This window comes from Cysteiniphilum halobium (genome assembly GCF_003574425.1).
GTDB lineage: Bacteria > Pseudomonadota > Gammaproteobacteria > Francisellales > Francisellaceae > Caedibacter > Caedibacter halobius.
In genome coordinates, this window is sequence record NZ_QLIU01000023.1 from 1 (window position 1) to 94,730 (window position 94,730).

General features: G+C 37.1%; 91 protein-coding genes and 1 other RNA gene. 20 read left to right on the plus strand and 72 right to left on the minus strand.

The window, feature by feature from the left end; genetic code table 11:
* Nucleotides 1-61: 61 nt before the first annotated feature.
* Nucleotides 62-532, minus strand: a complete 471-nt coding sequence (locus DNK85_RS05305; protein WP_119328536.1) for an aspartyl/asparaginyl beta-hydroxylase domain-containing protein — start codon at nucleotides 530-532, stop codon at nucleotides 62-64.
* Nucleotides 533-857: 325 nt separating this feature from the next.
* On the opposite strand from DNK85_RS05305, the gene pyrF reads away from it, so the two are divergent.
* A complete protein-coding gene (gene pyrF, locus DNK85_RS05310; RefSeq protein WP_119328537.1) occupies nucleotides 858-1,628 on the plus strand; it encodes an orotidine-5'-phosphate decarboxylase in 771 nt (256 codons plus the stop codon).
* Here the strand turns inward: pyrF and DNK85_RS05315 are convergent.
* Complete coding sequence (locus tag DNK85_RS05315) at nucleotides 1,625-2,080, minus strand: Hsp20 family protein (RefSeq protein WP_119328538.1); 456 nt, start codon at nucleotides 2,078-2,080, stop codon at nucleotides 1,625-1,627. The two genes, pyrF and DNK85_RS05315, sit on opposite strands and share 4 nt — an antisense overlap.
* Before the next feature lie 256 nt (nucleotides 2,081-2,336).
* Here DNK85_RS05315 and DNK85_RS05320 point away from each other — a divergent pair, with 256 nt between their 5' ends.
* The 3 genes from DNK85_RS05320 (at nucleotide 2,337) to DNK85_RS05330 (ending at nucleotide 6,127) form a co-directional block, all read left to right on the plus strand.
* Entirely contained in the window at nucleotides 2,337-3,269 is a 933-nt protein-coding gene (locus tag DNK85_RS05320) for a Ppx/GppA family phosphatase (RefSeq protein WP_119328539.1), read from the plus strand.
* A gap of 2 nt (nucleotides 3,270-3,271) precedes the next feature.
* On the plus strand, nucleotides 3,272-4,555 hold the full coding sequence (locus DNK85_RS05325; RefSeq protein WP_119328540.1) for a replication-associated recombination protein A: 1,284 nt from the start codon (nucleotides 3,272-3,274) through the stop codon (nucleotides 4,553-4,555).
* A 111-nt stretch (nucleotides 4,556-4,666) separates the two neighbouring features.
* On the plus strand, nucleotides 4,667-6,127 hold the full coding sequence (locus DNK85_RS05330; RefSeq protein ID WP_119328541.1) for a peptide MFS transporter: 1,461 nt from the start codon (nucleotides 4,667-4,669) through the stop codon (nucleotides 6,125-6,127).
* Nucleotides 6,128-6,152: 25 nt separating this feature from the next.
* Here DNK85_RS05330 and DNK85_RS05335 read toward each other — a convergent pair whose 3' ends face one another.
* The 15 genes from DNK85_RS05335 to DNK85_RS05405 form a co-directional block, all read right to left on the minus strand.
* Nucleotides 6,153-7,322 (minus strand): MFS transporter, encoded by a 1,170-nt coding sequence (locus tag DNK85_RS05335; protein ID WP_119328542.1) that lies wholly within the window; start codon nucleotides 7,320-7,322, stop codon nucleotides 6,153-6,155.
* A 169-nt stretch (nucleotides 7,323-7,491) separates the two neighbouring features.
* Nucleotides 7,492-8,445, minus strand: a complete 954-nt coding sequence (gene speB, locus DNK85_RS05340) for an agmatinase (RefSeq protein ID WP_119328543.1) — start codon at nucleotides 8,443-8,445, stop codon at nucleotides 7,492-7,494.
* 19 nt (nucleotides 8,446-8,464) lie between these two features.
* Nucleotides 8,465-8,749 (minus strand): hypothetical protein, encoded by a 285-nt coding sequence (locus tag DNK85_RS05345; protein ID WP_119328544.1) that lies wholly within the window; start codon nucleotides 8,747-8,749, stop codon nucleotides 8,465-8,467.
* 204 nt (nucleotides 8,750-8,953) lie between these two features.
* A complete protein-coding gene (locus DNK85_RS05350; RefSeq protein ID WP_119328545.1) occupies nucleotides 8,954-9,337 on the minus strand; it encodes a winged helix-turn-helix transcriptional regulator in 384 nt (127 codons plus the stop codon).
* Nucleotides 9,334-9,870, minus strand: a complete 537-nt coding sequence (locus tag DNK85_RS05355; protein ID WP_119328546.1) for a methylated-DNA--[protein]-cysteine S-methyltransferase — start codon at nucleotides 9,868-9,870, stop codon at nucleotides 9,334-9,336. The genes DNK85_RS05350 and DNK85_RS05355 overlap by 4 nt, the downstream gene beginning before the upstream one ends.
* Before the next feature lie 161 nt (nucleotides 9,871-10,031).
* The gene (gene dinG, locus DNK85_RS05360) at nucleotides 10,032-12,095 is read right to left on the minus strand and encodes an ATP-dependent DNA helicase DinG (RefSeq protein WP_119328547.1); all 2,064 of its coding nucleotides are present in this window, start codon (nucleotides 12,093-12,095) and stop codon (nucleotides 10,032-10,034) included.
* Entirely contained in the window at nucleotides 12,092-13,867 is a 1,776-nt protein-coding gene (gene recJ / locus DNK85_RS05365) for a single-stranded-DNA-specific exonuclease RecJ (protein ID WP_407919662.1), read from the minus strand. Before recJ ends, dinG begins: the two co-directional genes overlap by 4 nt.
* A gap of 41 nt (nucleotides 13,868-13,908) precedes the next feature.
* Nucleotides 13,909-15,000: an AI-2E family transporter gene (locus DNK85_RS05370; RefSeq protein ID WP_119328548.1), complete on the minus strand. Its 1,092-nt coding sequence runs from the start codon at nucleotides 14,998-15,000 to the stop codon at nucleotides 13,909-13,911.
* Nucleotides 15,001-15,102: 102 nt separating this feature from the next.
* Nucleotides 15,103-15,948, minus strand: coding sequence for a prephenate dehydratase (gene pheA / locus DNK85_RS05375; RefSeq protein ID WP_235842378.1), 846 nt, complete (start codon nucleotides 15,946-15,948; stop codon nucleotides 15,103-15,105).
* A gap of 32 nt (nucleotides 15,949-15,980) precedes the next feature.
* A complete protein-coding gene (locus tag DNK85_RS05380; RefSeq protein WP_119328549.1) occupies nucleotides 15,981-16,937 on the minus strand; it encodes an adenosine deaminase in 957 nt (318 codons plus the stop codon).
* Between the two features lie 157 nt (nucleotides 16,938-17,094).
* Entirely contained in the window at nucleotides 17,095-17,799 is a 705-nt protein-coding gene (locus tag DNK85_RS05385) for a glutathione S-transferase family protein (RefSeq protein ID WP_162896541.1), read from the minus strand.
* A gap of 5 nt (nucleotides 17,800-17,804) precedes the next feature.
* A complete protein-coding gene (locus tag DNK85_RS05390; RefSeq protein ID WP_119328551.1) occupies nucleotides 17,805-18,248 on the minus strand; it encodes a DUF3301 domain-containing protein in 444 nt (147 codons plus the stop codon).
* A 10-nt stretch (nucleotides 18,249-18,258) separates the two neighbouring features.
* Nucleotides 18,259-19,044 (minus strand): LptA/OstA family protein, encoded by a 786-nt coding sequence (locus DNK85_RS05395; protein WP_119328552.1) that lies wholly within the window; start codon nucleotides 19,042-19,044, stop codon nucleotides 18,259-18,261.
* 7 nt (nucleotides 19,045-19,051) lie between these two features.
* A complete protein-coding gene (lptC, locus tag DNK85_RS05400) occupies nucleotides 19,052-19,633 on the minus strand; it encodes an LPS export ABC transporter periplasmic protein LptC (protein ID WP_119328553.1) in 582 nt (193 codons plus the stop codon).
* Nucleotides 19,633-20,181, minus strand: coding sequence for a KdsC family phosphatase (locus DNK85_RS05405; RefSeq protein ID WP_119328554.1), 549 nt, complete (start codon nucleotides 20,179-20,181; stop codon nucleotides 19,633-19,635). The genes lptC and DNK85_RS05405 overlap by 1 nt, the downstream gene beginning before the upstream one ends.
* Nucleotides 20,182-20,356: 175 nt before the next feature.
* On the opposite strand from DNK85_RS05405, the gene DNK85_RS05410 reads away from it, so the two are divergent.
* The gene (locus DNK85_RS05410; RefSeq protein ID WP_119328555.1) at nucleotides 20,357-21,823 is read left to right on the plus strand and encodes a POT-type proton-dependent oligopeptide transporter; all 1,467 of its coding nucleotides are present in this window, start codon (nucleotides 20,357-20,359) and stop codon (nucleotides 21,821-21,823) included.
* Here DNK85_RS05410 and DNK85_RS05415 read toward each other — a convergent pair whose 3' ends face one another.
* The 5 genes from DNK85_RS05415 to DNK85_RS05435 all read right to left on the minus strand — a co-directional run bounded on the left by DNK85_RS05415 (nucleotide 21,824) and on the right by DNK85_RS05435 (nucleotide 28,246).
* The gene (locus tag DNK85_RS05415) at nucleotides 21,824-22,882 is read right to left on the minus strand and encodes an HlyD family secretion protein (protein ID WP_119328556.1); all 1,059 of its coding nucleotides are present in this window, start codon (nucleotides 22,880-22,882) and stop codon (nucleotides 21,824-21,826) included.
* A gap of 17 nt (nucleotides 22,883-22,899) precedes the next feature.
* Nucleotides 22,900-23,793, minus strand: coding sequence for a GTPase Era (gene era / locus DNK85_RS05420; protein ID WP_119328557.1), 894 nt, complete (start codon nucleotides 23,791-23,793; stop codon nucleotides 22,900-22,902).
* Nucleotides 23,794-23,900: 107 nt separating this feature from the next.
* Nucleotides 23,901-25,571 carry a thiol reductant ABC exporter subunit CydC gene (cydC, locus tag DNK85_RS05425; RefSeq protein WP_119328558.1) on the minus strand — a complete coding sequence of 557 codons (1,671 nt, stop codon included), beginning with the start codon at nucleotides 25,569-25,571 and terminating at the stop codon, nucleotides 23,901-23,903.
* Nucleotides 25,559-27,409, minus strand: coding sequence for a thiol reductant ABC exporter subunit CydD (gene cydD, locus DNK85_RS05430; protein WP_119328559.1), 1,851 nt, complete (start codon nucleotides 27,407-27,409; stop codon nucleotides 25,559-25,561). Before cydD ends, cydC begins: the two co-directional genes overlap by 13 nt.
* A 180-nt stretch (nucleotides 27,410-27,589) precedes the next feature.
* The gene (locus DNK85_RS05435) at nucleotides 27,590-28,246 is read right to left on the minus strand and encodes a phosphoribosyl-AMP cyclohydrolase (RefSeq protein WP_119328560.1); all 657 of its coding nucleotides are present in this window, start codon (nucleotides 28,244-28,246) and stop codon (nucleotides 27,590-27,592) included.
* 313 nt (nucleotides 28,247-28,559) lie between these two features.
* Here DNK85_RS05435 and DNK85_RS05440 point away from each other — a divergent pair, with 313 nt between their 5' ends.
* Nucleotides 28,560-28,841 (plus strand): hypothetical protein, encoded by a 282-nt coding sequence (locus DNK85_RS05440; RefSeq protein ID WP_119328561.1) that lies wholly within the window; start codon nucleotides 28,560-28,562, stop codon nucleotides 28,839-28,841.
* Between the two features lie 64 nt (nucleotides 28,842-28,905).
* On the opposite strand, the gene DNK85_RS05445 is transcribed toward DNK85_RS05440, so the two are convergent.
* The 12 genes from DNK85_RS05445 to DNK85_RS05500 form a co-directional block, all read right to left on the minus strand.
* Nucleotides 28,906-29,310: a hypothetical protein gene (locus tag DNK85_RS05445; protein ID WP_119328562.1), complete on the minus strand. Its 405-nt coding sequence runs from the start codon at nucleotides 29,308-29,310 to the stop codon at nucleotides 28,906-28,908.
* Nucleotides 29,311-30,561, minus strand: coding sequence for a metal-dependent hydrolase family protein (locus DNK85_RS05450; protein WP_235842380.1), 1,251 nt, complete (start codon nucleotides 30,559-30,561; stop codon nucleotides 29,311-29,313).
* Nucleotides 30,562-30,585: 24 nt separating this feature from the next.
* Nucleotides 30,586-31,269: an aspartate/glutamate racemase family protein gene (locus DNK85_RS05455; protein WP_162896542.1), complete on the minus strand. Its 684-nt coding sequence runs from the start codon at nucleotides 31,267-31,269 to the stop codon at nucleotides 30,586-30,588.
* Between the two features lie 119 nt (nucleotides 31,270-31,388).
* Nucleotides 31,389-32,258, minus strand: coding sequence for a cupin domain-containing protein (locus DNK85_RS05460; RefSeq protein WP_235842381.1), 870 nt, complete (start codon nucleotides 32,256-32,258; stop codon nucleotides 31,389-31,391).
* A gap of 284 nt (nucleotides 32,259-32,542) precedes the next feature.
* On the minus strand, nucleotides 32,543-33,949 hold the full coding sequence (locus DNK85_RS05465; protein ID WP_119328564.1) for a hypothetical protein: 1,407 nt from the start codon (nucleotides 33,947-33,949) through the stop codon (nucleotides 32,543-32,545).
* A 217-nt stretch (nucleotides 33,950-34,166) separates the two neighbouring features.
* Complete coding sequence (locus DNK85_RS05470) at nucleotides 34,167-34,790, minus strand: aldolase/citrate lyase family protein (RefSeq protein ID WP_119328565.1); 624 nt, start codon at nucleotides 34,788-34,790, stop codon at nucleotides 34,167-34,169.
* A 7-nt stretch (nucleotides 34,791-34,797) separates the two neighbouring features.
* Nucleotides 34,798-36,354: an FAD-dependent monooxygenase gene (locus DNK85_RS05475; protein ID WP_119328566.1), complete on the minus strand. Its 1,557-nt coding sequence runs from the start codon at nucleotides 36,352-36,354 to the stop codon at nucleotides 34,798-34,800.
* A 228-nt stretch (nucleotides 36,355-36,582) separates the two neighbouring features.
* Nucleotides 36,583-37,098 carry a peptide deformylase gene (gene def / locus DNK85_RS05480; RefSeq protein WP_119328567.1) on the minus strand — a complete coding sequence of 172 codons (516 nt, stop codon included), beginning with the start codon at nucleotides 37,096-37,098 and terminating at the stop codon, nucleotides 36,583-36,585.
* 80 nt (nucleotides 37,099-37,178) lie between these two features.
* Entirely contained in the window at nucleotides 37,179-37,844 is a 666-nt protein-coding gene (gene ung / locus DNK85_RS05485; protein WP_119328568.1) for a uracil-DNA glycosylase, read from the minus strand.
* A gap of 5 nt (nucleotides 37,845-37,849) precedes the next feature.
* Nucleotides 37,850-38,350: an SEL1-like repeat protein gene (locus DNK85_RS05490; RefSeq protein ID WP_162896543.1), complete on the minus strand. Its 501-nt coding sequence runs from the start codon at nucleotides 38,348-38,350 to the stop codon at nucleotides 37,850-37,852.
* Between the two features lie 9 nt (nucleotides 38,351-38,359).
* A complete protein-coding gene (gene rlmB / locus DNK85_RS05495; protein ID WP_235842382.1) occupies nucleotides 38,360-39,136 on the minus strand; it encodes a 23S rRNA (guanosine(2251)-2'-O)-methyltransferase RlmB in 777 nt (258 codons plus the stop codon).
* A 5-nt stretch (nucleotides 39,137-39,141) separates the two neighbouring features.
* Nucleotides 39,142-39,600, minus strand: coding sequence for a hypothetical protein (locus DNK85_RS05500; protein WP_119328571.1), 459 nt, complete (start codon nucleotides 39,598-39,600; stop codon nucleotides 39,142-39,144).
* Between the two features lie 208 nt (nucleotides 39,601-39,808).
* Between DNK85_RS05500 and DNK85_RS05505 the strand changes: the two genes are divergently transcribed.
* Complete coding sequence (locus DNK85_RS05505) at nucleotides 39,809-41,266, plus strand: APC family permease (RefSeq protein WP_235842383.1); 1,458 nt, start codon at nucleotides 39,809-39,811, stop codon at nucleotides 41,264-41,266.
* 56 nt (nucleotides 41,267-41,322) lie between these two features.
* On the opposite strand, the gene DNK85_RS05510 is transcribed toward DNK85_RS05505, so the two are convergent.
* From DNK85_RS05510 to DNK85_RS05545, 8 genes are all read right to left on the minus strand, one after another.
* Complete coding sequence (locus DNK85_RS05510) at nucleotides 41,323-42,591, minus strand: glycoside hydrolase family 18 protein (protein ID WP_119328572.1); 1,269 nt, start codon at nucleotides 42,589-42,591, stop codon at nucleotides 41,323-41,325.
* Between the two features lie 106 nt (nucleotides 42,592-42,697).
* Nucleotides 42,698-44,398 carry a BatD family protein gene (locus tag DNK85_RS05515; protein WP_162896544.1) on the minus strand — a complete coding sequence of 567 codons (1,701 nt, stop codon included), beginning with the start codon at nucleotides 44,396-44,398 and terminating at the stop codon, nucleotides 42,698-42,700.
* Nucleotides 44,391-45,419 (minus strand): midas domain-containing protein, encoded by a 1,029-nt coding sequence (locus DNK85_RS05520; protein WP_119328574.1) that lies wholly within the window; start codon nucleotides 45,417-45,419, stop codon nucleotides 44,391-44,393. The genes DNK85_RS05515 and DNK85_RS05520 overlap by 8 nt, the downstream gene beginning before the upstream one ends.
* Nucleotides 45,410-46,435 (minus strand): vWA domain-containing protein, encoded by a 1,026-nt coding sequence (locus DNK85_RS05525; protein WP_119328575.1) that lies wholly within the window; start codon nucleotides 46,433-46,435, stop codon nucleotides 45,410-45,412. Before DNK85_RS05525 ends, DNK85_RS05520 begins: the two co-directional genes overlap by 10 nt.
* Entirely contained in the window at nucleotides 46,432-47,439 is a 1,008-nt protein-coding gene (locus DNK85_RS05530) for a vWA domain-containing protein (protein WP_162896545.1), read from the minus strand. The genes DNK85_RS05525 and DNK85_RS05530 overlap by 4 nt, the downstream gene beginning before the upstream one ends.
* Nucleotides 47,436-47,906: a DUF4381 domain-containing protein gene (locus DNK85_RS05535; protein WP_119328577.1), complete on the minus strand. Its 471-nt coding sequence runs from the start codon at nucleotides 47,904-47,906 to the stop codon at nucleotides 47,436-47,438. The genes DNK85_RS05530 and DNK85_RS05535 overlap by 4 nt, the downstream gene beginning before the upstream one ends.
* Nucleotides 47,896-48,825 (minus strand): DUF58 domain-containing protein, encoded by a 930-nt coding sequence (locus DNK85_RS05540; RefSeq protein WP_119328578.1) that lies wholly within the window; start codon nucleotides 48,823-48,825, stop codon nucleotides 47,896-47,898. The genes DNK85_RS05535 and DNK85_RS05540 overlap by 11 nt, the downstream gene beginning before the upstream one ends.
* A gap of 22 nt (nucleotides 48,826-48,847) precedes the next feature.
* Complete coding sequence (locus DNK85_RS05545) at nucleotides 48,848-49,804, minus strand: AAA family ATPase (RefSeq protein ID WP_119328579.1); 957 nt, start codon at nucleotides 49,802-49,804, stop codon at nucleotides 48,848-48,850.
* A 182-nt stretch (nucleotides 49,805-49,986) separates the two neighbouring features.
* Here DNK85_RS05545 and DNK85_RS05550 point away from each other — a divergent pair, with 182 nt between their 5' ends.
* From DNK85_RS05550 to DNK85_RS05565, 4 genes are all read left to right on the plus strand, one after another.
* Complete coding sequence (locus tag DNK85_RS05550; RefSeq protein ID WP_268876835.1) at nucleotides 49,987-50,736, plus strand: TatD family hydrolase; 750 nt, start codon at nucleotides 49,987-49,989, stop codon at nucleotides 50,734-50,736.
* Between the two features lie 140 nt (nucleotides 50,737-50,876).
* Nucleotides 50,877-51,524 (plus strand): YfgM family protein, encoded by a 648-nt coding sequence (locus DNK85_RS05555; RefSeq protein ID WP_119328581.1) that lies wholly within the window; start codon nucleotides 50,877-50,879, stop codon nucleotides 51,522-51,524.
* A 14-nt stretch (nucleotides 51,525-51,538) separates the two neighbouring features.
* The gene (gene bamB / locus DNK85_RS05560; RefSeq protein ID WP_162896546.1) at nucleotides 51,539-52,705 is read left to right on the plus strand and encodes an outer membrane protein assembly factor BamB; all 1,167 of its coding nucleotides are present in this window, start codon (nucleotides 51,539-51,541) and stop codon (nucleotides 52,703-52,705) included.
* Between the two features lie 13 nt (nucleotides 52,706-52,718).
* Complete coding sequence (locus DNK85_RS05565) at nucleotides 52,719-53,924, plus strand: multidrug effflux MFS transporter (protein ID WP_119328583.1); 1,206 nt, start codon at nucleotides 52,719-52,721, stop codon at nucleotides 53,922-53,924.
* Nucleotides 53,925-53,926: 2 nt separating this feature from the next.
* Here the strand turns inward: DNK85_RS05565 and DNK85_RS05570 are convergent, their stop codons facing one another.
* From DNK85_RS05570 to DNK85_RS05590, 5 genes are all read right to left on the minus strand, one after another.
* Nucleotides 53,927-55,153, minus strand: coding sequence for an MFS transporter (locus DNK85_RS05570; RefSeq protein WP_162896547.1), 1,227 nt, complete (start codon nucleotides 55,151-55,153; stop codon nucleotides 53,927-53,929).
* Nucleotides 55,154-55,221: 68 nt separating this feature from the next.
* On the minus strand, nucleotides 55,222-57,183 hold the full coding sequence (mnmC, locus tag DNK85_RS05575; protein WP_162896548.1) for a bifunctional tRNA (5-methylaminomethyl-2-thiouridine)(34)-methyltransferase MnmC2/FAD-dependent 5-carboxymethylaminomethyl-2-thiouridine(34) oxidoreductase MnmC1: 1,962 nt from the start codon (nucleotides 57,181-57,183) through the stop codon (nucleotides 55,222-55,224).
* 1 nt (nucleotide 57,184) lies between these two features.
* The gene (locus tag DNK85_RS05580) at nucleotides 57,185-57,607 is read right to left on the minus strand and encodes a hotdog fold thioesterase (RefSeq protein ID WP_119328586.1); all 423 of its coding nucleotides are present in this window, start codon (nucleotides 57,605-57,607) and stop codon (nucleotides 57,185-57,187) included.
* 17 nt (nucleotides 57,608-57,624) lie between these two features.
* Nucleotides 57,625-57,936, minus strand: coding sequence for an RnfH family protein (locus tag DNK85_RS05585; RefSeq protein WP_119328587.1), 312 nt, complete (start codon nucleotides 57,934-57,936; stop codon nucleotides 57,625-57,627).
* Nucleotides 57,933-58,376, minus strand: coding sequence for a type II toxin-antitoxin system RatA family toxin (locus DNK85_RS05590; protein WP_119328588.1), 444 nt, complete (start codon nucleotides 58,374-58,376; stop codon nucleotides 57,933-57,935). The genes DNK85_RS05585 and DNK85_RS05590 overlap by 4 nt, the downstream gene beginning before the upstream one ends.
* A gap of 74 nt (nucleotides 58,377-58,450) precedes the next feature.
* On the opposite strand from DNK85_RS05590, the gene smpB reads away from it, so the two are divergent.
* The 3 genes from smpB (at nucleotide 58,451) to DNK85_RS05605 (ending at nucleotide 61,089) form a co-directional block, all read left to right on the plus strand.
* Nucleotides 58,451-58,933: an SsrA-binding protein SmpB gene (smpB, locus tag DNK85_RS05595; RefSeq protein ID WP_119328589.1), complete on the plus strand. Its 483-nt coding sequence runs from the start codon at nucleotides 58,451-58,453 to the stop codon at nucleotides 58,931-58,933.
* A gap of 4 nt (nucleotides 58,934-58,937) precedes the next feature.
* A complete protein-coding gene (ttcA, locus tag DNK85_RS05600; protein ID WP_235842385.1) occupies nucleotides 58,938-59,729 on the plus strand; it encodes a tRNA 2-thiocytidine(32) synthetase TtcA in 792 nt (263 codons plus the stop codon).
* Nucleotides 59,730-59,886: 157 nt separating this feature from the next.
* Nucleotides 59,887-61,089: a multidrug effflux MFS transporter gene (locus DNK85_RS05605; RefSeq protein ID WP_119328591.1), complete on the plus strand. Its 1,203-nt coding sequence runs from the start codon at nucleotides 59,887-59,889 to the stop codon at nucleotides 61,087-61,089.
* Between the two features lie 89 nt (nucleotides 61,090-61,178).
* Here the strand turns inward: DNK85_RS05605 and ruvA are convergent, their stop codons facing one another.
* From ruvA to DNK85_RS05620, 3 genes are read right to left on the minus strand one after another with little or no spacing between them, the layout of a single operon-like run.
* A complete protein-coding gene (gene ruvA, locus DNK85_RS05610; protein ID WP_119328592.1) occupies nucleotides 61,179-61,826 on the minus strand; it encodes a Holliday junction branch migration protein RuvA in 648 nt (215 codons plus the stop codon).
* A complete protein-coding gene (gene ruvC, locus DNK85_RS05615; protein ID WP_119328593.1) occupies nucleotides 61,823-62,338 on the minus strand; it encodes a crossover junction endodeoxyribonuclease RuvC in 516 nt (171 codons plus the stop codon). Before ruvC ends, ruvA begins: the two co-directional genes overlap by 4 nt.
* A complete protein-coding gene (locus DNK85_RS05620; RefSeq protein WP_119328594.1) occupies nucleotides 62,335-63,087 on the minus strand; it encodes a YebC/PmpR family DNA-binding transcriptional regulator in 753 nt (250 codons plus the stop codon). The genes ruvC and DNK85_RS05620 overlap by 4 nt, the downstream gene beginning before the upstream one ends.
* Before the next feature lie 168 nt (nucleotides 63,088-63,255).
* On the opposite strand from DNK85_RS05620, the gene DNK85_RS05625 reads away from it, so the two are divergent.
* Nucleotides 63,256-64,746 (plus strand): MFS transporter, encoded by a 1,491-nt coding sequence (locus DNK85_RS05625; protein WP_119328595.1) that lies wholly within the window; start codon nucleotides 63,256-63,258, stop codon nucleotides 64,744-64,746.
* A gap of 55 nt (nucleotides 64,747-64,801) precedes the next feature.
* Nucleotides 64,802-65,212: a transfer-messenger RNA gene (ssrA, locus tag DNK85_RS05630) on the plus strand.
* An 82-nt stretch (nucleotides 65,213-65,294) separates the two neighbouring features.
* Here the strand turns inward: ssrA and DNK85_RS05635 are convergent.
* The 5 genes from DNK85_RS05635 to DNK85_RS05655 all read right to left on the minus strand — a co-directional run bounded on the left by DNK85_RS05635 (nucleotide 65,295) and on the right by DNK85_RS05655 (nucleotide 69,281).
* On the minus strand, nucleotides 65,295-66,176 hold the full coding sequence (locus DNK85_RS05635; RefSeq protein ID WP_119328596.1) for a PulJ/GspJ family protein: 882 nt from the start codon (nucleotides 66,174-66,176) through the stop codon (nucleotides 65,295-65,297).
* A gap of 33 nt (nucleotides 66,177-66,209) precedes the next feature.
* Nucleotides 66,210-66,569, minus strand: a complete 360-nt coding sequence (locus DNK85_RS05640) for a type IV pilus modification PilV family protein (protein WP_119328597.1) — start codon at nucleotides 66,567-66,569, stop codon at nucleotides 66,210-66,212.
* Nucleotides 66,570-66,750: 181 nt separating this feature from the next.
* Nucleotides 66,751-67,533 carry a TatD family hydrolase gene (locus DNK85_RS05645; protein WP_119328598.1) on the minus strand — a complete coding sequence of 261 codons (783 nt, stop codon included), beginning with the start codon at nucleotides 67,531-67,533 and terminating at the stop codon, nucleotides 66,751-66,753.
* Nucleotides 67,534-67,552: 19 nt separating this feature from the next.
* Entirely contained in the window at nucleotides 67,553-68,125 is a 573-nt protein-coding gene (locus DNK85_RS05650; RefSeq protein ID WP_119328599.1) for a hypoxanthine-guanine phosphoribosyltransferase, read from the minus strand.
* Between the two features lie 148 nt (nucleotides 68,126-68,273).
* Nucleotides 68,274-69,281, minus strand: coding sequence for an OmpA family protein (locus DNK85_RS05655; protein WP_119328600.1), 1,008 nt, complete (start codon nucleotides 69,279-69,281; stop codon nucleotides 68,274-68,276).
* Nucleotides 69,282-69,516: 235 nt separating this feature from the next.
* Between DNK85_RS05655 and DNK85_RS05660 the strand changes: the two genes are divergently transcribed.
* The gene (locus DNK85_RS05660; RefSeq protein WP_119328601.1) at nucleotides 69,517-71,307 is read left to right on the plus strand and encodes an aminopeptidase P family protein; all 1,791 of its coding nucleotides are present in this window, start codon (nucleotides 69,517-69,519) and stop codon (nucleotides 71,305-71,307) included.
* Here DNK85_RS05660 and DNK85_RS05665 read toward each other — a convergent pair whose 3' ends face one another.
* The 7 genes from DNK85_RS05665 to rpe form a co-directional block, all read right to left on the minus strand.
* Nucleotides 71,308-73,497 (minus strand): UvrD-helicase domain-containing protein, encoded by a 2,190-nt coding sequence (locus DNK85_RS05665; RefSeq protein ID WP_162896550.1) that lies wholly within the window; start codon nucleotides 73,495-73,497, stop codon nucleotides 71,308-71,310.
* Between the two features lie 13 nt (nucleotides 73,498-73,510).
* Nucleotides 73,511-73,795, minus strand: a complete 285-nt coding sequence (locus DNK85_RS05670) for a superinfection immunity protein (protein ID WP_208123142.1) — start codon at nucleotides 73,793-73,795, stop codon at nucleotides 73,511-73,513.
* Between the two features lie 101 nt (nucleotides 73,796-73,896).
* Nucleotides 73,897-75,588, minus strand: coding sequence for a type III PLP-dependent enzyme domain-containing protein (locus DNK85_RS05675; protein ID WP_119328602.1), 1,692 nt, complete (start codon nucleotides 75,586-75,588; stop codon nucleotides 73,897-73,899).
* A gap of 75 nt (nucleotides 75,589-75,663) precedes the next feature.
* Nucleotides 75,664-76,515 carry a polyamine aminopropyltransferase gene (gene speE, locus DNK85_RS05680; RefSeq protein WP_119328603.1) on the minus strand — a complete coding sequence of 284 codons (852 nt, stop codon included), beginning with the start codon at nucleotides 76,513-76,515 and terminating at the stop codon, nucleotides 75,664-75,666.
* Nucleotides 76,515-76,982 (minus strand): adenosylmethionine decarboxylase, encoded by a 468-nt coding sequence (speD, locus tag DNK85_RS05685; protein WP_119328604.1) that lies wholly within the window; start codon nucleotides 76,980-76,982, stop codon nucleotides 76,515-76,517. Before speD ends, speE begins: the two co-directional genes overlap by 1 nt.
* A gap of 256 nt (nucleotides 76,983-77,238) precedes the next feature.
* Nucleotides 77,239-78,633, minus strand: coding sequence for an amino acid permease (locus tag DNK85_RS05690; RefSeq protein ID WP_119328605.1), 1,395 nt, complete (start codon nucleotides 78,631-78,633; stop codon nucleotides 77,239-77,241).
* A 136-nt stretch (nucleotides 78,634-78,769) separates the two neighbouring features.
* On the minus strand, nucleotides 78,770-79,429 hold the full coding sequence (rpe, locus tag DNK85_RS05695) for a ribulose-phosphate 3-epimerase (RefSeq protein ID WP_119328606.1): 660 nt from the start codon (nucleotides 79,427-79,429) through the stop codon (nucleotides 78,770-78,772).
* A 174-nt stretch (nucleotides 79,430-79,603) separates the two neighbouring features.
* On the opposite strand from rpe, the gene DNK85_RS05700 reads away from it, so the two are divergent.
* Entirely contained in the window at nucleotides 79,604-80,932 is a 1,329-nt protein-coding gene (locus DNK85_RS05700) for an NCS2 family permease (protein WP_235842386.1), read from the plus strand.
* A 1-nt stretch (nucleotide 80,933) separates the two neighbouring features.
* Here the strand turns inward: DNK85_RS05700 and DNK85_RS05705 are convergent, their stop codons facing one another.
* The 9 genes from DNK85_RS05705 to DNK85_RS05745 all read right to left on the minus strand — a co-directional run bounded on the left by DNK85_RS05705 (nucleotide 80,934) and on the right by DNK85_RS05745 (nucleotide 91,374).
* Nucleotides 80,934-82,268: an ABC transporter ATP-binding protein gene (locus tag DNK85_RS05705; RefSeq protein WP_119328607.1), complete on the minus strand. Its 1,335-nt coding sequence runs from the start codon at nucleotides 82,266-82,268 to the stop codon at nucleotides 80,934-80,936.
* Between the two features lie 51 nt (nucleotides 82,269-82,319).
* Nucleotides 82,320-84,122 carry an ABC transporter permease gene (locus tag DNK85_RS05710; RefSeq protein ID WP_119328608.1) on the minus strand — a complete coding sequence of 601 codons (1,803 nt, stop codon included), beginning with the start codon at nucleotides 84,120-84,122 and terminating at the stop codon, nucleotides 82,320-82,322.
* Between the two features lie 106 nt (nucleotides 84,123-84,228).
* Complete coding sequence (locus DNK85_RS05715; protein ID WP_119328609.1) at nucleotides 84,229-85,593, minus strand: MFS transporter; 1,365 nt, start codon at nucleotides 85,591-85,593, stop codon at nucleotides 84,229-84,231.
* A gap of 8 nt (nucleotides 85,594-85,601) precedes the next feature.
* Nucleotides 85,602-86,618 carry an inorganic phosphate transporter gene (locus DNK85_RS05720; protein WP_119328610.1) on the minus strand — a complete coding sequence of 339 codons (1,017 nt, stop codon included), beginning with the start codon at nucleotides 86,616-86,618 and terminating at the stop codon, nucleotides 85,602-85,604.
* A 2-nt stretch (nucleotides 86,619-86,620) separates the two neighbouring features.
* Nucleotides 86,621-87,268 (minus strand): DUF47 domain-containing protein, encoded by a 648-nt coding sequence (locus DNK85_RS05725; protein WP_162896549.1) that lies wholly within the window; start codon nucleotides 87,266-87,268, stop codon nucleotides 86,621-86,623.
* 193 nt (nucleotides 87,269-87,461) lie between these two features.
* Nucleotides 87,462-88,349 (minus strand): TIGR01777 family oxidoreductase, encoded by an 888-nt coding sequence (locus DNK85_RS05730; protein ID WP_119328612.1) that lies wholly within the window; start codon nucleotides 88,347-88,349, stop codon nucleotides 87,462-87,464.
* A gap of 43 nt (nucleotides 88,350-88,392) precedes the next feature.
* The gene (locus tag DNK85_RS05735; protein ID WP_119328613.1) at nucleotides 88,393-89,412 is read right to left on the minus strand and encodes a hypothetical protein; all 1,020 of its coding nucleotides are present in this window, start codon (nucleotides 89,410-89,412) and stop codon (nucleotides 88,393-88,395) included.
* A gap of 29 nt (nucleotides 89,413-89,441) precedes the next feature.
* Nucleotides 89,442-90,263: a DUF2797 domain-containing protein gene (locus tag DNK85_RS05740; protein WP_119328614.1), complete on the minus strand. Its 822-nt coding sequence runs from the start codon at nucleotides 90,261-90,263 to the stop codon at nucleotides 89,442-89,444.
* A 265-nt stretch (nucleotides 90,264-90,528) separates the two neighbouring features.
* A complete protein-coding gene (locus tag DNK85_RS05745; protein WP_119328615.1) occupies nucleotides 90,529-91,374 on the minus strand; it encodes a 7-cyano-7-deazaguanine synthase in 846 nt (281 codons plus the stop codon).
* A gap of 96 nt (nucleotides 91,375-91,470) precedes the next feature.
* On the opposite strand from DNK85_RS05745, the gene DNK85_RS05750 reads away from it, so the two are divergent.
* Both DNK85_RS05750 and DNK85_RS05755 read left to right on the plus strand, forming a co-directional pair.
* Entirely contained in the window at nucleotides 91,471-91,947 is a 477-nt protein-coding gene (locus DNK85_RS05750) for a 6-pyruvoyl trahydropterin synthase family protein (RefSeq protein WP_119328616.1), read from the plus strand.
* On the plus strand, nucleotides 91,937-92,707 hold the full coding sequence (locus DNK85_RS05755; RefSeq protein ID WP_235842387.1) for a 7-carboxy-7-deazaguanine synthase QueE: 771 nt from the start codon (nucleotides 91,937-91,939) through the stop codon (nucleotides 92,705-92,707). Before DNK85_RS05750 ends, DNK85_RS05755 begins: the two co-directional genes overlap by 11 nt.
* A gap of 73 nt (nucleotides 92,708-92,780) precedes the next feature.
* Here DNK85_RS05755 and putP read toward each other — a convergent pair whose 3' ends face one another.
* On the minus strand, nucleotides 92,781-94,241 hold the full coding sequence (putP, locus tag DNK85_RS05760) for a sodium/proline symporter PutP (protein ID WP_119328618.1): 1,461 nt from the start codon (nucleotides 94,239-94,241) through the stop codon (nucleotides 92,781-92,783).
* Between the last annotated feature and the right edge of the window lie 489 nt (nucleotides 94,242-94,730).

Below are 94,730 nucleotides of genomic sequence, written 5' to 3' on the forward strand. Positions count from 1 at the left end.
ACTATTTGTCAGCTGTTTGAGGTGCTTTTTCATGGTGTGCAAATCAAGAAAAAATAACGCTTCAAGCAGCAATTTGCAAATTTTTCTTCGTGTACAGAGAATTAACATGCATTTTAATATCAGTCCCTGGCTTTAAGACTGAAAATAAAACGTTTCTTAAGCAGTGATCAGAATCCACAGATGCTTGCTTTATTAATTGATTAGTTTTTTTAAAATGATTATTTGTTATATATTCTAGGATTTCTATCACCTCTGATTTGCTAAAATCAGGCCATGATAATTGATATTTATTAATAAAACTTTCTAAAGGCATGCCTTGTGTATACAAGGTAAATGCACTATATATTGAGCCTTTTTTCGCCTTTAAAGTATTACTACGTGGGGTCATAAAGGCTCCTGCTTTAGCAATGTCAATTACACTATCTTTAAGAAAACTTTCATATTCTTCTTTTAGAATTGTCCAATTATCTGAGAAGATTTTTAAGAAACTATAACTCTCAGGATTAAGATGATATTCGTTATACTCTGTCATATAAGATTCCTTAGTATTTCAGATTTAAACATGTTTGACTTTTCTTTAAAAGCCAATATTAATCAAGTGTAATCAGATTTAAGTCTAAATACTTTTGATTAATCGCTAAGTTGATGACATATTTGCATGTAAAATAATTACAGTAAACTAATATATTCTAAATGAAAGTTTAGTTTTTCTAATGTGTTTAAGTTCACGTTATATAGGTTTATTTTGATGTTTTTACAAAATAAATAATGAAAATAATCAGCGTCCTTCATAGACGCCAAAAAGCGCCTATGCTATAGTTTGCGCTCAAATCACTTGTATAGTTAGTTTTGAGCACATGCCATTTCCTTACGCCCAATCATTGCATCCAGTCACGCAGAAATTACACAAAATTGTACAAAACAAAAAAACCAATTTAGCCCTGTCGGCTGATGTCACTGATAGCAAATCACTATTAAAGCTTGTTGAAAAAACAGCAGATCATATTGCTATTTTGAAAACACATATTGATATTATCTTTAATTTCACACCTCAATTAACACAAGAATTACGTCAAATCGCTGATGAAGCGGGTTTTCTTATCTTTGAAGATCGTAAGTTTGCTGATATTGGTAATACTGTTTGTCATCAAGTGCGTGATGGAATTTATCATATTGCCAAATGGGCGGATATTATTAATGCCCATCTTCTGCCTGGTGTTGGCATTATTGATGGTTTAAAAGAGGGCTGTAAAGGACGTGATATTGGCTTGCTACTTTTGGCACAAATGAGTAGTAAGGGTAATCTATTTACTGATGAATATACACAAAAAACCGTTGTTGAAGCTGAACAAAATAAAGACTTTGTCATGGGCTTTATCGCCCAAGAAAAGTTAAGTCAAGATAATGATTTGGTGACAATGACACCAGGGGTGAATTTTGCATCCAATGGTGACAACTTAGGGCAAAATTACAATACCCCTCAACACGTTATCACCCACAAAAAATCAGATATTATTATTGTTGGTCGCGGCATTTATGGCGCCGAAAATCCGCAAAAAGCAGCTTGTGATTATAAAGAACAAGCATGGAAGTTATTAGGTAATATAAGCCACTCAGCAGTTAATTAATCGATTGTTTCAAGTGTTTTAGTACTTTGTGTATTTTGAATATTTTGAGCATTTGAATTTATTTTAATTTTCTTTGGTTGCATTGCTTCTGGAATCTCTTTGACTAAAGCAATGTTTAATATACCATTTTCAAATTGCGCATCTTTGACCTCAATATGATCAGCAAGCTCGAAAGTGTGTGTAAATGAGCGCTCAGCGATCCCGCGATGAATGAATTTACGCTCTTTACTATCTTCATCTTTATTACCAGTAACGGTTAACTTTCCTTGATGAACAACAATATCAATCTCAGATTCTTTAAAGCCTGCAATTGCCATGCTGATTAAGTAATCATGCTCACTTAAAACCTCAATATTATAAGGAGGATAACTGGTTGGTTTGCCAGTTTCAGCCAGCGCAAATAAGCGATCAAAACCAATAGCATTTCTAACAAGTGCATCTAATGTATTCATAATTTTACTCCTAATTTAGCAAGTTTTTTCTAGTTGTTTTGAAGTCATAGTCATATGACTCAAAAGGTTTTGTAATACCCGTTTGGCGTATTACGATTTGATAAATAGGGTGTAAAATTATGATTTCAAGGAAAAATTTCACCTTTTATATAAAATTAATCTGTATTTAAGTCAGATAAAAATGAATATCTTTGGCATTACCACTGCCTATGCTATGATGCCAATGGATAGCAAAAGTTAGGAAAAATAATACATTATGTCGAGTAAAAAAGTAGCGACAATCGATTTGGGCTCTAATAGTTTTCATATGCTGATTTCCGAGGTGACAACCGAAGGTGATATCAAAGAACTCTACCGTGGAAAAAGCAAAGTACAGTTAAGAGCGGGGCTCACCGATGAGATGGGGCTTACTGATGAAGCCAAAACCCGTGCTTTGGAGTGTTTGCAAAACTTTGCTTTATCGATTGATCATTATCAGGTGGATGAAGTCAAAGTTGTTGGCACATATACATTACGTAAGGCACAGGACAATATTCAAGACTTTTTAGCAGAAGCTCAGCATATTTTAAAAACCAAAATTGAAGTTATCTCAGGTGAGGAAGAAGCCCGTCTTGTCTATGTAGGTGCTTCATCCGTAACCCAAGCCAAAAAGAAGCAAGCCTTGATTATTGATATTGGTGGTGGTTCAACAGAGTTGGTCATTGGTAAGGGGCAGAATCTAAAGGCATTGGTTAGTCTTGAAATGGGTTGTGTCAGCATGCAAAACCAGTTCTTTAATGACGGTTTATTAAGCTTATCCAATATGACACAAGCGATTACACACGCACATACCCTGATTGAACCGATTGCTGCAGAGTACATTCAAAAAGGTTGGGAGGTTGTTTTGGGATCCTCTGGTACCATTCGCTCCATTGCAGATTTAGCATTAGCAAACAACTGGTCAGATGGCAGCATTACACGTGAGGTTTTAGAGAACTTAGCCGCTGAGCTTTTACAAAAAAAAGTGGTTGCCAATATTCACTTTAATGGTTTAAGAGCTGATCGAGAGAACATTTTAGCCGGTGGATTTTGTGTGCTCTATGCACTGTTTAACCGTTTATCAATTAAGAAAATGTTGAAATCAGATGGCGCATTGCGTGAGGGGATATTATACGAAATCGTTAATAACTATCAAAACAATAAGGAGTAGTGATGTCATATGTTCAAGCACCGTTAGCCTATCGGATGCGCCCTAAAAACATCAAGAATTATGTCGGGCAACGACACTTATTGGGTGAGCAAAAAATACTAACACGGATGCTTGATAAATCACATATTGTGTCGATGATCTTCTATGGTGATCCTGGAGTTGGTAAAACGACTTTAGCCAAAGTGTTGGCACTAGAGCTTTCCTATCACTTTATAGAGCTATCTGCAGTCAGTGCCGGTGTTAAAGACATTAAGCTTGCCGTGGAGTCCGCAAAAATGCATTTTGCTAAGCATAAGCAAGCGACGGTTTTATTTTTAGATGAGATTCATCGCTTTAATAAATCACAACAAGATGCGTTATTACCTCATGTTGAAAGTGGTGATTTAATTTTAATTGGTGCGACCACGGAGAATCCATTTTTTTCAGTTAATAACGCACTATTATCGCGCTTAACCGTGCTGCGCTTAAAGCCATTATCTCTTGAGGATATCAGTGATCTTTTGCAATATGTATTAATCTATGATGATATTTTATCAACACACAAGCTAATATTACCCGATACAGTCATTGAGAAAATATATCATTATGCCAAAGGGGATTGCCGGCAAGCACTTAACGTTCTTGAAATGCTCTTTTTAATGGCGGACACCAGTGGGCAAAAACCAATTGAGTTAAATGATGAACTTTTAAATATTGCACTGGGTGAAAACGCACATAAACTCGATAAGCAAGGTGATTATTTTTATGATCAATTATCGGCATTTCATAAGTCAGTGCGTGGCTCTGATCCAGATGCTGCGATTTTCTGGCTTGCTAATATGATCGAAAGTGGTGCTGATCCTTTGGTGATTGCAAGGCGTATGTTATGCATTGCATCAGAAGATATTGGTAATGCCGATCCACGCGCACTTAATATTGCATTAGATGCATGGCAATCTTATGAGCGATTAGGTTTGCCAGAAGGGCGCCTGCCATTGATTCAAGCAGCAATTTACCTGGCCTCAGCGCCTAAAAGCAACGCCTCCTATATGGCATATAAAAATGTTTTTAGTGATTTGAAAAACCATTCAGATGTCAGTGTACCAATGCATTTACGTAATGTGAAACCCGCCGGAGAAATAATAGGACAAAGCTATAAATACCCACATGACTTTCCTGATGCGTATGTTAATCAACGTTATTTACCGGAAGGTGTAACTCACCAATATTACTATCCAACGGATAGGGGACTTGAAAGTAAAATCGCCCAAAAACTCCTATATTTAAAATCGAAGCACAAATCCTAAATTAGCTATTTACAAAGTGATTAAATCTCGCCATTATTAAGTCTCTTTGTTCAACATTTGTGATTAGAATATAATTATCACGTACAAAAACTTCTGAGAATTCAATCAATAATGGACAGAAAACATCAAAAAAATTTAAGCAAACGTCAGTTCGGCGTGATCTGGTTTATGGAGCTATGGGAGCGTTATGCTTTTTATGGCTTCCAGTCATTGTTTTTATTATTTATCACCGCAGAGCATCTTGATGAATCTAAGGCCTATCTGATTTTCGGCATCTTTGCCGCATTACTTTACTTAACACCAACGATTGGCGGCTATATTGCCGATAAATACATTGGCATTAAGCGTGCTTTAGTCGCAGGCGGCATTATGCTTTTTATTGGTTATGGTATCTTGGCATTGACACATAATCTAAATACCGTCATGTGGGCATTATCCTTTATTATTGTTGGTAATGGCTTCTTTAAACCAGCACCGACTGCATTAATCTCCAAGATATTTAGCAATAATGTAGCCAGTTCAAATTCAGCTTTTACGCTGTATTACATGGGTGTTAATATCGGTAGTTTTCTTGGGATTGCAATCACACCAATTATTGCTGAACATACCGGATATTCTGCGGCTTTTGGAATCTCAGTACTAGGTATGATTGTGTCACTACTAAACTATGCATTGCGCTATCAATTATTAAAAGATGTTAATGGTGAGCGTGATGGTGAACATATCAATCTTAAAATCATCACTATGATTATCTTAGGATCTTTAGTACAAATAGTAGTTTGCTATTTATTATTTCAAATAACGGATATTTCGTTTTATCTGATTATTGTGCTCTGTATTGTGATGTTTATTTACATGCTGCAAGATGCAATGAAAGTGACAGATATCAAAGTACGCTTTATGCAAATTATTGGTGTATTATTAATCATTGAAGCAATCGTTTACTTTGTGATTTATAACCAGATGTTTTCAACTTTAGTATTATTTGCCAAGCATAATGTACACTTAACCTTATTTGGTCTGAATGTCTCTCCTGCGACTTATGCTTCATTAGATGCATTGTGGTTAGTTATCTTAAGCCCTATTTTGGCGATATTATATCAACGATCAAAGCGCACCAAATTTTCAACAATTCCTTACAAATATGCACTAGGTACCATTATCTCGGGCATCGCTTTTATTGTATTGTTTATAATTTGTTTGTTAAGTGCTAAAGATGGCTATATCAATGGTAACTGGATGATTTTATTTTATATCTTTGCCGCCTTAGCTGAGCTACTTGTTGCCGCTCTTGGCTTCTCACTTGTTGCATTATACTTTAGAAAAGAAATTGTCACACTTGGTATGGGCTTTTTTATGTTGGCATTAGCTGCAGGTGGAGCACTTGCAGGAAAGTTAGGGCAATTAGTTGCAATGCCTGATGGTAAAGTCAATCCACTAGAGAGTTTACCGACTTACATGTCTTATTTCTTTTGGGTTGGGTTAATCTGTATTGGTTTGGGTATAATCTATGTAGTATTTGCTTACCTTATGCAGCGCTGGGCTGACAAATACCAAGTTGAGTTAAAGTAAAGAAGTAGGGTGTTTACTCTTGAATTTATGCTTTTTTTGTCCCTGTTAGCATTTGAATAATGACAACGAGGATAATAGTTACAAGATAAAGTACCACAAATTCAGTCAGCGTATGGATACGAAAAAGACTGGCAACGGATGTCATCGCACTAATTATTAGCATGACTGAAGCTCCGGTAATTGCACCTGCGGTGCCACCCAATTGTGGGAATAAGCTTAAGGTTTTACTCAGGTAAATTGGATATAAAATACCGACAAGAAAGCAGGCTATAAAGATGTTGATAAGCAATATTACAAGGCTTTGATTAAAGACAAAGCTCATAATAAGAAATACAATATTACTAGTCAGTAAAATAACAAATGATATATTCATTAAAATTTTATCATCAACAAAGCTTAATACGCGTCTGACAATCGTTCCAGTAAAATAAGCAATACCAATAAATAAAGATATATAACCAAAGCTTGCCGCAGAATAATGTAATATTTCTTGGATATAAAAACTGCCAATAATCCCAAAATAAAGCAGCAGCATATATAGCACGCCACTTTGTAAAGTAGCACCTAAAAACTGCTGACAGCTTAGAACTAATTTATAATTAGCAAATACTTCAGATAAGCTTAATTTATGCTTATGTATGTGAGTTTCTGGCACATAGCGATAAACAAATACCATTAGAATAAAGGAGTAAAAAGCCAAAAACACAAAACTTGCTTTCCATGAAATATACTCCTGTAATAAACCACCAATAAATGGCGCTAAAATAGGCCCAAGCCCCCAGGCAATGGTCATTGATGAGGAGACTTTTTTCATCTCTTGCGCATTAAAAATATCAGTGGCTTGTGCACGATTCATCGATGACACGCTTCCTGCGCAAACACCAGTAATAAAACGAAAAATAATGACCCAAGACATAGAGGGTGATAGTGCAATAGCAATATTAAATATCATATTAAGTCCTAAGCTCCATAAGACAATTTTGCGTCGACCCAAGCTATCAGCAATCGTGCCAAAAACAATCATGCCAATAAATGCACCAAGCATAAATAAACTGATGCTTAACTTAGTTGCTGTTGCCGTGCTATTAAAATAAGCACTCATGTGTGGCAAAGATGGTGTGTAAAGATCAATACCAATACCAAAAATAGGCGTACAAAGTAAAAGTGCAATAAGTGTCTTAGATTTATCAATCATGATTAAATAGTTCAGTCATTCAAAATTATAATAATAATTAATTTCATTCAATTAACAAGATAAATTACAAACATAATATTATTCGCATAATATATATTATGTTAAATTATTTGCCGTATAACCAATAACCCGTGACCTTGATAGTAGCTGCTAAGGTAAAAAAGTTGGTTCACAGAGCCTTTTTATCATGCGCTAAAAGACAAATCATATCACAGGCAACATGTGCTGCAGCAATCGCTGTAATTTCAGCATGATCATAGGCAGGTGCAACTTCAACCACATCAGCACCAATCAAATTTAAACCGGTTAATCCACGCAAAATAGCTAGTCCTTGCGCTGAGCTTAACCCCCCTGCTACAGGAGTGCCAGTGCCTGGTGCAAATGCCGGATCCAAACAATCAATATCAAAAGTAATATACGTTGGTCTATCACCGACAATCTGTTTTACACGCTCAATTACTGTGTTAACGCCATGCTCATGGACAAAAGGCGCATCCAGTACATTCATCCCCATAAAGTCTTGATTCCACGTGCGAATGCCAATTTGTGCCGAATATTTAGGATCAACAATGCCATTTTTAATCGCCTTATAAAACATTGTTCCATGATTTAAGGAATCTTCATCATCATCGCGCCACGTATCACAATGTGCATCAAAATGGATCACTGACAAACCTTTGCCGTATTTTTCCGCCATCGCCTTTAAAATAGGATAGGTAATATAATGATCACCACCAAAGGTTAATGGAAAAACATTGTGATCAAGTAAGTTTCTAATATGCGTTTCTATGGCATGAGGTGTCGTCAGCGGATTGTGTGGATCTAAAAAACAATCACCATAATCAATAACTGCCAACTCATCAAAAGGATTAAAACCCCATGGAAATGTAGTAAGCTCTGCAAGTTGTACTGATGCCGCGCGTATGGCTCTTGGTCCTAAGCGTGCACCTGAGCGATAGGTAACTGCCAAATCAAAAGGCACACCACTGACAGCAACATCAACATTTGTCAGATCTTTGGTGTAGTTGCGACGCATAAAACTCGTTACCCCACCATAGGTCATCTCAAATTGTGATCCTTTTAGCGCTTTACGCGCAATGGCTGCATCAACTAATTCGCTCATTTATACTCTTTCCTTTTATTCATTGATTAATTTGTGTGTAAATATGATGAGCCCAAGACAATATTTTCTCGTATTGAACCGCTTGCCCGTGATAACGTGAAAATGGATTGTCTTTATTTTTTAACATCGCAATGCGATTAAGTGCATCAGGATCAATATTCGTTTGGATATTTGATAAATCTAAATACGCACGTAATGAGCTTTTGCCTGAACCGTTGGCACCCAACAAAAAAATGGCAATAGGTGCATTATCATCACTGGCCTGAATGGATTGCATTACAAAATGGTTAATCGTTGTATTCATCGCATGTACTTTTTTATTTTTTTACTTTCTTATTTTTTAATGATTAGATGTAATCTGTGTCTGATTGGCAATATTAAATTATCCACTTGAGGATGACTACAAATATATTGATTAAAATCATCTAATGCCTTGTAATGCCTTGGCGCATTTATCCACAGGGTCAAGCACTTCACCTCTTAGGTTGTTCTGTAAATTGGTTTTGTTTCATATAATGATCTCCCAGTAACCACCTTTGGCTGAACCAATCCGCTTGATAACACCTTGCTTTTTAAGACGGCTGATTATTTTCTCCACACCTGAGGTGCTTAACCCTGTTTCTTCTGCGATAGCTACTATGCTTATCTTATTGCTATATGAAATCAATGCCAAAACTTTGCTTTCATTTTCACCCCACTTTTCACCCCACTTTTTCACCGGCGTTTTTGCGATTTTGTCGAAATCGCTCTCTGCCAATGATTTAAAATAATCACGATCATAAGGAAAAGCAACCTCCATATTCAAAAAGGCAACCACTTCCTTTTCCAGCCTATCATTAAGCTCGCGCTTAAATTCCGTGGTTTTGTTTTCATATGGGTGGAAGGTTGTCATATATTTTCCTTGCCCCTCTCAAGCTCCAACAACTTCGCCTTATTATCTAATCCCCCACCAAAGCCGGTTAAACTGCCATTGCTGCCGATGACTCGATGGCATGGCACAATAATTGAAATCGGGTTTAAACCATTGGCAAGTCCAACAGCGCGCGCTTTGTTTTTATTACCCAAGCGCCTTGCTTGCTCGCCATAGCTTATGGTTTTGCCATAAGGAATATTACGAAGCTCTTGCCAGACACTTAGCTGAAAGTCTGTGCCATGTGGGCATAATGGAATATCAAATACTTGACGTTTGCCTTTGAAATATTCAGTCAATTGAGTTTTTGCTTTAATGATTATTGGATGGTTAAGATTTTGTTTAAATGATTGAATACCCATCTGAAAAGCTTCTAACTGTGCTTCGTGTTCCCAAAAGACATGATGAAGTCCTTTATTTGATGCAAATAAAATAAGCTCGCCAACGGGTGAATTCAGCTTATCATAGACTGTTTGCTTAGGTAGAAGTTTGAAAAATTTCTGAATTCTTTTCATGGTTTTCCCTTTCGTTTTACTATGTAATGAATCAAAAATAAGCTGAGTTTTAACATCCCCTCACCCGTGCAGCTTAAGCTGCATGAGCAATCCCATAAGGGGCGAGGTGGATACTCATCACAAAGAAGTTATTTATACATCATTACTATGTCACAATTTTATCATTTTACAATTTCAAAATCAGGCAAATTCTCTAAAAGTGCTTTACCATAAAACTTGGTTTTTAAGCGCTTATCCAAAATGATTACCTCTCCAATATCTGCCTCTGTACGCACCAGACGCCCTACCATTTGTGTTAACTTTAATGATGCTTGTGGCAGTGATATATCCATAAAGGGTTTACGCTTAATCGACTCTAACCATTCAGAGCGTGTTTTGTCAATTGGATTCGTTGGCACAGAAAATGGCAATTTATGAATAATCAATCGTGTTAAATAAGCGCCTGGCAAATCAACACCTTCAGAGAAGCTATCGACACCAAAAATAATCGATGGTTTAAATTGATCAACGCGCTTTTTATGAATGGCAATCATTGCCTGCTTTGAGCGATCGCCCTGAATAAGCGTTATTTTCTTAAGGGCACTGTTTAAGCGCATATAGACCTTTTCCATCGCATGAATACTGGTGAAAAGCATCAAAGCGCCTTCATGTAAGTCTTTAAAATAGACTTCATTAAGGAGCCTGGCTGTTTCTTCAATATGTTTGTCTTGTTGCGCTGGCTCATACTGCATATCAGCAATAATTAGCTTTGATTTGGAATAATTTAACGGTGAGGATAAAAGCAAGGTTTTGGCCTCTTTTTTAAGGGATGTGGCATTTAAAAAGCGATCAAATTTGCCCAGTGAGCGCACGGTAGCTGAACACATCACCAAACCATGTTGTACATTTTGCCAAAAGACCTGTTTTAATAATGAAGCAGCTTCAATCGGTGAGGCATGAATATCATAATCTTGAAAATGAGTTGCCAACATATCCGTTTGCACTTCTTCATGTTTTACTTTCTTTTCATGCGGGAAAATCCATTTGGCAATTGGTGGCATCGTCTCTTGATTAATCATCAATGACCAGACATTGTAGAGGTTTTTTGAGCGCTCTAATAAAAAGCCAATTTGTGTGAATTGCTTCTCCAAACTACTGGCTGAATGAATCTGACTTTTCTCGGCAAAATCATCAAGCTTCGTTTTGAGCTTATCACACTGATTCATATAAAAAGCAGCATCCTCTTTGATGGATGTGGCAAGCCGAAGCATCTCATCCGTAATATGGGTCATGCGCCAAACATTTTCTTCTCTTATTGCAGTAGCATACATCGGATCTATTAGCTGCTGCATTTGAGTTAGCTGCTGAATGAGATTTTTACGCACTTCTTTCCAATTCTCACGCATGGCACGATCGGCAAGCTCAGAGGGTAAACCATTTAAGAGTTTATCAACATCATTAATCCATGTTTGCGAGCCAAGTAAGGAAGCAAAACCAGAAAGTGATCTTAATGCCCGATCAGGCAAATGATGACACTCATCAATAATATAAAGACTGTCTTCAAATTTAGGTAGAATCGCACCATCACCAAGATCAAGGTGTGACAATAACAAGCTATGATTGACAACGATAATATCCACTTTGCGTAAGCCTTGGCGCGCGTTAAAAAAAGGACATTCGCGATAATATTCACAGCGGCTAAACGAACACGAACTGCTGGTGTTATAAATTTCACTCATCAATGCTTTAGAAACCGGTTTATCCAACAAATCAAAATCGCCATCCCAATCTTTGCTTAAGCGCTGATCTAGCATTTCTGCTTCTTTTTGCAAGCCACTATCATCACTATCAAAGTGATGCAATTTACGTGGGCATAAATAGCGCGAGCGCCCTTTTGCCAATTGATAACTAAACTCAATTTTATGGTGTTGCATAAGCTTATGAATAAACGGCAAATCTTTATCAATCAGCTGCTCTTGCAACGCTACCGTTGCCGTTGATACAACAATTGATAACTTCTCTTGCCCTTGTTTAGCGCGTACTTCATTTGCTAAAAGCGCACCGAGCAAATAAGCAAAGCTTTTACCGGTTGCCGTTGGCGCTTCAATAACAATTTTTTCATTGTTGATCAATGTTTCTTTAACTGCTTCAATCATTGTCAACTGTGCATCACGCACATATAAACCGGCTTCTTCAAACAGTTTTTTGATATTAAGCTCTGTATATCCGACACTTTGTGCAGTCATAATATTTGCCTTTGATGCGTCAACTTAGCCAAGTGCACGATCTTTAAGCTCACATAAGTCTGACCATTAAAATATTCTTTCGATAAACGATACGCCACTTGAGCTTCATCACCCACTTTAATGTCTGTGTCACTTAAATACTCATCAGCAAAAAACCAGATGCTTTTAAGTGTTTTACCGTGAATGGTGAGCATTAATTGTAGGTGCTGGCTTTCTTTACCCACCCATTTAAAACTATAAATACTTGCTTTATTACAAAAAACAGGTGCTTCAAACTCGCGACCATAAGGTTCAAGTAAAGCAAATTTTTCAACATGTTTAAGCGTGAACTCCTCGGCATTTAACTCACCGTCACAATAAATAATTGGCGTGGCAGCAATATTATTTTCAACAATCGCTTTTTGACAGTAATCATTAAAAATTTTAGAAAATTCTACAAACTTTTCTTTATAAATGGTTAATCCAGCAGCCCCAGTATGTCCACCATATTTGATAAGCATATCTGTCGTATTTTGATGAATAAGATCCAAAACGGCTTTAATGTTTAACCCATCAATGCTGCGTGCTGATCCGGTGATAATATCATCTTCCCCTTGCTTAGGTGAGAATAAAATAGTGGGCAGTCCGAAGCTATCTTTAATGCGACTTGCCGAAATGCCATGCACCCCAGCATGCCCATCATCAAGATATACACAAATACTTGAGGCACCCTTTGCATATTGCTTTGAGGCTTCACTCATCGCTTTGGTCGTCATTTCTTTTTGAATGGCTTTGCGATGATTATTCTGCTGCTGTAAGAACTCAACCCATTGTTTGGTTTTTTGGTGATCTTCGTTTAATAAAAAACTCACTGAGCTTAAGGCATCAGACATGCGCCCATCACTATTGAGTAAAGGTGCAATCACAAAGCCCAAAAACTCACTATCAACTTTGTGATGAAAATGATCACTAAAACTACTCCAACAGCTACGTGTTAGCTGGGAAATTTTGTGCATACCATAATAAGCCACAACGCGATTATTAATACTTTTTGCCATAGATACACAATCAGCCACTGTGCCAACAGCAACGAAATCAAGTAGATCCGTTAACTGATAATTACTATTGATCGGTCTTCCTTCAAGCAATAATAGTCGTCTGACTTCTGCCATTAATAGCCAAGCAACCATGCATCCAGCAATAAATGGATCATTATACTGACAACCCTTTTGTGTTGGGTTCAAAACGGCATAAGCGCTTTGTGGCACCCCTTCTTCAGGAATTGCATGATGATCAGTAACAATCACATCGATATTTTGTGACTTTAATAATGCAATACGCACTTCATCAGTTGAACCATTATCAGCGGTGATTATCAATGTCGGACGCATGTCATCATCTAAAATACGTTGCGCAAGCTTATCGGATAAGCCATAGCCTTCTTCCATTCTATGCCCAATATATGAGTGAATTTTATCAACTGGATGATTAAAAATCTTGCTTAATGCTTCATGCAAAATAGCATGTGATGTTTGTCCATCACAATCATGATCGGTTTCAAGTCCAATGACTTCGCCACCTTCTAATGCTTGAATAATACGTTTTGCAGCCTTTGTCGCATCTTTTAATAAATGTGGTGAAGTTAGAAACTTAAGCTTTAAGTTGGCAAACTTTAAAGCATGCTCAGGATTATCAATGCGTCTTGCGATAATGCTAGCAATAAAACTATCAATCTTATGTTCAAGTAGTACTTGATGTACTTTACGATGAAATGGACGCAGTTGAATTGTAATCTCTGGACGTTTTAATCTCTCTTTGGCCATCACTCCAGCCATTAGGCTTCCTTAGGCTTTTTATTATTGATATTGCGTCGGGTCCACATCTTAACACCAGAGTTTATAAGTGCCGCGAGTGGAATTGCAAAAAACAAGCCCCAAAATCCCCATATTCCACCAAAGATAAGAACAGAGGCAATCACGGCTACCGGATGAAGACTCAGTGCTTCGGAATACAATAGTGGTACCAATAAGTTACCATCTAAGCCTTGAATGATCAAATAAACCAAAAGCATATAAAAAAGATCAGAGCTAAACCCAAACTGACTAATACCAATCAATACCACAGGAATGGTTACAATGACCATCCCAATATAAGGAATAAAAACGGACAAACCAACACAAATTGCCAATAATAGAGAGTAATTCAACCCAAACACAATAAAGCCAATATACGTCACCACAGTGACAATCAAGCATTCAATCGTTTTACCTTTGACATAATTACCCAACTGAGGACGCACATCTGCCCACACTTCTTCGAGTGCACCACGTTCTTTAGGCAACATATTGACAAACCACTTACCAATACGATTTTTATCTTTCAAAAAGAAAAATGCCAATAATGGCACGATAAATAAATACACCAACCAAGTAAATATACTGGATAATGAAGCTAATGAGAATTTAATTAGATATTGGCTAATCCCTGCAATTTTATCCATCTTGATATTCGAAATAGTACTGATTGCTTCTTTGATCTGCTCAGGTGTAATAATCGTTGGATATTTTTTAGATATCTCAAGTAAACTGGCATGTAGGTTATTCATTTGCTGTGGAATATTTTGTACAAATTGGCCTGCTTGGCGCATCAATGCTGGTAACACAAATAGTAATAACATAATCACTAAAGCAATAAAGACTAAAAATACAATGTAAACCGCTATATTACGGTTAAGCTTTAATACTTTAGATAAAAAAGACACAACGGCTTCTAACAAATAAGCAATAATTACACCTGCTAAAATTGGTGCTAAAAGATCACCAAAAAAGTTAATAATGAGTACCGCAATAACTATAACGACAATAAAAACAGCAGGTTCATTGCTATCAAATTTTTTATGATACCACTGCCTTAAATACTTAATCAAAAGAGTTACCTATTTACAAGATTCAATGACAAGCAATTGTATACAAATTATCATGCTTTTTATAGTGTTTCATGATTGCAAATTCGGTGGAGTTTTTAAACACTATAGCGTAACTGATTGATAACACCCTAAGTTTTTGAAGAAGGAAGTTTTCTTTAAGATCGCTAATAATGCAGATTGCACATTTTGCTGTTCTTCATGTCCTTCAAAATCAACGAAAAAACTTGAATCCCAAGCACGCGCGCGCGATGGTCTTGATTCAATCTTACACATATTGATATTGTGTTCTGACAAACAGGTAAGAACTTGGACTAACGCATTGGGCTTATGCAGTGTTGTAAAGATGATCGATGATTTATACAGCTGCCCTTTTTCATATGGCATATTTAACGCATCGCGTCCCAATAAGAAAAAACGGGTGAAATTAAAAGACTCGTCTTCAAAATGCTCTTTAATAACTTTTAAAGAATAGGTTTGCGCTGCTAACTTACTGGCAATGGCTGCTTGTGTAAGAATCTTTTTTTCAGCAATATATTTAGCGGCTCCGGCAGTATCAACAAAATTTTTAGGAGATAAATGCATACGCGCAATATTATTTTGGCACTGTGCCAAGGCTTGTGGATGTGAACGTACCAGTTCAATACTATCGATATCTGCATCAGGATGAACCATCAAACAATGCTCAACCTTTAGAATGACCTCATGCTGAATGCGTAGATTGTATTTGATAAGCTCATCATAGGCAGGGATAACACTACCAGCAATTGAATTTTCCACCGGAATCATCGCAAAATCCGCTTTTTTATCAGCAACACACTCTAACGCTTGTGCAAATGATGAACAGGATAAAGTTTCAATTGTTTGCATATTTTGCATTTGATAAAATTTATGAATGGCCTGTTCTGAATAGGCGCCTTTTTCCCCTTGAAAAGATATTACTATACTCACATTAACCCCCTTTACAATAATTACAATAATGCTTAAACAAACTTGGCACTCAGACTATTAGCAATCAACTGTTGAATTTCTGCTGTATTCAGTGTTAAGCCTTCAATCAACTCAATATAATTTTGATTAATGTAGCCACCAAAATACGCAGGATCATCAGAGTTAATTGTAACTTTGATTCCATTATCTAATAAAATTCGTGCTGGATGATCAGCAAGATTAGGTACCACTTTTAAGGCTTTATTTGATAATGGGCACATGGTTAAAGCAATATTATCTTTAGCAATACGTGTTATTAATGCTTTATCAGCTAAGATCGCATTACCGTGATCAATACGCTCAACACCTAAAATATCTAAGGCTTGCCAAACATACTCGTTGGGCCCCTCTTCACCGGCATGCGCGACTAAATGGAGCTTCTCTTTACGTGCTAACGCAAAGAGATTTTTAAATTTCTGTGGCGGATTGCCAAGCTCTGAACTATCCAATCCAATTCCAATAAAGTTATCACGATACTCCATTAGTTGATCAAAGGTATTTAAGGCATCTTTTTCAGATAGATGACGTAAAAAACACATAATTAATTGCGTTTTTATGTTTAGCTCATCTTGCGCTTTTTTGACGGCGCGATTTATACCATCAAATAATATCTTAAGTGAGACACCACGCAATAAATGTGCCTGGGGATCGATAAAAATCTCAGCATGTGTCACATGATCTTGTTGTGCTTTGAGCAAATAAGCATAGGTTACATCATAAAAGTCATCAGCCGTTTTTAGCACTGACATTCCTAGATAATACAGATCGAGAAATTCTTGCAGGTTATTAAAATGATATGCTTTCTTTACCTCTGCTAGATTTTTGTACTTCAGTTTGACATCATTTTTTTGCGCTAAGTTCAACATCATCTCAGGCTCAAGACTACCTTCAAGATGCATGTGTAATTCAGCTTTAGGCTGTTGTAATAAAGATGATAAGTTATATGACATATTTTCTTCTTTTCTCTATTTTTACTTTTTTATTCTTTTTCATTTTTACTTAGCAATAAGTAAAGAGTAAGTTTAATTACCCCTCACCTGCACGAACTCTCCGACAAAGGGATAGGTAATAAAAAATGAGGCGCATCATTACTAAAATTACTTGTTTTTAAGCAAAAAACTGCTTAAGCATGCGTGTGCTATGTGCTTGTAAGTTGGGATAGTTAGTTAGTTGTTGTTTTAACTGACTCTGCCAAGGTGTGTGATCAATATTGGCAATTACAGAATATACAATATGATCCAACAAACTTGGGGAGGCATTAAAAAAATAGGTCTTTGTACCCAAAAATTCAGATAACGCCAATAAATCCTCATCCGCTTTTTGATAAATTTGTGCTTTTGTTAAACGCCCTAATCCTTGTTCATGCACTTGTTTTGTCGCATTCTTGGTCATTACTTTAAAAATTAATCCAACAAGAAATCTAGGTAACTTTATACCTTCTTGAACGATTTTACGCCATGCGTTATCAGCGCCTACATCGACCCAGCGACTATATACTAAAACCCAATATAAATGCTCTTCACACAATCTCTGATAAGCCAAAGTCTGCGACTTTTCAACAGCGGTCAAACTCTGCTGCATAGGTGCCATACTTTCGTTTTCAAGTAAATCAATAATTAAACTACTATCACTATAGAATTTACCTTGCTTTTTAATATACGGCATTTTACCTGTTGGTGAGCGTTTCAAATCAGCACCATAAAAATTTTTATAATCAGCTTTTTGCGCAATGAGGTAGCTTTCAAGTTTCATACAAAAAGGACTGGCATTTGGTAAATCGCCTAATTTAGGGAATTGGTGCAGTTCAATCATATACATTACTCTTTCTTGTCATTATCTTTATCAGATGACTTTGTATCATGTGTACGATATGCGTTTAAGTCAATGATATTATTACTATATTGCACATCACTGGTATTTACCTTAGCATTTTGCATCTCTTGTACAGTAATTTTTTGACCATTTGATATAACTTGTAAAAACTGATTGCCATTAAATTGTAAAAAAGCCTTATAGCGATCAAGCCCATCATAACTATACTCAAAAGCATATTCACGAAATAAACACATGCTACCCACATTGCTTTGTCGCGATAAACGTATTTTCGTTAAACAAACCGTATCATCCAATAGCTGCACATCCCATTGCTTTGCTGTTTTAACTGCTATATAAACAGCATGTTCTCTTGCTTTCATCGAGTTGCGCCAGATCAAAATCACAATAATGATTAGAATAACTGCACTCACAATGCCAATACTCATGCTATGAGCCTTATTTACTACTATTTAAATTGTTTAAAATAACGGTTGCTCGCTGCCCTGTATTTGGTACCGTCACTAAACCATTTTTGGTGTCATAAAGTACCTTATCTCCCGAGAAACGATTACCTGCTCGATCAACATAGGCTTTATCTTGTATTGTTAGTGTGCTATTGAGTAAATTAAAATTCATTATTCTGCCTTCAGCATACATTGTTTGTTGATCTGAATCAGAGCCTTTCTCTTTGGGATGCTTTGGAAAAGGCAAAGAATAAAACTTAGCCAAATATGGTGTTGTAGAGGTTAGAATCACATCTTGGACTTGTTTGTTTTTATTATCAAACAAAATAGTTAGGGTCTGACCGGTTAAAAAGCGGCAACCATTTTGCTTTTTACATACGGTCTTGGCATAGTCTAATGATGTTTGCTGTAGTGTGCTGTAATCCGTTTTTCCATCTTCTTTGTTTTGATCAGGAAATTGATATATTGGCCATTTATTATTTTCATTAGGGACACTATAGCCACTGCATTGGATATTTGCATTCTTGGTTTGCATAACAAGCACATTGCCTTGGTAAATAATTTTATGTACACTCTGACTATAAGATAAGCTGTCACTACAAATGGTGATTTGACCATCACTACTGGCATTTTTACCAAACATGCTAGCTGCATCCATTGAGCTACCTTGTTCATCTGCAAATACATGTTGTAGTGTCAATAAAGGAATAATACCGCACAATATATATCTTAATAGTTTATGGTTTACCCTAATATTGCTAATTTTACTGTCTTTCATATCTTTTCTATTGCCCTACATAGTAACTTCTTACATTTTTCAATAACTTAAAATCACCTTTCTTAGGTGTGCCATCCATACCGGTACCTATTGTATTGTTTGGGGTACCCGGTTGGCTTATGGTGACTTGTTTATCAGTACTCATATAGTCTTTACTATCGTCGTAATACACCGAATCAGTGACAATTTTGATCGCTGGCGAGTTTTTGCCATTGTCTTCGCGCAACATCACGACATTGCCATATAGGTGCATATTATTGTTGTTATTGGTAATATCTGCATAATTTGCTGTGATATTCCATGGCTTGTCTTTTGTGTCTTTTGAATACAATACCGCGTTGACGGTGCTCAGTTTTGCATCTTGATTATAAAAACGTGTTGCATCAACTGCGGTTGCCTTGTACTCTAACCAGCCTTTGGTATCATATTTTTCATACGTAATACTTTTTGCAGTATTCTCAACAAAGTGCGCTGGTAAGTCACCATGACTGATTTGCTCTTGCGCTGATTTGACAACCAACCAACCACTAGTGCCAATCACAATAACAAGCCCAATGGTCGTAAAAAATACACGCTTACTAAAAAACATTAAATTCGCGCCTCACCAAAGGTGATGTAGTCATCAATAATTTTATCTAAAAGCCCTTTACTTTCTAAGATAAGATCGCAAACTTCACGTACCGCACCACAGCCTCCTTTTTGTACTGTTACATAATCAACACGTGTCTTAACCGTATTTATAGCATCACAAGGAGCAAAAGAAATAGCTGATTTCATCATTAACGTCAAATCAGGTAAATCATCTCCCATATAGGCGACGTTTTTCTCACTTATTTGATGTTTCTTTAATAAGTCTTCATAAGCTTTAACTTTATTTTTTTGACCTTGGTAAATATCATGTACCCCAAGGGAACTTAAGCGATCCTGGACGACTTGCGAGGTTTTCCCGGTAATAACAGCTAGTTTAACATCAAATTTTTGCAGCAAAAGCATGCCTAAACCATCTTTAACATCAAAATTCTTAGTCAAGTTACCATCATTGCTTAGAATGATTTTACCATCACTCAAAACACCATCCACATCAAGGATAAGCAGTTGAATATTTGCTATCCTTTCTTTTAAATCACCACGAACCATTATTATTAACAAAAATTCTATTTAGAAACTAGGATCAGTATATACCGCCTGCAAACCATTTTACAGTATTTCTCTAACTATATTCAGTTCGTTTCAAAAAATTAAACTCTTTGCATCATAATCAAATTAAGGCATATTAGTATGCTTTGCATCTACTCATAAAAAAGGAACCCAAATGCTAGGTTACAAAGACATGCCAAAAGGTGTGTTAAATATCAATTTAATCCAAGTTTTTTCAACAGTTGGTTACGCGGTTCTCATGGGCTTATTAAACTTCTATTTAAGTCGCGAAGCAGGCATGAGTAAAATCGAAGCAAACACTTTAACTGCAAGCTTTTTTGCACTGAATTTTCTGTTTCACTTTCTAGGTGGTATCGTTGGTGGGCGCTATTTAAGTTTTAGAGCACTATTTTGTGTAAGTCTGGTGTTACAATTTGTTGGTCTGTTTCTTATTGCCATACATGTGCATATGATTATTTTAATCGGTATGGCAATTTTTATTACCGGTTCAGGTCTGAATGTCAGTTGCATCAACATGATGTTAACACAGTTATTTAGTCAAGATGACACACGTCGTCGTATTGTGTTCTCAATCAACTATAGTTGTATGAATATAGGCTTTGTTTTGAGTTTTTTTGTGGCTGGTGTTTTACAAGGAAGCGATCTCTACAGTGCCGCATTTATCTTTGCTGCAGTGTGTTTAGTTATTGCATTTGTGATTCACCTTATTAATTGGAAACATGTAAATGATAAAAAGACGCATTATGTCACTTCATTTGCCTTTAATCCAAAGCGCTTCTATATTGCCCCTTTAATTGTAATTGCTTGTTTATTATTTGCCTACTATTTGATGCACCACCCTGAGTTTGGTTCAATACTTATTTATATTGCCTTTATTAGTGCATTGGTTTATATGATTTGTTTTGCACTAAAACAACACAGTAGTTATCGCACAAAAATTTATGCTTACCTTATCTTAAGCTCAGCCAGTATGGCATTTGCGTTTGTCCAAGGCTTACAATCAACTGCCTTAGAAAACTTTGTCGAATTTAACACGTCAAAATCTCTTTTTGGTATACCGATGCAACCTGCTACCATCAATCTCTTTGAAAGTCTTGGTGTTATTATCTTTGGCTTTATTTTGGCGAGCATGATGAAAAAACGCTTACAAGAAAAGAACCCTTATCAGCCTGGTTTCTTAGTGGTACGTGGCTTAAGCATGTATGTTATTGCTTTTTTAATGATCCCTTTAGGTATATTACTTGCTGGTAAAACACACATAGTCAACGTGCTTTTTCCTATTTTACTTCTTTTCATTGTTTCAGCCGGTGAAATTCATGTTAATGCTGTGAACTATGCAATGGCAGGGGAGATAATTGAACCTAAGCAGCAAGGTTTGTTTACAGGTTACTTATTTATCAATATTGCTTTTGGTATCAACTTAGCAGGTCCTGTGTCAAATTTTGCTTTAAGTGGTTCTGAACACGCACAAAATATTACTGCAGCGGCTACTAATCCTATGTATGCCAAAATATTTTTAGTGATGACTGTGCTTGCTTTTGTCGTTACCACTATCTTCTTATTAATGATGAAAAAACTAAATAGCATGCTCAATGCCAATAAGGTACAAGCGATTTTATGACTACTCCTTAGTATCTACTTCTACGGTTGCTGATGCACCAACGCGTAGACGTGGTACTTTCTTAACTTCACTTTGATCTAAAGTAACCTTTACAGGGAAACGCTGTACTACTTTGACCCAGTTACCCGACGCATTTTCAGGAGGTAACAAAGAAAATATACTGCCACTTCCCTCACTAATACTCTGAATTGTTCCCTGTAATGTCACATTAGGGTACATATCAAGGACTATTGATGCTTTTTGTCCTACTTTCATGCGTGACATTTGCGTTTCCTTGAAGTTAGCATCCAACCAATAAGACTCATTACTCACCAATACAAATAAACTTTGATTTTGAGCAATAAGAGAGCCTGGCCGTAGAGTAAAATTGGTAACAAATCCCGATGCTGGGGCATAAATTTTAGTATAACTTAAATTTAATGATGCCGTTGCCATATCCGCTTTAGCTGCAGCAATTTTTGATTGTTGCAACGTTAACTGCTTTTGTTCTTGAGCAATACTTGCAAGTGCAGCATTAACATTGGCATTAGCAACTTCAAGATCCCCTTTTGCTTCATCAGCATCTTCTTTTGACACCATTGCTTGAACAGCAAGTTTGGCAATGCGCGCTTCTTTTTGTTCTGCTACAAATTTCTGCGCTTGTGCTTGTTTAAGCTTTGCTTTTTGTAAGTTAATTGAGTCTTCAATGGCAGCAACTTCCTCTTGTGCCAATGTTAAATCCGCTTTGGCTTTAGCAAGCGCATATTCAAAGCTTTGAGGTTCAATCGTAAATAATAGCTCACCTTTTTTAACTTCTTGGTTATTACTGATATATAGCTTATCAAGTTTACCTGTGACTTGTGCTGACATATAAATGATGTCAGCATTGACGTAAGCATCGTCAGTCGATGGGTAAATTTCAGTATATTTAACATAAGCATAGAAACCGATCACACAAAGCAAAATAACAACCACCAAAATAATATATTTTTTCCGTGCTTTATTATTGGTTTTTTTGGGTTGTGCCATTTCATCTTGAGTCTCTGTGTTCTTTGAGATGTCAGTCGTATGTTCACTCATTAATAGTAACTCCAATCCTAAAAATCATAACCTAATGACTTAAGTGCTCGATCATCATCTGACCACCCTTCTTTTACCTTGACCCATAGCTGTAAAAAGACTTTTTTTCCAAGCATAAACTCCATGTCTTTACGTGCTTCACTGCCTATGTTTTTAAGTTTTTGTCCTTTAGCACCAATCACCATTGCTTTTTGTCCAGTACGTTCAACCAAAATAGTTGCATAGATTTCCATGATTTGACGGGCTTCATCAAACTTACTTTTGTTAATTTCAACGGTTAATTGATAGGGTACCTCTTGACCTAATGTGCGCATTAATTTCTCACGAATAATTTCCGCCATCATAAAACGCTCAGTACGATCAGTTATTTGATCTTCAGCGTAGAAAAAATGCTCACTTTCAGGCAGATAACTTTCAATTTTAGCTTCTAATTCACTGATTAAATGTCCTTGTTTAGCAGAGATGAGAAAGTGTGCTGCAAAGGGGTATTTTTGTTTTATTTCATCAGTAAATTCTACCGCCTCATGACGATTGTTTAATTGGTCGACTTTATTAATCACTAAAATCACCGGTACTTTGACTGACTCGATCTTTTGCAATATCCATTCTTCTGCAGTTGTCCATTTACCGACTTCAACCACAAATAGAATTACATCAACATCATTGATTACACTACTTGCTTGCTTGTTCATCATGCGGTTAATTGCACGCGGTTCATCCTGATGAAGCCCAGGTGTATCGACATAGATAAACTGAGTATTTTCAATAGTTTTAATGCCGGTAATTTGATGACGTGTTGTTTGTGGCTTTCTGCTTGTGATACTAATTTTATATTTTAAAATATGATTTAAAAGTGTTGACTTTCCAACATTTGGTCGCCCAATAATGGCGACAAATCCACATTTTTTCATCTTATGATTGTCTTTGTTTCCTTATGAAATTGTAGTCATTGTAGTAAGCGTAAAGCGCATTGTCGAATAAAATTACGCGTTTATATTGCAATGCAATACTTTATTTTTTATTGTGTTATACGCAATACCCTATCAACACTACTTAGCAATGTGTCGTTATGCGTAATGATGATCACTGTCTTATCTTTAAATACTGCTTGTAAATTATCAATTACCTTTTTCTCAATCACCTTATCTAAACCTTCCGTTGGTTCATCCAAAATTAAAATAGGTGTTGTAGATAACACTGCACGTGCTAATGATAAACGTTTTTGCTGCCCTTTGGAAAGATGCTTACCATGCTCTCCCGTCCAGCTATCTAATCCATGTATCAACTCCAATGCAAAGTTCTTCAAATCAACAACATTTAACGCATGCCATAACATCTCATCAGTCGCTTCAGGATTAGCAATTAAAAGATTATCACGGATGCTACCATTAAAAATATGCGCATGTTGACTAATAATCGTCATTTGCTCACGCAATTGTGATTCATTTAATTGTGCTATATCTACACCACCGATAGATATTTTACCTATTGATGGCACATAAAACCTGGCTAACAATGAAACAATCGTTGACTTACCACAACCGGTGGCACCAACAATAGCAAGCTTTTCATTGGTTATAATCTCAAGATTAAAATGCTTATAGACAAGCTTAGTGCGCCCTGGATAACTAAACGAAATATTTTCAAAAGAAATACTATTATTTTTTGGTTTTTTTACTTCCTCATCATCCTGATCATTGAGAAATAAATTCTTTGGTTTCTGTTCAATAATATTTAATAATCTTTTAGCTGAAGATATTGTTCTTCCTAAATACTGATAAGCCACAGGTAAAGGCATAATTGCTTCAAATAAGCCCATAATACCGAGTGCAACTAAGGCAATAAAAGCACCATTGATCACGCCTTGATGAACAAGTCCCACCATTAGCCATACACCACACCATAGTGTTGCGCCTAAGAACAAAGTCATAAAGGCGGCATTAAGTCCTGTATAATGACTCATTTTTTGTTGCGTTGTAATAAGTGCTTTATTTTGTGCATCAATTAATCGAGCATGTTTGTCCTCTGCAGCAAAGACTTTAAGCTCTGCTAAATATTGCACATGTTCAGTTATTGAGGTTTTTAGCTGTGCTGATTCTTCTGCTAAGGTTTTTGCAGTATTAGCAGATAATTTGCCACCGATAACAGGAATAAAAAATCCTGCAACAAAAGCAAAGCCCATGGTCATTAAAGCTAAAGAAATACTTAAAAAGCTAAAGAAAACACCAATCAGTAAAATCGATAAAAATAGTACACAACTTGGCGAAATAATTCGAATATAAAGGTTATCTAGACTGTTAACATCATTTACCAAGCGATTCAGTAAATCACCACTTTTATATTGCGTTAAATGAGTTGGTGCCAAGGGAACAAGCTTGTTATAAACCCATACACGAATATCTGTTAACAGTTTGAACGTTGCCTCATGCGTGACAACACGTTCGCCATAGCGCGTTAAAATGCGCATCAACGAAAAAGCACGTACACCAGCTGATGAATAAAAGTAATTAAATTGATTGGCAATCGCATAACTTGAAATTGCAATAAATCCTGCTGATGAAATAAACCAACCAGACAGCGATAATAAACCAATACTGGCTAAAATAGCCAAAAATGCAAGAAAGGTACCGATAAACATCCATTTTGCTTGATGTTTAAAAATACTCAAGAAAGGAATTAATGCACGCATGCAACTTCTCCCTCTAAGATTTGGTGACGATATAATGCATAAAAGTAACTTGATTGATCTTGCAACAACTCCTCCAAATGCCCCTGTTGTACGATGTGCCCTTCATTCATCACGATAATATGATCCATCTCACTTAAGAACTGTAAGCGATGCGTAAGCATGATCACCGTTTTATCTTGCCAATTGTTTAATAAGCTTTGCATGATAAGACTTTCATTTTCTTTATCCAAACTTGCTGTGGGCTCATCTAACAAAAGTAACTCGCAAGGTTTAAGATAGGCGCGTGCTAATGCCAAACGTTGTGCTTGACCACCGGACAACCCGATACTTTGCTCACCGATTTCAGTCATTAACTTATCGGGAAATGCATTAACCTCTTGATCTAACTGTGCAAGTTTTAATACATGCCATAGCTCGTCATCTGAAGCAGTAGCATTTGCTAATTGTAAATTATAGCAAATGCTACCTTTAAAGAGGCCAGCACTTTGCCCAAGCCAACTGATCCTACTAAGCCAAAGCTTTTCATCAATAGCATTAAGTGAAAAAGCATGATTAATCGTAATCTCTTCATCTTTTGCATGCATAAATTGCATAAGTAAATTTAAAATAGTCGTTTTGCCGGCACCACTGGCGCCAACAATCGCAATTTTCTGCTTATATTTGATCTCAAAGCATATATTTGTCAGTGCATTTTTAGATTTATTGGCATAGCAAAAACTTAAGTTATTAAATTGGATTGAGTTAATGATCGGTAAATCTTGCACTAAACTTGCTTTGTGAATTTTTTTACCTTGCGCACTATTGTCGCCTTTTGAATCATCGTGTTTTGGTAAGGCAAATATTTTTTGCAACTCAAGAGCTGCTCCCATTGCTTCGGTTTTTGCATGGTAATGGGTACTCAACTCACGAAGAGGCAAGAAAAACTCAGGTGCCAGCAACAAAATAAACAAGCCACCTTGTAAGGTCATATTTTCAAATGACCACCAAACAGTATCAACATTCGCAGTATTAATAAATCCCATACCTAAATAAATAGCAACTAAAGCAATGGATGCCGCTGAAAACACCTCAAGTACGGCTGATGATAAAAAAGCAATACGCAGTACCTTCATCGTTTTGATACGATAATCATCAGAGTATTCAAATATTTTTTGTGCATGACTTTTGGCACGATTAAATAACCGTAAAGTTGCTAATCCATGCAATGTATCTAAAAAAGCACTACTCATTCGTGCCAAAGTTTGAAAATGTTTTTGGTTTTCACTTTCAGCACCCCAACCAATCAACATCATGAAAAGCGGGATTAAAGGTGCACATACGAGTAAAATAATGCCACAGACAATGCTCTGCGGAAAAACAAAGATTAAAATCGCCAAAGGCATGAGCCCTGCTAAAGTCATTTGTGGCAAGAAATACATCAAGAAATTATTCAATCCTTCCACTTGCTCTATTGCCGCACTGATCAAATCACCACTGCTAAGCTCACCTGATTTAACAGGACCTAATTGATTAATATGCGCGATCACATCGTGTCTTAACTGCTCTTTTACTTTAGCTGCAGCCTTAAAGCTCACCACTTCCTTAAGCCATGAAAGACCTGACCTGATAAAAATAATAGCAATAATGGTAATAAAATAACTAATGAGTTCGAAGTTTGAAAGTTTTTCAATATAAGCGCCATAACAAATATGCGCGAGCAAATAAAGCTGACCAATAAGCAATAAGCCACTTAAGAAGCTGACTAAAATTGTAAGCTGTACCCATTTTTTAGCAGGATGAGCACGTGACTTTAGCCAAGTCCGTGCTGACTTACGCTCTGTGGCTGTATTTGCTTGCATAAAGGTGAAATACGTCGATCTAAAACAGTGGCGGCATTATATACCGCTTGCAAACCATTTTATAGTATTTCTGGCTTTGAATTTCTCATGCTTTAGATCATTTCATTTTGGCAAATGCTGACATGTAAGTAGATGACGAAAATTGAACAGAAAGTATAGATGGGATAGCTATAAAATAAATTATCCTGAAAATGGTGCAGAAGAATGATGCAACACAATTTTTAACCGGCCATTAGGCATTTTAACATAGGCAAAGGTATATTCGACTGTTGTCACTTCACCCTCATTATCGGTGAAGTCATAAGTCCCCATCGCAATGGCCATATCGCCATGGAAATACATTTCATCATTATGAAATACCACTTTTGTCCACGGTTTAAGAGCAAAACCTTTATCTTCTTTAAAGTTTTTATTACCGCCAACAAAATAAGCAAGTGCTGACTCTTTTGTTGGTCTAAATGGAATCTCCTTTGCTTTGGTTGGTTTAAACATTACCACACCTTTTTCGTAATTATAAGCGTAGAGTTTATTAATCAGATCTTTGGCAACTTTTTTATAATTGCTTTTACTCGTATAGGCATCTCCTATGGCTACAATTCCTGCTGCCCACTGAGATTGTGCCTTTTCGACTTCCTCTACACTAATATTATTAGTACTTTGTGAGAGTGTCGTTAATGCCTTCTTATCCATGGTAGTTGATGTGGCAGCTGCATTTGTTTTCTGCACAGTAGCAATGCCAAGTACTAAGAATAAGCTTAATACAACAGGTGTCACCCATCCTTTTAGATCTATAGCTTTAGCTTTTCTAACTTGAGATATTTTTCTGTTATTATCCATGAATTTAAGCTCCTTTGTAACAGTTTGTATCAATATAAATCTGAATCAGTTAAGCATTAAATTGCTAAATTTGCAATTTTTTTACATTTTATGCTAGCCAATCGCTAAGGCTTTATATAAAGTAATTAACAACTAAATAAGCACCAACTTGAAATTACTACCGATTATCAATCACTGTATATTGCTGTGACTCATGATGATAGGTATTGCTTATTTGCCAAGCAGGATGCTTAATTAGGACATGTGAGTTATAATATTTTGTCAAACTGTAATGACAAAAAACTATAAGGACAAACACATAGGGAGAAAGTTAATGAAGAAAATCACCGTTGAAGAAAAAATTACTAACCTTTATCAATGCTCCATTTTGGAATTTTTTCAACAGTGCATGCAACGCAAAATGGAAACCCATGATATTGCAAAATTACTTGATTGTAGCGTCAGTAATTTACGCCGTATTGCTCGCAAGTATAATTTTCATTTTCATCACCCCGAACCTACACCGATGTTGTCACAAAATCAAAATTTTCTAAAAAAGAACCTTACCATAGACAACTTCCTCTCACGTCGCTGGCGAATTGAGCAGTATGCTTAGGGATGAGTAATGATGAAAAAAACATGACAAAAATATAGTGAACATCGAAAGATTATACTTACTGTCAAATAAAATTTGTTGAAATATCTATATGAGACATGTCTCCGTAAATAGGAAAGGACATGGATTCTATTTTGCTTATTTTTTCATGTTCTGTGTTGAAAAAAGTTTTTGCGATATACCGCAGATGGATTGGTTCTCTTTTTTTATTAAAACCAAAGGCTGAATGCATATCATAAATATATTCGTTCTTAAGAATGAAATGCTCAATAGAAATAGCCAAGTTCATTTGAGCTCTAATAAACTTCATATGTTCACGAAATTGGCTCCAATCAAGACGTTTTCCATTTGTAATCATGGTAAAGTCTCTTGCGAAGAAATCTTCAGCTACTTTTTCGGCTGGGTAGTTATCAGGATCTGAAAATGCGCGATAGAAATTACATAAAACTTCTTTATTTATACTTTTCATTTAAAATTTCCTTAGCAAATTACTATTAATTTTCAATATTTCACCATTCTTTATGACCAGCACCACATTATCTTTTTGGTTAAAACATTTGCCCATTCCATCCAATGGATTATCTTTTACTGCAATAATATCGGCGAGATAGTGCTGTTTTATTTCTCCTATTTTGTTTTCCATATTTAATAACTCAGCATTAATAGAGGTCATAGAACAAAGTAATTCATAGGGTGTTTGAGCAGCTTCATGTAAGGCTATACCCTCTAATTGTTGCGTATGCTGTATTTCACCGAGTAAATCTGTTCCAAAACCTATTTTAACATGATGATTCTTTGCAATATTTATGGCATTAACACCACTGTTTTGAACTATCTTAAGTTTATTTGTAAGATCTTCAGTTAAATATTTATTTTCTTTTAATAATGTTTCCATCGCTTTAAATATAGCTAATGTAGGAACCAAAAAAGCTTTTTTGCTTTTCATCAATTTCGCTGTTTCTTCATCAAGCATATTGCCGTGCTCAATAGATCTAACACCTGCCTCTAAACACCTCTTAATAGCACTTGGATAATAAGCATGAGCCATAACATATGTTCCACTATCTTTGGCAACATCAACAATAGCTTTTATTTCATCAAAAGAGAACTGGCAACTGTCTAATCTATCTGTAGGAGAGTTTATACCTCCTGATGCCATAATTTTTATTTGACTTGCACCTTTACGCAATTGTTCACGAGCAACCTTTTGCACGGCAGATACTCCATCACAGACAACACTAATATTGCTCCCTGATTGATGGCAAAAACATGGTTCAAAGTTTTCTGATTGTTTTCTGAAATCTCCGTGCCCACCTGTCTGGCTTAGCGCTTTACCCGAATAAAAAAGTCTGGGACCTTTGATTAATCCTTGCGCTAGTGTATGTGCTAATCCATCGCTAGCTCCACCGGCATCTCGAATTGTGGTAAAGCCCCTTTCAATCATATCTTCCATAAATTTTTTTGCTTGAATAGATATTTCCTCTATGGGAACTTCAGTATTAGAAACGTTAGGCCTAGCCGCAGTAACGTGCACATGTGCATCGATTAATCCGGGCATGATATAGTATTGACTCATATCAAGTGTTGTTAAATTTTGATTTTTCAGATCTAAATTGCTCCCAAGCTCTTCTATTCTTTCATTTTTTATATAAACATCTGTAGGTTTACTAGGACTAGTATAGTTCTTATCTATTATCTGGCAATTTTTAAGTAAGATCATATTTAAAACCCCTTAGTGTGTTTATCAAACGATAGATTTATTTGCAGCATAAATTGCAAGTAGCTTAGTTGTATCTATCACAGGCAAGGGAGAGTTCTGATCATTTATAGCAAGGGGAAGCTCCGTACAGGCTAAGGCAATAGAATCACAGTTTTCGGTATATTTAGAAATGATTTTTAATAGTTCAGATGTTACTTTTTCTATGTTTTTGAAATATATAAGCTCATGTTCAATATAATTATTGATTTGTGTAATATCTGTAGGACTTGGGTAAGTTATTTGATATCCATATATTTGAGCATGTTTGTTATATAGTTTTCCCTCTAAAGTCCAATTAGTCCCTAAAAATAAAACGTTCTTATAATTTTTATCTTTAATAAACTGTGAAGTTACATCAAGAATACTATAAACAGGTGTCTTTATTTTTTTCCTAGCTAGATCAACGACATAGTGTGCGGTATTACATGGAATTATAATAAAATCAACGCCATATGATTCAAGCTTTATGAATTGATGTTCTAATAGTTTTAATAAAGCATCAATACTTCTAGACATCCATGCTTGTTTCAATATCATCAAATCAGGCTGTAGCAATATAATTTCAGGGTTGCTTAATAAATCATCTTTAAGGGCTATTTCTTCTATAATGGAACGATAACACATCATAGCGCCAGGGGCAGTCACTGCGCAAATTCCAATCTTTTTCATAATCATCCTCCTAAATAAATTGTTGTTTTTGTTAATAGATCACCAAGAATTAGAGACTTACTCTTACTCTTACTCTTACTCTTACGATTTTCATCATAGGCATATATATGTCACTTTGATTAGTGTACAAACTTTATATCCAAAGTTCGTAAGTAAGTATACAGCCCTGCATCTTGTACTGCCAATACAGCTGCATCCTGATCCGTTTCATTATGGTGTTCATGCCACCATCCAGGGGGAGTAATAAAAGCTTGTCCTGTTTTCCAATCTAATCTAATAGGATTTATAAGCTTATTATTTGCATCAATTGACGGGCTCATCAAGGTGTAACAACCATGATCAGGCGCCTGAACACACAGATCTAATCCAACGGAGTTGTGCTTATGTGGTAATTGGATTCTATTGTTATGTAAAATATCATAAAGCGTCCATAACGTTGGCGTAATTGTTCTAGTTAGTTTACAAGCTTCATTAGCAAGTAATACACCATTTCTATTGCGCTTAAATGATGAGGGTGCAGTATTATAAGTATTGGCATGTTTTTCAATATCATGTCTTTTATAAAGTGTTGCAGTAAAAGTATCAATTTCTGGAGTAACACCCATATAGTCTAACAAAGGTCCGTCATTGACCCAGTAGAGAGTACTATCCTCAAACCCAGTATGCGTAATGATACTTTTACCTGGAAATGTAAAAACATCACCATTTTCCCACTTAAGCAATTTACCATTAGATAAACTTTGACCACTTCCTTTAATGACTACAAAAACATGAGAAGAAGCGTTAGCTTTAGTTGTCAGCATTTCATTTGAGCAAATATTAACAAAACTTAAGCTCATCGCAGGTGAAGTTGCTAAACTAGCTGCTTGCAATTCGCTGGATAAATCAACTGTATACACACCAGTATTTTTATTTTCCACAGCCGTGGGTCTGATTTTTGGCAGCTTTAAATTTGCAGCAGCTGTATATTCAAAATAAAGAGGACTCATATAATCTCCTTAATATCGTCATGGATAATACTTTTCTATACCTATCAACCACACTTGTCAGTTTGGCTTCAATGTAGTTTGTGATAAGTAAGTTATAACTTCATGAATTATAGTAAGGCAGAGTCATTGTTATTATTATAAATTTAAAGACAATCTTTTGCTAAAAAAGGCTATTCAAAGAATTCCTAATGAAATGATATCATATTGAATAGAAAAGGAACCCTCATTTTAAAGGGAAAACATCTTGTTATCAGTATTTTGATACTTTTATTAGAACTAACGAGTTAAATGTTACTTGAGACAATATCAAATAAATAACTAGCCTTAGGATCACAATTAAAGTTACCTTTATCATCATCATAGGCGTAGGCATATGGGTTGATACTATTTTCATGGACCCATTTTACATAAGGTGATTTTGCAGGTGAGACACCATAATAATCAATTGAATAAGCAGGATTAAGGTTATGATCATTTTGAGGATTATCACAGGCACCCTTAGTGGCAAACATATTTTGACAACAAGATAAATTAATATGTGCTTGTGCCTTAGCATTCCCCTGGTTTGCTTTAGTATCATACAAGCTGTGCGCTAAGCTGCAAGCGCTGTATGCGCCAATACCAACTTTGTTTTGCTGTGGAAATATACCCTTAAGATATTTAGTTGTGCTACTAGGGAAGGCAGAAACAGGTGTCGTTTTTGCATAATAATCACTGTTATAATGATTTCCACAAACTGCACCATTGATTCCGTTAAAAGCAAACATTTTAACGCCAAAATTAAAGCCATCCACCAAAGAAACATCGACATCGCTTGGCTGTGGCGCAGATGGTAGCCCTTGCCCATTAGTTTGTGCATCAGGGTAGATAGTGTATTCCATCTTGGTGCCATAAAGTAAATGTTCTGTAGCTTTTGGATTATAGCTTGCAACCTGCCAGCCATTATTGTCTTTGTAGCCAACGACTTCATATGCAATACTTCTTTGCATAGTATCATTGGGGATTTTAATTTGAACAGGTGTTGCATCTGATTTTGATACTAAAAAGAAACCATGATTTGGTATTGCAGAGGTACAATATTGATTCATCAGTGCAACGAGGTTTCCAGCACCAAAACTATCAGGATTGCTATTAATACAAATCTCTTGATATTTGGTATCATTTTTAAATTCTGCATAGCGATTCACCACTTGATTATAATGTTGTGTATTTGCAGGTAATGATGCTGTCGGAGAATTCACAAACGGAGATGCACCCATACGTAAAGTGATATAACCAGAGTTATTCATGCTACCCCAAACAATCGACCCATTACAATTAGCTACACCATTTGGATTGGTGACTTGTTGGCCATTTTTGTTAATGCTAATTTCACACTCATGAAAATAAGAGGTGTTTTTATCTTGCGCATAAAAAAATAGACTAACTGCTTGACCATGAGAATAAACATACTCATTATTGTTGTCACCAGGTTTTACCTCTGTGCGGTAACCAAATGGCAATTGTGTTATGGGGTTACTGCCAATTTTAGCAAAAACATATACAGGATATTTGACAGCAGTTAAACTTCCATCTGCATATTGAATACCAATAGCTTGCAGTGTTTTTGCCGGCTCTTTTGTAGTTGCGTTTACTGCATGAATGGTTGTTGATAGTGCTGCCATTGCCAGTACTATTTTAGCTAGTTTCATAAAAGCTCCTTATGGTTGTTAAAAAAATAATCTAAGTACTTAATTGATTAAGCCTTTATTTCGAGGCTCATCTGGTTGCCACGGTAAATCCTAACGTAATGTAAAGGTCAAAAGTTTTTGGCATTATGATTTTAAATTATTATATTTTTGATTATTTTTTTAAGATAGATTTCATGGGCAAACGGTAAATGTTAAACTAGTCATAATTTCACCAGAACTATCCTGATACATAGGGGATGCGTAATGATACTTTATTTGATTTTGGTGCATCAAATGCAATTTTGCCATATTTTAATGCCACTTCTTGCATGGTTTTTCTATATAAATTTAAATTCTTTTCGGAATTATATTTCAACTCAAGCGTCAAATCATGTTTCCCAAACATGAACGCGTGAATACTTTCATTTGATGAAATTTCACTGATATTTTCAAATCCTTTTAAAGTCTCAAGTATTACCATATTGAATTTAAAATTCTCTAATTTCAGACTATGACAATATTGGTCCACATTAACCTTATCATTAACATGGGCAAAAACAAATCCAGTGACGTTTTGCAATATTTCTATATTTTTTCTAAGGAACGTTATATCTTTAATGCCTTCATTAATTTGTATAGGATTTGGTCTTAATAAAATCGATACCCTTTTTACTAGATCTCTATTTCTGAGCAATATTAATAGATTTTCTCGAGCTTTTTGCTTGTCCTTATCTTCAACCAGTGATTCTAAATCTAAAATTACAGCATCTACATTATGATGATTTAGAATTTTTTCAATGTCATCAATATATTCGATTGCTGAGATAAAAATTAATGACTGTAGTGCGTTAGTAATGCTCATTTTAGACTCACTTCACTAATGCTTGTTGTGTTACTAATTGTTCAATAGCTTCAAAATCAATTGTATTATTAGCATATGCTATATGCCAATCAGGTCTGATTAATATATATCTACTGGAATAGGTGTTTTCAGGGAGCCTTAAAATCTGCACATTCTTAATCTTAATAGAGGTAGAATCGCTATTACCTGAAATAATTAAAGTCCAATCAACGGCTGATAAGATTCGATAAATTGACTTAACACCATTCAAATTCATAGCTTCAGGTAGAAAATATCCTGGCAAATCTCTAGGTGTATAAGTTGATTGCTCCATAGGTTCTGTAGACTGCCCTTTCTTCAAGCTTATCAGTGGTGAACTAAAATATGCATAGCCCATGCCAATCCCTGCAGATAAAAGATGTGTTTTTGCTATTTGTGCATTTGCTTTTGCAAATTCATTATTTTGTTTTTCTGGAGAGATTAAATTATTGGTGGTTACCAATGATTTTGCATTTCTCTCAGCCGCATAGAGATTATTTAATCCTATTGCTAAACGCTCTTTTTCATAACTAGTTAAGATTTCTGCTGGCAGCTTATTTTGAATGACATATGCCAATTTCCAACAAAGATTTGTGACATCTCCAATCGCGGTATTCAAACCCAATCCTCCTGTAGGAGCAAAAGAATGTGCACTATCACCTACTAAAAACACTCGATTTTTGAATGAATAACTCATTGCTACTTGTATGCACATGTCCCACAAAGCGGTACTTATAATTTCTTTCTTAAAAGCTTGACCACAAAAACTATCCAAAATATTGCTAATATCTTGTTCATCAATCTTATCGGTTTTATTTTTATAATTAAAAACTGAATACCATATGTTTTGATTCGGATCGACAGGCCCAATAACACCAGGGTGCTCACTTTCTAAAATAAAGTATAAAAATGCATCATCAATTGTAACTTTACCGGGAAGCTCTGTTGTTTTAAAAAGAATATTTGTCATTTGTCTACTAGGAGCAAGTGATTTTAAATGAATACCTAGTTGTTCTCGAACTGTGCTTTTGGCTCCATCACATGCCAGTACATACGAACCTTGGTAAACTATATTTTCTTTTGTAACACGATTTTTAGCCACAATTTCAAAAAGATCTTTATTTGTATGCTTGATTTTTATGACTTCAAAATTTGTTAACATGCGTACAGAATTTATCTGTGATACTCTATTTCTTAGCACTTTTTCTGTAATCCATAGTGGAATATGAATGACTTCTTCTTTAGATGAATTATTATGATACTCGTGCATATCTATAGAGCTATATACTTCGCCATTTAACTTTGAACACCAAATTGCATTACTCACCTGTAACATATTTTCTTTTCTTAAAATATCACCCACTCCCCAACGAGACATGATCTCCATTGTTCTAGAGTTAAGCAACTGCGCTCTGGGTGAATATAATGGTGTTTCATATTTCTCCAAAACCAATACTTTTATCCCATGTAATCCTAATTCTATCGCTGAAGCAACACCTACAGGCCCTCCTCCAACAATAATTACGTCATATATTGTAGTGTCCATATTATTCTCCTTTTAATATCTGCTAAGGTCGCTTATATTATTCTGACTACTTAACAATGAATAATATACAAAAGGTAAGACAACTTTTTGTTAAATCAAGACATCATGATGCGCTATGCCACTCGTAAATCATTTTGCGGTGTTTAATGTCAAAGAACTTTTTGATACTTTTGGGTAATTGAATGACAGGGATCAGATTAATGCACGGATAAATGATATAGCAAAGATCTAGCTATCAGCATTCTCCTGCATAAGTTTTTTATATTTCTTTTCAATCATCTTGCGTTTAAGTGAAGATAAATGATCAAAATAAGTAATTCCATCTAGGTGATCAATCTCATGCTGAATGCAACGACCATGATAACCATCACACTCCATTTCATATTCCTCGCCAAATTCATTTAAGGCACGCATCTTAACCCATTCAGCACGTTTAACCTTAGCTGAGACACCAGGAAATGACAAACAGCCCTCTTCATCATCAATCTCGCCTTTCTGCTCGATAATTTCAGGGTTAATGGCAACCGTTTTCTGATCTTTGTTTTCAGAGCCATCCATAATAAATAAACGCATATTGAGCCCTACTTGCGTAGCAGCCAAACCACCGCCATGCTCGCCATACATTGTTTCAAACATATCAGCAATCGTTTGCCTAAGCGCATCATCAATCGCGTCAATTGGCAAAGGATCAGCTTTTTGCTTTAAAAAAGGATGTGGGTACTTCAATACAGTTAATCTTGCCATTTTGATAAAATTTCATTTCCGATGGTTATGGTATGCATATTAGTTTAACACAAATTATTTTTGATCTTAACCACTTAACATCACACTTTCCAATCAATTGGCGTTAGGTTATGCTGCAATAGATAGTTATTCGTTTGTGAAAAATGTTTTGAGCCAAAAAAGCCACGATGTGCCGATAGGGGTGATGGATGCGGGGCTTTCAAAATTAAATGCTTGTTGTGGTCAATTAACTGTGATTTTTTTTGCGCAGGCGTACCCCACAACAGAAAAACAACATGTCTTTTATATTGATTAATTTGACTAATCACATGATCAGTAAAACACTCCCATCCTTTATTGGCATGTGAGTGCGCTTGATGTGCTTGAACAGTCAAGACTGTATTTAATAAAAACACGCCTTGTCTTGCCCAAGTGCTTAAGTTACCCGATTGTGGAATCTTAATATTAAGATCACTATGTAATTCTTTATAGATATTAATAAGCGATGGTGGTGGTTTAATACCTTCTTGTACTGAAAAGGCTAAACCATGTGCTTGATTGATATTATGGTAAGGGTCTTGTCCCAAGATAACGACTTTCAGCGATTCAAACGGACATAACTTAAATGCATTAAAAATATCCTCTTTTTGTGGAAAAATTTGTTTTCCATGTCGGTATTCATCTTTAACAAATGCTAAAGTTTCTTTAAACTTAGCACTTGCTTTATAATCACCCAAAACATCTGACCATGAAAGATTTACCTGCATTTTTATTACGCCTTTATGACATTGAGCTCACTAGCCATACGAAACCACTCTGCTGCCATCGCATAATCACCACTATTATAAGCATGTAAGCCTCGTAGCATAGGTGATTTATTATAGGCATTACGCTGAACACCTACATAATACCAAAGACTAGCCGTTTTCATATCTTTAGTAACACCACAACCAAACTCATACATATAACCTATCACTAAGGTTGCATTGATATCAGCACTACGCGCAAAGGGTAAAAGCTGTTTATAAGCAAGAGAGCAATTGCCTTTTTCAAAATTATGATAACCTAACTTATAGTTCTGCGACTGATTACTTACCAATTGAATGGAAGAAAGCAAGGCACTTGCATCTGCTTGAACCTGACGCTGTGAAGTATTTAAAGTTAATTTACTCTCATAACTACTATGCAATGTATCCACCATAATGCCAGCAAAAATAAATAGCAAAATGACCAGAATAACCCATTGCATAGGTTTAGATTTTTTTAATTTCAAAACAATCTCCTAGTTTGTATTCTTTGTCAGCAGCTTACATCGCTGACGTACCACTTCATACATAGCAATACCTGCAGCAACTGAGACGTTAAGACTAGAAACCTGGCCATGCATTGGCAGTTTCGCTAGATAGTCGCACATTTTGCGTGTACCAAACCGAAGACCTGAGCCTTCAGCTCCCATAACCAAGGCAATCGCACCAGTAAAATCATTGTCATAAATTAGACTCTCTGCTTCACCAGCTAACCCAGTAACCCACACGCCTTCATCTTTTAAAATACCAATGGCACGTGAGAGATTGGTTACCGCAACAAGCCTCATACTACTAGCAGCGCCACTGGCAACCTTCTCAACCGTTGCATTAATTGTCGCACTGTTATCCTTTGGAAAAACGATAAAATCAACGCCTGCAGCTTCAGCACTTCTAATACATGCCCCCAAATTGTGTGGATCCTGTACCCCATCAAGAATTAAAACAAAAGGTGTTCTTGAACTGGCACGGATAAGCTCTATTAAATCACTTTCCTCGTATAATTTAATGTCACTTTGACAAACTGCCAATACATTTTGATGTACAACTTCTTCAAGTGCATGTGATTGTAAAAGTGCTTGGAACTTCTCCTTATTCACAAGCTCAAACTCTACGTCTTTTTTTGCCATTAGCGATTTTAACTCACCTAATCTTGGAGATGTTTCTTTGCCCTTAAGACAATATATAACTTTAATGCCATCAGCGTGTAATTTAAGGCGTGCTTTGATGGCATGCATTCCATAGAGTAATGACATAGTAATTAAAAATTCTCTTTTCTTTGACTTTTTGGCGCACGTAAATATAAGTGACCAATAGGAATCCCTTCAATATGTAACCCATGCGTAATCCGATCAACGATTTCCTGGCATTTTTCTTTACACTCTTCACCACGGAACCCTTTCGTCACCAACCAGTCAGCAATTTCATTTAAGAATATTTTCAGCTCAGCTAATAATTTTTTATTGCGTTCGTTCGGACTATATCGAAAGCGATTAAAATCAAGTGGTTGACTCCACTGGCGATATAAGTTACTAAGCTCAAAGACTACATCTGTCACAACCTGCTCAATTGCAAGTTCAAGCTTTCCTTCCGGCATAATATGCATCTCACGCATCGACTGAATCTGCTCACGCCGGACATCAGCAATTGTTCTAACAGGCTCATTTTGCAGCTCACTTAAACGCTTCCTGTTCGATAAAGTGACTTTATTTTTGGACATAATTACTTAGCTTATCAAGATGTATGTCAGGCATTATATACCCACTGCAAACCGTTTTACAGTATTTCTTCCATTGAATTTATCGTACTTTAAAAAGCATTTAGCGCTTAAGTAATATTTACATAAATCAGCAAAATTTATAATGAATTTTATCCAAAGATTGATACGATATTGACGTCTAGGGTATAAAATTTAGGAAGGTTACTCAGTGCAAGCACATAAAATAGGATTATTTTCAGCCATCGCTATTCCAGTGACATCTATGGTCGGCTCTGGTTGGCTTTTTAGTGCGCAATTAAACGCACAACTAGCAGGAAACTACGCTTTTATTGCATGGATTGGCGCTGCTTTTATCGCCATTATTGTCGGATTATGTTTTGCTAAATTATGTGCACTTTTCCCAGAGCGCGGTTTAAATGCAAAATGTGTATCTTTAAGTCATGGCAAAGACTTTGGTATGGTCTTTGCTTTTGCTATTTGGTTTGGACTCTTGGCAATGATTCCAACTGAGGCACAAGCAACGGTGCAATATTTAAGTCCATTTATCAAGTTTACAACTTTATATCATGGTGAAAGTCTGACTTGGTCAGGCAAACTATTTGCCATCATTATCTTGGCAGTATACTTTATTGTGAATTACTTTGGTATTAAGTTATTAGCCTATGTAAACAATGTCTCTACTGTTTTCAAAATCAGCATTCCGGCATTGACCATTATTGTTTTACTTGCAGCATATTTTGATACCACCAACCTTAATCTCGCTATTAATCACTACACAGCAAGCTCAATTCAAACCGCGCTTATTGGTGCTGGTCTTGTCTATGCATTTAACGGCTTTCAAGTTGTTGCATCTTTTGCCAGCGAAATTAAAAACCCAACACGCAACATCCCCTTAGCAATTATTATTTCTGTGGTTATCACTCTTACTTTATACATGCTACTGCAATTTACCTTTATGACAGCAATGCCGTATGATGTCGCTGCTAAAGGTTGGGCTGCCCTTAATTTCTCAAGCCCTTTGGTTAACTTAACCATGCTACTTGGTTTGAATTTCTTAACCATTTTATTAATTGCTGACTCGATTGTGAGCCCATCAATTACCGGGTTAACTTATATGGGTTCTTGTTCAAGAATGCTTTATGCCATGGCAGAAAAAGGACAAATGCCACGCTGGATCGCTAAACTATGCCCTGTACACCACTTATCTAAGCGCTCATTATTTTTAAACTTCATTATTGGCATTGTTATTTTGTTAAATTCAGCAAGCTGGGCATCATTAATGGTGATCACCACCGCTTTTAATGTCTTAGGCTATATGGGGGCTCCGCTTTCTCTAGCGGTTTTGGGTAGCCATAAACTATCTGCAAGACTGATGACTTTGTTTGTCTTTATTGTATTGGCGTTACTATTAGCAACATTACCTGAAAAAGACTTTTTACTGAGTAACCTTGCTGTCACTGTGATGATGATCGTTTATGCTGTACTGCAAATAAAACAAAATAGTTTTAACTGGTTTGCCTTAAGCTTTGTCGTCTTCTTGTGGATTCTCATGCTAGTGGCAAACTCAGCCATTGCCACCATAGTTCTTGCAATTGTGTTCTTTTTAATTGTAACGAGCAAACCCTTCTTAAATAAATTAGCGTATGTTGAACATAGTAAGCGTTGAACTCAAATCTCAAAAAAATGTTGTTAGGCATTTTTACATGAAACTCAGTTTATAAATTAAGGTAATGTTTTAATCGCACAAGATTGAGTAGTAACATTAACCATCACATTGGTATTCTGGGTTAGATTAAATGTTTTTGGGCATGTAAAACTAGGTCCACCTGAATAAGAATCAACCCGCACGATAAGCTCCTTTTTACCTTCAATACTTGCTGCTGACACAGGAGTTGTAGCACTGTAAACATGATTCTGATTAGGTGCTGTGTAATCACTTGTAAATGCATTGCCACCAATACTAACAATATGAAATGTAACACCAATATTAGGATCAAGATTACTAACTTGTAATGTGTAGTTAGGCACGGTAGGTTCTGGGCTTGGTGCATGATCACATTGATTATTTAAGACGCAATTTTTTAAACCATAAGCATAACTACCAGGAATATGATTAGGATCTGAGAAATCCGATGGCGCATAGTCAACATTCAGTGACCATCCCATTACTCCCCCATATTGAGGATCCATATTAATTTTTTTAAGCTGATTAAGCATTTTTGCGGTTACTTCAGGTGTAGTAAGTGTTTCTTTACCCGAATGAAAAAGCGAAATATTACTAGCAGCAACAGCGGCTGTTGGTTCACCAATGACTAACTTTGTCGTTGACGGTACCTGTTGTTTTATATCATAAAATGAATTTGAAATAAAATTAATATTATTTTCAGGTATCGTATTGTATTCTTGTAAAAACAAATAGGTAAAGTCGCCAGTGGCTACCGCTGCCTGATAGTCTTCATTAGAACCGGTTGTTACCAATGCATTGTTATTAATTTGTGGTGCAGCTGTTAACATAATATTTTGATCTATTCGTTTAATATCTTCCACTAAATCTCTTAGCATAATAGGGTCAGTTTTGATTTCTAAGTCAAAATCAATTCCATCAAAGCCGTTTACTTTTACGAAATCCACCATGTTTTGCGCAAGTGTTTCTATTTGAGTTGAATCCAATATACCAGGGTTAAATGTATTACTTGCTCCGCCAAATGAGATAATTGTTTGCATGCCTGCAGCTTTGGCTTGAGCTAGTTTTTCTTTCATAGTAGTTCCCGCTGCTTGGTCATAACTACTCACCACCGTGCCATTAACTTTAGCAAAACCAAAAATGACCATATTATAGCCATCGCTAGCAGCCTCTTTCATATTGACTTGTAGGGCTGAACCTGTTGCAGTGACATCTAGATATCCTGCAATAACTTTATTATTAGCAGTCAAAGCAAAAGCATGTGTTGCAAGTAAAGAGCCCAAAAATAGTGATAATGTTTTTTTCATCAGATTTCCTCATATTAATCTTTGTTGGTTAACGAGGAGGCATGATATAGAGAACAATTGAGATCGTTAAGTGTATAAAATACACACTAACACTTATGTAAACACTTTATGATGGGTATAGACCATGTAATATTTGTTGCTTATTGTTATCATTTTTTGTCTTATATTGCTTTAAAGCTTGATATAACAAGTCATATTCTACGAACTCACTATCTGCATATAATGCTCTATTTATTGCAGTAAGTACATGTTTAAGTGCTGTATCTTCAATAATCTGAGCAACATCCATTACACTGTAAAATCTTTGATTGAATACCACACTTCCCCAGATAATAATGGCATTATTTATGGCAGTTAAATCCTTATTATCACAAGCTTTTTTAACATCTTTAAGCGCCTGATTAATATCTGGTTTTTCTAGCCGTTTGGATGATTGATATGACGCTTGTATTACTTTTTTAGATTTAAATCGACTAAGAATAATAAGCAATACAATCAATGTAACTAGCCATAAAATTGCAAAGATAATCGCTAATACTATCGATAATGGATTATGTACTACCTTAATGATCGTCTTTGTGGACTGTGCTGCAGGTGTTGCATTTATCACATTTGTTTGTATAGGCGTTACGACCTTGCCAGGCAATACTTTAAAGGTTTTTGCCGGCAAAACTGCTGTTTGCATCGTTTGTGATTTAATGTTAAACCAATGTACTTTAATCTGTGGAAACTCAACAATACCCTTTTGTGTTGGGATATAAGCTATCTTAAAGACTTTACTTGCTGCAGGCAGATTATTTTTAACATAATCTTTACTTTGCACTTTATCCGGATAAGCATTAACATTTTTAGCATGTGGAAAACTTAGATTAGGCAAACTTGCCGCTTGAATACCTGTTGCAGTTAATACAATCGTGCGGGTCACCGGCTCACCAACAGTCAGTTCATTTGAATTACTTGACCAGCTGTCTTTTAAACTGACTGAGTTGGCAGGCAACCAATCACTGATATCAACATTTTGTGGAATCGGTTTTATATGTAATGTTAATGCATTGGACTTAACCAATATTGGTTTGGCACTTTGCATTGCAAAAAATGAATTAGAATTATTTTGTAAAACGGCCGCTTGAATAGTGCTTTGTGGAATATTAATTTCACCAGATTGATTTGCTGTAATTAAAAACTGCTGCTCAATCACATTATAGGTTTTACCATTTTGCTGTGCTTGATATTGGCTGTTTTTACCAAAAGGTTCAACTGTTGCATCAGCCAATTGCAATGGCTGCATACTTAAGTTAGATAAAGGCTCGGCATAGTAAAGTTTCAAAGTATATAATACAGGTGTATTAACATAAGCACTATCATTTGAAAGGGAGGCATCTAGAAAAATACTAGCTTTTTGTTTAGCATTAGCCCCTTTTGGCACTTTGCTAACAGTAATCGTCAATGGTTTAGTTTGTTCATGACCAACAGTTAATGCTGGAATCGTGATATTCCCTGTTTTCTTAGGTAATAAAGTCACAATATATGAAATGTCCGATGTACTTTTGCCATTGATAACACTAGTTTGACTACTGGTACTGGTGCCATAGATATCAAAATCCTTCTTCAACGGTGTCAAATCAGGCTGTTCGTTCATATCATCAAGCTTAATCGTTAACGTCAAACTCTCACCATCGGCTAACTGTGTGCGATCAACCGACGCAGAAACAGAAGCTTGCGATGACTGCACCATAAAAATAAGTACAGCTATCACCAGTATAAAAACACTTATTGCTTTTCTTAGTTGTTTAATAACCCTAATCATTGTTTGCTCCATTTTGCAAGATTTGACGCCGCTCATAATCTCTTAAAAATTTCTGTTTCAATAAACCACCAGGATCATCTGGAACCTGTGATAAAAGTGCTTCTACTCTTTTCTGACGCAATGCATCTTCACGCGCTTGAGCATTCGAGACTGCCATCTTTTGAGATGCATTTTTGTCTTCTTTTTGCCCTTTACTTTCTTTTGATTGTGCTTGTGAGGCCTGTTCTTCTTGATTTTTATTATTATTTTTATGCTCTTTACTTTGTGAGTTTTGAAGATTGTTAGCATCTTTAGCAGATGATTTACGCTCTTGTTGCTCTTTCTTATTTTCTGATTGACTCATATTCTGTTGATTATTAGCAGGATTATTCTGATGCTGTTGATGTTCCTGATTTTGCTTATTCTTATTATTATGCTGTTGACCTGATTGCCCCTGATTATCTTGGTCTTGCTTATTTGCTTTGCTTTGCTCACCACTCTGGCTAGACTTTTGATTCTGAGCACTTTGTTGATTTTCCTTATTTTTCTGCGCTTTTTGTTCTTTTTGACTCTGCTTGTTATCTTTGTTGCTTTGATCTTGCTGGTTTTTATTTTTTTTATTCTGAGCGTTCTGTTGATATTGCTTTTGCTGATTTTCTTGTTTTAACAAATTCTCAATATATTCAAGATTTGCTTTAGCATCAGCAAAATTGCTCTTTTTGGCTAACGCAGCTTTATACGCAGCTATTGCCTTTTGATACTCATGTAATTGTGCTAAAGCGTTGCCTTGGTTATATAACCCCACTGCTGAGTTATCTTTTTTAAAAGCACCTAATGCAGCTTTATAATCTTTGGCACGATACAATGCTGCTCCTTGCCAACGATTATCAGTAAATAATGCTGCTGCTTCTTTGTTTTTGTGCTCATTAAATAAGTTTTCAGCCTGCTGATTTTTATTCAACCATAGATCTTGCCAAGTGTTTGCCCATAGCAGTGTTGGCAATAATAACACCACTAAACCACTTATATGTTTTATCGACATACTTTCTCCAACCACCCTTTTCGTGCAATCAATGCCACAAGAATAATCAATAGCCAAACAAGCCAATGACCTTCATCCTTCCATAGTGCATTGGCTTTTTGTGTTTCTGTTTTTTGCGTTTTGCCACTATCAGTATGACTTAACATGCGCGCAACATCTTGATCATTATCGGTAATCAGACTAAATTGCCCATCTCCTGAGATAGCAAGTTTTTGCAACGTAGTGGCATCCATATTGGCAAATACAATCTGCCCTTTTTTATCAGTCACAAAACCACCATCGTTATTTTTAATCGGACCTCCTTGTGCTGTACCCACTGCCAAAACTGATGTTTTAATACCTTCTTTTGCTAAGTTTTGAGCTTCCACTAATGCCCTGGACGATGGTGTGCTATCGGTGACCAAAATAATCTGACCTTCAGAAAACCCTGTTTGTTTGATGAGTTTAGCTGACTCTACTAATGCTTTTTGGATATTATCACCACTAACAGGCACAATATTTGAGTTCAAAAAAGGTACCATATTAGCAATGGTATTGGTATCAGCCGTCAAAGGAGATACAACAAAAGGCTCACCCGAGAAAACAATCATGCCTGTTTGCCCTTCTTTAATCCTTTTAAGTAAGTCTAGCACTTTAAAACGTGCGCGCTTTAGACGTGTTGGTAGGACATCATTGGCATTCATTGTTTGTGAGACATCTAAGGCGATTACACGTGCTGCGACTTTTTGATAAACCGGCTGCGGATATTGTGACCAAGTAGGACCTGCCAATGCAACCACTCCTATACACCACAATAAGAAAATCATCACTGGTAAAATGCTACGCTTACGTGTCTGTTTCCCCACCAATAGGTGCTTTAGTAAGTGTGGGTCACAATGACCACTCCAGTTGTTGGCGACAGTTTTTACTCTCAACATCATGATTAACAAAACAATAGAAGGAATTATGAGTAAAAACCACCAAGGACGTAAGAAGTGAAATGAGTGAAATAAAGATAGGAAACCAACAAAACTCATACGACTCTCCTTTGTCCTGCCTTAATCCATAATAGGGCAAGAATAAGACTTAAAATCATTGCGACACCTAAAGTCCATGGGTAAAATGGTGTCACTGGGCGAATAGTAATCTTATCGGATTTCACGGGTTCTAATTGATTGATTGTATTATAAATCGCTTGCAACTCCTTGCCATCTTCAGCACGGAAAAACTTACCACCTGTCATTTGTGCAATTTTTTTCAACCCGTTAATATCCAAATCACTCGATGGATTGACGATTTGCGGACCAAACATCGTCTGAATCGTCATCTTCTTAGCGCCTAATCCAATGGTATAAATCTTGATATGTTCTTCTTTTGCAAGCTTTGCTGCCGTATTAGGATCAATCACACCAGCATTATTGCCACCATCGGTCAGAAGAATAAGTGCGCGCGATTGTTTGGGATAGTGCATCAGCTGCTTAATCGCAAGGCCAATCGCGTCACCTATCGCCGTTTGAATACCGGCAATACCTACTGTGGCATCGTTAAGCATTTGCCCAACGGTTTTACGATCAAAGGTTAGTGGCGTTTGCAAATAAGGTTTAGAACCAAATAAAATAAGTCCCAAACGATCACCCTCTCGCTTTTGGATAAATTCATTAGCAACCGTTTTCACCAAATCAATCCTTGACTCAGCCTTACCGTTAACCAGCATATCTGGTGTACGCATGCTCCCTGAGAGATCAACTGCTAACATTAAATCACGTCCAGTTTGTGGTAAGGTTAATGGCGCACCTAACCACTGCACACCAGTGCCTGAGATCACTAGCAAAAACCATATGACAAGTAATAAATATTTAAACCATGACAAATGTTTAGTGTGTTTAGTGGTATTCTGAGACAGCGTTTTTTGAAGAGCTGCATAAAATGGAATTCTTAAACCCTCTTTGGCATCACTGTTTTTGACTTTAGGTAATGCAAAACGAAATACGATTGGCAACAGTAATAAAACAAAAACCCAAGGATAAGCAATCGTGATCATAGCACTTTCCTCAACCATTTTTTTGTTAAGGTGATGAGTGCTTGACGCTCATTAGCACTCAACTCTTTTGGCGCATAGCTTGCCAATAACAAACGTCCATCACCCTTGCTAAAATCTTCTGTTTTAAGCTTTTCATCTAAAAACTTAAGCCAGTTTTCACCAAAATATAAATGCACATTAGCAATCTTGAGCTCTTGCATTGCTACTTGCTTTAAAAAAATAGAAACCTCTGATATAAACTCTTGAGGCTTTTCTACCTCAACGGTCTTTATCGTTGTATCAAACAGCTTTAATAATGTCTGTTTCCGACGATACGCTTTGATCTTTTTAGCTACAAACCAGATGATGAATCCAACCATCACTAACACAATTACTGCTACGATATACCAACCAATAGCAAGCGGCCACATAGATACCGCAGGGGGAAGATGAATGTCTTTTAACCCTGCCAATACATCAGTAGCCATAACGCATTACTCCATGATTTAATGTTTTAACCAAATCATCATTCGTTGCCAATGCGACAAACTGCATATTGTGTTGATTCGATAGCGCTTTTATTTTATCCAGACGCTTAGCAAATGGCTCTGCATAACGCTTATGCACTTGCCTATCAGCTGCATTTAGCTCCAAAAAATGTAACTGCCCATCACTAAAGCAATATTGTCCTTTATCAGGTAAACTTACCTCTAATGGATCATAGGCGAAGACTTGAATAATTTCACTTTTGCGATTGATCAATTTTAAATACTGTTCAGCCTCATCATCAAAATGCACAAAGTCACTAACCACAATCACGACACTGCCACTTTTAAGTGTTTTAGATAAATTCTTAAGTGTCATAGCCAGCGAATGGCCATTAGATGACCTTAGCATCTTAGCAGGATCGCTTAAACATTTAAAAAACTTAAGCAAATGACTGCGGCTGCGCGCCGGGGTTAATTGATATAAGCCCTTATCTGAAAATACTACGCCACCGACTTGCTCATGATGATGTAATGCTGCCCAACCTAATAAGGCACACACTTTAGCAGCCAGTACACTTTTAAAACAAATACGCGTTCCAAATTGCATCGATGATGATTGGTCTATGATAAAGTAGATCGCCCGCTCTCTTTCTTCTTTATATACTTTAGTATAGGGTTTGCCCAAGCGCGCAGTCAGTGGCCAATGCATTAAGCGGATATCATCACCGGGTTGGTAATGCCTGACTTCCTCAAAATCCATACCTCGCCCTCTGGCACGCGAGACATGTTGCCCTACTTGATTGGTATTTACTCTCTGACTATTAAAAAACTGAATATTTTGCGCATAAAAGCGCAAGCTCAATAACTCATTAATATCAGCCGTTATTCCCTGTTGATCACTATTGTTTTTTGAACTCATTAGTATTTCCCCCCTTTCCCACTTATGGAATCGGTACGGCTTTTAAAAGTGCATCAATCACATCATCACTGGTAATATTATCAACCTCAGCCTCAAAGCTTAGTAATACTCTATGCCTTAATACCTCATGAATCACTGCATGCACATCATGAGGTGACACATAGTCTTCAGCATTTAACCAGGCATGCGCGCGTGCTGCGCGTTCCAAGGCAATCGTGCCACGAGGACTTGCACCAAAGCGAATCCATTTAGCTAATTCCACACTATATTTTGCCGCATCACGCGTTGCTAATACCAATTGAATCATATAGTTCTCAACGGCACTGGAAACATGTAAGTCCAATACCTGTTGCTGCGCTGTAAAGATATGTTCTTGTGTTATCAGTGATGGTTTTTCTAAATTTACTGAACAATTTCCACGATTTAAAGCTAAAATTTCTTTCTCCATTGTTGCATCTGGATAGCCTATTTTGACATGCAACATAAAGCGATCTAATTGTGCCTCAGGTAATGGATAAGTCCCTTCTTGCTCGATTGGATTTTGTGTTGCCATGACCAAAAATAAATCTGGCAACGCATAAGTTTGTTTACCAATCGTAATTTGCTTCTCGCCCATTGCCTCTAAAAGTGCTGATTGCACTTTGGCAGGTGCGCGATTTATTTCATCGGCTAACAATAAATTATGAAACAAAGGACCTGTTTGAAACTCAAAGCTTTGTCGCTCAGGAATATAAATTTCAGTTCCCGTTAAATCCGCAGGTAACAAATCCGGGGTAAATTGAATGCGGTGATATGAACACTCAATACACTCAGCAAGCGTTTTGATTGCAGTGGTTTTAGCAAGCCCAGGAGCCCCCTCAACCAACAAATGTCCAGATGATAATAAGGCAATTAACAAACGTTTTGTCAAAGCACTTTGTCCAACAATGCGTGCATCCAAATACGCTAATAAACTCTCAAAATCCTGATATACCGACATAAACCCTCCTACGGCTTAAAGGCTTCATATAGTTTATGGTTATTTTATAAATCCATTTATGAATTTCAAGCCCCATTCTGCTCATGTTATTGAAAACCATCAATGTATAACTCCTAATACAGTTCCTTTTAATCATCATCTTAACTACAATTAAGAACATTATTATCATTTTAATAATGTTTATGCTTACAGATAGTCATTGTCACTTGGATTTTCCTTGCTTTAATAGCATGCGTAATCAAGTTTTGCACCATTGTTTTGAGCAAGGCATTACGCATTTTATTAATCCTGCTGTAGCGTTTAGCAACTGGCAAAGAGTGATTGAGTTAAGTTTAAAACATTCATCTATCACAGTAGCTTTAGGCTTACATCCTTGTTATGTTGAAAAACATCAACAAGAACATCTTAATGCACTAAGAAAATGGCTTATAACACATCATATACCACTTGTTGGCGAAATCGGTTTAGATAAGCGTTTTATCGAGAATTTTGACCTGCAAATATTCTTTTTTAATGAACAATTAGCGATTGCCCAAGAATTACAAAAACCTGTGATCATTCATAGTGTTAAAGCACATAATGAAGTCATTGCTGCATTAACACACCATCATTTTACACATGGTGGCATTATTCATGCATTTTCAGGCAGCTTTAATATTGCTAAAGTTTATTGTGATCTTGGTTTTAAACTTGGTATTGGTAGTGTTTTGCATTGTCCAAATAGTAAATTGCCAAATGTGTTAAAACGCATCGGCATTGAAAATATCTTACTTGAAACAGACTCACCCGATATGCCCATACCAAAGAGTGGTGGCAAAATAAATACACCATTATCCCTACTACAAACATGTGATCTGCTTGTGGAAATTTACAAGCTGTCAAAAGATCAAATACATCAAGTATTGGCGCGAAATGTGCAACAGATTATTTAGAACAAATCTCTTATCCTATAGTTATACTGATCTTAAACATTTTGTTATTTTTATCTGGCAAAAACCAATAATACACTACAGAGCCACCAAGCTTTATGATATATTGCCACACAATGTTTTGATCAAGACGAACAATAAATATGGCTGAACAATTGGATAATAATGAGTTGGATAAGGTAAAGCTTTTATGGAAAAAATATGGCTCAAAACTAATAACACTCCTTTGCATTATTTTAATAATTATCATCGCTTGGCAGTACTGGCAAAAAAGGAAGCTTGAAAACAATGTGCAAGCAGCTGAACTTTACCAAAACTTGGCCCTTATTGCCGATAATGCATCAAGCAACTCAGAAGCCATTTTAAACCAAGCACAAAACCTTATTAATCTTTATCCCAAGTCTATTTATGCCGATTTTGCCCGTTTGGAAATTGCAAAACAATCCGTACTTAAACATCAATTAGATCAAGCAGTAGTGAGTCTTAAGCAAATTGCCAATAGTAGTGTTAATCCAAATTTGCAAGCCATTGCTAAACTTCGCCTTGCACGTGTTGAATTAGCGCAAAATAAAACAGCCGAAGCTATTGCAACACTCAATAGCATTACATTAGCGGGCTTTGGCCTCTCAAGAAATATGCTATTAGGTGATGCTTATTTCATTAACAAAGACTATGCCCAAGCCAAAACATACTGGCAAAATGCATTATCTGAAGCCAACAAACCAGAGTTGGCAAATATTAAAAACCTATTACAAATGAAAATTGATAATCTTGCTGCGTTAAGCAAATGATAACGGATAACAATATGACAAAATTAACAATCAAAAATACTAAAAAAATTATTCTAAGTAGTGTATTAATTGCTGTTTTTGGTGGCTCTTTAGTCGCTTGTGGCAACAAAAGCAACGACACACCACCTAAACCACTTGTTGAATTTAAATCAAGCTTAGATGCTAAATATACTTGGGATACTAATATTGGTAATGGCAATGATGGGCAAATCGATTTAACCTTAACACCTGCCATTAAAAATGGTGTAGTCTACACATCAAGTTATGACGGATATATCTCAGCAGTAAATGCAACAGGCAAACGCTTATGGTCAACCAATACTAAGCTTCAGTTAAGCTCGCCTGTTACTGTCAGTGGTCATACTGCTATTGCAGGCAGCTTACGTGGCACATTAGTTGCCGTAGATACCAGCTCTGGCAAAGTACTATGGCAAAGCGCATTACCAAGCAGCTTATTCTCAGCACCCACTATTGTTGATAATGTGATTTACACACAAACACATGATGGTAGCATCTCAGCATATAAGCTTAAAGATGGCAAACAGCTGTGGACACAAAGCATTGCAATACCTGATTTGATGTTAGTTGGCAATAGCTCCCCTGTCGTATATCAAGGCTTAGTGATTGCTGGTACTTCATCTGGTAGTTTATGGGGCTTAAAAACAGCCACCGGTGAAAAACAATGGGATAACCCAATTGCCTTACCACAATCAGGCTCCCCTGCACAGCAAATGGTTGACATCACAGCCACACCCATTATTGACAATGACACACTTTATGTTGCGACATTCCAAGGCAACTTGATCAGTTTCAACACTAAATTAGGTAGCATGAACTGGCAGAAAAAAGCGTCTATTTATCGCAGTATGGCATTAGGACAAAAGGCTATTTTTACAACTGACACCAAAGGTGATCTGATTGCTTATAATCTAAAAACCGGTAATAAGCTGTGGCAAGCCACTGAACTTGAAGGACGCAAACCATCCGCACCTGTATATATTAACGGTATGGTTGCCGTTGGAGATTATAAAGGATATGTGCATATCTTCAACGCAGAAACAGGCAAGTATCTAACACGTGTTGAGATTGGTGGTGATGGTATTAGTGCCACACCCATTGCTGCTGGTAAATCCATCATTGTCCAAACCAACAGTGGCAAACTTGCTGCTATCCATTTATAAAAAATTATTATAAATGTCAAACGCTAAAACTTCACAAAAAATCACGGCATTTATTGCACCTTCTTTGTTTATTCTGGTGCTGATGATTTCAGTGGGCCCCTTTGGTGATACGATCTATGCACCTTCTTTGCCAAGCATTGCTCAAGCCTTTAATACACCTTATCACAATGTCCAATTGACCATTACCTTTTATCTATTGGGTTACTCCATTAGCCAGATATTATATGGCCCTTTCTCTGATCGTTTTGGACGTAAACCGATTATGATTATTGGTGCTGCTATTTTTCTTATTGGTTCTACTGTTTGCTTGATTAGTCCCAATATTAGCATACTAATTTTTGCGCGTTTCTTACAAGGCTTTGGTGCTTGTGCTGGAGCGGTTATCTCTAGTGCTGCCGTACGTGATGCGTTTTCGTTAAAAGATCAAGGTAAAGTTTTTGCTAAGATGAATGCCGCTTTTGCTATTGCCCCTGGAGCAGGGGCAATTGTTGGCACTTTTATCTCATGGCAAACAAATTTTATTGTATTATTCGTATTGGCAATTATCTTACTTATTTCGATTATTTTTCTCTTTCCTGAAACACTACGTCAGAAAAACTATGGTGCAACTCGTCCCAAGAAACTGGTTATTAACTACTGTAAGCTATATCAAGCACGTGGCTATTTTGTTTATTTGTGTCTCTTAGGACTTAATATTGGGATGGTTTATGCCTGCTTAGTTGAAGCACCAGGCATTGTTATTAACATACTGCATTTACAAAAGATATGGTTTATTGTCATCGCTGCAGGGATTGTATTGGCATTTATGATTGGCTCAGTATTATGCAGCTATCTTGTACACAAGATTAGTCAAAATGGGATTTTGCTTATTGGTATGTTTATAAGCCTTATTGGTGCCATTATGCTATTGTGTTTTATGTCGCTAAACATTGTCCATTTATATAGTTTACTAACACCTGTTATTATCCTTTTTACAGGCATTTCATTTGTTATTCCAATTGCTACAGCAAAGGCTCTTGCACCATTTACACTAACCGCAGGCTCAGCTTCGGCAATGATGGGCTTTTTTCAAATGGGTGCGGCCTCATTAATCACCGCTATTGTCACAATATTACCCTTTAGCGATACACTCTCCATGCCTATTTCTTTTACCTTTCTCTCAAGCTTAAGCATTGTGATTTTAGTCATTTATATGTTGCGGCTTAAAAAAGTAAATTGAGTTTAACTATTATGCACCTTTGATGTTACGCGCTGTAGAATACTGAAAACAACAAATGCCAACAATAAACCAATCATACCAGTCACACCAAGCTCATAAACCGTATCCAATACATGCCAAGCACCTAATGCAGTAAATACAAATCCACCAATAATTTGAATAAAGCTAAATATAGCGATTGATGAACCCTTGTATTCTGGGTAAACCGAGGTTGCAATAGCCATCATATTCGGATAAACCCAAAGATAGACAAGCCAAAAAACAGATAAGCAAATAATATCGGCAGTATATGTACTTGTATTTGACGATAAAGTTACACCAATCATACTGATAAACATGACAATAAGTGCTATTTTAACCAGTGACATCATGCTGTATTTCCTAAGAAGTATACCATTTAACCATGCGCCAATAAGCATACATAAAATGACTAATGCAATAACCCAACCAAACGCTGCAACCGGCATATGGTAGACCTGAACAAAAATATAAGGGTAGGTCAAAAGCACGCAGGCAACAACACCATAGACAAAAAACATGACCAAAGTAGCAGTTAAAAAGCGTAGGTTAAACATAATCTTTAACACTTGTGCCATGTTTACTTTTGTATGTGAGGTAGTTGCTTTAATACTATTTCTACCAATAACTAAGCCAAAAACTACAATTAACGCAATAACCAAAGCATACCAAAACATGAAACTAACCACGCTATGCCATCCTTGATATTGCATTAAATAACCTGAAATCACCGGAGAAATCGATATAGTAAACACTGAAAAAGCGATAAGTAACGCATAGACTTTTGAAAACGCCTTGCCTTGAAACGAATCAGCGACAATGACACGCGCTAAAACCGCAGCCATACCGGCACCAATACCCTGAAAAACACGCCCAATAAGCATCCATTCAATCGTATGCTCGACATGGCATAAAGCACTGCCTAGCATCGTAACAAGTAAGCCTAAAATCAAAATACGTATACGTCCAAAGCAATCGGATAACACACCTGAAATAAGTTGTGAAATCGCACTACCCAACAGGAAAAATGCTACTGTATATTGTACCATTTCTTTTGAGGTATTTAACGCCTTATCTAAATAGGGTAACACTGGCAAATAGATATCCATCATTGCTTGCGGATATGCCAGAATAAATCCTGCCGCAATAAATAAAATGATTAATACAGTTTTGCTTGTTCTATTTGTCATTGGTGATTTTTCTATTGACATGTTTTTTAGTATCCATTTTTTATCCATGCATTATCAGTCGTCATTATAGTTAAAACTTAAGTAAAAGCTTATTTCTTTTTAAATGTTCTTATATTAAACCTTAAGGGGTGAAGTCCTTCTAGCAGATAATTTGGCACAGATGCTTTATACCCATGAGCAATTAGTTGACTTAATAGCTTAGCACCATATATCATCGAGCATAGTCCTTTTGAGCCATATCCTGTTAATAAATAAAGTCCTGGTAGATACTCCGCTTGAGGCAGCGCCTTTAAAATAAAACCTTTTTGCAAGCGTTGATAATATTGCTGCGAAAAATTAAGCACATCAGCAATGGCACCAATCATCGGTACATGATCAGGAGTTACACAGCGCAATGATACACGTCCTGATATAATTTTAGCATCTACTGACTCATCAATGACATTAGACAACTGTGCCAGATTAATATTATGATCACTATCACGCACTTTAGCCATTAGATCATTATTATCACGAAATGTTGCACCGATAAGCTGCTTGTCATCAACGCTTGGTAGAATATAGCCTTTATCAATTACAATTGCTTTGTTATTTAATAGTTTTTGTACTTGAGTAATTTGTCCATATGATGGATACACTTCTAGATGTTTAAGTGACTTAATCTGCTGTATAAGTGAGGCACTACCGGCAAATACCACCGCAGCGTATGCTAGCGATTTTGGATTATTTTTGTTATCGGTGAAGCTAAGCTGCCAATTATTATTTAATCTTACACATTCATCTAATCGATATGATAAAAATAGATTTACACTTTTAGTGTTATGAATAAGGCTTTGACATAACGAATAAGGATTAACCATCATTGCCGTTGGATAGTAAGCACAGGTTGATGAAATATCAAAACCTGCTATTTCAGAAGCTGTTGCAGCATCAACGATTTGTAATAAATCGTCAATTGACACACGTTTCTTCACGATATTTTCAAAACGCTGTTGTGTTTTTTTATCATTTAATAGTTCCAAGGCACCACACACTTTAAAATCAATTTCATTTTTATGTTTGAGAATATAATCTCTGGTATGCACAAAACCTTGGGTATGAAATAGGTCAGAAATACTACCATCAGCAGTAATATAAGGACGTAAGATCCCATAAGGGTTACCTGATGCACCTTGTGCAATATCATCAGATTGATCAAACAAATCAATTTCAAATCCCATATGATTTAATTCATACGCCAATGCACAACCGGCCATACCTGCACCAATAATTGCAATTTTCTGATTTTTGTTGAGTATAAATGAAGGTTTCGCAAAATACGATTTCATTTTAGTTTGCGCTAATTTTTGAGCATTATTAATGGAGGCACAAATCATTTCACGTTTGTAGCCAAAGCCTTTTCGCTTTCTCACTTCAAAGTTTTGGGTTTCTAGTGCTTGCTTGACAAAGCCTGCGGCAGTAAATGTCGCCAAAGTTGTTTGTCCATGACTTAAACGATAAATTTCTTGAAATAAATCATCTGACCACATATCTGGATTTTTAGCAGGGGCAAAACCATCTAAAAACCAAGCATCAACACTAAGATCGATTGTTGTCAGCATCTTAGCGGCATCACCAATCAATAAAGTTAAATTAATATTTTCTGATATATTCAGAAGTGTTGCACCACAATAAAAACCCTTTGGATAAACACTAAGCAATTGCCCCGTATAAGGTTTTAATGTTGACCATATCGACAATGCTTTGTGTAAATCACCATGCGTTAATGGATATTTCTCACAACTTATGAAGCTTAATTTAGCCGTTTTAGGTGCATACTTATCCCAAAGCTTTAGGGTAACTAAAAAGTTTAACCCGGTACCAAAACCTGTCTCAGCAATCACAAAATGCGTAGCTTGATCAAGATTTTCAAATCTTTGCTTTAGCTGATTACCATCTAAGAAAACATATTCACTCTCTGCAAGTCCATTATGTTTTGAGAAATAAACATCACCAAATTCATCCGAGAGTGGCTCGCCTGAGTCTTGCCATTTTAGTTTTGCATGCTGCAAATTATCGATCCTTTACAGCAATCGTTAGGCGATTAATCGATATCAAGCGCCCCTTTTCATCCATAATTTCAATTGCCCATACATGTGTTGTACGCCCTATATGATGTGGATAGGCTTTTGCGGTTAAAATCCCACTAACAGCTGGGCGAATATGATTGGTATTGATGTCTAATCCAACACAATATTGCGTATTTAAATCAACGGCATAGTTTGCTGCAGTACTGCCAACGGTTTCTGCGATTCCACAAGAGACACCACCATTCATAATCCCAATGGGTTGCTTGTGCTTTTGCTTTAACTCCATTTCTGCTAATAAATAATCATCACCTAATTCAGTGAAACAAATACCCAAGGTGTCCGAGAATAAACCAGCTCCTCGCTCGTTCATTTGCTCTATAGTTACAGGTGTTTTCCAAATGCTCATGTTTTTCTCCTATTCTCTTAAGCCCCAAACAGTTTTAACCCATCTTTTTTGCGTTTTTCTTCAGCACGAATTCTTCTGGCATCTTTAGGATCAATGGTTAACATACGATAAATTTCAATGCGATCATCAGACTTTACAATATGATCGAGTGTCACAATGTCACTATAAATGCCCACTGATTGTACATTTAAATCAATCTCTGGAAAATCACTTAACACACCACTTTGTGTAATCACATCTTTTACAGAGGAATTTTCATGACACTCAAGCTGATATAGCTTCTGTTTTTTAGAATCCGCATAAACAACTTCTACTGGTAACATTTTCATACAGACGCTACTCCATACACCGTCTTGGCACGTTTACAAAAGGCATCAAGCATTGTATTAGCCAGTGTATTAAAGACCACACCTAATGCTAATGCCATCACTTTAGAAGAGAACTCAAACTCTAAATCCAATGTTATTTTACAGGCTTTATCATTTAATGGAATAAAATGCCATACACCCAGCAAACGCTTAAATGGTCCTTTAATTAACCGTATCTTAATTTCCTTATCTGGGATCATATCATTGTGCGTGCCAAAATCAATCTTAACTCCACCTTTGGCAATTTTAAGCGTCGCTTCAGCTTCAGTTTCGGTATGCATATGTACCTCTACCGTTTGGCACATCGGTAGAAACTGGGGGTACTTGTCAATATCATTTACAAGGTCATACATCTCTTTAGCACTGTATTCAACCAATGCTGTTCGATGAATTGTTGTCATAGTGTTTCTCTTATGTCATAAGTTCATGTTAGAATCTCGGCTATTGTAACGCTTATGCACTATTTTGCAAAACAATGGCAAAGACAAAACCAAAATCAACGGCGACCAGTAATACGATTGCCAAAAACAAAAAAGCTTTTTATGAGTATTTAATTGAAGAGCGCTTTGAAGCAGGTATTGTACTTCAAGGTTGGGAAATTAAAAGCATACGCGCAGGTCGCGTACAATTAACCGATAGTCATATTCATGTTAAGAATAATGAGGCATGGCTTTTTAATGCGCTGATTACACCTTTGCATTCTGCATCCACTCATGTTGTACCTGTTCCTGCAGGTACACGTAAGTTACTATTGCATCGCAGAGAAATTAACAAACTCTTAGGCAAAATTGATCAAAAAGGCTATACCGTTGTGCCATTGGCAATGTACTGGAAAGGCTCACGCGTTAAACTTGAGATTGCGATTGCCAAAGGTAAACAACAGCATGATAAACGCCAAGCTTCGAAAGAGCATGATTGGAAACGTGAAAAAGAACGACTATTTAAAAAGAATCTATAACACCATGACACAAATAGAAAAAAAACTTCACTTTTATATCACCAAAGCAATTGCCGATTATAAGATGTTGCAAAAAGATGACAAAGTCATGATTTGTTTATCTGGTGGTAAAGACTCTTTCACACTGGTTAAGGTTATGCACGACTTAGTAGCTAACGGTACTTACAACCTTGATTTAATTGTTTACACGTTGGATCAAACACAGCCGGGTTGGGATGATTCTGGATTAAGAAAATACCTTGAAGATCATAATATAAAATATATCATTGAAAAGCGTGACACCTACTCTGTGGTTATTGATAAAGTCCCTGAAAATAAAACTTACTGTTCACTATGTTCACGTTTACGCCGTGGTAATATTTATCGTTTTGCGCGTGATAACAAGGTGGATAAAATCATGCTTGGACACCATAAAGATGATGTCATTGAGTCAGCTTTAATGTCGATGTTTTATCAAGGAAAAGTTAAATCAATGCCTGCAAAATTGTTAACGGAAGATAAACACAATGTGGTTATCAGACCAATGATTTACTGCCAAGAGCGCGACATTGCGCGCTTTGCCAAAGAACAGGCTTTTCCAATTATCCCGTGCAATCTATGTGGCACACAAGAAAATCTAAAACGACAACAAGTAAAAAACCTGATTCACCAGTTATCTCAACAAAACCCGATTATTCCACAGAATATCTTTGCATCTCTTAGCAATATTGTACCTAGTCACTTATATGACCAAAATCTATTTGATACACGTGGGTGTGATCAAGAGCGTACATATAGCTACCCTATAAATGCTTAATTATTATAATTTTACGACAAACTTTCCCAGAATCTATCTGGCACAGAAAATAGTTTTACTTTATACTGAACTGGCGTTCATTTTTGAAATTTTACAATATTATTAAAATAACCATTCTAACGCATTTTTTGATGGTTATTATTACTGGGTAGGAATCATGTTACACATTAAAGCATCACCATCGGCTAAGGTTATTTTCGTTTTTATTATTATGGTTACTTCAATGCTAGGTATCTTTGTCTCTGATATTTATGTGCCCTCTTTACCAAGTATTAGTGAAGATTTTGGCACAGGAGCGCATTTATTAGCATTTAGTGTCACCTATTACTTTATCGTTTTCGCCTGTGCCCAACTGATTTATGGTCCACTGTCTGAGCGCTTTGGGCGACGCAAGATTTTTCTCACCGGTCTTGGTATTAGTATCATTGGCACACTGATTACCGTGTTTAGTTTGAACTTCAGTATGCTGATGATCGGACGCACATTTGAAGCTGTTGGCATGGCAGCGCCGATGTCTTTGGGTCGTGTTATTTTGCGTGATGTTATTCCTGATAAAGTCAAATACGCACGTTTTATGTCATTTATGGGCATTGGCACCTTGATGGCTCCCGTCATTGCACCAATTTTTGGCGCATTTCTAGCACATGTTTACCATTGGCGCGCGGACTTTATTTTCATCTTAGTTTTAAGTTTAATTTGTTATATTGGTGCTTATGTTTATCTGGTTGAAACTTTATTAAATCCCAAAAAACGTCTTTCCGCCAAATTATCCGTTAAAACCTATCTATGGATAATTAAAAATAAAGCTTTCATCAAAAACATAACAATCTCAAGCACTATTATGGGCGCTATTATTGCCTATTTATCGATAAGTGCCTTTTTATTTCAAAAATATTTTGGATTAAGTGAAATCCATTACGCTATTGTTTTTGGTATTGGTGAAGTTTTTATTGCCGTAGGAATGTTTGCTAACGGTATGGCACTAAAACACATCTCAATCGAGCGGTCTCAAATCATTGCGGTAATGCTTTTCTTACTCTCAGGGATACTGATAACTATTCAAGCGGTGTTCTTTAATCATAGCCTTGAATTTATCATGCTAGCGATTATTATCTTTAACTTTTCAGCAGGTGTGATTTTCCCAACCAGTAGCACATTAGCCATTGTTGCCTTTAAAACGCGTTTGGGCGCAGTAGGTAGCTTATATGGCTGCATTAGCATGCTTGCAGCTGGCCTTATCAGTGGCTTTGCTTTGTCATTACCTTTGGAGCCCAACTTACTTATCGCTTTATTAATATTGGTGATGTCACTTGTTGCTACGGTTATTTTATTTGGTATTAACGATAAAACATATTTTTAATTAAATGCTTATTAGCCCCCGCCGGGGCCCTGGTAAAAAGGAGCATGCTTATGTCTTGATTTTTAAATGCATACGAGCAGGCAGCATGTTTATGTCTTTTGCGTCCCTTGTAAAGCTAAACGAATAAGGCTCTCAACGCTATTGGCATCATTTCTAACCTGATGAACATATTTCTCTGCTTCTTTACGCTTATAACCAAGTGCTTCAAGCGCATTAACAGCTTGGTGTACTATTGAGTTTGTATTATAGCTTATATTTACTGACTCAGTAGCATCTGAATTTTCTACAACCGTATGAGTTATATTGTGTGTTAGTGCGTCTAACTCAAGTACCAACTTGGTGATTTTGTCTTTCATTTCAATAATGATGCGTTCAGCCGTTTTTTTACCAACACCTGGAATCGTGCATAGCAACCCGTGGTCTTGCGACTCAATACAACTAACAAAAGTTACCCCATCCATACCTGATAAGATAGCCAGAGCCATTTTTGCACCAATGCCATTGATCTTGATCAGTTCTTGAAATAATCTACGATCCGACTTAGTCGCAAAACCATAGAGCTGTTGCGCATCCTCACGCACAACAAAATGCGTATGCAATATTACTTCCTGCCCTATATCACCAAGTTTATAGATCGAGCTCATCGGCACCCAAACTTCGTAACCTATACCAGCAGCTTCAACCAGCATCAGTGGTGGCTGCTTTTCAATAAGCTTACCTTTTATCCTTCCGATCATCTTAATCGTCCTCGTACAATTTTGTTGGCTCCTGGAATAAACTGCAAACTATTGCGACTATGAAAATGACAAATAGCAATGGCTAAAGCATCTGCGGCATCTGCTTGTGGCTTACGGCTTAATTGTAAAAAGGATTGCACCATATGCTGCACCTGAAATTTACTTGCATTACCATTGCCAACAATGGCTTGCTTAACTTGTTTGGCTGAATATTCATGCACCATTAAACCCTGATTTGCCAAAGTACACATTGCCACACCACGCGCCTGTCCTAACTTTAATGCAGCCCCTGGATTTTGAAACATAAATATCTGCTCAATTGCCGCTTCTGTTGGACAATAAGCGGCAACAATGTCATTGATCCCATCTTGAATTTGCTTTAAGCGTTCAGCTGTTGCCTCTTTAGTGATGCGGATACAACCGCTGGTGACATATAAGCAATCTTTTGCTTGCACTTTAATCACACCAAATCCTGTGATACGTGAGCCTGGATCAATGCCTAAAATAATCACGAATTAAGCACATCCATCACACTTTCATCAAACTGGGCATTACTATAAACGCTTTGCACATCATCAAGATCCTCTAAACGATCGATCATATTCATGATCTTTTGCGCAATATCTGCATCATCAATATTGGTTTTGACATCAGCATCCATAGTAATCTCAGCAGATACTGGTTTTAAACCCTTCGCCTCTAGAGCATCATTAACCTCTGAAAAAGTATTAGGATCGGTAATGACATCAATTGCACCATCATCAAAGCTCACAACATCTTCAGCACCGGCTTCAAGGGCGGCTTCCATCACCACATCTTCATCTGAGCCTGCATCAAAACTAATAATGCCCTTTTTATTAAACATATATGCAACTGAGCCATCTGTGCCTAAATTGCCTCCTGCTTTAGTAAAGGCATGACGCACTTCAGCCACTGTGCGATTACGATTATCAGTCATACAATCAACGATAAAAGCGACACCTGCTGGACCGTAACCTTCATAACGAATTTCTTCTAAGTTGCCACCTTCCTCACCACCGGCACCCTTCTTAATTGCACGCTCAATTGTATCTTTGGTCATATTGTTGGATAAAGCTGTTGCAACCGCCGCGCGAAGACGTGGGTTTGAATCTTTATCTCCACCACCTAAGCGTGCAGAAACGGTTATCTCGCGAATAAGCTTAGTAAAAACCTTACCGCGCTTAGCATCTTCTTTTGCTTTCTTATGTTTAATGTTTGCCCACTTACTGTGACCTGCCATATTTAAACCTCTGTTAAATCTTTGATATTTTATATTCAGCTTAATAAACGCAGCAATTGTAGCATAAAGCACAGCAAAACAGTGCCGTAATCGATGTGATTTTGGTAAATTAGATAATCTTGGCTATCATTAATAATACAGGGAATATCAGGCAAGGATGAAATTCATATGCAAGTCGATAGTTTAATCCAACCGATCAAAGCAATGCGCCTACGTTACCTGCCTCTTTTAATGATTTATTTTGCCTATGGTTGCAGCATTTTCTCCGGTATTGGTGAGTCATTTTTTGTCAAGGAGCAATTAAATTTATCGGCTGAAAGCCTTATTGTTATTGGTGTTTGGTTAAGCTTACCGTGGAATATCAAAATGGTTTTTGGGCAGTTTGTCGACAGCTTGCCTTTGTTTGGCTCACAGCGCAAAGCCTATATCTATCTTGCCGCCATACTAATGGTTTGTGGCTCACTCATTATGGCAGGACTCGCTGGGCGCTGGTCTTTTGTCGTGGCTTTAGCTCCTGACAATACCCTTTTCTTCATATCTTCACTCTTGACGGTTCTTGGTGTCGTCTTACAAGATGTCGTCGCTGATGCGATGAGTGTTGAAGTTGTTGAACGCAAGGGACGCTTACAAGAGGATATTGATAAAGACTTGGCAATGGTTCAGCTCTTAGGGCGCTTAAGTTTAAGCTTAGGCATGTTTCTTGTTGCAGGTCTTGGTGGTTGGCTTGCGCAAGTGATGAGTTATCAAAATCTGTTTTTACTCACTTTAGTCATTCCACTGATTAGTATTACGGGTATTTTATGCATTCGTTTGGATAAAGTTCCTAGAAGACCAATTAACAAAACCGTGCTGTTTGGTGGACTGATCTATGCTGTTTTTATTATTGTTATCGGCTTAAGTAATATTCCCTTTGCACAAGAGATTGTCTTTGTCGTTTCTTTGGCAATTATTATCTATTTACTTAAATCCATCACCAAAGAGCTACCGCGAGATTTATTGCGTGCTATTTTTGTCGCCGCCCTGATGATCTTTATCTTTCGCGCTTCACCTACGGCTGGCCCCGGTGCGCAATGGTTTATGATCGATGTCTTAGGTTTTGATAAAGCTTTTTTTGGCACACTTTCACAAATTGGTGCCTTTATGTCGATTGTTGGCATGTGGTTTTTCGCACGTCTTATTACTGAGAAATCGATCGCTTGGGTGCTATTATGGCTCACTATCGCAGGCTTCTTATTGGAATTACCACTTATTGCACTTTATTATGGTCTACATGAATGGACAATGGTCTACTTTGGTTTCGGCGCACGCACTATTGTGCTTATCGATAGTGCTATCGCCTCACCCTTTGCTCAACTGGCGATGATCCCAATGCTAGCGCTTATCGCGCGCTATGCACCCAAGGGCAATGCCGCAACCTGGTTTGCCTTAATGGCAAGCTTTATGAATTTGGCTCTAACTGCAGGATCACTCTTTAGCAAATATCTTAATCAAATCTTTGTGGTCACCCGTGAAGTTATTGATCACAGTAATAACACTGTTTTAACACCAGCTAATTATAACGAGCTTGGCTGGCTATTAATTACCGTTTCTATTATTGGGTTATTAGCGCCATTAATCGGAATTGTAATCTATGCCAAATTTGCACAAAAATCAAAATAATTTATCTTGTTACTTGCCTTTATGTCTGCCCTTACCTACAATGGCAAGTCTCACTGGGGGCGAATATGGCTTCGACGGGAATGTCAATGTCTTACGGTGCATGCCGAGGGTGTATCTGCCTCGTAAAACACGTTACATCGTCAGAATAACTGGCAAAAATAAAGCAAACCGCGTTGTAGCTAACGATGCAGCTTTCGCTGCTCGTAAAGCTGCTTAATCTGGCTTAAAACCCCGGATACGCACGAACCGATAGTATTTGCTTGTGGGTCTATCTTACGTTCGTTCATCTTTGACACAGGATCGCCAGCGTGTCTGTCTAAACACTGCGGTTAAATCTTAAGACTCGCTTAAATGCTGCCCTGATTTATCGGGCAAATTTAAGTTAAAGATAATAGATAAATCTAAGCATGTAGATCTGAAGATGGCGAGTTTGCGGACGCGGGTTCAACTCCCGCCGCCTCCACCAAGTCAGCAATCAAATAATATACCAATAACGTTTTATATACTTTTATCGTTGCAGTTGAACTCGCGGGACGCGGGCTGGATCACTACAAAACATTTGCCTTTAACGCAATTAAGATTGTATATACTTGCCCTGAGACAGTATAACTGATCTCAATACCTTTTACAGCCTTATACCAAAGCTCCAAATAATCGACAGTACCATCTGCTTGGACATGATTCCAAACGCCATTGACATAATAGCGAATTTGCAGATCATCAACATTATCAATGAGCTCTTGTGAATTTCCTGCATCATCGACGTTAATCATAAGGCTTCTAACTCCAGATACCTCACGTAAATAGAGAATATAGACATGGTATTGCGCCAAAAAACTGCCCGCGGCATAGCTACGCGCTGGCCCCTGCTCAACAGGGACAGATCCACCTGAGGCATCTGCCGTTGCTTTCATCACCTGATAACCAGCTTGATCGGCAAGCAATATATAGTCGTCATTACCAATATTTAACTCCGTTGTGATATTCATCGGTGAGTCACTAGCTGCAATACTAGCTGTCGTAAACTCACTGTCAACAACTCCTTGTAACATTAATATATCAGTTCCAGCAACATGACTTGGTGGAGCATAAAAATTTAATGAAGTTGCCGCATATACTGGAGGATATGATAGTGGATTAAAAGTCTGGTTGGGAGGGGGAGGATCGGGCTCAGGTGCAGGGGGTCTCAGATCCACCTGCTGCCATGGCCATAGACCATAAGGTGATGGTGAGGTTGATTGGTCAACGAGGTTACGAAAGGTTTGCGCGACAACACTTGCCTCGGTATTATCCACCAGTTGAGTGACTGTGCGGGTATAGCTATGACGCACGGTGTAATACATCTCACCTGCCATCACCAAAACAAAAGCAGCAACAGCAATACCAACCAATACTTGAATTAAGCTTGCACCTTGCTCTTTTGTTTTCATCCTCTTATCACACACCCTTAGTCCTCCCTAAGCCTATGGTGTCACCACAGCAAAGGTACGCTCTTGCTCGACATTCAATAGCGTATTACGTCCTGTTAACTCTGTAGCTGTTTGCGTAAACACAATATTACCACTAGGTGATAAATCAATCGCCTGTCCGGTAATCCATGAGCTTTCAATACGGTTATCCAATAGAATATCAATAGTAACTTGATTATTTGTTCGACTTGCTATCGTCGCTGAGCGCAACATCACTGCCATAAACGAGGTAAAGACAAAAACTAATATTGTTAGTGCAATTAAAGATTCAATCAAGCTAAAGCCGGCTTGTTTTTCTAACTTAAAGTGATACCTATTGTACAAATGATTTTTATATTTTTCACTATATGTCATCACTCTTTCCTTAATTGTCTTAAGCTATGTACTACCTATATATCCACCACAAATCATTTACAGATTTCTACCATTGAACACTGTACAATGATTCACGAACAATATATTTATCATAAACCTAATAGAAGTATAGACTGAGAAATAGTTTTTAACAGCTTGGTTAACTGATTCACACGTTATTTTACGTACTTATACCGCAAAATAGGCGTTTAGTGTTTTCTCTTGTTGCTTGACAAAACAATTCAAATTTCTCACCGCGCAATTTTGCTAAAAATTCTGCCACATAATGAACATACGCAGGATAATTGGGTTTACCACGATACGGCACGGGGGTCAAATAGGGTGCATCCGTCTCGATAAGTAACCGATCTAGTGGAATTTTTTGTGCCATTGCTTGCACATCTTGCGCATTTTTAAAAGTAACAATCCCTGAGATTGAAATATACATGCCCATGTTAAGCGCCTTTTTTGCCATATCCCAATCCTCGGTAAAGCAATGAAGCACCCCACCACATTGCTCAATGCCATGCGCCTTTAAAATAGCTAATGTATCTTCCTTGGCACTTCGTGTGTGCACAATAACAGGTTTTTGCAGTATTTTTGCCGCCTCAATATGCGCAATAAACTTCTGCTGTTGTAGTGAATGTGTTTCTTTATCATTGTAATAATAATCAAGCCCTGTCTCACCAATCGCCACACATTTATCATGATCGATGTAATTCATAATGGTTTGCGCATCAAGCGGTTGAATACCTTCAACTTCACTGGGATGGACACCGACAGAGTAATAAACTTCAGGAAACATTAAAGCGATCGCTTTAATTGCAGCGACATCTTCCAGTGTGGTTGCAATGGAGATAATTTTTTCAACGCCCTTATCCTTTGCTTCTGTGACAATATCCTGGAGTGTAGGGTTTCCATCTTTTTGTAAATAATTTAGATGGCAGTGAGAGTCAATAATCATAAATAGCCAAATAGGATGGTTAAATCATATGCTTGGCAGCAACGGCACGAATCTCTGGCACATTACGCATATACCCGTGATAATCCAAACCAAAACCAAACAAAAATTCATTTTCCACCTCAAGACCATAGTAGTCTGCTTTAATCAATCCACCTTTATCTCTTGGTGCTTGCTTATCAAGCATAACTGCCGTTAAGACATTCAAGGCGTCGCGATCCTCATAATAACGTTTAACTTCAGATAGCGTTAAGCCACCATCTAAAATATCATCAAACAAAATAACCGTGCGTCCCTGTGGGTTAATATTTGGTGTTTTTACCCAGTTTAGCATATTAGTACCAGTATACTCATTACCATAACGACTGGCATGAATATAATCAACCTGTAGTGGAAAGTTCAAACGTTTAACAATCTCAGAGGTAATAAACAGACCACCATTCATCACACATACGGCAATTGGATTATCTTTGATATGTTTTTGCTTAATCTCAGTAGCCACTTTTTCAAATGATACTTCTAAAGCTTCTTGGGAAACGATAACACGTGAAGCATCAAAGACTTCTTTAATGAAACTAGGTGTAATTTTTGACATGAATTTTGAAGTTTCGCTTTATGGAAATTTCGAGCTATTCTATCTGATTTCCATAAGAATGCGAACTAAAAAATTTAAGAAACAGACAAGAATTAGAATAATAACAACCTTGACAAATCAAGGTTGCTTGCAATTTAACCGAAGATATTTACTGTGCCTTTAAAGGGACAAGGATACTTGCTTCAACACGTTGATTAATTGACTTATTTTCTTTAGTTGTATTTGGCACTAGTGGACGTGTATAGCCATAACCAACTACTTCAATATTGCTAGCATCAACACCTTTAGAAATCATGTATGACTTAACTGCTTGTGCACGATTGACTGATAGCTGATGGTTATATTGTGCGAACGCTGGACCTTTTTTACCTTGTGAAGCGAAGCCCTGTAATACCACTTTCTTGATATCGTACTCGTTCATAAAGTTGATTAGGTTATTGATTGCTGCTTTAGCTTTAGCATTTAATGCGTAGCTGCTATATGCAAACTTAGCATCCAAATGCATTGTCACTTTATCACCATTAACTGTATAGCAACCGATAGATTCACGCGTCATCTCAGAAGTGCCTGCTTGACATTCCATGACATTTTTTGGCAACGAGTAAGCTGCATGGTACTCATCTTCACGCGCTTGTTGATCCGCTGCTACAGGACCCATTGCACCATAAGCAGATGCATTGTTCGCCCCACCAAAGTATAAGCCGATGCCCACAGAAATCATGCTACCATTTGGTGTCTTAGAACCAAATGATTGAAGATAGCGGTAATCCGCTGAAACATAAGCATTAGGTGCAAAATCATACTTAACACCAGCACCAGCATCAAGCCCAAAGGAGTTCGTTCTCATATCCATATAGCCACCACCAACAGCGACATATGGCGTGAAATTAGTGCTATTAGCAAAATTCCAAATACCTTCTGCTAAAACTGCTTTTTGGTTGTTGCCCATGTAACTCACACTTGCTTGCGCGGCTATGTTTTTATTAAAGCCATAACCAACAGTACCTGAAACAGCAGGTCCACTTTCAGAATAGCTATGGTTGAAATAGCCACCTAGGCCAAACTGTCCATAGAATTGGTTACTATGATCATTCGCTGCGAAAGCTGCTGAGCACAAGCCTGCTGCTAATAAGCCAATAATGATTTTTTTCTTCATGTTTTTTCCTCATTTTTTGGTTATAAAAATAGTTTATCCGTTAACAGGATATTGCGCGAGTTTCTTAATCTAGAAACCAATCCTTTTAATCAACCTCGCCTAGTATAATTAACTTTTCAGCAGACGTGGAGAGTTATCAGCGCTTTTTCAGAGAAAAAATTTAAATTTTATTGTCTATAGCAACTATCTACGATTAAATAACCGCAACTTATGAAATAAGCAATAGGAAAAATTCATGTTAGAGCTTTCCACAAAAATTCAAACACTGCGTCAATTAATGCAACAAAAACAATATGATTTCTATCTTGCGCCATCGACAGATGCACATAACAATGAATACTTACCTAAAGCCTGGCAGCGTCGCCCATGGATAAGCGACTTTGATGGCAGTGCTGGTGAAGCCTTAATTGGTCAAAATAATGCACTTCTTTGGACGGATGGGCGTTATTTTTTACAAGCAGAAGCACAGCTTGATAGCAGTATTTATAGCTTACAAAAACAGCAAGGTTTTGTTTCTGAATTAGAAACTTGGCTAAGAGATAATGCCTATGGTAAAACCATTGCACTAGATCCAACAACACTCTCTATTAAACGCGCTGAACGCCTTGAGGAGCTTATGCGCTCATTACAAGGAAAATGTGTATTTGATCAAGACAATCTCATTGATCAAACACGCACTACGCTTAAAGACCAAAGCGCACTGCCACATGCCAATGTTTTTCTACAAAAAGATAGCTTTAGTGGCAAAGACACAAAGACGAAATTCAAAGAAATGCGCGCAATAATGCATAAAAACCAGGTAGATGCATTGATTGTTAGCATGCTTGATGAAATCGCTTGGCTATTAAATATTCGTGGCAATGATATTGATTTTAATCCCTTGGTAATTAGCTATGTAATTCTTTATCAAGATCATTGTGACTTTTTCGTTGATGCCTCTAAGTTAAATGATGAAGTTAGAGCTACGCTTAACGCTCAAGGGATTAGCATTATGCGTTATGATGATTTCTATCCGCAATTATCTAAACTCAAAGGCAAAATCTGGATTGATCCAAATAGCGCAAATTACGCTATTTTACAAAACTTAAATATTGAATGTGGTGATCATTTTGCACCATCGCCCATTGCCCTTGCCAAAGCATGTAAAAATATCACTGAAATTGATGGCAGTAAATATGCGCACAAAAAAGATGCTATTGCCATGATTGAGTTTAGTTATTGGCTTGAAAGTCATTGGCAAGAAGGAATAGATGAGATAAAAGCACAAGATATGCTCTTGAAGTTTCGCCAAAAGCAACCTAACTTCAAAGGCCCTAGCTTTGATACCATTAGCGGTTTTGCATCAAATGGCGCTATTATTCACTATCGATCATCAGCAAAGACGTCCAAAGTCATTAACAATAGCAGTCTTTATTTGCTAGATTCCGGTGGGCAATATCTAGAAGGCACCACCGATATTACCCGTGTTTTTCATTTAGGCACTCCAACTTCAGAGCACAAATACTATTACACATTAGTGCTTAAAGGGCATTTAGCTATTCAAAATGCAAGCTTCCCCAAGGGGACGCGTGGTGAGCAACTTGATACACTAGCGCGTCAACCACTATGGCAACAGCAATTAAATTATGGACATGGTACAGGCCATGGAGTTGGTAGCTTCTTATGTGTGCATGAAGGACCTCAACGCATCTCCCCAGCCTTTAGTAATCAACCACTTGAACCGGGCATGATTGTGAGCAATGAGCCAGGTGTCTATTTCCCCAATCAATTTGGCATTCGCATTGAGAATTTGTGTTTTGTTAAGCCGATGCGCGAACAAGCACATCATGATTTTGGTGATTTTTATTGTTTTGAAGATCTGACCCTTGTCCCTTATGCGCGTAACTTAATTGAAACATCACTTTTGACTAACGATGAGATTAAACAGGTCAACAGTTATCACTTGCGCGTTGAAAAAGAAATGCTACCAATGATCAGTGATGAGAACATCAAAGCATGGTTAATTGCACAGACTAAAGCATTATAGCTATAGCCTAGATAACTTTGCCATATTGGCAAGTAATACCTTCTTACCCCCTCCTGCTTGAAAATCAATGTGATAGCACAAGTTATCATTTTGCCCTTCGGTTTTCATGACAACACCTATACCAAATTTTGGATGAACAACACAATCACCAGGCTTAAACGCTGCAGTATTATTGGTATCTTGAATTTTCATAAACTCAAAAGGCGACATGCCAAAACTGGTTTTTTTCGTTTTTTGAGATTGTTTATTTTTCACTTGCTGGCGCACATGCTGTATATATTCATCGGGAATTTCATCCAAGAATCGCGATTTGACCTGATAGTTAATATCACCATATTGGTGGCGTACTTTACTAAAGCTCAAGGTTAGATGACGCATCGCACGCGTAATACCAACATAACAAAGTCGCCTTTCTTCGGCTAATTTCTCACGCACTTCAATCGAACGCGATGATGGAAATAAGCCATCTTCAAGACCTGTCATAAACACATAAGGAAACTCAAGCCCTTTTGCCGTATGCAGCGTCATCAGTTGTACAGCATCCATATTATCCTCGGCTTGCATCTCCCCTGATTCAAGGACGGCAAAACTCAAAAACTCAACCAGCAAATCCTCATCAGCAACATCTTCAACGGGTGGTATAAATTCATTGGCTGCGTTGACTAGCTCTTTTAAGTTTTCATGCTTTTGCTGGGCTTTCTCAGCTTTTGATTCCTGATACATCAGCATTAAACCACTGGCATCAAGCACGTGATGCATTAATTGCCCCAGGTTCAGCGCATCTTTCAAAGCAGACATATCTTCAATCAAATCAATAAATCGCTGCAGTGCTTGAGAGGCGCGACTATTAAATGCTTTTATCTTAATCATCTCAACAGCTGCATGCCATAATGATAAATCATGTGATCCGGCATATTCACGGATACTTTCTAAGGTTTTATTACCAATGCCACGCGTTGGTAGATTAATCACTCGCTCAAAAGCTAAGTTATCGGCACGCAAAGCAATCAAACGCATATAAGCTAATGCATCTTTGATCTCCGCTCGATCAAAAAAGCGTAAGCCCCCATAGATGCGATAAGACAACCCACGTTTGAGTAATGCCTCCTCAATCACACGCGATTGCGCATTAGAGCGATACAACACCGCAATATCAGCTAAGGCAATCGATTGATTATGATGTAAATCATCAATTTTATCGGCAATATAATCTGCCTCATCGCGCTCATTAAACGCCTCATAAAGCGCTATTGGCTCCCCCTTTTCAGCCTCTGACCACAGCATCTTGCCCATGCGTTTACTGTTATTAGCAATAATCGCATTAGCGGCATCTAGAATCATCTGTGTGGAGCGATAATTCTGCTCTAAGCGCACGACTTTCACGGGGGATAAATCCGCTAGATAATGTTCGATATTTTCAACTTTAGCACCACGCCAACCATAAATAGATTGATCATCATCACCTACTGCCATAAAAGTGTTATTTGTCGATTTTAAACACATCAGCCACTTATATTGCACACTATTAGTATCTTGGAACTCATCAATCAATACATATTGAAAGCGCTTTTGATAATAGTTGCGTAAAACCTCATTCTGTTTAAAAAGCTCATAGGCATATAGAAGTAAATCAGCAAAATCCAGCGCATTATCCGCCTTTAAGCGTGCTTCATAAGCTTGGTATATTTTAACTACTTCACTATCAAATTCAGCTGTAGGTAGATCAATCGCACGAATACCCTCATCTTTTTTGCTATTAATAAATCCTTGGAAATACTTAGGCGGACAATATTTCTCATCCAGATTTAAACTTTGGATGACTTTTTTGACCACTTGCAGCTGATCATCTTGATCAAGCACCTTAAAGCGTCGATTAAAACCAATTTCTTGCGCATGTTGACGCAATAATCTATGCGCTATGCCATGGAATGTACCAATCCACATCCCAACAGTTGAAAATCCCAGAAGCGTCTCAACCCTACCACGCATCTCACGAGCGGCTTTGTTCGTAAACGTCACCGCTAAAACATTTAAAGGTGAAATGTTTTTCTCCTGAAATAAATAAGCAATACGATGTGTTAATACGCGCGTTTTACCACTACCAGCCCCTGCTAAAATTAGTGCATTTTCATTAGCCAGAAGTACGGCTTCTTGCTGCGCTTTATTAAGTGTGTGAATCATATCAAGCATAACTGTCATAACATTACACACCGTGGTAGTGATGTTTTTCAACAATGATCGTACGTGGCTGATAGGCAATCGCCAAAATTAAGCAAATCAACCAAACAATCAATGTAAAACCAAACAATAGGTTAATAATAAAAATAATAATAGCATTAGGATTCTGCTTTTTAAAAGCAATATAGCTTGGTAGAAAATAAAGCATTAATAGTAATATGCCTAATAATACTAACATCGAGAATGGAAAAAAGAACAAAACAGCTACAACGACTGCAATAACAAATAGTAAATTAACTAAAATACGCATGAGTATACCTAAAGGTTAGTCTATTTTTATCTGGTAAAATCATAACAAATATCGCTCATGAAAACCAAAGCAATCGTATTTTTTGATTTAGAGTTATTACTCTATATTTTCTCCAGTCCTTGGTAATAGCCACAAGTTACCTGATCCTGATTTGTTAACTGCAAATAAGGATTACCATTTAGAATATTATCCAATAGCGCTTGCTCTTGCTTGGTTAATTCTTCAGTCAAATGAAAATAAGCTAAGCGTTGTAATCTTGAGCTTAATTGTAGTGGATTATGCCCATATTGACACAACAGCGCATGGTAATCTTCAGCCTGCTCAACATGCAACACATAGTTATCATTTATCTCAAAATTAATCTCGACAGAGGTAGTACGCCCAATGATATTGTGTTTGCTACTTAGCATATCCTGATAAGCACCAACAAACATAAACGCAAGATCATGAATCTCAGTACACGGCAGGTTAACATAGTCACCACCTTCTTTATCTTTGAAAACACCATCGGCATCACACGAGATATCAAATAACTGACAATCAATGCTTTGCTCTTCTGAGTAGTGCGTCACTGGCAAAAGAGGGAAATGCTGCCCAATCCCCCAGTGATCTGGTAAGGATTGAAACAACGAAAAATTAAGCCATAATTTTTGTGCATTTTGATCTCCCAAGTAACTAACACTTGAGCTTTCGACTAAATCCGCTAAATCCACTTCACCATTTAACCACCCAGCTTGTAAAGCCTCATCATAGCTTGTTTGTGTCACAATGTCATTTTCTGCTTTTTGATAAAGAGGTGAAACGATCAATACACTTGACATGGCAGTGACTGCCCTGCCTGATTCAGTAATAATTGTTGGATGAGGTAATTGGAAAAGATCAACAAAATAGCTAAATGTTCTGACAATTGTTTCAGCATAATACGGCAATTGAAAGCGTGGATTTTGCGTGTCTTCATAATCAATACCTAAACCTCCACCTAGATCAATTATTTTTAGATTTTCGCAGTCGTTTAGAAGATTGCCATACAAACAAACCATCATATTAATATGCTTTTCAACCTGACTTAATTGCTTAAGCTGTGAGCCAATATGTCCATGCAATAACACCACTTTATCACTAAGGTTAAGTGCTTTTAATTCAGTATTGACAAAATGAATATCTTTTAAGCTAAGTCCAAACTTAACACTATGCAAATCCTCATGAAATGGCTTTGTGCGATATCCTAGTTTAAAATAAATGGCTGATTCATAACTTAGAGATTCAATAACTTCTAGCTCATCGACATTCTCTAGCACCATAATGACAGTATAACCTAGCTTGGCAGCTAAGTTGGCAAGCGCATAAAATGCTTTATCTTTAAACCCATTGCAAATGATTTTATTTTCCTTTGCTGCAAGTGCTAATACACTTAACAACTCAGACTTACTGCCGACTTCAAAGTTAAAAGGTAAGTCATATTTATACGCGCATTCTTTCAAGGTCTCCATAACCACAGCATTAGGGTTCACTTTAATAGGATAAGCTAATTGATAATCTCCGTGATAACGGTAATTTTCCATTGCTTTGGCAAAGCTTTGGTAGAGATTTAACATCCTATCTTCAGTAATATGTTTAAAGTTTAGCACACAAGGTTTACTGCCACCTTTTTTTAAGACTTCCTCAATCACTACTGTCAACGGCATGGACTGAGTAAAACTTTGCCCATAATGAACGCACAGTTGATGATTTTCATCATAACTAAAGTAAGGTTGAAAGGTATTATGTGTATTAAATGAAAGTATATTGTTCATAGAACTTCTCCTTCTATGAAAGACATCTTTGGCAAGCCAAATAGGTCATATTAATAAGGGGCACATCGTGTGAGATTAGTCGCACAATGCATCGATTACGTACTGTGGCAATGCAAACGCACCAATATGTATCTTGGGCGTATAATAGCGCGTTTTAATACCACTGACGTCAAAACGTTTCGTTAAGCTTTCAAGTGTTTGTATTCGATACCTGGGTTCATCAGAAGCCCAACCAAATGCCATATCCCCACCAACATACGTAGGTACTGCTGCCTTATAAAAGGAATAATCTTTGTACAATTCTTCAAAACTGTATTTTGTATTTCGCAACTGCTCCAATTGAAAATACATCACGCCATTTTGCGTCACCATAATGCCTTTATCATTTAAGGCTTTCTTACACGCTGTATAAAATGGTTTTTGAAATAACACTACAGAACAACCCATAGGATCGGTGCTATCACAAATAATCAAGTCGTATTTCTGCGTTATTTCTTTTACAAACTTAGCACCATCATCAATTACTATATTCACGCGCTTATCATCAAATGCTCCTTGTGAATGCTTGGGAAAGTAATGCTGACACATCTCAATAACCGCTTGATCAATTTCCACTAGCGTTACTGACTCAACCGTTTTATGACGCAAAACTTCACGCAAAATACCACCATCACCTCCACCGATGATCAATACGCTGTTAATATCACCATGCGCAAACATGGGCACATGCACAAGCATCTCATGATAAATAAACTCATCAGCAGTCGTTGTCTGTACCACACCATCTAATGTCATCACACGTCCAAACGTGGGATTGTTAAAAATCATTAAATGCTGGTGTGATGTATTATGCTCAAACAATACATCTTGCACTTCTAGACTTTGTCCATAGCCTTTATGTAAGCTCTCTTGAAATATATGAGACATTACACCAAATCCTCATTGCCACGCTGCAACTCATCCACCAAAGTATTTTGTGGATTAAACGCTGATTTAAGCACCCTAACCGCCTCATGCGGTCTTGCATCACCACACATAAAAATATCAAATGCTGCAAAACCAAATTCAGGCCATGTATGCACACTAATATGGGATTCAGCTAAAACTGCAACACCTGAGATACCATCATTTGAGGTAAAGTGATGCAGATAAATGTGCAGTAAAGTCGCACCCGCTGCAGTCACTGCATCACGCATTGCTTGCTCCATCAAATCAAGTTCATTAATTTTACTGCAACCCCAAAAATCAGCAATCAAGTGATAGCCTGCAAAGCGCATGCCATCTTTGGTAATAAAATGATCTTTGGAAGGCGCATCTTGAACAATTTGATGCTTTGGCAAATTACCAACTACCAGATTTGGCAACTCAACAGACTTAGTTGTCTCTATAATCATGAGATTTCTCCTAATTTTCTTGTAAAGCGCACGCTAAGTAATCAACCTATGTGCGCCTTATTCACTAAAGGCCATGGAAACTCCCGTTTTGTGCCAATTAAACAATGCCTGATCCTCATCAGGCGTGTTTGATTTCAAGCGCTTATCATAGCTGAAGTTTAGCACTTAAAATCAAGACTGCTAAAAATTTTGCATAAAGTAGCAGCAAGTTATTTCGCTGTAAATAATTTTTTCTACTAAAAAATAAAAATATTATTTAACACCTATCACAAACCGTTTTATTAGATTTGCTGTACTTTTTATATAACCAATAAATCACCATTGGTAACAGTACTGCCGGTACGCCAAAGTAAAAGGCAGGTCTTAACGCTTCATTAAAAAATAACAACCCCAAGCAGGCAACTTGTAGCCAGATTCCCAAAAGTGGCACCAATGGATAAAAAGGGGTGCGAAATTTACCCTTTAATTCAACTTTATACTTCTTGCAGTGCTTTCTAAAATTATATTGTGACCAACAAATTGAAATCCAACATACCGCACCAGTAAACCCTGAAATACTTAAAAGATAAGAAAAGGCGGTACTTGACGAGAAAAAGTATGACAAAATCAAAAATATCCAAATGCAAATCAGTGTGAATATTGCCGCTGGCATTGGCACTTGATGACGGTTTAATCTTGAGAAAATTTTTGGCGCCATCTTTTGGTTTGATAAACCATATAACGCACGCACCGTTGCGTACATTCCACTATTAGCACAAGAAAAGGCAGCGGTTAAAATCACAAAAGTAAACACGCCAGCAACCCAGTGAAAACCATATTTCTGTAGCGCTAACACAAAAACAGACGTATCACTTCCCATTTTATTCCATGGAAATATAAGTACTAATAACAGTACTGGGATGAGATAAAGCAGTACGATACGAATCGCAATATTGCGTGAAGCGCGTGGGATAGCAACATCAGTATCCGTGGATTCAGCAGCTGCTAAACAGACAATTTCAGACCCTTGGAAATTAACAAGAAGCATTACCATTAGACTAATAACAACGAGTTTACCATGTGGGAAAAAGCCACCATCACTCAGTAAATACTCAGTACCGATCATTGGCATTTTACCACCACTTTTATATAGCCCAAAAAAGATAAAAGTTGCCAATACGCTAAACATGACAATAGCGACGATTTTAACGATAGATAACCAAAACTCCATCTCACCAAAAATGCGTACTTTAGATAAATTAATGATCGTAATCATAAACCCAAATAGCATCGCCCAAGTAAACGCCGGTACAGTGGGGATAATATAATGCATAATAATACCAGCAGCCGTACATTCAGCTGGGATATAGGCAATCCAATTAAGCCAGTACGACCAGCCCGTACCACATGCCCATGTTGGTGAAATATAATCACTGGCATATTGAATAAACGAGCTTGAACTTGGCATTGCCACCGTTAACTCACATAGACAAAGCATGACTAAAAACACAATTAAGCCACCTAAGGCGTACGATATTAAAACCGCTGGCCCTCCTTGGGTAATAATGTACCCTGTTCCAAGGAAAAAGGCTGATCCGATAATACCACCTAAAGAGATCAATTCCAAGTGGCGTAGTTTAAGGTCTTTTCTTAGTGTTTTTACTTCCGTCATTGTGATCATGCCTTAAGTTAGAGAGCGACAGAAAGTTCGAATATTAGAGCCAATTTTTTGACAGGTCAATTAAAAAATTAAGGACAAAAAATATTTTTTTATCAATATTTTTTCTAACCTTTTCAATAGCGCTATTTTATCTGAGTTGTTGGCGCATCTTATCAATAACTTCACGATAATTTTGCGCATTAAAGATAGCTGATCCAGCGACAAATGCTTGCGCACCACAACATGCAATTTTAGCAATATTATCGACTTTTACCCCACCGTCAACTTCAAGCAAAATATTATTTTTATATTCTTTAATCCATTTTGCCACCATACTGATTTTAGCATACATCGCATCGATAAAACTTTGCCCTCCAAAACCCGGATTTACCGTCATAATCAACAATCTATCAATTTTTTCGATTACATGTTCACAGAGACTTACAGGCGTTGCTGGATTTAAAGCAAGCCCTGCTTCAATACCAAAGGACTTGATTAAACCAAGACTTCTATCGATATGTTTAGACGCCTCAGGATGAAAAACAATACTTGTTGCTCCTGCCTTGGCAAAGCTTTCAATCATTTCATCAACAGGCTCGACCATTAGATGCACATCCATACCAGCGTTTATACCATCATCACGCAATGCCTTTAATACCATTGAACCAAAGGTTAAGTTGGGGACATAATGATTATCCATCACATCAAAATGAATATTGTCTGCCCCCGCATTTAATACGTTTTTAACTTCATCACCTAAGTGTGCAAGATTCGCTGACAAAATAGATGGATTGATTTGAAAATGCATCTGCTGGTGCTCCTTATAACAACTCTATGATAGATAAGATTGTACCTTAAAGCATCGCAAAAGGCTTACGCTTTATTTGATTCAATTCTAACTTAAAAATGATTTAAAGACGGTATAGCATGTTTTGTATTTCATGCTACAATAGCGCGCTTGTGAACCAAGCTTTTATCCATTATGAATTTCTTGAATTGTTTACGCCGTTATTTTGAGTTTACTAAATATAACACATCACTACGCACTGAGCTTATTGCCGGTGTCACTACCTTCTTGGCAATGCTTTACATTATTGTTGTTAACGCCAAGATTCTCTCACAAGCAGGTATGCCTGAGAATGCTCTGGTAACCAGTACGGTAATTATCTCGGCTTTTGCTTCTATTGCCATGGGTATTTATGCGAGAAATCCTTACGCACTTGCCCCTGCTATGGGTATGAATGTATTTTTCACCTATACCATTGTCAAAGCTTGGGGAATCCCTTGGCAAGTGGCATTAGGTGCTGTGTTTTGGTCAGGAGTTATATTTGCTCTTTTGGCACTTTTTAATATTCGCACCAAGATTCTTGCTGGTATTCCTGATGGTGTTAAGCACGGTATTGGTGCAGGCATTGGAATTTTTATTGCTTTAGTAGGGTTTTATAACGCAGGGTTTATCCACCAAGCACCCTCAGGTTTATTGGCAATAGCACCTTTAACCGCTGAAACCTTAATCTTCCTAATCTGTTTTTTTGCACTTATTATCTTCTTAGCATGTCGCTTTAAAGCCGCCATACTGCTGATGATTATTTTAGGCTGCATTATCTCATTTCCTATAGGGCGTTTCTTTGGTGATCACATTATCATGCACACGCCTGATCACATTTTCTCATTGCCTGACTTTTCCCTATTTTTATCAATTGATTGGTTAGGCAGCTTTAAAATTGCCATTGTTCCTGCAGTGTTTACCTTTTTGTTTATTAATATTTTTGACAGTACAGGAACATTAATTGGCTTAGCGCAATCCTCTAATTGGTTTGATAAAGACGGTCAACCAATTCGTATTAAAAAATCTCTTATTGTTGACTCCTTTGCCGCAGCGTCCTCTGGTCTTTTGGGTAGCTCACCAACCTCTATTTACGTAGAATCAATTACTGGTATTTCTGTTGGTGGACGTACTGGGTTAGTGGCTGTTGTCGTTGGCTTATTGTTTTTACCTTTTTTGTTTTTAGCACCTTTAGTCATGATGGTGCCAATTTTTGTTGTCGCTCCAGCACTAGTTATTGTCGGCAGCTTCATGCTGTGTTCAGTTAAACAAATTCAATGGGATGATTTAACCCAAGCGATTCCTGCTTTTATGACGATTATCCTAATGCCACTGACATTATCAATATCAGAAGGCATTGTTTGGGGTATGGTTAGTTGGTTTGTGATTGTGCTGATTCAAGATCGTAAACAGTTAACACCAATGCCGGTGATTATTACCTTTTGTTGCTTTTTAATTATGCTTGACTCGCTAAAAGTGATCTAAGTTAGGTGTTCGTTTCATCAAGGCTTAACACACCAAGTGCTGCATCATATTCAATAATTTCAGCATAACGCGCCCAACCAATAAAGGTATTAAATACGCGTACTGCCTCATCATCACTTAAATAATCCTCAAGCTCTGATAAAAAACGTGACTCAGGTGCTTTTTTATTAGGACGCTCTTTTAATACTTTGACCACATGGCGTGCTAATGGAATGTGTTGGACTAATAATTTAGAGAATATAACTTTGCGCTCTTCAATATCTGCATTCATAAATTGTTTACCTAAAGCCGTCATCGTAATATCTCCATCGGAAACACTGGCCAAATGGAGTACGGACAAAGTCTCAATAATCGGGAATAGATCATCGATATCCAAACGCACGTGATCTGCCAAATCTGGTAAATCAATTGACCCTTTGGCTTGTAAGTCATCCATTTCCGTTAATAGCCCTGTTAATTCAGATACTTCAGCATCCGGCAAGCGATAACCAATGTTCAGCGCCTTGCGTTTATTCATTCGCTCTGTTAACTCTCGTGTTTCTGCCGTTGTCATCATCCGATAAACTTCGTCAATCAGATCCTCTACGGCTTCATCATTTGAGTTACGAGGATGTGCTAAGTCAACCTTCAACTCACCACGAATAAAGCCTGGATTGCTACCAAATATAATGATTCTATCCGCTGTTAAGACCGCTTCTTCAATATTATGTGTGACATATAAAATGCCTTTCATCGCATCATTCTTTTCCCAAAGCTCTAATAAATCTTCACGTAAATTTTCAGCGGTTAACACGTCAAGAGCTGAAAACGGCTCATCCATTAGTAAAAGATCGGGTTGTAATACTAAAGCACGTGCAAAACCAACACGTTGCCGCATCCCACCTGAGAGCTCTTTTGGATATGCATTCTCAAACCCATCTAAACCAATCATATCAATTGCTTTTAGCGCTCTTTCTTTGCGCTCTTTAGCATCGATATTTCTTGCTTCCAATCCAAGCTCTACATTTTGTAAAACAGTAAGCCACGGCATTAATGCAAAGCTTTGAAAAACCATCGAGATATCTGGCACAGGCCCTGAGACTTTTTTCTCACGATAAATTACCTCACCAGTTGTCGGTGCCGTTAATCCTGCAATAATTCTAAGAAGTGTTGATTTACCGGAGCCTGATTTACCTAAGAGCGCGACAATTTCCCCTTCTTTCATTGAAAAATCGACATGATCTAATACTACCAAGTCTTGACGATCTGGCTTTTTAAATGCTTTAGAGACTTTGTCTACATTGAGAATTGTTTGATTTGTGGTTGGTTTTATCTTACTGATTACTTCAGTTGTCATCTTGCTTGTCCACCATTTTTAATTTTTTTAAAACTTTTAAAAGTTTTATTCTTACATATTCATACTAAAGCGCTTCTCAGCATAGTTATACAATCGACGCCAAAATAGCTTGTTAGTCAGCACCACTAAGATACACATCACTACCACGCCAAGCGCAATATTTGCGGTATGATCACCTGATGCATTGTATTGCTCAGAGATATAAGCACCAATGCCTGACGCCATAATTACTGAGTCTTTACCCCAGTTAATATACTCGCAGACAATGCTGGCATTCCATGCGCCACCTGCTGCGGTAATTGCACCTGTCACATAAAACGGCATGACTGCTGGAAATAAGAATTTAAACCATTTCACTATACCTTTTAACTGCATATTTTTAGCAGCCATTTTTAACTCATAAGGAATAGCAGAAGCACCAGCAATTACATTAAACAAGATATACCACTGTGTACCTAATGCCATAAGTAAAATACACCAGATATTAAAGTTTAAATTAAACGCAATTACCACTGTTCCAAATAACCCATATAGCACATTCACTGGGAAGGCAGCAAAAATTTGCGCATAGGGTTGGACCTTTTCAGCAACTTTTGGCCTTAAACCAATCCAAATACCAATAGGAACCCATATGATTGAAGCAAGGATAATTAAAACAAACACACGTAATGCGGTTAATGCACCATAACCAAAAACTTTAGCAGTCTCAGCAAATGTGATCGTATCCTCTTTATTACCATAAATAAACTGCCAAGCTAAATACAAAAATAAAGCAATACTTAAAGCAACACACAACTGCCAAACAGCTGCCTGTAAACGCGAATTTTCACGCTCATCTTTTTGATGCTCTGTTTGATTATAATTTTTGCTTAGGTCTTTTTTAAGATATGAAATGTTTACCAAACGATTAGCTTGTACTGCCATAAAATGGCTGAAACTTTGTAAAATTGTGGAGCGTTGTAACAAAGTTAAAAACCATGAGTTTGAACCGGTTTCTTGCTGCATTTCGCTGATAACAAACTTTTCAGACCACTTCACAATTGGTCGAAAAATAATCTGATCATATAGCACAATTACAATAAGCATAACAACAATTGCGGCAATCACAGCTGTAAAGTTTTTATCATTGTTAGCCTGATCAATAAACGTACCTATGCCCGGCAAATTAATTGCTGCAGAGGTGCTTGCTGAAAAGTTAACAACAATACTTTCTGAGGCAACAATCATAAACCAACTGGCTGACATCGACATCATCGTATTCCAAATAAGACCTGGCATAGAAAATGGCACCTCGAGTTTCCAAAACCTCTGCCAGCCAGACAACTGATACATGTCAGCTGCCTCACGCAACTCTTTAGGAATAGTCTTAAGCGATTGATAAAAACTTAACATCATATTCCAAGCTTGTGCCGTAAAAAGTCCAAAAATCACCGCTAACTGCGCACCCCATAAAGAATACGGAAATATCGCTAAAAATCCAGTAATGGTAATGGCTAAAAAACCCAAAATTGGAATCGATTGTAAAATATCAATAATAGGTATAATGACACTCTCAGCACGTTTACTCTTAGCTGCCCAAGCACCTATAACAAAACTAAAGACAAATGAACAAAAAAGAGCAATAAACATCCTCACCGTAGTATCAGCTGCATATCTTGGTAAATTCCACAAGTCCATTGAAATATGTTCATATTTTGTCACGCTATTGAGATTACTATAGTCAATACTGCCACCTAAAGAACTGCATACCCAGGCAACAATAAACACCATTGAAAGCACAAAAAATAAAGAAAAAAGATCCCACTTGCTTGGCAGAAGCCGCGTAGCAGGAGTATTGTAGAGTGATTTTTTCATTGTTATCGGCCTAGCCTTCCATCATGGCATGAGATTCTACCTGAAGCGCCTAATAAAGGAAACAGTAGGATATTTGGTTTTTCAATATCTCAGGATAATAAAGGACTTAATCTACCTGTTGTTTTAGAAACTGTTGAGTTAGAGTTTCATCAAATAGTTTTTTATCAACTTTAAGATATGCCGCACCCTCATCTACGCACACCATGGCCTCTTCAACACCCGGTAAATTAAGAAGTTTTTGCTGCAATGCTTTAGCATCTATAGGATGATTTCTGCTAATGCTATATAGCTTAGAGCTTAATTGTTTTGGCTTTTGCATCGTTGCCGCAATTACAATCCAAAGCAAACCTAAAAGACCATTCAAAATAAAAATACCTTGCATACCAAAGTGATGCAATACGAGACCTCCTAACACACCACCACAAAAGATTCCAAAAAACTGTGCACTGGAGTACACACCCATTGCCGTACCCTTACTACTAATTGGTGCTATTTTTGAAATAAGTGATGGTAAGGCTGCTTCAAGCAAGGTAAAGCTTGCAAAATACAAGACCAATATCAAGCTCATTATAATTACATGGTGATCAAACTCATACAGTAAAAACTGCATTACGGTTAGGATGATGATCGCACCAACAAAAATCGGTTTCATCAAATTTTTCGTTTCAGCAATAATAATAAATGGCACCATAAGAAAAAATGAAACAAACAGAACCGGTAGATAAATAATCCACTGCTTATCAATACTAATACCAATGTAATCAATTAAGATAACTGGAATAGCTAAAAATAATGCTGTTAACATCGCGTGCAAGCTAAAAATACCATAATTTAAACGTAATAATTCAGGCTTTAGCAATACACTTTTAATTTGACTTGGCGTGGTTTCAGATCCCCTATGGAAAATTATTTTTGTCGGGGTTGGCACACCACAGATAAGAATAATAATGCCAATAATACCTAATATCGCCGTCAGCCAAAAGATGCCGGATAAGCCGATCCATGTATTTAGGATTGGACTTAGCACCATTGCACCAATAAATGATAAACCAATTGTCAAGCCAATAACTGACATCGCTTTCATGCGATTTTCTTCCTTGGTTGTATCAGCAACTAATGCCGTAAGGGTACTACCAATAGCGCCAGCCCCTTGCAATGCCCGACCAATGATAATGCCATAAATCGTATGTGACATAGCAGCAACAATACTACCAATAATAAATATCACAAGACCAAACAATATCACGGGTTTTCGTCCATATTTATCGGATAACATGCCCAAAACAATCTGTAATAATGCTTGCGTTAATCCATAAATACCCAACGCCACGCCGATTAATGTTGGTGTCGCATCAATAATCTTATCAGCATAAAGACTAAAAATAGGCAAAATAATAAAAAGACCCAGCATTCTGAAAGCATAAATACTGGCAATACTTAAAGTTGATTTCTTTTCTGATTTTAATAACATAATTAAACCTAAATATTAACGGATATTCCTAAATCTCCAAAAAGTGCGTAAAGCAACTTATAGACAATAAAGCTCATCACGATACAACATGGTAAAGTCAAAAGCCAAGCCGTTGCCATCGTACGCACCATACGCCAATTAACGCCACCACTTTCAGGATAGCCTGCACCCATAATTGATCCTGAAGCTGCTTGTGTGGTACTAACTGGCAAGCCTAAATGTGAAGCACCAAGAATAAGTAAGCCTGAGCTCATCTCAGCAGCAAAACCATTCGCTGGACCAATTTTAGCAACACGTGTTGTCAATGTCTTAATAATACGCATACCACCTGATAAAGTTCCTAGCGCCATGGTTAGTGCACACAAACAAATAACCCAAACAGGGATATGTGAAACCGTTGATACCATACCAAAGCTAAATAATGCCAAAGTAATAATAGACATGGTTTTTTGTGCATCATTTGAGCCATGACTTAATGCCAAAAGACTACTTGAAATCACCTGCATTTCACGAATACGCGCATTTGATTTACGTGGTGTTTTACGTTTACTTAGAATTCTAAATAAAATGACAACCAGGATAAGTGCTAAAAAAAATGCCAAGATGGGGGATAGTACCATAGGGATAATGATTTTGCCAACCAAAATACCATAATGAATCGTGTGCACATTGCTTGCGGCAATTGCAGCACCAACCAGAGACCCAATAAGCGCATGCGATGAACTTGATGGAATACCAAAATACCAAGTAAATAAATTCCAGCTAATCGCAGCAAACAATGCAGCAATTAAAACCAAATGGGTCACTACATTTGCATCAACCAAGCCTTTACTAATCGTCGTTGCTACTGCTGTGCCGATAAAAGCACCAACAAAGTTAAAAATAGCTGCAACGATAATCGCTTGATATGGAGATAATGACTTTGATGCAATCGGTGTTGCCACAACATTGGCAACATCATGAAAACCATTAATAAACTCAAAAAAAAGTGCAATGATGATAATACTAACAAGAACTATCATCATAGTTAGATTTCCTTGACGTAGATACGCATCACAGAATCACATAAGGTGGCACTGGTATCAACTGCTGACTCTACAGCTTTGAATACTTCCTTTAACTTAATCGTTGTTAATGTGTCGTAATCAGCCTTTTTAATCTGATCAATCGCATCACCCAAATCCTCAACCACATTCTCATCAAGCTCTGTTGCGCGTTGTGAAGCAAGTTTAAGTTTTTCGCCATCTTTGTTTTTAAACGCAACGAGTAAATCACACAGCGATTTTGTAATCTCTTGCAAAGTTACAACACTGCGAATCAGGCAATCATCAACCTTACTATCAATCGCATAGATTTGCATTTTTTTATTGATCTTAATAATACGTTTAGTTAATTTCAGCATAATCCCTGATAAATGAAATATATCACCACGATCAATTGGTGTGATGAATTGCTCATTCAACTCAACAATGATTTTTTTATTGATATCTACTGCATTTTGGCGTTGCTGACGCAACTTAGTCATCAATTCAGTCGCTTTATAAGCATTTTCTTCATTAACAATATCTACTAAAAGTGATGCTGAGAAATGCACATTTTGCGCTGCCTCAACAAATAAATCAAAAAAAACCTCCCCGCGTGACGGAATCAAAGACTTGATAATTTTTCGCAACATAAGCGCATTTTTCTTAAAACCTTTTAGGTATCGCCATAATAATCGCATTGACGTAAAATACAACCTTAAACTCTATTTTTTACAACATCTTCTATACGCATTGACTACATAAAAGCGCATTAAAGTAACCTTAATACACATTAAAAAATAATAGCTTATAAAGAAAGTCATTCATAATCGTTAGTCACAAGTATCATTTCAACAAATCTATCAACGCAGTCTCAATATGTGGATAGTCGAAAATAAAGCCAGCATCTTGTAATCTCATTGGTTTAATATTATGTGATGATAGTAATAGCTCTTTTCCCATTTGTCCAAATATCAACCTTACCAACCATTGTGGCAAAACTAAGAAACATGGTTTATTAAGCACTTTCGCCATGGTTTTAATAAATACTTTCTGACTACAAGCGTTGTCTGACGTCATGTTGATTTCAATATTTATGCACTGTTGCTCAAGGATAAAAACCATCGCGCGGCACAGATCATCAATGTGCACCCATGACATTATTTGCTGACCATTGCCAATGGTTGCCGCTAAGCCTACTTTGGCAGTTGGTAGAAGTTTACTTAACATACCACCCTTACCAAGGACTACACCAAAGCGTACAATTGTCTTACGACGTAATCGCGAGCGATTTACCACAGCTTCCCATTGATTGACAATGTATTGGCAAAAGCCACTATTTGCTTTCGTTCTTTGTATAATTTCTGTTTCATTTTGCTCTTTCAAGGAGAATGGATAATAGCCAATGGCACTTGCATTGATTAACCACACATCATGATCGGCAATGTGTTTAATTAAACGCTCAGTCGGCTCAATGCGACTGCTTAAGATTTTCTCTTTTATTGATTTACACCAACGCTTTTCCCCAATACCAAATCCACATAAATTAATGACCACATCAAACTGTATAATCTTCGCTGTAGTAACTTCCTGCCAAATAATGCATTCATCAAAGCCATCGATTATTTGCATCGTACGACTTAATAATGACACCGAGTAACCTTGCTTTTTAAGATGTTGGACAAGATGTCGACCAATAAATCCAGATCCACCAGCTATCAATACCTTAACCATAATAATACGCTCCTTGCTGATTGTTTGGATTGCAGAAAAAGTCTTACATAAACATAAAGTTAAACGACACACCCGCTTGCCAGCCTTGCTTCATTTGAATCCCATTTAAATTTTGATAAATCGGATAAGCAAACTGTAATAGTAAACTTTGATTTGACAAGATACCTGCACCTTTAATTTTTGCTTCAGCAATTAGGTTAATGACTTTAGCACCTGTGTTTTGCGGGTTATAACTAATTCCCCAATTGGTATTGGTATCTTCTGCGACACCCGATGTTTTTGTCGTTAATACCCCTTGAACTTTAGATCCTAATGATAAATAGGACCATACGTTATAGTCAGCACCTAATGTCAGCTGATAAACGTCACCTAGCGCATAATCGCGATAGTTTTTATAAAGTCGCTGTAACGTTTTCAACTCACTTTGCAAAAACCATTTGTGCCAATGGTAACCATAGATAATTCCAATAATAGGATCAAAGGTGCCAGAACCCATCTGCATATTATAGCCATATAATGTCGTACTCATCATCGGCATGACACCCTGATAATTAATGCGCCCAGTTGGCACACTGACACCTCCCTTAAGTTTTAATGATTGATGTTGTGTCTGTAAAAATTTATAGGAAATAAGCAACTGAGTATCGCCAAACCCCTCTGAGCGCATGGTCGAGGCGATGGATTTACCCATCATGTTCATTGTCATATCCATGGTTTTGATATTATATGAACCCATGATCATAAAATCCCAGTTTCGTGTCATATACATTGCCATAAACATCAACATCGACATGTCCATTTTTGTCGGGACCATCATATCATCCGCCGGAGCCGCTACACTACTTGTGCCACTTTGCAAACCATCCATAGTCATATACATCGGCATTAGGTTAAACATCCACATATTCATACCATGTGATGGCATGTCATGCATATGCATCTTATGTCCTACATGATAGTGCTCACTGCTATTTTGTGTCATCGTAGTTGCGTTAGCGACACCACTGATTAAGCTCGATAACGCTAACGTAGACACCAAGATTTTATTTTTTTGAAACATCATAATATAATCACTCCCCCGTTAAATTATTTTTACTCACTTATTGTTAAACGGCATTTATATCCAGTAAACTTGCGCATATTCATCACCCCTGTATCCAGCATAATGTATTGCCCCTTGATACCTAACAATGTACCTTCAACCAATAGGTTTTTATCAAGATTGTGTGAACTGACTTTTTGCGGATAAGACAATACAGGATAGTGAATTTCAATTGTTTGACTGTTGATTAGTTCAATCGCTTGCGTGCCATATTTTGCCTTAAGCGATGCAATAAAATCACCTTCCTCCAAAAGTATCTTATTTTTTATTCTCAATAGGTCAATAGCATCAGGCTGCTCTTTTAGCATTGCCTGCCAATTGGTTTTATCCGCCAAGTGTTTGGCAAGTCTAACTTCAATAAGTCCTGATAATAAGCGCTCACTCACCTTAATGATTGGCAAGGCCTGCACAGCGCCTTGGTCAATCCAACGCGATGGTGTATTTTTCTCGCGCGTGATACCAACCTTTGCTTTAGCAGTATTTGCCAAATAAATAAAATGCGGCTTTATACAGTGCCCACTTCCCCAATTACTATCACGACATGTCCCCGCATGAAAGTGACACAACTCCGGTTTAACAATACAAGTGTCACACTCAGGTAAGCTACGCATACAAGGAAAACAATAGCCCTGACTAAAGCTTTTTTTGGTTAAACGCCCACAGGCAACACAATTTATCTCATTTAAAAACTCAAGCTTAATCACTTTGCCCAACAAGTCATTCATATTGATATCATGCAGTTGATAACAAGCATTATTGTCATGATCTAGTGAGGTTTTCATTTTTCGCAAATGCAAAGTATATTCAGTCATTCAGTACTCTTTTTGTTTTTTATCTTTTTGTTTTTTATCTTTTTGTTTTTTACATTTCATTCAAGCAACTTATCCATCCGTTGGCTGAGCATCGTCGAAGCCATTGCAAAGCACAAAAGGCATACACCCTTCGACTTCGCTCAGGGTACGGAGGCTTACCCATCACTTGCACTATCCAACGTTGGCTGAGCGTTAGTCAAAGCCACTGCAAACCACAAAAGACATACCTCCTTCGACTTCGCTCAGGGTACGGTGGCTGTCTTATTTAAACTTCTTGCTTTTTAAATTCCGCAAGCGTTTTTTCAACATGTGCTTTGACGGTTTGCCAAGTAACCGGACCTAACTCATTTGCATAAGCGGCTGGATCTTGAAGCCCCAGGTTCAAAAAAGCTTCAATGCGCCCAATCGATGAAGCAGATTGATAATCGCTATAAATCTTATGCTCATGCTTAATTGGAATATATGAGGTGAATGTCATCGCGTACACTTCTTCATAATTCAGTCCAAGTAATGCACAAGCACGAATGCCATCGCGTAGTACATCTGTCTTACTGCTATTGATATAGGGCAAATAATACGTTACTTTCTCAGCATCCCAGTTACCTGCGATAAATGCGTCATAATCTTTATCACGGAATAATTGTCGACAGTCAGGGTAAGTTGCATGATCACCTCCATGGACACCCATAGCAATAATAACATCAGTGTTTTGTGCCTCAGCAATCGATAACGCTGCTGCTTGAATGATTGAGCTAAAGATCTTATTGCGATTTGGCACAACTGTTAGACGCATATTACTCTCGTGATAATGCCCGGTTGGCACATCTTCGCCACCACTGATCAGTGTTGAGTGTAATAATTCAGATAAACCATCTATGGTGATGATATGATTTTTGACCTTACAGCCTTGCTGCTTTAAGTAATCGATGAGACTTGATGCCTTATCTAACTCTACTTTGTGCTTTTGACCATAGTCAAATGAAATCGTTGTCACCTCATAACCATCAGCAAGCAGTCGCAACATCAATGAAGACGAATCCATACCACCTGAAAGGGACAGTACCGCATATTTGTTTTTTGTGTTATTTGTTTTATCTGTCTTATCACGCATTCTATTCTCCAAACCACTTCTCTAACTGAAACGCAAAAGTTTATAAAACCATCTGCAAATGGTATAGTAATCAAAAATTCAAAGTATCATACCATAATGATTTATCGAGTTGAAAAATATCTTGATGGCTTTTCCACTTGCTTTCGCCAATGGAATGCTGAACACTCACACTGTCGCTTTTTACATGGTTATGCGATTTCTTTTCGCTTACATTTTGCTGCTCAATCACTAGATCAGCATAACTGGGTCTGGGATTTTGGCTGGCTTAAAGACAAAAATCACACCATTGACGACATGACGGCTAAAGAATGGTTCCACTATATGTTTGATCATACGGTTGTACTTTCTGAGAAAGACCCTGCTCTTGAGACGTTTAAGGCACTAGAGCAACAAGGCTTATTGCAATTACGAACCTTGCCATACTTTAGTTGTGAGGGTATTGCTGAATTTGTTTTAAACACCTTAAACCCTTTAGTGCAAAAACATAGTAACAATCGCGTAACGTTATTTCGTGTTGATGTCATGGAGAATAGCAAAAATCTCGGTGCTGTTGAGATCGATTATGCGTATTAATGACTATCATAAAATACTGCCAATTATTGAACTTTATCCTTGTTTGCAGGGCGAGGGATCACGCCGTGGACACCCCTCGTTTGCGATTCGCACCACTGGCTGCACACATCGCTGTCATTTTGGTATAAATGGAGGTTGGTGTGATACCTGGTACTCGAGTATCCATGCAGATAAAGGCAAGTTCTGTTTTAACGATATTATCGATATGGTCAAAGCATATCCTGATTTAAAAGAAATTATGCTCACAGGAGGTGCACCAACAATGCACCCCACACTTCTTAATGAGATTATGCATTTAGCACATGAGTATAAGCTATTTGTAACACTAGAAACTGAAGGTTCTCATTTTATAAAAACCGATTATCCGATTGATCTTTTAAGCTTATCGCCAAAGTTTACTAATAGTATTCCAAAACTAGGGATAAAAACACCTAAAGGCACTGTTGTTGATCAAAAGTTTATTGATCAACATAATAAATATCGACTAAATATCACCGTCATACGTCAAATGATTGATTATCACCATGACTATCAATTAAAGCCTGTTTGCGATGGCAGTGATGAGAATCTAGCAGAAATAGAGTCTTTGATTAATGTGCTTAATATCCCCAAAAACAAAGTTTATTTGATGCCAGCAGGCAGCACGCGCCAAGAAATGATTGCGGCTTATTCCAAGATTATTGATCTGGCACTTATGCACGGTTTTAATTTCACAGGACGCGATCATATTATTGCTTTTGATGACAAAATTGGTGTTTAATTACTTATCACCCGTTGAGCTTTAGCTTAACGACCTTTCCCACAAGGGGAGAGGTATTAGCTAATGGAGTTTATTATAGATGATTCAGCATTTGTTGGTGACGTTGATAAATCGCATCACTTGGCGCTTTGCTTAAAATACTACCTAAATAGATAGCAATACACGCAAAGATAAAACCAGGTAGTAATTCATATAATTCAAAAATACCACCTAATGTCTTTAAATGAGGCCAAATAATTACGGTTAATGCACCGACTACTATTCCATAAAAAGCACCGGTTAAGTTCATGCGTTTCCAAAAAAGTGATAACACAATAATCGGACCAAACGATGCACCCAGTCCCGCCCAGGCATAGCCGACAAGATTTAAAATCGAGCTTTTAGGATCAAGTGCTAACAACACAGCAATAATAGCGATCACGGTTACAATTATGCGACTAATAATGAGCATTTCATTCGCTTTGGCATTTGGGCGAACAAATTTGTGATAAAAATCTTCAACTACGGCACTAGAAGACGCTAGAAGCTGTGCTGAAGCAGTACTCATCGTTGCTGATAAAACTGCCGCTAATAACACCCCTGCTACCCACGGATTAAATAGCGTTTCAGCTAAAACAATAAAAACAGTCTCCGGATTCTTAAGCGTATGTGACGCGTAATACGCAATACCAAAGAGTCCAGTAAACACTGCACCAAGCAGAGCAATACACATCCATGTCATGCAGATAAACTGCGCCTGAGGAATGGTTTTCGCACTCTTGGTCGCCATAAAACGTACTAAAATATGGGGTTGCCCGAAATAACCTAACCCCCAAGCAAATAGGGATAATACACCGATAATACTTGTTCCTTTAAAGGCATTTAAATATACCGGCGACTGTTTGGAGACGGTATGTAGCGCCTCAGAGAGACTGCCAATATGCACCCATACGGTAACAGGTACAATAATCAAGGCAATAAACATCAAAGTCCCCTGAAAAAAATCGATCCACGAAATTGCTAAAAAGCCACCAACACAGGTATAAACTAAAATGATCAATGCCGTAATATATAATCCCGTGGTGTAATCGATCTTAAAGGTTGAACCAAATAACAATCCCCCAGCAACAAATGCTGATGCGGTATAAAAAGTAAAAAAGATCAAAATCACTAACGCACTAAGTAAGCGAAGCATACCACTTTTTTCCATAAAGCGATTTTCAAAATACGATGGAATCGTAATTGAGTCATTGGCAACTTCAGTATAAACACGTAAGCGCTTAGCAACAAACTGCCAGTTTAAATAAGCACCCAGTGATAAACCAAGCGGCAACCAGATCTGGTTTAAACCATTGAGCATCACCGCTCCTGGCAAAGCAAGCAAAAGCCATGAACTCATATCTGAAGCGCCTGCCCCAAGCGCCGCAATTGGCCCACTTAATGAACGCCCACCTAACATATAGTCATGTAGGTTTTTTGTGTAAAAATACGAGCAAATACCTAAACCCAAAATAATGCCGATATACAGCACAAACACAACAACTAAAATTGTCATCCCCTACTCCCTTTCATTAAAATGATTTAAATATATAACACACGCAAAATGATCTACGATAGGTAAGCACTTATCACCTAAGGTTTATTTTTAATGTAATTTACCAACGACAAAGCAATAATTACGACTAACGGAACAAATACAACTGCCCATGAACCAAAAGACCCCATAAATACCTCCCAAAAATTAAAACCACTCACGCCATAAACCGTATTTTAATACATTTATTTACATTTATGGCATTTTTTTACACAACCCCGGGTCAGAATACCCAAAAGCTTTATAAAATGCAAATGATAAAGCAAGCTTTCTCTAATAAAATTAACTAAAAGAATATTCTCTGTACACGAAGAAAAATTTGCAAACTGCTGCTTGAAGCGCTATTTTTTCTTGATTTGCACACCATGAAAAAGCACCTCAAACAGCTGACAAATAGTTTAAAGGAAATTTTTAACTGGCACAAATCAAGATTAGATTGTTTTGCTAATC

Bases quoted from the DNA above. Each gene is read 5' to 3' on its own strand.
- DNK85_RS05355 (WP_119328546.1), bottom strand. From the start codon at position 9,870: ATGAAAAGAATTCAGAAATTTTTCAAACTTCTACCTAAGCAAACAGTC.
- ttcA (WP_235842385.1), top strand. From the start codon at position 58,938: ATGACACAAATAGAAAAAAAACTTCACTTTTATATCACCAAAGCAATT.
- ung (WP_119328568.1), bottom strand. From the start codon at position 37,844: ATGCAGGTAAATCTTTCATGGTCAGATGTTTTGGGTGATTATAAAGCA.
- DNK85_RS05565 (WP_119328583.1), top strand. From the start codon at position 52,719: ATGTCAAACGCTAAAACTTCACAAAAAATCACGGCATTTATTGCACCT.
- DNK85_RS05625 (WP_119328595.1), top strand. From the start codon at position 63,256: ATGCAAGTCGATAGTTTAATCCAACCGATCAAAGCAATGCGCCTACGT.
- DNK85_RS05550 (WP_268876835.1), top strand. From the start codon at position 49,987: ATGCTTACAGATAGTCATTGTCACTTGGATTTTCCTTGCTTTAATAGC.
- DNK85_RS05320 (WP_119328539.1), top strand. From the start codon at position 2,337: ATGTCGAGTAAAAAAGTAGCGACAATCGATTTGGGCTCTAATAGTTTT.
- DNK85_RS05590 (WP_119328588.1), bottom strand. From the start codon at position 58,376: ATGACAACAATTCATCGAACAGCATTGGTTGAATACAGTGCTAAAGAG.
- DNK85_RS05665 (WP_162896550.1), bottom strand. From the start codon at position 73,497: ATGCTTGATATGATTCACACACTTAATAAAGCGCAGCAAGAAGCCGTA.
- DNK85_RS05530 (WP_162896545.1), bottom strand. From the start codon at position 47,439: ATGATCACGATTGCTTATCCTTGGGTTTTTGTTTTATTACTGTTGCCA.
- dinG (WP_119328547.1), bottom strand. From the start codon at position 12,095: ATGACTGCACAAAGTGTCGGATATACAGAGCTTAATATCAAAAAACTG.
- DNK85_RS05740 (WP_119328614.1), bottom strand. From the start codon at position 90,263: ATGACTGAATATACTTTGCATTTGCGAAAAATGAAAACCTCACTAGAT.
- DNK85_RS05555 (WP_119328581.1), top strand. From the start codon at position 50,877: ATGGCTGAACAATTGGATAATAATGAGTTGGATAAGGTAAAGCTTTTA.
- DNK85_RS05500 (WP_119328571.1), bottom strand. From the start codon at position 39,600: ATGTCCAAAAATAAAGTCACTTTATCGAACAGGAAGCGTTTAAGTGAG.
- DNK85_RS05460 (WP_235842381.1), bottom strand. From the start codon at position 32,258: ATGAGTCCTCTTTATTTTGAATATACAGCTGCTGCAAATTTAAAGCTG.
- DNK85_RS05715 (WP_119328609.1), bottom strand. From the start codon at position 85,593: ATGTTATTAAAATCAGAAAAGAAATCAACTTTAAGTATTGCCAGTATT.
- DNK85_RS05455 (WP_162896542.1), bottom strand. From the start codon at position 31,269: ATGAAAAAGATTGGAATTTGCGCAGTGACTGCCCCTGGCGCTATGATG.
- DNK85_RS05635 (WP_119328596.1), bottom strand. From the start codon at position 66,176: ATGAAAACAAAAGAGCAAGGTGCAAGCTTAATTCAAGTATTGGTTGGT.
- DNK85_RS05705 (WP_119328607.1), bottom strand. From the start codon at position 82,268: ATGACAACTGAAGTAATCAGTAAGATAAAACCAACCACAAATCAAACA.
- speB (WP_119328543.1), bottom strand. From the start codon at position 8,445: ATGAGCGAATTAGTTGATGCAGCCATTGCGCGTAAAGCGCTAAAAGGA.
- pyrF (WP_119328537.1), top strand. From the start codon at position 858: ATGCCATTTCCTTACGCCCAATCATTGCATCCAGTCACGCAGAAATTA.
- DNK85_RS05450 (WP_235842380.1), bottom strand. From the start codon at position 30,561: ATGATCTTACTTAAAAATTGCCAGATAATAGATAAGAACTATACTAGT.
- DNK85_RS05305 (WP_119328536.1), bottom strand. From the start codon at position 532: ATGACAGAGTATAACGAATATCATCTTAATCCTGAGAGTTATAGTTTC.
- DNK85_RS05475 (WP_119328566.1), bottom strand. From the start codon at position 36,354: ATGGACACTACAATATATGACGTAATTATTGTTGGAGGAGGGCCTGTA.
- DNK85_RS05640 (WP_119328597.1), bottom strand. From the start codon at position 66,569: ATGACATATAGTGAAAAATATAAAAATCATTTGTACAATAGGTATCAC.
- DNK85_RS05380 (WP_119328549.1), bottom strand. From the start codon at position 16,937: ATGTCATATAACTTATCATCTTTATTACAACAGCCTAAAGCTGAATTA.
- DNK85_RS05435 (WP_119328560.1), bottom strand. From the start codon at position 28,246: ATGGATAATAACAGAAAAATATCTCAAGTTAGAAAAGCTAAAGCTATA.
- DNK85_RS05700 (WP_235842386.1), top strand. From the start codon at position 79,604: ATGAATTTCTTGAATTGTTTACGCCGTTATTTTGAGTTTACTAAATAT.
- DNK85_RS05585 (WP_119328587.1), bottom strand. From the start codon at position 57,936: ATGAAAATGTTACCAGTAGAAGTTGTTTATGCGGATTCTAAAAAACAG.
- DNK85_RS05440 (WP_119328561.1), top strand. From the start codon at position 28,560: ATGAAGAAAATCACCGTTGAAGAAAAAATTACTAACCTTTATCAATGC.
- DNK85_RS05720 (WP_119328610.1), bottom strand. From the start codon at position 86,618: ATGATGATAGTTCTTGTTAGTATTATCATCATTGCACTTTTTTTTGAG.
- DNK85_RS05385 (WP_162896541.1), bottom strand. From the start codon at position 17,799: ATGATTGAACTGCACCAATTCCCTAAATTAGGCGATTTACCAAATGCC.
- DNK85_RS05465 (WP_119328564.1), bottom strand. From the start codon at position 33,949: ATGAAACTAGCTAAAATAGTACTGGCAATGGCAGCACTATCAACAACC.
- DNK85_RS05315 (WP_119328538.1), bottom strand. From the start codon at position 2,080: ATGAATACATTAGATGCACTTGTTAGAAATGCTATTGGTTTTGATCGC.
- era (WP_119328557.1), bottom strand. From the start codon at position 23,793: ATGAAAAAATGTGGATTTGTCGCCATTATTGGGCGACCAAATGTTGGA.
- DNK85_RS05545 (WP_119328579.1), bottom strand. From the start codon at position 49,804: ATGTCGGTATATCAGGATTTTGAGAGTTTATTAGCGTATTTGGATGCA.
- DNK85_RS05570 (WP_162896547.1), bottom strand. From the start codon at position 55,153: ATGTCAATAGAAAAATCACCAATGACAAATAGAACAAGCAAAACTGTA.
- bamB (WP_162896546.1), top strand. From the start codon at position 51,539: ATGACAAAATTAACAATCAAAAATACTAAAAAAATTATTCTAAGTAGT.
- ruvA (WP_119328592.1), bottom strand. From the start codon at position 61,826: ATGATCGGAAGGATAAAAGGTAAGCTTATTGAAAAGCAGCCACCACTG.
- DNK85_RS05325 (WP_119328540.1), top strand. From the start codon at position 3,272: ATGTCATATGTTCAAGCACCGTTAGCCTATCGGATGCGCCCTAAAAAC.
- DNK85_RS05670 (WP_208123142.1), bottom strand. From the start codon at position 73,795: ATGCGTATTTTAGTTAATTTACTATTTGTTATTGCAGTCGTTGTAGCT.
- DNK85_RS05710 (WP_119328608.1), bottom strand. From the start codon at position 84,122: ATGAAAAAATCACTCTACAATACTCCTGCTACGCGGCTTCTGCCAAGC.
- DNK85_RS05650 (WP_119328599.1), bottom strand. From the start codon at position 68,125: ATGTCAAAAATTACACCTAGTTTCATTAAAGAAGTCTTTGATGCTTCA.
- DNK85_RS05690 (WP_119328605.1), bottom strand. From the start codon at position 78,633: ATGACGGAAGTAAAAACACTAAGAAAAGACCTTAAACTACGCCACTTG.
- DNK85_RS05755 (WP_235842387.1), top strand. From the start codon at position 91,937: ATGCGTATTAATGACTATCATAAAATACTGCCAATTATTGAACTTTAT.
- DNK85_RS05675 (WP_119328602.1), bottom strand. From the start codon at position 75,588: ATGAACAATATACTTTCATTTAATACACATAATACCTTTCAACCTTAC.
- DNK85_RS05350 (WP_119328545.1), bottom strand. From the start codon at position 9,337: ATGACAACCTTCCACCCATATGAAAACAAAACCACGGAATTTAAGCGC.
- cydC (WP_119328558.1), bottom strand. From the start codon at position 25,571: ATGCGTGCATTAATTCCTTTCTTGAGTATTTTTAAACATCAAGCAAAA.
- DNK85_RS05605 (WP_119328591.1), top strand. From the start codon at position 59,887: ATGTTACACATTAAAGCATCACCATCGGCTAAGGTTATTTTCGTTTTT.
- DNK85_RS05415 (WP_119328556.1), bottom strand. From the start codon at position 22,882: ATGAGTGAACATACGACTGACATCTCAAAGAACACAGAGACTCAAGAT.
- DNK85_RS05580 (WP_119328586.1), bottom strand. From the start codon at position 57,607: ATGAGCATTTGGAAAACACCTGTAACTATAGAGCAAATGAACGAGCGA.
- DNK85_RS05445 (WP_119328562.1), bottom strand. From the start codon at position 29,310: ATGAAAAGTATAAATAAAGAAGTTTTATGTAATTTCTATCGCGCATTT.
- speD (WP_119328604.1), bottom strand. From the start codon at position 76,982: ATGATTATAGAGACAACTAAGTCTGTTGAGTTGCCAAATCTGGTAGTT.
- DNK85_RS05725 (WP_162896549.1), bottom strand. From the start codon at position 87,268: ATGTTGCGAAAAATTATCAAGTCTTTGATTCCGTCACGCGGGGAGGTT.
- DNK85_RS05750 (WP_119328616.1), top strand. From the start codon at position 91,471: ATGATTTATCGAGTTGAAAAATATCTTGATGGCTTTTCCACTTGCTTT.
- DNK85_RS05510 (WP_119328572.1), bottom strand. From the start codon at position 42,591: ATGAAAAAAACATTATCACTATTTTTGGGCTCTTTACTTGCAACACAT.
- smpB (WP_119328589.1), top strand. From the start codon at position 58,451: ATGGCAAAGACAAAACCAAAATCAACGGCGACCAGTAATACGATTGCC.
- DNK85_RS05730 (WP_119328612.1), bottom strand. From the start codon at position 88,349: ATGGTTAAGGTATTGATAGCTGGTGGATCTGGATTTATTGGTCGACAT.
- lptC (WP_119328553.1), bottom strand. From the start codon at position 19,633: ATGTTTTTTAGTAAGCGTGTATTTTTTACGACCATTGGGCTTGTTATT.
- DNK85_RS05395 (WP_119328552.1), bottom strand. From the start codon at position 19,044: ATGAAAGACAGTAAAATTAGCAATATTAGGGTAAACCATAAACTATTA.
- DNK85_RS05525 (WP_119328575.1), bottom strand. From the start codon at position 46,435: ATGAGTTTTGTTGGTTTCCTATCTTTATTTCACTCATTTCACTTCTTA.
- putP (WP_119328618.1), bottom strand. From the start codon at position 94,241: ATGACAATTTTAGTTGTTGTGTTTGTGCTGTATATCGGCATTATTTTG.
- DNK85_RS05620 (WP_119328594.1), bottom strand. From the start codon at position 63,087: ATGGCAGGTCACAGTAAGTGGGCAAACATTAAACATAAGAAAGCAAAA.
- def (WP_119328567.1), bottom strand. From the start codon at position 37,098: ATGGCAAGATTAACTGTATTGAAGTACCCACATCCTTTTTTAAAGCAA.
- DNK85_RS05655 (WP_119328600.1), bottom strand. From the start codon at position 69,281: ATGAAGAAAAAAATCATTATTGGCTTATTAGCAGCAGGCTTGTGCTCA.
- cydD (WP_119328559.1), bottom strand. From the start codon at position 27,409: ATGCAAGCAAATACAGCCACAGAGCGTAAGTCAGCACGGACTTGGCTA.
- DNK85_RS05535 (WP_119328577.1), bottom strand. From the start codon at position 47,906: ATGGCTACTGATGTATTGGCAGGGTTAAAAGACATTCATCTTCCCCCT.
- DNK85_RS05660 (WP_119328601.1), top strand. From the start codon at position 69,517: ATGTTAGAGCTTTCCACAAAAATTCAAACACTGCGTCAATTAATGCAA.
- DNK85_RS05735 (WP_119328613.1), bottom strand. From the start codon at position 89,412: ATGATGTTTCAAAAAAATAAAATCTTGGTGTCTACGTTAGCGTTATCG.
- rpe (WP_119328606.1), bottom strand. From the start codon at position 79,429: ATGCATTTTCAAATCAATCCATCTATTTTGTCAGCGAATCTTGCACAC.
- DNK85_RS05540 (WP_119328578.1), bottom strand. From the start codon at position 48,825: ATGAGTTCAAAAAACAATAGTGATCAACAGGGAATAACGGCTGATATT.
- DNK85_RS05345 (WP_119328544.1), bottom strand. From the start codon at position 8,749: ATGAATACAACGATTAACCATTTTGTAATGCAATCCATTCAGGCCAGT.
- DNK85_RS05390 (WP_119328551.1), bottom strand. From the start codon at position 18,248: ATGAGTATTGGCATTGTGAGTGCAGTTATTCTAATCATTATTGTGATT.
- DNK85_RS05410 (WP_119328555.1), top strand. From the start codon at position 20,357: ATGCTAGGTTACAAAGACATGCCAAAAGGTGTGTTAAATATCAATTTA.
- DNK85_RS05470 (WP_119328565.1), bottom strand. From the start codon at position 34,790: ATGAGCATTACTAACGCACTACAGTCATTAATTTTTATCTCAGCAATC.
- DNK85_RS05330 (WP_119328541.1), top strand. From the start codon at position 4,667: ATGGACAGAAAACATCAAAAAAATTTAAGCAAACGTCAGTTCGGCGTG.
- DNK85_RS05745 (WP_119328615.1), bottom strand. From the start codon at position 91,374: ATGCGTGATAAGACAGATAAAACAAATAACACAAAAAACAAATATGCG.
- DNK85_RS05515 (WP_162896544.1), bottom strand. From the start codon at position 44,398: ATGATTAGGGTTATTAAACAACTAAGAAAAGCAATAAGTGTTTTTATA.
- DNK85_RS05335 (WP_119328542.1), bottom strand. From the start codon at position 7,322: ATGATTGATAAATCTAAGACACTTATTGCACTTTTACTTTGTACGCCT.
- DNK85_RS05520 (WP_119328574.1), bottom strand. From the start codon at position 45,419: ATGTCGATAAAACATATAAGTGGTTTAGTGGTGTTATTATTGCCAACA.
- DNK85_RS05405 (WP_119328554.1), bottom strand. From the start codon at position 20,181: ATGGTTCGTGGTGATTTAAAAGAAAGGATAGCAAATATTCAACTGCTT.
- DNK85_RS05645 (WP_119328598.1), bottom strand. From the start codon at position 67,533: ATGATTATTGACTCTCACTGCCATCTAAATTATTTACAAAAAGATGGA.
- rlmB (WP_235842382.1), bottom strand. From the start codon at position 39,136: ATGTCATTACTCTATGGAATGCATGCCATCAAAGCACGCCTTAAATTA.
- speE (WP_119328603.1), bottom strand. From the start codon at position 76,515: ATGTCTCATATATTTCAAGAGAGCTTACATAAAGGCTATGGACAAAGT.